Consider the following 115,343-nt stretch of genomic DNA (forward strand, 5'->3'; position numbering starts at 1 on the left):
CTATTTTTGAGGTTACAACTGGCTCTCTCGTCACCTATCCTCACCCTTATCGGATTCTCCACTTCGAGCAGACCTGTCAGGGAAATCGGTTGCAAATAGAGTCTCGGCGAGTTCTGGCGGTACCAGAGCAATCAGACTTGCAGCATTTCTCACGAGAGTGGATGGGCGATCGCTCTACTCCCTTCGTGACTAAGTTACTCACCCAGCCACCCCTTAGCTTGTCTCTACCCCAGATCGAGGCGCTGGTTCCGGCACTCCGCTACTTTTGGGCAGACATTGCCAGTGGAGATAGCAAATTCAACTTTCCGAGCTTTCCTGAAACAGTCAATCAGTATTTCGCCAGATTTGGCGCGATCGATGCTCAGGGCAGGTATAGCCCGATCGATAATACGGTCAGTCTTGAGCTGGAGAATAGGCGCGATCGCACTCGTTCTCTAAGTTTTTGACATAACTCTCTTTACATAACAAACACAAATTGACAGAAACCCAATAAAATCGATATAGTTGAAGACTGTGAAAAGTTAAAATTAACTAATCCATACCACCCGTCAAGACCAGAGGCGAAATTTGCTCTAAGTCATGCCAACGATTCAGCAACTCATCCACAACGAACGTAACAAAGCCAAGAAGAAGACCAAATCTCCTGCTTTGAAGAGCTGTCCGCAGCGTCGCGGTGTCTGCACCCGCGTCTACACAACCACACCTAAGAAACCAAACTCTGCTCTCCGTAAGGTGGCGCGGGTTCGCCTCACCTCAGGATTTGAGGTGACGGCCTATATCCCTGGCATTGGACATAACCTACAAGAGCATTCCGTCGTCATGATTCGTGGGGGTCGGGTTAAAGACTTGCCAGGTGTCAGATACCACATTATTCGCGGAACGCTAGATACAGCCGGAGTTAAGGATCGTAAGCAAGGTCGTTCCAAATATGGTGCGAAGCGCCCCAAAGCTGCAAAGTAATGGACAAACTCTAGAGCAGCTAGGCAGGTGATTGAAACCCGCTAGCTGCTCTAAAAATGCCTTCATCGACTTAGCTAAGGCTTGGGCGCAAGAGCTTCAAGATTCAGATTCTCTGAAATCGAAAGTTCATGGGTTTAAGCCGAGCAGGCAAGATTTAGGTTTGACCATCTAAGAACGCTGGCACAAGAATTTCCGGCATACTTTTGACACACTGTATCCTGCCCACTCATTAGACATTCCTGTAAAGATTTATTTCTCAAGAGCTAGCCTATGTCTCGCCGTACTGTTGTCCAAAAGCGCCCAATTCAACCCGATCCAGTTCATAACAGCCGGGTCGTCACCATGATGGTGTCTCGGCTTATGAAGAGTGGAAAGAAGTCTATTGCCTATGGCATTATCTATGATGCTTTCAAGATGATAGAAGAGCGAACAGGTACAGATCCTCTGGAACTGTTTGAAAGAGCCGTCAAGAATGCGACTCCGCTAGTTGAGGTCAAAGCCAGACGAGTAGGTGGTGCAACTTACCAGGTTCCTATGGAAGTCCGTTCTGAGCGGGGCACAGCTCTGGCTCTCCGTTGGCTTTCTCAGTTTGCCCGTCAGCGTTCTGGCAGAACTATGGCAGGGAAGCTAGCAAATGAGCTGATGGATGCAGCTAATGAAACTGGCAGCGCCATTCGCAAGCGCGAAGAAACTCACCGTATGGCTGAAGCAAATAAAGCATTTGCTCACTACCGTTACTAAGACGCTGTTACCACACTGTGCGAAGTTTTTGGGTTGAGTCGCTCTGCCGTGCCGTTGGTAGGCGACTGCCGATAAGTTTGTGAAAACCACACGTTAGCCATAAATAAAGTATAAAATCTTAACAGACGCAGCCTTTGTCAGGGAGGCGCTGCGGCATAAATCAAGGAGGTAGCTGTGGTACGTACTATTCCCCTCGAACGGGTACGTAATATTGGGATCGCCGCTCACATTGATGCGGGCAAGACAACAACGACTGAGAGAATTCTGTTCTACTCTGGCGTTGTGCATAAAATTGGCGAAGTCCATGAAGGAACAGCAGTTACTGACTGGATGGAGCAGGAGCGAGAGCGAGGAATTACCATCACGGCGGCTGCGATCAGTACCAGCTGGAACGACCATCGCATCAACATTATTGATACCCCTGGTCATGTAGATTTCACCATTGAAGTAGAGCGCTCCATGCGCGTCTTGGATGGCGTAATTGCAGTCTTTTGCTCTGTGGGTGGAGTGCAGCCTCAGTCTGAGACGGTGTGGCGGCAAGCCGATCGCTACAATGTTCCTCGCATTGTTTTCATCAATAAGATGGATCGGACAGGTGCGAACTTCTACAGAGTCTATGAGCAGATTCGCGATCGCCTACGTGCCAACGCAGTCCCTATCCAACTGCCTATTGGCAGCGAGGATGTTTTCAAGGGCATTGTCGATCTGGTCAAGATGAAGGCGTACATCTACGTTGATGAGCTAGGCTCTAAGCCCGAAGAAATCGACATCCCTGAGGACATGAGGGAGCTGGCAAATGAGTATCACGGCAAGCTGGTAGAGTCGGTTGCTGAAACGGATGACGTTCTGATTGAGAAATACTTGGGCGGTGAAGAACTCACAGAAGCTGAGATTCGTAGGGGTCTTCGTATTGGCACCGTTTCAGGAAAGATTGTGCCTTTGATCTGTGGCTCTGCCTTCAAAAACAAAGGCGTTCAGCTCCTGCTAGATGCAGTGGTGGATTACTTGCCTTCTCCGCTAGAAGTGAAGCCTGTTCAAGGAGTTCTTCCTGATGGCAGCACTGCCACCCGACCTGCCAGTGACACTGAGCCAACGGCTGCCTTAGCGTTTAAGATTATGGCTGATCCCTATGGTCGCCTAACTTTTGTTAGGGTTTACTCCGGTGTGCTCGTCAAGGGCAGCTATGTCTACAATGCCTCTAAGGACAAGAAAGAGAGAATCTCCCGCTTAATTATCCTGAAGGCAGACGATCGCCAAGAGGTCGATGAGTTGCGGGCAGGGGATCTAGGCGCTGCCCTAGGCTTGAAAGATACCTTTACAGGTGACACGCTCTGTGACGAGGCTTCTCCCATCATCCTGGAATCCCTATTTGTTCCGGAACCTGTGATCTCGGTTGCAGTTGAGCCGAAAACAAAGCAGGATATGGAAAAGCTCTCTAAGGCATTGCAAGCCCTATCTGAGGAAGACCCAACCTTTCGGGTTAGCGTTGACTCGGAAACTAACCAGACAGTAATTGCCGGGATGGGTGAGCTGCACTTGGATATCTTGGTCGATCGCATGAAGCGAGAATACAAGGTGGAGGCCAATGTAGGTGCGCCTCAGGTCGCCTATCGGGAAACCATTCGTAAACCCGTTCGCGCTGAGGGTAAATTTATCCGGCAGAGTGGCGGCAAAGGTCAGTATGGTCACGTTGTGATTCAGATTGAACCCGGTGAACCGGGCACTGGGTTTGAATTTGTTTCCAAGATTGTCGGCGGTACTGTGCCTAAAGAGTACATTGGTCCTGCCGAACAGGGAATGAAGGAAGCTTGTGAGTCTGGCATCCTGGCAGGTTATCCTGTCATTGATCTGAAGATCACAATGGTGGATGGTTCTTATCATGATGTAGACTCTTCGGAAATGGCGTTCAAAATTGCTGGTTCAATGGCAATTAAGGAAGCCGTGATGAAGGCTTCTCCAGTCTTGTTAGAGCCGACCATGAAAGTTGAAGTTGAAGTTCCTGAGGACTTCATCGGCAACGTTATTGGCGATTTGAACTCTCGTCGAGGGCAAATTGAAGGACAGGACACTGAGCAAGGCACTGCCAAGGTTATTGCTAAAGTACCCTTGGCGGAAATGTTTGGGTATGCTACCGACATTCGGTCAAAAACTCAAGGTCGTGGCATATTCTCAATGGAGTTCAGCGCTTATGACGAGGTACCTCGCAACGTCGCTGAAACCATCATTGCGAAGAGTAAAGGGAACGCATAGTCAGTAAAGAGGAACAAATAGATAAATGGCACGCGCAAAGTTTGAACGGACTAAACCCCACGTTAATATCGGCACCATTGGTCACGTTGACCATGGTAAAACGACCCTAACTGCTGCGATCACAATGACGCTGGCAGCATTGGGACAAGCCCAGGCGAGAAACTATGATCAGATCGATGCTGCGCCTGAAGAAAAAGCGCGGGGTATTACGATCAACACTGCTCACGTGGAATATGAAACCACTGAGCGCCACTACGCCCATGTGGATTGCCCAGGTCACGCTGACTATGTGAAGAACATGATCACGGGTGCAGCTCAGATGGATGGCGCAATCTTAGTGGTTGCGGCAACCGACGGTGCGATGCCTCAGACGAAAGAGCATATTCTGCTGGCGAAGCAGGTGGGTGTACCTAGCGTTGTGGTCTTCCTGAACAAAATTGACCAGGTGGACGACGAAGAACTGCTTGAGCTTGTGGAATTGGAGCTGCGGGAACTTCTGACTGATTACGACTTCCCCGGTGACGATGTGCCGATCGTTCGTGGTTCAGGTCTGATGGCTCTGGAGCAGATGCAAAAGAACCCCAAAACCATCAAGGGCGAGAATGAGTGGACTGATAAAATCTACGAATTGATGGAAGCTGTGGACTCTTTCATCCCGACTCCTGAGCGGGATATCGACAAGCCTTTCTTGATGGCGGTAGAAGATGTCTTCACCATTACAGGTCGGGGAACCGTTGCTACAGGTCGGATTGAGCGCGGCAAGGTCAAAGTGGGTGAAACGGTGGAAATTATCGGCATCCGCGACAGCCGGAGCACAACCGTGACCGGAATCGAGATGTTTAAGAAGAGTCTTGATGAAGGGATGGCGGGTGATAATGCAGGTCTCCTGCTGCGGGGTATTCAGAAGACTGATATTGAACGGGGCATGGTAATTGCTAAGCCGGGTTCAATTAAACCTCATACCCAGTTTGAGGGTGAGGTATATGTGCTTCAGGAAAAAGAAGGCGGACGCAAAACCCCCTTCTTCCCTGGCTACAAGCCTCAGTTTTATGTCCGAACCACCGACGTGACGGGCACGATCGCTTCTTTTACCGCGGATGATGGTAGCGAAGCGGAAATGGTGATGCCGGGTGACCGCATCAAAATGACGGTCGAACTGATCAACCCGATCGCAATTGAGCAAGGGATGCGTTTCGCCATCCGTGAAGGCGGTCGTACCATTGGAGCGGGCGTGGTTTCCAAGATCCTGAAATAGCGGGATTTCAGCTTGCAGTCAGCAGCTAGCATTAGACACTAGCTGCTGATTATTTTGTCTCAGTCGTCTTACTCTGAACCTAGAAAACTTAACCTTGGCACTTAAATGGCAACTATTCAACAGCAGAAAATTCGGATTCGCCTCAAGGCTTTCGATCGCCGCCTCCTAGACACTTCCTGCGAAAAGATTGTAGATACCGCTAACCGCACCAATGCCACAGCTGTAGGACCGATTCCGCTCCCCACAAAGCGTCGGATTTATTGTGTCCTGCGATCGCCTCACGTAGACAAAGACTCACGGGAGCATTTTGAGACTCGTACCCATCGCCGCATCATTGATATCTACCAGCCTTCCTCAAAAACCATTGATGCGCTGATGAAGCTTGACCTACCCGCAGGCGTAGATATTGAAGTAAAGCTGTAGTGAATTTCGGACGTCTTGCCTCGGCTAGACTATGGCAATACGATAGACTATTAAGAGTAGCTTAACCCTTTAGGTCAAGCTACTCTGATGTTTTAAAGACCTGCTGTTTTTAGGCTGGTGTTAATAAGATAATTCTCAGATTAGTCCTTAAGTTCAGCTTCTTCCCACGGAAATTAGAGTTGTAATGACATTTTCTTCATCCGTCGCTGTCCGCGAACTTCCCCTTTTTCCTCTATCTGAAGTTGTTTTGTTTCCAGGTAGCCAATTGCCATTGCAAATTTTTGAGCCTCGCTATCGCATCATGATGAATACCATTCTGCAAAGCGATGGACGCTTTGGAGTGCTAATGGTTGATCCGACACAGGGACGAATTGCTAACGTGGGTTGCTGTGCCGAAGTTGTGCAGCATCAGCGCTTGCCTGACGATCGCTTCAAGGTTTTGACGTTAGGGCAGCAGCGCTTCCGAGTTTTAGAGTACGTGCGTGAAAAGCCTTACTATGTAGGTCTAGTCGAGTGGATTGAAGACCAGCCCACCGACAAAAATCTGAGTGAACTTGCTGATGAGGTTGATCAGCTCCTTCGAGACGTAGTGCACCTCTCGACCAAGCTGACTGGACAGGAGATTGTTTTGCCGGATGACGTGCCTGAGCTACCTGTCGAGCTTTCCTATTGGGTTGCTGGAAATTTGCATGGCGTTGCTCAAGAGCAGCAGCTCTTGCTAGAAATGCAAGACACTGCGGCTCGCCTAGAGCGTGAATCGGAGATCCTCACCTCAACGCGCAACCATCTAGCAGCGCGTACCGCTCTTAAGGGTGTATTCGAGTAGTCTGTTCTACAAACGCTCATTCGATAGATAAGATGTCGTAGCTGCCCAGAATCTTGATAGTTTCTGTGCAGCCTTGGAGTTCCGCTAGAGCTGATTGCACCATAACAGACTCTAGGTTAGCTTCTAAATCGATAAAAAATAGATAGTCTCCAAGCGATCGCTTGGTTGGTCGGGATTCAATTCGACTCATGTTAATTTGGCGCTGAGCGAAGATTTGCAGAGGTTTGAGCAGGGCGCCGGGCGTGTTCGCCGGAAGGCTAAACGCTAGAGAAGTCTGGCTACCGCTCTGGGGCGGTTCTAAGCTCAACACCCAGAAGCGAGTACAGTTGTCAGGGTGATCGTTGATCGGATAAGCGAGGATGGGTAGTTCATAGAGCTGTGCTGCTCTTTGAGAAGAGATCGCCCCGGCCTGAGGATTAGTTTTGAGATACTGTAGGGCTTCTGTGGTCGAATTGGTAGGAACTAGCGGCACGGCTGGGAGATACTGCTCAAGCCATGCTTGACATTGCGCTAGCGCCTGGGGATGAGAGTAAACTACTTCGATCGCGCCAAGGTCTGGAGCGGTAGACAGCAAGGCGTGGGCGATCGGCAAGATTAATGCCTGCTGGATGTGAAGTTTATCTAATTGCCATAGTGTGTCAAGGGTAACTGTGACGCTGCCCTCGATAGAGTTCTCAACGGGAACGACCGCCATCTGAGTTTCACCCTGAGCGGCGGCTCGAATAGCCTGGGCAATGCTGGCGTAGGAATGAAGAATTGAAGAGTTGCCTGTGGTCTTCTCAAGCCATGTACTGTAGGCTAGCGCCGCGCTCTCGGCATAAGTTCCGGCGGGTCCCAAATGAGCGATCGATATGTCCATAGGGCAGGGCTTTGATAAAGCTTTGATAACGAAAAGACTGTATGGCAAGAAAGCTGCTGCAAATCAGTGGATCAAGCCATATGGCATTACTTAATTGAGTTAGGACGAGTTATTTTTGAGAGCCGCGCGGAGCGCAGCTCTCAAAAATAACTCATTGGATCTAAGCGCGTAGCGCCATATATCAAATTACAACATTTCATTACGTAGATTCAGATGTATTGATGCAGGCAAGTATAAATACTGAAAGAATGCCTTGAAAGCTGAATTTTGTATTGTCAAGGTAGATTCCTTGGAAAAAATGTAAAATTTACTTAATCGCTTCTTATTTAATTTCTTCTTAGCTAACTTTTTCAGCTAATTGTTTCAGTTAATTGTTTCAGCTAGCTATTTCAGCACGATCGCTTCAACCTTCAGATCGACGATGGTAAGCCCCGTATGCCCACCTGCTTTTCTGCTTCTCAAGCTGTCGAATTAGCCATTCCAGAACAGCCTATCCCTATTCAACACTACTTGCGACAGCCCCAGCGCTTAATTGCGGCATTGGTCGATCCGAGTCGCATAGAGCCATTGGGAGCTGACGTATTTCGGCTGAAAATGCGCCCCCTCAGCTTCCTGACGCTGAGTATTCAGCCGACCGTAGATGTGAGAGTCACAGAAACAGAGGGGTCGATTTGCATGGAGTCGATTGCCTGTGAAATTCGCGGCATAGAATACATCAATCAACGCTTTGGACTGAAGCTAGTGGGACGACTTACCCCTTCAGTAATAGATGACATTACCTATCTCAAAGGCAAAGCCGATTTGCGGGTTGAGGTTGAGATGCCGCCTCCACTATGGCTCACACCCCGCCCCATTTTAGAAGCAGCCGGAAATGGACTGCTCCACAGCGTGCTGCTTACTATCAAGCAACGGCTGATGCATCAGCTTTTGTCAGACTATCGTCAATGGGCTGCCTCTCAGACACAGGCTAGTGGTGATCCGTCCATGGTTGAACCCACACTCCTCTCGTCCAATAGCCCGATCGCCTAATGAGCGCTGAGCCAGTCAATGGATTGGGCATTGTTTCCTGAATCACCCCCCGAATTATTTCCTGAGAGCCTACAGGGACTAAAGGAGCAGCGGTGCTGGGGAGAAATACCCTGCTGCTGCAATGCCAATCGGTGCTTGGCAGTCCCGTAGCCCTTATTAGCGCTGAGATCATAGCCGGGGTAGCGAGCCGCAAGCCGCATGATCAGGTCATCTCGCCAAACTTTTGCCACGATGCTGGCTGCCGCGATCGCCACAGACTTTTGGTCGCCTTTGACGACGGTCTTTTGAGGAACCAGCAGGCCCGGAATCCGCTGGTTGCCATCCACTAGACATAGCGCTGGCTGCGGCTGCAATTGCCTGATGGCGCGCTTCATGGCTAGAAATGTCGCTTGCAAGATATTAAGGCGATCGATCTCTCGCACAGAAGCCATACCGATATGACAGGCGATCGCCACTGCTCTAATTTCTTCAGCCAACTGCCTGCGCCGCGCCGCCGACAGCAGTTTGCTATCAGTTACTCCAGCACTGATCAAGGGGGCATGAGCCGCGATCGGCAAGACCACAGCAGCGGCAATCACGGGGCCGAATAACGCTCCTCGCCCTACTTCATCGACTCCTGCAATGGGAACCGCCTCATCTGCTTCACTGCCAAGCAGTTCTGATAGGCTCAGAAAATCAGGCGGTTTCATCGCAGCACTTTTTCTTTCCAACATTTACCTGCTGTAGCCTAACCTGCATCCGTATTAGTGTCTGCATCCGATAGGTTAACGGATGAACGACGGCGACGGCGACGGCGAGGAGCATCGGTATCAGAGAGGGTATCCTCAGCCTCAGCCCCTTGATTGCTCACCTCAGGAGCGTTTTTCAGGACAACAGGCTCAGAAATTTGAATCTCTGCAAAGGATTCGGTAAGTGGCTCTCTATCCTCAAATTCTTCTTCTGCGAGTTCTTCAGCATCTAGCTCTAACGCTGGAGTAGAGTCTGAGAAAGATACGTCGGCAGAGCGAATACTTTGCCCCGGTAAAGTCACAGAAATAATGGCAGACTTTGGATCTTTAATAGGCTCTGTCGCCAATACCATTGGAGAGATACCCATCAGAGCATAAATTTCCTGCTCTTCGGGGGTCATTTCCACAGAAATGACTTGAGGCGGTTCAGCTACAGGCTTTTCTCGGCGTGCAGCGGTGCGTCCCCGCTCAGGCTTCTCAGGTCGAGGTTCCCTCACATTGCGAGGGACAGGAGCAGGCTCCTCAATCACAGGCAGCGGCAGCGGCTCATCTTCGGTCTCTATTTCTGACCTCAGCGTAGGTGCAACGCTTCCACGAATTACAGGTTCACCCACCTTGAGGCGAGTCCGACGACGACGACGGCTATCCTTACTACGCTCTTGGTAATTGGGGTGGTTGGTTAAATCTAGCTCCTGCAAGTCGGCAGAGGCGTCTAAATCGAGATTCTCTTGCTCAAATCCCGCTCTTTCGTGGGTTCTTTCGTTAGATCTTTCAGTGACTCTCTCACCCGATCGCTCCCAATTGTCCCGCAGGGCAGGGATGCGAGATTCTGCGGCGGTAGCTGTCCGTGAAGCTTCTATTGGCTCTGCGATCTCATGATCCATCTCGCCAGGGAGATGAATAATCAGACCCGTACTGCTGCAAGTTTGGCAAGGGCGACCAAACAGCTCGTAGATATTTTGTCCTTGGCGCTTGCGGGTCAATTCGACCAGACCTAGCTCAGTCAATTGGGCAATTTGAGGACGGGCTTTATCTGACCTCAATGCCTTATTAAACTGCTCCAAAACCTGAAGCTGATCGCGGCGGGCATCCATGTCGATGAAATCGACGATGATGATGCCTGCAATATTGCGAAGCCGCAACTGTCGAGCAATTTCGGTGGCCGCCTCAGAGTTTGTCCACAGGACGGTTTCACGTGCCGTTGCGGAACGGGTGAATGAGCCTGAGTTGACATCAATTACAGTCAGAGCCTCAGTCCGCTCAATAATGATGTATCCCCCAGAAGCCAGATCAACACGGGGCTTGAGGGCTTCTCGAATGGCGGCGTTGACTCGGAAATACTCCAGGATGGGCTGGCGATCGCGGTGGTGGTCAATCAGCACGCCCTGGGGCGCTTTGCCACCACTCCAGTTGACTAGGTGCTGCTTAACGCGCTTCAGCCCGGTATGGGAATCTACGACAATGCGGTTGACATCGGTGCTGTAGACATCCCGCAAAACCCGCTGAATGAAATCATCATCTCGGTTAAGCAAGCTAGGCGGACGGGTTGTCAGCGCCTCTTGCTGAATGTTTTCCCACTGCTTTTGCAGGGTTTCCAGGTCTTCAATAATCGCTTCTTCAGGCATTCCCTCTGCTTCGGTTCGCACCAGCAGCCCCATGCCAGGAGGCTTAACTAAGATAGCAAGTGCTCGCAGACGGTTGCGCTCGGCTTCGCTGCGGATGCGTCGAGAGAGATTGACGCCGCGACCAAACGGCATCAGCACTAGATAGCGACCGGGCAGACTAATGTTTCCGGTCAGTCGGGGCCCTTTGTTCCCCGTTGGCTCCTTCATAATTTGCACCAGAACCTTCTGCTGAGGAGCCAGCAACTCGGTAATGGAGGCGGCTGACTTTCTCAGCCGCACAGGTCCTAAATCGGTAACGTGAATAAATCCGTTGCGCTCGCTGTCTCCAATGTTGACGAAAGCAGCATCAATTCCAGGGAGAACGTTCTCAACAATTCCGAGGTAAATGTCGCTAACCTGATGGTTTCCCTTTGCAACAATAAGTTCTTGAATCTGATCTTCGGAAAAGACAGCCGCGATCCGGTGCTGTTCGGCGATAATAATTTGCTTTGACATTCAATTTCCTCAAAAACGGTCAGCCCCAGAGGCAATGGCTTCGTCCGTGCCGTCTGTGCTGGGCTTAAGCTTGGGTAGGTGAAAAAACATGATGCGTGGAAGCCACAGATCCGATCTACCTGAAGTGGATGCTTAGATAGATCTAACTCTGGATAAAAACGGTTTCATCGCCACTGCTTTCTGAATATTTCAGTTAGTCTGAACGCCTCAGTTAGCAGGATGCGAGAATGAGCAGTTGAGTGAACGATCATCACTAGCTTTTCGACAGGCCCCTTCCACAAAGACAGGAACCTAACGATCGAAAGTAAGTTAAAAGCTTTGCTGAAGCAGACCCGGATCAGCACATAGTGCCGATTTAACCACTGGCAACCTGAGAGACACCAGTCTGCTACGGCTTCTCTTGATGAGAATTATAGCGTGGACAACTGACTCTGCTCTGTTTATTGGTAAATATTTTGTAAAAATTAGGAAATTTGCAGAATATTTCTTTCCCAGAAAAAAGCGATCGCGCTCAATCCATTCGCTGAAGTAGCGTAATTTTGGGATCGAGGATTTTTTGCCCAATGCCGGGAAACCTGACGGCTAGACAGATTTTGTTGCCTGCCCCGAAAATATGGGTGACTTTGCCCTCGCCAAAGCCCTTGTGGAGAATGCGATCGCCCACGTTCCAATCATCCTCATGCATTCCGGGGGCATCGGCGACCTGCTGCTTGATTTCTCGAATAGGGGTGGTCATGCGCTTGGGGATGGCTCCGCTAGCGCTACCCAGCAACAGCTCTTTCGGCAGTTCTCCCAAAAACAGCGACGGGCTTGCCGACTCGCGAGAGCCATACAGCCGTCGCTCACGGGCATAGGAGAGAAAAAGCTGCTCTCTGGCGCGGGTAATGCCAACATAGCAAAGACGGCGCTCTTCCTCCAGCGATTTGGGGTCTTCCATGGCTCGATGGTTGGGAAACAATCCCTGCTCCATGCCCACCAGAAAGACGACCGGGAACTCTAGCCCCTTGGACGAGTGCAGCGTCATCAGCGACACTTTGGACTGCTGCTCTTCATCGAGGTTGTCCAGATCGGAGGCGAGAGAGGCATTTGCCAAAAATAGCAGCAGGTTTGCCGCCTCGTTTTGCTCCTCAAATTGCAGGACGGCATTGTATAGCTCCTGAACGTTTTGCAGGCGATCGAGGGCTTCATCCGTGCCTTGGGTTTTCAAGTCATCCACATAGCCTGACTCGTCCAGAATGCCCTGGACAATCTGAGAGGCAGGTGCTTCTTCAACTTGAGCTTGCCAGGATTGTATCATCCGCACAAAGCCAAGGACGGGCTTGGACGATCGCCCTGCGAGAGTCTGCACTGAAGTATCGTCGGTCAAGATTTGCCAGAGCGAGACATTTAGCTCACGGGCAGCGGTTTCCAGGCGATCGATTGTGGCTTTGCCGATGCCGCGCCGGGGGGTGTTGAGGATGCGCTTAAGGCTGATGGAGTCTTCTGGGTTGGCGACCAGCCGCAGGTAGCATAGAACATCCTTGATTTCTTTGCGATCGTAGAACCGCAGTCCACCCACTACCGTGTAGGGAATTGCCTGCTGCACCAGCACTTCCTCAAACGATCGCGATTGAGCATTCGTCCGGTAAAGAATGGCAAAGCTGCCCCAATTTAGCTCTGGGTTAGTCAGCTCCATCTGACGCAGCTGATTGATGACAAAATTTGCCTCGGCGGTTTCATCTTCGGCACGATAGCAAAAGACCGTCTCTCCAGAACCGCGCGTCGGGCGCAAAACCTTGTCGATGCGCTCAGTGTTGTTCTCAATCAGCGCATTGGCAATTTGCAGAATGTTCTCGGTAGAGCGATAGTTTTCCTCCAGCTTCACCATGGTACGGGTGTCGTCGTCGGGCAAGCCGTCCCCAAAGTCGTTCTGGAAATCCATGAGGATGGTGAAATCTGCCGCCCGGAAGGAATAAATCGACTGATCGGCATCGCCTACGACGAGAATCGATCGATGCTCCCAGTCAGCAAATTTGCGCGAGTCGGCTCCGTTAGTGACAAGCAAGCGAATCAGGTTGTACTGCGTCCGGTTAGTGTCTTGATATTCATCCACCAAAATATGGCGAAAACGGCGATGCCAGTAGTCTAAGACCTGTTGATTTTGCTGGAAAAGCTGCACAGGAATTAGGATTAGATCATCAAAATCCAGGGCATTGTTGGCAGCTAGCGCCTTCTGATACTCGGAATAGACATTGGCAATCACCCGTCCTTTAAAGGTCGGCTGATCCTTCTCAACATCTGCCGGGGTAAAGCCCTGATTCTTGGCGTTGCTGATGGCGTAGCGCATCGATCGCGGGTCAAACTTTTTGTCATCCAGATTGAGCTGCTGGGTGACGATGTTTTTTACCAAGCTTTGCACATCCGACTCGTCAAAGATCGAGAAGCTCTTTGTCCAACCGCCGTTTGCCCCTTCGTATTTCTCAATGTCGTAGCGCAAAATCCGGGCACAAAGGGCATGGAAGGTGCCGATCCACAGCTCTTTGGTGATGGTTTTGTAGACCTGCGATCGCAGCCGGGTTTGCTCGATCGGCGAGAGGGTTTCCAGCCGCTTGCCGTATTTTGCCTCAGCTTCCTGCTCAGCAAACAGCTTTTCAATCCGCTCTTTCATTTCTCTGGCGGCTTTGTTGGTAAACGTCACCGCTAGAATGTTTCCGGGATCAACGCGATGGGTCAACACCAGATTGGCAATCCGGTAAGTGAGGGCACGAGTCTTGCCAGAGCCAGCCCCTGCTACGACCAGCAAAGGACCGCAGTAATGTTCGACGGCGCTGCGCTGAGAGGGGTTGAGGTGGCTGAGGAAGTCGGCAGGCATGGCGGGGAGTAGGGGAATGAAGGGATGGGGTGAGGGGGCGATCGTAACACCTTCACGCTGCATCTTTATGGTAAAGCGTATCGTATCTGCCGTCTTCCTGGGTTAGATCGCATTACTTTCAAGAGATCTGTCGAAATTCGATAGAATGTTCAAGGCTAACGTTTTTGCTCAACACTACATACCGCCATGGCGATCGCCCCGTTAGCTCTGTCGCCGCCAGCCCAAACCCACTATGCCTAAGACTTCTGACCTGCACGTTGTTGAAACTCGCCCACTCATCACGCCTGCGACGATTCACAACGAGCTTCCCATTACCGACACAGCCGCTTCACTGGTGGCTCAAACTCGCGATCGCATCCGCAACATCATGCAAAACGAAGATCGGCGCTTGCTGGTCATCGTTGGTCCTTGCTCGATCCACGACATCAATGCGGCGCTGGAGTATGGCGAGAAACTGGCGGCGCTGCGAGCTGAGCTAGCGGACGATCTGGAAATCGTTATGCGGGTCTATTTCGAGAAGCCTAGGACGACGATCGGCTGGAAAGGGCTAATTAACGATCCGCATCTAGACGGCAGCTATGACATCAATACCGGGCTGCGTCTAGCTCGTAAGCTGCTGGTGAGCCTATCTGAAATGGGACTCCCAGCGGCTACCGAGCTGCTCGACCCGATTATTCCTCAATATATTGCGGATGTGATTGCCTGGACGGCGATCGGTGCCCGCACGACCGAGAGCCAAACCCACCGCGAAATGGCATCGGGTCTTTCCATGCCCATCGGCTTCAAGAACAATACGGATGGTAGCCTTCATGCTGCTGCTAACGCCATGCTGGCTGCCAGTCAGCCCCACCGTTTCCTGGGCATCAACACGCAGGGTTTGGCAAGTATTGTGACGACAACGGGCAACCCGGATGGGCATCTGGTGCTGCGGGGCGGCAAGCAGGGTATCAACTACGATACCGATAATGTTCAGAAGGCAGCTGGTACCCTAGCGAGTTTGGGCATTAACCCCCGTGTGATGGTGGATTGCAGCCACGATAACTCTAGTAAAGATTACAGTCGTCAGACGATCGTGATTGAGGATGTCGCCGCGCAGTTGGCAGCAGGTTCTAGACACATCATGGGCGTGATGGTGGAAAGCCATCTGGTGGCAGGCAAACAGGCGATTTCTAAAGATCTCTCCCAGCTCACTTACGGTCAGAGCATCACCGACGGTTGTGTAGATTTCGCAACAACGGCAACCATGCTGCGATCGCTTGCCAAAACGGTCACGCAGAGCTGCATTTCCCTCAGCTAGCTAGGGGCTGAAGCTGTTTCTCAATTTCATCACAGGCGACCTGCGCCCCTGCTTCTGTCTGCATAATCTGAGCTACGGCAACTGCTTGAGCAGCGTAGCCCGGATTCTCCAGCAGGGCATGCAGTTCTCTGACGGCTCTTGTCGCCTGGTATTGCTGGCGAGCGATCGTGCGGGACGTGCCCAAACGCTCTAGGCGAGCGGCATTATCGGGTTGGTCATGGCTGTAGGGCATCACCAGCGTCGGGCGACCCGATCGCAGTGCCTGTGCGGTTGTGCCAATGCCGCCCTGATGAACGATCGCGCTGGCATGGGGAAAGATCTTTGAATAGGGAGCATAGTCCCAGGCTATGATGCTCTCTGGCAAATTGTCTGGGGGCAAATTCTGCCCCATGAGCAAGACAGCTCGTCGGTTGAGCTGCTGTGCAGCCTGGATGCTGTAGCGATAAAAATCACCCGGATCAAATACGGCGGCTGAACCTAGCGTAAACACAATGGGCGGTTCACCTGCCGCTAAAAAATCTTGCAGCTTTGGGGCAAGACCCATCCCTTCAAGGGTGCCGTCATAGAAGGTGAATCCTGTCACCACGGTATTGGGCGGCCAGTCAATCTGAGGGGCAGCCAGCACCGATGAAAAAAGCGCAAGCACCAGATGGGGCGAAAACTTATCATCTATGAGGGGGTTGCCAATGGGCGGTAATCCAACTTCTCGCCGCAATTGATGCAGTGGATCAGCCCAAGAGCGCGTTGCCAATCGGGCGAGATTCTTGACCCCACGATTTACAAAGGGGAGCGATCGAAATTTCGTCATTCCCTCCAGCGTTGGCAGCACAGGGGGATCGTAGATAGAGAACATAGAGGAGGGAGAAAGCGCACAAAAAGCCCAAGGCATTCCCAGCTTTTCGGCTACGAGCCTTGTAGCATAGACTACCTCGCCCGTCAGGATAAAATCTGCTCCTTGGGCGATCGCCATGAGGTCAGCATAGGTCTGCCGCAGATTAGCAAAAATGTAGTCCCGCAGCAGTCGCTCCGTCCCTTTTTTCAGATCCATCATCCGTGCGATCGTTTCGGGGTCATCGGGTGAAACTTGGTCGGGACGAATAGGCTGCACCTCAAACCCTAGCGCCTGGATTCTGTCGCTGAACTGCTTGACAACGGCAAACACAACATCATGACCGCGCTCTCGCAAAGCTAGACCGATCGCCAGCATCGGATGCAGATCGCCCAACGACCCGATCGTGGTTATAACAATTCGGCTCACGCTGCCCCCTGTAGTGTTTTATGGCAACCGCCAAGGCGGGTTAGGACGGGGACATTTAGGGTGGGGGCGCTAAGCGCCCCCACCCTAAATGTCCTCAGAAAACTGGCGATATTCATAGATTTTAGATTAGGCAAAATTTTAGGCGATGCTTCCCCGTTTCCGAGCCTCTTTGTAGGAGGTACCTACGTTTCTCAACCCGGCTCGAATCATCTGCTGCTCCAGGAGGGCAAAGAATCGAGCGCGATCGCCTCCCCTTACCACCGCCTGGTTGTGAGCTTCTGCCAGAGCTACCGGGTAGCCGTAGCCCTTTTGTACCTGGGTCATGGTCAGGCTCAGTGCCGTCTCCAAGAGATCTCGATCTTCTGCTACCCATGCTGGAAACTCGACACGGGCAATCTCTGAACCCATGTGAACATAGCAAAAATGAATCGCATGGTCGCCGTAAGATTCCAGAATCTTTGCCGAACTGCGCCAGATTGCTCCGCGCTGTCCGGGTTCTAGAACTAGCCCCCAGAGCGCAGTATCCCGTAGCGGAGCAAATACTTGGCAGGGAGCTTGCTCCGTTTGTCCCTGGCAATGGGTCATGCAGTCTGGAGCCAAAAAAGGGCAGGTGTGCAGCCGCAAAAAGTTCAGCGATTCGCCACTCCTGGCTGCGCTGATGTAGCCCACAAGGGGAATTCGTGCGGCCCGAAGCTGATCCCAAGCCTCTAGGATGGGTGGCAGAATACAGTTGCGGGCATCTGCGGGTAGCGGCTCTAGGAACCAGTGAATGAGTGACCCATCTACCATGGCAAGAGTGTTGGCAGCAGATGAATTTAAGCTGCCCGTCACGGAATCTGTGACGGAATCTGTGACGGAATTTGCTAGAGAATCTGCTACGAAATCTGTCGCCAGTTCTGAAAGGACGATCGCCTCAGATACGGTGCGACGATAGCCCATCCATTCTTCTGTTCGAATGCCCCACTGCCGAGAGACGTAGAGATCTTCAGGACGATAAAAAACTTCGGGCAGGTTGTCCAAGAGCGGATGGCGATTTTGTCCGTAGTGCAACGCAATTCGCCCGACGTTGATCAAATAACAGTAGGCAATTTCGTGATGGCTAGGAGCAATCTGGGAACCGTCTGTAGCGAGGACGGTATGAATCGGCGGAGCAGGCGTAAGATCAATTTTTGTATCTAGCGGTTCTAGAGGTGCGGCGGCGGCAAAGCCTAAGCGATCGCGCCAAATTTGCTGCTGGGTCACGAGGTCATCTTGATGCTGACGAGCTTGCGCCAATAGCTGCTGAGCCAAGCCTAGGCGCTGACGGGTGGCGGCGGCTTCGTGAGTCAGATGTTGACCGATGCCCTGCATCTGACGGGCAAGTTTAATCAGATCAAGCATAGGATAATGACAGACAAATGTACTGGCTGTCATTATCCTATGCGATTTTTACAGACGTCTAGCGATCGCGCTTCAAAGTTGTTTATTTTTTGAAAGGAGCGTGCCCTTTTCAAAAGTAGGCATTAAGCAGCTTTCAGTTTCACCGAATTTATTCATGCCATTAGCTGATCCCGTCCTACCCCTCAGACTCCCTAGCGTGGTGAAGGTATCACCGCGCAACCCAAACAGGGTGCTTGTAGCACGTCCAGAGAATCGCTATGTTGACTACTTCATCATCCACTTCATTATCCCCATCAACGTATCCCTCAATATCTCACCCGTCGTTAATGTCGTGAGCTGTTAGAGGATATTTTAAAGGTCCAACTATGGGTGGCGAAACGTTCCAGATCTCCACTGTCCCCTTTTTAAGGGGACAGTGGAGATCATCCAGGTGCCTAAAATCGCAGCTGACCACTTTTCAAACATCCTCTAATGTCGTTGCCCCCTAGCTCTGCTAGAAGTAGCTTCATGCTATCTTCCCTGCAGATGGACGATTCATGTTCAGAAATTACGCTGTCAATGCTTTGCCTAGGTTGCGTCCAGTGATTTGATCGCGATCGCTGATGTCAAAAAGTAGCTGCCGATATGAATGCGCTGCAAAGACTTCCCACCCCACTCTATTGACTGTCCTTGAACGGGCAGCAGCAAGAAATACAGGTCGGAAGCTTGGGAAGAAATCTTGCTAACAGATCACCAATCTCTATTTACTTGACATCAATTCTCATTTAAACTCAATATTATGGTTCAATTTAAATAAAGGAATATTTCTATCAAGACGCTTCCGTATATGGTCGATCCTTTCATTATCTTGTGCCGCACAGGTATGATGACGGCTCTAGTCTCCTCTGTAGCTGCTCATTGCCTGGTGTCAGAGGCTGGGGCTGAGTTTGCTTACGCCACTACAATTTGTCTGCTAGCTGCCATTACTTTGCAGGCAATGATGGAAAAGTTATTTCAGCAGGAATCATTTGCAAAAATTTTTACCGGATTTTTCTTCTCAAGGACGCTGTTCTGGATGAAGCAGATGGGGCGATCGCCTAAAAACACACCGCAGCTAAAAGCCTCCCGCCAAAAAAGCCCTGAGTCCAGAGTTTTTTCTACAGGAGGCGTTAGGAAGCGAAGCGTTATCGGCTCAGCACAAGCGTATCAGGCGCAAGGAAGTGAGCAATGTGGTAAGCCCGTTCTTCTGTTTTTAGCAAGATCTTCTCGTACAGATAGCGGGTGGCGCGATCGCCCAAACTCTCGGCTTGAGCAGCCTGACGACGCAGCAAACCAATAATGGACTGTTCTGCCACCAAATCGTTCTCTAGCATTTGACGACAGTTGTATGCCCCATCCGGCTCAGGCGCAAAGCAGCACAACTCTGCCAGTTTGGTAAAGCTGGCGGCGGGTACTCCTCCCAATCCATCTAGACGTTCCCCAATCTCATGAGTATGGTCTTGAACCTCTCCGTAGCTGTCCGAAAAGAACTGATGCAGCGAATAAAACTCTGCCCCTTCCACCACAAAGTGATGCTTCTGGTATTGCAAGTAGAGCGCCTGAAAACTCGCCAGGACTCTGTTAAATCCTTCACAAATTGGCTCAGTGGTCGATCGCTCCAGCGCAATTGGATTGTCAACAACCTGACCAAACGATTGAACCAGCGTTTGAACTTCAGACATAGTGTTCTCCTGAAAGCGAGTTAGATGTACCAACAAACCCTAGAACTCAAGATTATCAAATTTCAGAAATATTTTAAGCGTTTTTTATCTGGCTTTTGCTAGATGCTAAATGATAAATGGGAAATTCTATAGACTGTTCTAAATCAAGATTTTCATGAGAAGCGATAGGAATTTATCAGGGTCAGTCAACGCTGCACAACAGAAGTATGAAATGTCCCAAATGTGGATCAGATCAAGTGAATCGAAATGGGCATAATTATGGCAAGCAAAACTATATTTGTAAGCAATGTGGTCGCCAGTTTTTAGAAGTTTATAAATTAAGAGGCTATTCTGAAGATGCTAAAAAAATCTGCTTGAGAATGTATGCAAACGGCATGGGGTTTCGCGCCATTGAACGAGTGACAGGGATTAGCCATAATACGGTAATCAATTGGGTTAAGCAGTCAGATATGGGGTTTCTAGATATCTCTCAACCTCCAGAAAAATCAGATGCTAATTCTGAGGAGTCTGAGCTTGATCAGTCAAAAAAGTATTTGGCTCAGGAAACTTCTCTCAATTGGATGCGACCTGATTTATCTGTTCCTAAAAGTGTTAATTAAAAACAAGTGTTAATTAAAAACTTTAGTCGTTCTTCTTTCTCTTTTACTTAAATCATGAAATGGTTGTGCAGATTTTTTGAGAAAGCTGTTAAAAAATGCGATCGATATCTTGAATGCTGGCAAATAATTTCAATAAGATGCCCTAAATATTTTTACTAACAGGAGTTTTTATGAATCCCAATAAATCTGATCTTCAGACCGAAGAAATGATTGAAATTCAATGCGAAGATCGCTGGCAGGTCTACCAACGATTGCAAGAGTTAGACATTTCTTGTCAATGTAGCTATCATCAGCCTTTGAAAGTTCAAGTGAGTAATGCTGTGACAGCTGTTCAGGTTTGGAGTGTTGCCAAACAAGTCACAATGCCTCGACAAGCGCTAGCAAACTGGCTGGAAAGCTGCTGGAGGGTTCGTAGCTCCTCTAAAAGAAACCGTGAACGAGGAGAGATGACGAACGGGTGAGCCTAAATTTTCCAGAGCGCATATCCTTAATTCTTAGAAAACCAATAAAAACAGCTAACCTTAAATACGCGCTAAAAACTTGGCACCCTATGAAAGAACTAGATACCGCAAAAACGATTCATCTGCTCAATGCGATCATGGAAGCTGAACTCTCTGGTGTGGTTCGCTACACGCACTATTCGCTCATGGTAACGGGGCCTAACCGGATTCCGATCGTGCAGTTTCTCAAAGCTCAAGCCAGTGAATCATTGCTTCACGCTCAGCAGGCAGGAGAAATTCTTACGGGATTAGACGGACATCCCACGTTGAGTATTTTACCGATCGAAGAAACTGACAAACATACGGTTTATGATCTTTTGCTAGAAAGCTTGAATCACGAAAAGGCAGCGCTGAACCTGTACAAAAATCTGCTAGATGTCGTTACAGATGCCAGCGTTTACCTGGAAGAATTTGCTAGAGGAATGATTGGGCAGGAGGAACTACACGGTATGGAGCTGAAAAAGATGCTGCGTGACTTTGACCCCAAAGTATCCAAAGCCATCTCTTAGAGTCATCTCTGGAACTTTTCCCTCCCTTCAATCTGTAGCCGTGGGCAAAGGGACAGGACATTTTTGTGGGGTCAATGCCCTTATCAAATTTAGCCTGCAAAACGGCTGGAGGCTTCGCAGTGCCTTTCACTATGTCCGACAAGACTACGATATTACAGGTGTACCCGAAAGCTATTTTTGATTTCCCATGTGCTGAGCCAACTGCTGCACAAAAGCGTGATGCTCCGGTGAATCCAATCCTTGCTGTAACACCGATAGAACGATCGCCATTTCTGCGGATAGTAATGCCGAAACTGCCAACCACAATCCTGGAAATACGTTACTCCGAATAATGCCCTGCTCATCGGGCAGTTGTGCAACATACTCATCTGCCTGTAGGACAAACCAATCCACCTGATGATCCAACGTCCGCCAGACAATATATTCCCGAACTCCACTACGACGATAGGCACGTTTTTTATCATGCAAATCGATCGCTACACTACTTGCCGCCACCTCTACCACCAGTTCAGGCGCACCTTCGATGTAGTCATCTTCACCCACTCTTGCTTGTCTACCTGGCACCAGCAACACGGCATCCGGCTGAGGTTCATTCTCCAAATCCAGCCTCACCGTTGGTTCAATGCCCAGAATAACGCCTGGAGTTGCAGTTTTATAAGTCCAGAGCCAACCAACGAGATCCCCATGCGGTTCGCCATGACTTTTAATTCTCAGCGGCGATGCCATATAGACTACTCCTTCCACTAATTCAGCCTTCCTCACCTGCGGCATTGCCTGATAGCGGCGCTCAAACTCGAATCGAGAAAGGTGATCACCATTTTCTAAAGGTGGAATTGAAAGCCTGATCTCTGGAGTCGCAACCATGAGTCCTCCTTGAAACACATCCTTATTCTAAGTCCTTCTTATGAATCCCAAATCGTATGAATCCTAAAGGAATCTGAAATTGAACATTCCTCCCGTACCGCTATATTGGTTTAGCTGGTGGCGATCGCCCCTTAACTGAGTTGCGCAGATGAGCTAATCAAAGAGGAATCGCGATCGTGTGTGCTGAGTCTTGCAGCAGAGATTCCTTACATCAGTAAGATAGAGCATTATCTGACCAACAGATTGATACAAAGATTAGTCTAGCGATCGTGCTTCTGGTAAATCCCTTGATTATCCACTACTGCTGACCCTGAAGTTATTATATCTGTCTCCTGAAAGAGGACTTATATATCATCTTCTCCATCCTCTATCCAGGCAAAGCCGCCTAAATGTTCCATCTTCTTTGATCGCGTAAAATCGAGATTTCTTTATCGCTTGCTTTGGTGCCGTTGGCGGTTTACCTATCTATACCCTCTGGGTATCTTTCGGACTTTCTCCACCGATCCTATTTATCATAGGCTTTATCCTGTGGTGTGCCGTCGGCGAGTTCAAGGCGATCGCTTCTAAAAGAATAACTTCACCTACTCAACCGCAAGACTCTGCAAGTGGCATTCACGTCATGATTTTCTGTTGCTGAGGCAAAGTCTTAGCAGCAGAAAATCATTATATTTTGAGCAGTACCAAAACTTTCGCAGTCGGCAATCACTGACCACAGAATTCCTAACGCTGTAAAGATATAGCAACCGCCAAGGCGGTTAGGACGGGGATATTTATGGTGGGGCGCGAAGCGCCCCACCATAAATATCCTAAGCAAACTGGCACCAGCTATATCACTGCTACTCAATCGAATATTTACTGCGCTAGAGCTTTGCATTTACATGAAGAGGCTTGACAAGCTGCGCCAATAAGGCATATTGTTTTTGAGAATCTTTATCAAAAAGGACTCTGTACAGTGCAACAGCACAAGCTGGCATTGGCAACAGCAAGTGAGAGGTCTAAAAGTGAGAGGTCTATATGTTTATTATTGATTTCTTTGCTGCTGGTGAGATTGTCATGTATCCGCTGCTGGCATTTTCAGCTGTGGCGATCGCCCTGATTATTGAGCGCTGCCTATTCTGGTATGGCATTACGTAATTGAGTTAGGACGAGTTATTTTTTGAGAGCCGCGCGGAGCGCGGCTCTCAAAAAATAACTCATTGGATCTAAGCGCGTAGCGCTATACAAAGTCGATAGGCGGCATAAACGAGTTGTGTGAGAAGTGTTGGTAGCTCACCGAAATAGTTCTGATAGGCAACAAGCCAGAAGTATTAGCGGTAAGCAATGCCGATACCAAGGTAGAGCGTGGTCAAGTCGTTGCTGTGATAGATCAGTTACAAATGCTATGGAGTATAAAGTTGAGAATTTCTATGAAGAAAGCAGCCAATTAAAAGCATCTCGCTGAAAATAGTTCTTTAATTAATGCTTGTAGGAAGATGGTTTATTCAGAATTTGTTGCCCAACAGCGAGAACGTGAACGCAAAGGCTTGAAAGCACTTTTGCTTCAAACGCTGGTTGCGTCACTTGCCCTACATTCTGGGCTGATGTTTCTCAACTGGAAGGCGCTTTGGAAACCGCAGCCGCAGTCGGAAGATGAGATCGCGATCGTGGTGACTGAGCCGGAAGTATCAGAAGCGGAAGAAGCAAATCTGTCAGAACCAGAGGCAGAGAACACTGACCTGCTGACGAGTGAAGAGGGCGGCGGCGGCGGCGGTGCGGCAGCAGCGGCTGGCTCAGTTGAGGCAATTCCAGAATCCATTGAACCCACTCTCCAATCTACCGCCCAATCTACCGCCCAATCTACCGCTAAGTTAGATACAGCCCAATCGCGCTTACCTGATTCAGCAACCTTCCCAGATCCAGAGGTTTCTCCGTCCATTACGCCGCAGCCCAGCGCTCCTCCAGTTGCCGCACAGCCTTCTCCAGCCGTAAACTCACCCAGCTTGAGTAATTTGTTTGATCGCCTGCGCCGCGATCGTGAAGCCCGTCAGAACCAGGGTCAAAGAAATCCGACCGCAGCGGTAGGTTCGGGAGGTTCGGGTACAGGCTTAGGCACTGGCTTAGGTACTGGCTCTGGATTAGGATCAGGTTCGGGCACAGGTAGCGGCTCAGGTTCCGGATCGGGTTCGGGTAGCGGCTCAGGATCAGGTTCCGGATCGGGTAGCGGCTCAGGTTTAGGGACTCGCTCAGGCAGTAGACAGGAAAGCGGACGTAGTATTAGCTGTCGCGATTGTCCGGAAGTAAACTATCCGCAGGAAGCGCTGCGAGAGCAGATGGAAGGGACTGTGAAAGTGATGGTGGACTACGATGAGAACGGCAATGTCGTCAGTGCAATATTGGTAGATTCCAGCGGACACACAGTGCTCGATGAAGCCGTGCTAGAAACCGTTCGAGAACGCTATCGTCTGCGTGATACCTCTGGCTCAGGTAGCACTGTTCTTAGCGTTGACATGACGATCGATGGCTCTGAGTTTAACCGTCAGGCACAGGAACGAGGGGATCGCCGAGAGGTCAACGTTCCGCCTCCAGTTGCGGCTGAGGAAGCGCCAACCAATGAAGCCGCCGCCCCGATAGGAACACCCCTTCCAGCGATCGCCCCTGCATCGAACGAGGATATTCTTAGAGATGTGCCGCCGGAATCTCCGTCAGCACTCCCAATTGAGTCACCTAGTGCGCCGGAATCTCCATCAGCACTGCCAATTGAGTCACCCAGTACGCCCATACCTGATGCAATGACTGCACCTAGCCCTGTCGCGCCGCCAGTGCAACCTCCGTTGCCGGATGCGCCTGCTGAACCCGAACCCCCTTTACCTGCCTCTGTGCCGTTCTCCCCATCTGCTGAAGAACCCTTGCTACCGCCCACTCCTGAAGCGCCGCCCGAAGCTGCTCCGAATCTAATAGTGCCTGCTGCACCCATAGAGCCATAGAGCCGATTTTTAGGTCTCTTAATTCCTTCTTAATCTGCTGTCAATGTGGAACTGCTAGAGTTCTGGGCAAGTATCACCGCACTTGGCTTAAACGCAATCTAGATCCTGTGACTAAGAATTCTTTGAATATGGCGATCGCCCACTCTGTCCGACGGCGGCTTCCTGTCTACTTGCTGCCCCTTTGCCTATTGACCTTAGTAGGCTGCAATCCCTTAGATGTGCGAAGTCTAGAAGCCAAACTCAAGACTCAGATTCAAGAGCAGGGTAACCTCAACATCAAGTCTGTTACCTGTCCTGAGAGTGTTTCCAAAGAAGCGGGTACGTCATTTCAGTGTGAAGGAGCCTTGGAACCCGATGGCAAATTCATCATTCAGGTGAAGCAAGAAGACGACAAGGGACAGACTAGCTGGGAGGTGCCTAACTCTAAAGGGATGCTAAATCTGGCGCTGCTGGAGACTGAGCTTGTAAAAGAAATTGCCAAAGATACTAAAGTCGAACCCGCCGTTAGGTGTGGTAGCGATCGCTATCGGGTCAACCGTCCAGGTGATAGTTTTGATTGCCAGGTGAAAAACGCAACATTGGCTAAGGCGAAGGGGCTGATTGAAAAAGTAACGGTGACGATCGACACAGATGGCAACGTCGCATGGCAGCAAATTCGTCGCACCGCCAGCGCAAATGCTACCGCAGCTACGACAGCAGCTGCGACCCCAGCGGCTACGACCCCAGCCACGTCTCCAGATAACGCCTCCAGCTCTGAAGCCTCTCAACCCACTAGCTCCCCTCGACGAGTGCGCCCTCGCGTATCGAATGCGCTGGATTAAAAAAATCGTGACCGATTAAACTGTGACCGATTAAACTGTGACCTATAAAAAGAGGGAGGAGCGATCGCTCCTCCCTCTTTTGTAAAACTAGCCTCATGCCATTAGCTTAATGCAGTTATGGCAACCGTCAAGGCGTTTAGGCTAGGGACATTGGTGGGGCACTTCGCGCCCCACCAATGTCCCTAGCAAACTGGCGACAGCTATAACTCAATGCAATTAGCTCAATAGGGGACTATTTCACAAACAGCATTTCCTGGTAGGTGGGCAGAGGCCAGAAATCATCTGCCACTTCCCCTTCTAGCCCGTCAGCATATTCCCGCACCTTGTCCATCAACGGACGAATCGTTTGCGCCATGTACTGCATGTGGTCTTCTGTCGTCGCGAAGTCATGCTTACCCATAGCAGCACTCAATTTGCTGACCGTATCCATCATGGGCTTCACCAGTGCGGCAACTTTTTCGGCACTTTCTTTCTCTAGCTCAATCCCAATCTCCTTGAGGCTGGCGATCGTGGCAGAAAGCTCAGATAGATATCGAATCGCGGCAGGATAGATGATAGTTTTCGCTATGCTCACCACCAGCTTCGCTTCAACTTCAATGGACTGGATATACTGCTCGGCGTAAACGTCGAAACGGCTTTCGAGTTCCACTGGAGTTAACACGCCAACGCGATCGAACAGCTCCTCAACGTAATCTGCCTTGAGTACAGGCAGCGCATCAGCCGTGGTGCGCAGGTTAGCCAAGCCCCGCTCCGCCGCCATTGTGTGCCACTCTTCCGAATAGCCATTGCCGCCAAACACCACGGCACTGTGCTTGTCCATCACTTCCTTCAGCACTGCATGAGCTGCTGTCTTGAGGTCTGCACCCGCCGCCATTTTGCCTTCCATCTCATCGGCAATCCAGGTGAGAGAATCCGCCAGGATGGTATTCATTGCGACTAGCGGCCCTGAAACCGACTGACCCGATCCGACCGCCCGAAACTCAAAGCGGTTGCCCGTGAAGGCAAAAGGTGAAGTCCGGTTGCGATCGCCCGGATCTTTAGGGAACACAGGCAGGGTATCCACCCCCAGATCCATCACACCAGCGTGATCAGAGCTTTCGGGTTGCCCTTGGCTAATTTGCCCATACACATTCTCCAGCTGCGATCCCAAGTAGACAGAGATGATTGCCGGGGGCGCTTCGTTGGCACCTAAACGATGATCATTACTAGCAGTCGCGACTACCGCCCGCAGCAGCGGCCCATATTTGTGAACGCCGCGAATCACGGCACCGCAGAAGAGCAAAAACTGCATATTTGCGTGGGGTGTATCGCCCGGATCAAGCAAATTCCCCTGAGTCGCATTGCCTACTGACCAGTTGACATGCTTGCCCGAACCATTCACGCCCGCAAAGGGCTTCTCATGCAGCAAACACACAAAGCCATGCTTCTTTGCCGTGTTTCTGAGAATTGTCATCGTCAACTGCTGGTGATCGCTGGCTACGTTTGCTGCCTCAAAGAAAGGCGCTAGCTCAAACTGACCAGGGGCAACCTCGTTGTGTCGGGTTTTTGCCGGAATTCCCAGCCGATACATTTTTTCTTCCACATCCTGCATAAAGACTTGCACTCTCTCTGGAATCGCTCCAAAGTAGTGGTCGTCAAACTGCTGACCTTTTGCCGCAGGTTTGCCGAACAGGGTTCTGCCCGTCAGCAGCAAGTCAGGACGATTGTGGGCAAAGTGCGCGTCAACCAAAAAGTATTCTTGCTCTGCACCGCAGCTAGAGTTTACCGTGGATACTTCGGTATGCCCCAACAGCTTCAACATGCGAGTAGCAGCTTTGTTCATGGCTGCATTAGAGCGCAGTAGCGGCGTTTTCTTGTCGAGGGCTTCCCCTGTCCAGGAGATAAATACTGTGGGAATGCACAGCGTCACGCCGTTGTCGGTTTCCATCACATAGGCGGGACTGGTGACATCCCACGCCGTGTATCCCCGCGCTGCCGGAGTAGAGCGAATGCCGCCATTGGGAAACGACGAGCCATCTGGCTCACCCTGCACCAAAACTTTGCCCGTAAACTCGGTGATCACCGATCCGTCACCCTGCACGGAGACAAAGCCGTCATGCTTTTCGGCAGTGGCGTTGGTGAGCGGATAGAAGACGTGGGCATAGTAGAGTGCGCCCTTAGAAGTCGCCCAGTCTTTCATGGCAGCAGCTACCGCGCCTGCTACGGATACATCTAGCTTGCCACCCGTTTGCAGCGTGTGCTTCACAGATTTGAAGACATCCTTGGGAAGGCTTGCCTGCATTTTGCTCAGCGTAAACACATCGGTTGCCCACAGAGCCTCTAGGCGCTGCGGCACTTTAGAAGGCAGAGGCTTGCGATCGGTGACTTGAGAGATCGCTTGAACGCGCAATTCATGACTCATAAATGATGCTCTTTCTGGTTAGGGGGTACGAACGGATTGACTGTACTTAAGTTCTAGTACAATACCTAAGCCTCAATAGACTTGGGGGACAAAAAACTGCTCATTTTGGGGAGGACGCACGTAGCTATGAGCGATTTTGCGCGGGGGCAATTCTAGGGGTTCAGGAGTCATATCCACGTAGGGAATCTTGCTGAGGAAATGACTGATGCAGTTGAGGCGAGCGCGTTTTTTGTCGTCTGCTTCTACTGTAAACCAGGGCGCTTCAGGGATGTTGGTGTGGGAGAACATGACGTCTTTCGCCTGAGAATACTCTACCCAGCGATCGCGCGACTCCAGATCCATCGGACTCAGCTTCCAGCGCCGAGCCGGATCGGTCGTGCGAGATTGAAAGCGCCGCTCCTGCTCTTCATCGCTGACTGAGAACCAGTATTTCAGCAGAATAATGCCAGACTTAACCAGCATTCGCTCAAATTCTGGACAGGATTGCATGAATTCGTCGTACTGCGCTTCGGTGCAAAATCCCATGACATGCTCGACCCCAGCCCGGTTGTACCAGCTTCGATCGAAGCAAACAATCTCACCTGCTGCTGGAAGGTGGGGCACATACCGCTGAAAGTACCATTCGGTCTTTTCGCGATCGCTAGGGGTGCCCAACGCTACCACGCGACAGCCTCGCGGATTGAGCGGTTCGGTAATTCGCTTAATGGTGCCACCTTTACCTGCTGCATCGCGCCCTTCAAACAGCAAGACTATACGAGTGCCCGTATGTTTTACCCAGTACTGCATCTTCACCAGCTCTACCTGGAGTCGAGCGAGTTCTTTATCGTAGTCTTTGCTAGAGAGGTTAGAACTATGCTCTCCTTCAGACGTGTAGTGCCTAGTCTTTAATTTTGAGGTTTTGAGCTTAGCTTTTTTCTTTGATTTCTTCTTGTCCTTCCTTTTAAGGGTTGATGGCTCTGGGTCAGGGGACTCTGCGATCGCAAAGCCTCCGTTAATGCTTTCAGTTTCCATAGGTGCCTTTGACAGATGCTTTGGAATCGCTCGGACGGGGAGAGCAATAATGACCTGGAGTAAACGGGTGTAGAACTTGCAGAAGTTTGGCGATGCGTCTAGAAAAAGTACACCCTTCGAGTGAACCTACATAAGGTGATGCCATGCGAGATAGGCTCGAAGTCATGCCTACGCCTGAACTCTTGCCTAGACCTGTCACTCTACAAAACCTTGAAGTCGTAGAGATTTACCCGAGGGATGTAACAAGAAGCGCCAGTCAAAACCCTGAGCAACATTTAATCAACGTTGACCAAGGTATTTGCACTGACACGATAGTAGGAACAGATAAGTTGAATATTTGTATCGAAAATCACTAAGCGCAGTAAAAGTGGAGAACTTTGCACAAGTTAACAATTCAATCTTAGAAGTCCAGGATTAGCCGAGAATTCAGAATAATTACGGGCTTCTGAGTATAAGTTATGAGTATAAACTATTGGCGCAATTATGGTTGCTGATGATTTGCAGGAGCGGGAGATTTGGCAACGGCTAGAGCAAGGGCGAAAAGTTAAGGCTGCCCAGGGTGGCTATGTGGGCTACGGTTCGCCAGCGTTTGGACAACACGCGATCGGCGGAGAGTTGGTCGAAAATCCCACTGAACAGCAGATCATTGACATTATTCGCCGCCACCACAAGTCGGGAAAATCTCTTCAACAGGTCGCAGACTGGCTGAATCAAAGGGGCTATAAGACTAAGCGAGGGCAGCAATGGCAGCGCATCTCGGTCAAGCGTGTGCTCGATCGCCTGTACGAACGAACCTCTAGAGTTTCACGGTTAGAACCGCAAATTAGCCCAGAACTGCAACGCGAAAACTCTGAAAATGACTACATTTTTTGATAATTCGCTTGATAACTCACTGGGCGTTTCCTTCATGCCAATGCAATGCGATCGCAGGATGGCGATCGCACTGCAAGCGCTTGTTGAAGGGCGACAACGGCATGGGATGAGATGCGATCGGATTGTTGAGGGTGGCGATCGAATGGGGAACTCTTGAAACCAAGATGCGATTAACTGCCGAAGGATTAAGGGTTTGAAAATTTATTGTGCGAAATTTGGTGAGGCGATCGAGTTTTGAGGACAATAAGCGATCTGCAAAACCTTGCAGTTTCAGCCTCCGATCAGGACTGATATAGGTAAAGTTATTTTTTCTATAAACTATATTTTGGTCATAGGAAAGCTGAAAATATGTGGAATGTTTCTATCTATTCACCCAAATTAGTATTCTTATGTAATGATGCAGAATATCTCAATTTATCTATAAAGTTAAAAGAGATTAGCAATATTTATGACCCCTTAGGTTAGCCGAATTGACTCAGGAGTGAAGTAGTACCAGCGAATCACCTGTTGAGAAGCAACCTGTATGCATTGAGAGAAACTGACTAGCTGATCCTGTGGACACTCTTCTCCAGTAGGCGCATAGTTCGCTTTTGCATGAGCAATCTCATTACGTGTTGAATACAAGCTTTTAGCAAGAGCTTCTAAAGCTTTAGCTTTATCTTGCTGATTACTCTCGCTAGAAATATGCTTAAAGTCTTTAAGAAGAAAAGAAGGTGCAAGTTTAGCTAGTTCGCTTACCTCACAACATATCAAAATCGTTTGTCGAATTGCTTCTCGATCTTTCTTGAAATTTCGCTGAGTTTCAACAAGATTTTCAAGTTCTGAAATGTATTCAGCATCTGGTTGTAGTGCTCTTGGACTAAGAAGCTTTGCTCTGATAGCCTCATGAGATTGGATGCGAACAACTGTTTGAGATACATACTCTACAACTTTAGTAAAGTATAAAATTTGAACATCTGGATCATTAGAAGCAGTGGCTCGGTTATAAAGCTTTAATAACTCAGATAAACCTTTTCCTAGAAGAAGAGGTCGAAAACGAGGATCTGGAATATAGTTATCGCAGCGTTCATCTAGCCAAGATGTTTCAAGATAAGGACGAGGTGAAACCGATACGCTAATGTTAAGAGAGCTATTCAGCTCAAATAAATAAGACTCAAAAATCTCCCAAATCTTTAATTCAGAAACTCTCTGATTGAATCTAATCTCAATGAATAGATCTGCATCGAGAATTGGAGGAAAATATTTATCATATTCTCCAATTGAAGAAATTAAGATGCCAAAAATAGTGAATCCTTTGGTTAAGGAGCAATGAACTTCGGCACCTTCCAGGATAATACTTTGAAGACAGAATCTTTGAGTGCTTTTTTCAAGGCTGTCAAATAGTTCTGCTTCCTTCTCTCTTTCCAAATTCCATTCTTGAATTAATTTTCCTCTTAATGAATCACTAAGCTCTAAATTATCAGTTTTTTGGCTAAGGTGTAAGATTTTCTCTCTCGCCTCTACTATATTTTTTCGTGTTTCTTCTTCTTTTTCATTCTCTGCTGATGGAATTGCATGATGCAAAAATTGTGAGGCAGCTTCGTTAGAAGGTTCCACTCGAACTAATAGGCGTTTGTTTGATAGGCAAGTTTTATTCTCGTTAAGCTTAGCAACCTGTAGCTCTTCCACCAAATTGATGAATTCTTCGCAAGTAATAACAGCTATTTCATCCCATCTAAAAAGTCCTACTTTTAAAGTGGAATTAGGTTCTACAATTTGATCCTCGTATGTAGAAGCATCAAATGCATCTGATTCAGCCATGTCATATAGAAAATTAGGTGTTTCTGGTGGGTCTAACTCGAACTTGGTAGTCCAGCATATAACTGCTTTAATGAGTTGATCTTGCAATTTAGGTGGTTGAAAACTCAGCATACTGTTTTTGCCTAGCTTATGAATTTCATGGTGAGCTTTCTAAGCAAGATGATTAAGCTTTTGCACTGAACTTAGAAAGTTTTTTAGTGAATTTATGAAGTTGTCTGTAGCAGGTGATGCACTTCAGATTTGAATTGGCGAATGCTTTAACCGCTAGGATCGTCCTCTAGGTTATGACGCTCTATCAATTCTCTACTACTATCTGATTCCAAGAATTGATCGATCGCCTCATTCAATACTTTATTCAAGCTGCTCTGTTTTACCCCTGCAAGTGCTTTCAAGAGTCGATAGACCTCTTTGTCTACGATCGCTCTTACCTCTTGCTTGTCTTTTGCTGTGGGGGACATTAATGAAGGTCTAGACAGAACCCCGACATTATGCCGTATAGTAAACGCTATTACCGTCAATACGACATATGACGGTAAAACTAATGTACCAAAAAGGAGATGCCCATGGTTATGCTTTCTGATGACGAGATCGCCCTGCTCAAGGCGATCCTCACGGCTCTGCGGGGAATCAAGGTTCGGGATATCGACAAAGCCCTCGTGATTTTGTCCAAAGCAGAACAGCGGCTCTGAGCGGTTTCGCGGCTGAAGGGGTGCGTCAAGGTGTATGTGCAAACAAATACCCGAACCGCCCCCTACATCCCCCAGTTCTGGGGGACTGTGAACGGAACCGGGTCGAAAGTCCCCCAGAATTGGGGGATTAGGGGGCGAATGCCGCAGATCCGCTACTTCCCAATCAAACCCTGAGACACTTTATGAAACCTCTGCCAAGAGTCAGCCCGAAAGCTTCAACAGGCTTCTGGGATAAGCTAGAGTGATTTCTATATAAGCCGCATTCTGCAAGCCGTTACAGCGCCCTAGCTATGACCCACACCTTCCTCGATCGCCTCCATAGTCCCGATCGCCCTGTGCTTGTCTTTGATGGCGCAATGGGCACCAACCTTCAGGTACAAGACCTGACTGCCGAAGATTTTGGCGGAGCTGAATATGAAGGGTGCAATGAATACTTAGTCGTCACCAAGCCGGAAGCCGTTGAGAAAGTCCACTGCGACTTTTTGGCGGCAGGGGCAGACGTAATTGAAACGGATACCTTTGGCGCAGCGTCGATCGTCCTCGCTGAGTATGATTTGGGCGATCGCGCCTATGAGCTAAACAAGCTGGCGGCTGAGCTGGCAAAGCGCTGTACGGCAAAATTTACTACACCCGAAAAGCCGCGATTCGTAGCGGGTTCCATAGGGCCGACAACCAAGCTGCCGACCTTGGGGCATATCGACTACGACACGATGAAAGCCACTTTTGTGGAGCAGGTTTTGGGGCTGTATGACGGCGGCGTAGACCTTTTATTAGTCGAAACCTGTCAGGATGTCTTACAAATTAAGGCGGCATTAAACGCGATCGAAGAGGTGTTTACCCAACGGGGCGATCGCCTGCCCTTAATGGTTTCCGTGACGATGGAGATTCAGGGCACGATGCTGGTCGGCTCCGATGTCAGCGCCGTGCTTAGCATTTTGGAGCCTTACCCGATCGATATTCTGGGGCTAAATTGCGCCACCGGACCCGATCGCATGGCGGAGCATATTCAATATTTGTCGCAGCACTCGCCCTTCGTGGTTTCCTGCATTCCCAACGCCGGACTGCCTGAGAACGTCGGCGGTCATGCCCACTACAAGCTGACTCCAATGGAGCTACGGATGGCGCTGCTGCGCTTCGTTGAAGATTTGGGCGTGCAGGTAATTGGCGGCTGCTGCGGCACCCGACCCGATCACATTCAGCAGCTTGCCGAACTCGCGCCCACCCTTCAGCCGAAAGAGCGCCCGGTACGGATTCCTCGCTGGGAGCTAAACGGCAGTGCAGACTCCCTCGATCCGCGTCCGGCGCTGCATTACCCCCCGGCGGCTGCCTCCCTCTACTCCGCGCAGCCCTACGATCAGGACAATTCGTTCCTAATTATTGGCGAACGGCTCAACGCCAGCGGCTCGAAGAAATGCCGAGACTTGCTGAATGCCGAAGATTGGGATGGGCTGGTGGCTCTGGCGCGATCGCAAGTTCGGGAAGGGGCGCATATTCTGGATGTCAACGTGGACTACGTAGGACGAGACGGCGTAAAGGATATGCGCGAACTCGTGTCTCGCCTCGTGACCAACGTCACCCTGCCGCTGATGCTGGACTCAACCGAGTGGCAGAAGATGGAAGCAGGGCTGAAGGTTGCCGGGGGCAAGTGCTTACTCAACTCCACCAACTATGAAGATGGGGATGAGCGCTTCTTCAAGATCTTAGAGATTGCCAAGCAGTACGGCGCGGGGATTGTTGTAGGGACGATCGACGAAGACGGCATGGCGCGGACTGCCGAGAAGAAATTCCAAATTGCCCAACGTGCCTATCGGGACGCGCTGGAATATGGCATTCCGGCTCACGAAATCTTCTATGACACGCTGGCGCTGCCGATCTCGACGGGTATTGAGGAAGACCGAGCCAACGGCAAAGCCACGATCGACTCGATTCGGATGATCCGTGAACATTTGCCGGGAGTACATATCGTCCTAGGGGTTTCCAATATCTCCTTCGGGCTGAGTCCGGCAACCCGCATGGCGCTGAACTCGATGTTTTTGCATGAGGCAACTCAGGCGGGCATGGATGCGGCGATCGTCAGTGCGGCAAAAATTCTGCCTTTGGCGAAGATTGACCCGAAACATCAGGAAGTCTGTCGGCAGTTGATCTACGACGAGCGCCAGTTCGACGGCGATATTTGCAGCTACGATCCGCTGATGGAGCTAACCAAGCTGTTTGAAGGCGTTTCGGCAAAAGAGGCGCGATCGAGTGGATCGATTACCGATTTGGCGATCGAGGAGCGGCTAAAGCGCCACATCATCGACGGTGAGCGGATTGGGCTAGAGGATGCCCTGAAGCTGGCGTTAGAACAGTATCCGCCGCTGACCATCATCAACACGTTCTTGCTCGACGGCATGAAGGTGGTGGGCGAACTCTTCGGCTCCGGACAGATGCAGTTGCCCTTCGTCTTGCAGTCTGCCGAAACCATGAAATCGGCGGTCGCCTTCCTGGAGCCGTTCATGGAAAAAGAGGATTCTAACCAATCCAAGGGCGTTTTCCTGATCGCCACGGTCAAGGGCGACGTGCACGACATCGGCAAAAACCTGGTGGATATCATCCTCACCAACAACGGTTACAAAGTGGTGAACCTGGGCATCAAGCAGCCTGTGGATAACATCATCCAAGCCTATGAGCAGCACAAAGTGGACTGCATTGCCATGAGCGGGCTGCTGGTGAAATCAACCGCCTTCATGAAGGAAAACCTGGAGGTGTTTAACCAGCGCGGCATCACCGTACCCGTGATTCTGGGGGGAGCGGCTCTTACGCCCAAATTTGTCTATGAGGACTGCCAGAATACTTACAAGGGTCGAGTGATTTACGGCAAAGATGCCTTCTCAGATCTGCACTTCATGGACAAGCTGATGCCCGCGAAGCAGTCAGAAAACTGGGATGACCAGAAGGGCTTCTTGGATGAACCAGAGGATGCAGCAGCGATCGCCATCGAGGAAACGGTAGAGGCTGCCCCTAAGCCGATCGCGGAGCCATTGCCGGAAGACACGCGGCGATCGGATGCAGTCAGCCTAGATATTGTTCGACCAGTGCCGCCTTTCTGGGGCACACAGGTTTTGCAGCCGCAGGACATCCCGATCGAAGAGCTGTTCTGGCATCTGGATTTGCAGGCGCTGATTGCCGGACAGTGGCAGTTCCGCAAGCCCAAGGAGCAGTCTCGTGAAGACTACGATGCTTTCCTGCAGGCAAAAGTCTATCCGGTGCTGGAAGAGTGGAAGCAGCGCATCATCAGCGAAAATCTGCTCCATCCCCAGGCGGTCTACGGCTATTTCCCCTGCCTCTCGGAAGGAAACTCGCTGCATATCTATGATGCGCCGACTCGCCCGCTCTCAGAACCTGTCGTCACGTTCAACTTTCCTCGGCAGCGATCGCTCCGGCGGCTCTGTATTGCCGATTTCTTCCAGCCAAAAGAGGCTTTCGAGTCGGGAGGGGCGATCGATGTCTTTCCCATGCAGGCAGTAACCATGGGCGAAGTGGCGACCCAGTTTGCCAAGACGCTGTTTGAATCCAACCAGTACACCGACTACCTCTATTTCCACGGCTTGGCGGTGCAAATGGCGGAGGCTCTGGCGGAATGGACGCACGCCCGGATTCGTCGAGAGCTAGGCTTTGGCGACCAGGAACCCAACAACATTCGGGACATGCTGGCACAGCGCTATCAAGGCTCCCGCTACAGCTTCGGCTATCCGGCTTGCCCAAATATGCTAGACCAGTACAAACAGCTCGACCTGCTCAAGGCTCAGCAGATTGGCCTGTTCATGGACGAAAGCGAGCAAATCTACCCGGAGCAGTCTACTACAGCGATCGTTGCCTATCATCCAGCCGCTAAATACTTTAGTGCCTAGAGTTTTGGCACATAGAATCTACTGAAGTCTGGCAAATCAGGAGGGACTCATGGTGTCTAGCCGCAATTTAATTCATTGGATTACGGAAGATCGGGCCAAGCCGATCGCCCAGGAAGATCCACCGCGATCGCCCAGGGAAACTTTGCCGACCATGTATGATTTGCCCAGCGAAGACCCGGAGGAACCTGGTTTGCCTGACGTTGGCGCTAGCCCGTCGAAAGACGTATTTCATGACTTTCAGCCCCAGTTGCTGAGCCGAACTCTAGCGTTGACAGGCTACAGCCGCACGGATTACTTCACGGCATCTGACCTAAATCTCTACTACGATGTCCATCATCCGCTGTGGCATAAGCGTCCAGATTGGTTCCTGGCGGTGGGGGTGCCGCGCCTGTACGATGGTCATGACCTGCGGAACAGCTATGTTCTGTGGCAGGAAGGCAAGCCGCCCTACGTCGTGGTCGAATTTTTGTCACCCGGCACAGAGGCAGAGGATTTAGGGCGTTTTTATAGCAAAGCTTCTTTAGTTCTAGATGCTCAGGCATCAGACCGCGAGGCCACTCCCTCGGCTTCTGAAGCTGCTGTGTCTGAACCTCCTTTGGGGACAGGCGAGAAGAAAGTTAGAGAAAAACCGCCCGGAAAGCTACGGGTCTATGAAGAGTATTTGCGGGTGCCTTACTACCTGGTCTACAGCCGCTACACCCAAAAGCTACGCTGCTTCAAGCTAGATGGCGGACATTATCAGGAGCAATCTCTCAATTCAGAAAATCCGCTGATTTGGCTGACGGAGCTAGAGATTGGTCTGGGCATCTGGCAAGGCGAATTTGAGGGCGTGACGGCAGCATAGCTGCGCTGGTGCGATCGCGCGGGCAACTGGTTCTTCACCGATACAGAACAGGCTCAGCAGGCAGCAGAACAGGCTCAGCAAGCAGCAGAACAGGCTCAGCAAGTAACAGAACAGGCTCAGACCCAACTGTTACAGGCGGCTCAAAACCTTCTGGAATCAGGAATGGCGAGGGAGCAAGTGATCAAAATGCTGGGTTTATCGGCAGAGCAAGCGCGATCGCTGCTGCCGTCAGTCTAGTAGATCTCCTGCAAATTAGAATTTTTAGATTGGGTGTGGTGCGGGCTATGCCCCCACCACACCCAACTTGCAGGAGGTCTAGCTTTTTGAGGGGTAATAGTCTCGATACCAGCGCACAAAGCGATCGATTCCTTCCTCGATCGTCGTACTGGGCTTGAACCCTACGTCTCGCATCAGATCATCTACATCTGCATAGGTTGTTGGCACATCTCCCGGCTGCATGGGTAGAAAGTTCTTTTGGGCTTCTTTGCCGAGCGCCTGTTCCACCACTTCAATAAATCGCTTTAGCGTCACGGGTTGGTTGTTGCCGATGTTGTAGAGTTTGTAGGGAGCCTGAGTCAGGGCATCTTCTCCGGCAACAGGAATCCTATGCATCACGCGCACTACGCCTTCAATCACATCGTCAATGTAGGTAAAATCGCGCTGCATATCGCCATAGTTATAAACATCGATCGCCTGACCTGACTCGATCGCCTTGACAAACTTGAAATAAGCCATGTCAGGTCTACCCCACTCGCCGTACACCGTGAAGAAGCGTAGTCCGGTCGTAGGCAACTGAAACAAATGGCTATAAGTATGCGCCATCAGCTCGTTGGCTTTTTTGGTGGCGGCATAGAGCGAGATCGGGTGGTCAACATTGTCGCTGGTGGAAAAAGGCGTTTTGGGGTTGACTCCATAGACCGAGCTAGAGGAGGCGAACACCAGATGCTTGACGGCGCTGTGGCGGCAGCCCTCCAGCAGATTGACAAATCCTGTGACGTTGCTGTCTGCATAGGCCAGCGGATTTTCTAGCGAGTAGCGTACGCCTGCTTGAGCCGCCAAATTCACCACGCAGTCAAACTGCTGGGTTTCAAAGAGTGTCGTCATGGCTTGGCGATCGCTCAGATCCAAATACTCGAAGGTGAAACCAGTGTGCGGAGTCAATTGTGCCAGCCGAGCTTTCTTGAGATTGACATCGTAATATTCGTTGAGATTATCGATGCCATACACCTGGAATCCTTCTTTCAAAAGGCGCTGCGCCAGATGATAGCCAATGAATCCTGCAACTCCAGTCACCAATACATGCATAATCAATGCTCTCTATCGAGTTAATGCTCTCTACGGCGTTTAGGCGATCGCCTTGGACTAGATAGTTTAGCTGAATCCGCAGCCTAAAGAGATCTAAAATACAGAGTTCCCAAGATGACGCCAAATCATCAGCGTGAAACAGAGTGCGAAAAAAGCCCGCCGCAGACGGGCTTTTTTCGCACTCCCCGATGTGAAATCTACAAATGAGAACGGTTGTCCTGTAGCGTAGCAACTTGCATTTTTGGGATAAGGCTTGACAATTAAAGATATAGGCTGATTCTTAGGTCACAGATATGGTGCATTCTCAATCGGATCGCCCTTCAGAATTGACGGCAGAGCTGGCATCAGCATCGATCGCTGAATTAGTAGCTGAAATAGAGGCTAAGACCCCAACCGAGACAGGTCAAACGATCGAACAGATCGAGAAAGCGCTGAAAGATATCTACTTTGTCAGCGGCTTGGGCGCAGATGAACGAGTCTTCTATCTGCTGAAATTGGAAGGTTACCAGCCAATTCATATTCGCTGGCTCAAACCCGAACCCGATGAATCGATCGCTGACTATGCCAAACGCCTCACTGCTCAAATTAAGTCCGATCGCCCAATTATTATTGGACTGTCGTTTGGTGGCATCATTTCGATTGAGATTGCCAAGCACATTGAAGTTGAGAAAGTAATACTCATCTCCAGCGCCAAAACCGATGCAGAAATTCCGCTTTACTTTAAACTGTTTCGCTGGCTGCCCATTCATCGCGTGTTTCCCTTCAAGACTTTGCTGTGGACAACCTACAGACTTGCTTACTGGATCTTCAGCCTGGAAACGCCAGATGAATGTCAGCTCTTAAGGGCAATTCTGGTCGATACTGACGCGGATTTCCTCAAATGGGCGCTCCACAAAGTCGTGACCTGGAAAAATCAGACCGTTCCTGACTGTCTGCACCATCTACATGGAACGAGCGATCGCATTTTTCCCATTCACTTTGTGACACCCCATGCAAAAGTTGAGCAAGGGGGACATTTTATGGTGATCAATCGCGCGACTCAAATATCGAGCCTCTTGGAAGGGATTTTGAAAGTTATCTAGAAGACAATAAGGAACATTAAGAACATCTAAGTAGTGTTAAGAGAATATACGTCTGAGGGGATAGATTTTCGCCATTATTGTGACCTTGTTTGACAATCCTACGGAAAATATAAAAATGAAGTCGTGTTTTTGGTACATTGATTAATCTCAACACTCAGAATCTATAGCTCAGCGGTTTTCTGTCATGAAATCAATAGAAAGCTTGACAATACTGTCAGTAGAGCTTCTCCAGTAACCTCAGCACGGTATTAAAACAGGATTTGATCAACAGGAGATAACAATGTCATATACTGCAACACCTACTTCCGCAGCAATGGCGAAGACGGGTGCAGATGTTCAATTGATTGCGCCCTTATCGGGTCGTTTGGTGAAAATCGAAAATGTGCCCGATCCGGTCTTTGCAGAAAAGATGGTGGGCGATGGCATATCGATCGATCCCATCAGCCAAACGTTAGTTGCGCCCTGCGACGGGGAGATCATTCAACTTCATCCCTCCCACCACGCGGTCACGATCAAATCCCCTGAAGGGATAGAAGTGCTGATGCACATTGGGTTGGATACGGTAACGCTCCGAGGCGAAGGATTTGTGCCTCACGTAAAAGTGGGCGATCGCGTCCGGTCAGGCGATGCGCTTATTGACTTTAATGCCGACTATGTAGCAACTCACGCCCGGAGCTTGCTCACACAAATTGTGATCACCAATGGCGAAAAAATAGCTCAGTTTTTGCCCCAGTCGGGAGACGTGATTGCCGGACAAGATTTGTCTTTGACGCTGGTGCTGGCAGGAAATACGCAGGCGACGACCGCTCAGAGTGGCAAGCTTGTGACTTCTGAAGCGATCGCCATTTCCAACCCCACAGGACTACATGCCCGACCTGCTGCGGTTTTGGTGAATTTAGCCAAAAAATATAAGTCCGAGATTCGCCTCAACTCTGGCGATAAATCGGTCAACGCCCGCAGCGTCGTGGCGATTATGGGTCTGGAAGTCGGCAATGGCGATCGCGTTCACCTTACCGCCAAAGGGGAAGATGCCGAAGCCGCGATCGCCGAGCTGAGTCAGGCTTTACAGTCGGGTCTGGGAGAAGAAGGTTTGAAGCCAATCGCGGCTTCGGCAAGTGGGGCAATGCTGGATGCCGCACCCCGGATGCGATCGGATAATCCTAATCTAATTTTGGGCGTCTCGGCTTCTCCGGGTGTAGCGGTCGGCAATATTTTCCGGATTACCCACGAAGAAATCGCGGTTGCCGAAACGGCGCAAAGCCCTAACGAAGAGCGCCGCAAGCTAGAAAAAGCGGTAACTCAGGCAAAGCTAGAAGTTGAGGCATTACGCTCTAAGGTTCACGGTCAGGCAGATGCGGGCAAAGCCGCCATTTTTGCCGCCCATCAGGAGCTACTTGAAGACCCTGAGCTGGTTGATGGTGCCACTAGCGCGATCGATCAAGGCAAAAGTGCCGCCTTTGCCTGGAAGCAATCCTACACATCTCAGGCAACGACCCTCTCTCAGCTTAAAAATCAGCTTCTCGCCGCACGGGCTAATGACCTGCGGGATGTAGGCGATCGCGTTTTACGGATACTGACAGGCGCGGCTATTGCCTCAACTGACTATCCAGCCAACTCAATTCTGGTGGCAGAAGACCTCACCCCCTCCGATACTGCCACAATGGATCGCGGCAAGGTCTTGGGTTTCTGCACCGTCGGCGGTGGAGCCACCTCCCATGTGTCAATCTTGGCGCGGGCAATGGATATCCCGGCGATCGCGGGTGCCGAACAGCGCATTCTTGATCTGGCAAACGGTACTCCCGTGATTCTTGACGGCGGCAAGGGCACCCTGCGGCTCAATCCTGACCCTGCCGAAATGGAGCAGGTACGGCAACGACAAGTCCGACTAAAGGCAAGACGGCAGACTGAGCTAGCGGCAGCCGAGCAACCCGCCATCACTACAGACGGGCACCGGATGGAAATTGTTGCCAACATTGGAAACAAAGCCGATGCCGAAAAAGCCATGACCCTCGGCACTGAGGGCGTAGGGCTACTGCGATCGGAATTCATCTTCCTCGATCGGGCAACTGCCCCGACTGAGGACGAGCAAACCGAGATTTACTCTGGCGTGGCGAAAGTGTTAGGCGATCGTCCGTTGATCATCCGCACCCTCGACATTGGCGGCGACAAACCCCTCGCGTACCTGCCTATGCCCCACGAAGAAAATCCTTTCTTGGGCGAACGGGGAATTCGCATTGGTCTCGATCGTCCCGAAATTTTCCGGACTCAGATTCGTGCCATCCTGAAAGCTTCTCAGTTCGGCAACGTCAAAGTCATGTTCCCCATGATTGCCACGCTAGATGAAATCCGGCTGGCAAAATCCATGATGGAGGAAGAACGCCAGAAGCTAGGTGTTTCCCCCATCTCAGTCGGCATCATGGTAGAAATTCCAGCCACAGCTGTCATTGCTGACCAGTTTGCTAAAGAAGTAGATTTCTTCTCAGTCGGCACCAATGATCTGACCCAATACACCCTAGCCATGGATCGCGGACATCCTAAGCTCGCTCCCTTCTGCGATGGCTTAAATCCGGCAGTCTTGAAGCTGATCGGCATGGCGGCAGCGGCATCCAACCAGCAGGGCAAATGGACAGGCGTTTGCGGCGGCATTGCCAGCGATCCACAGGCTATCCCAATTCTGATTGGTTTAGGCGTAAAGGAACTCAGCGTCAGCGTTCCTACAATTCCTAGCGTCAAAGCCCAAGTGCGCCAGCTGAACTTGCAGCAGTGCCAGGAGCTTGCTCAGAAGGCGATCGCCTGTGACACGGCAGCAGAAGTCAGAGCGCTGTATTCGCCTCAAGAAGACTAATTTTAATCCTCCGTCTATTGGCTATTCGTACATTAGGTAAAAGCGATGTGGAAAAAAGCGTTTTCGTTATTGCAGCAGATGGGAAAGTCCCTGATGCTGCCAGTTTCGGTTTTGCCGATCGCTGGGCTTCTCTTAGGTTTAGGCAGCGCCAAGTTTAGTAAGCCCGAAACTTTCTTCTGGATGCCAGAATTTTTGGCGCAGATCATGAAGGTTTCGGGAGATGCCATTTTCGCCAACCTGCCGCTGATTTTTGCGGTATCTGTGGCGATCGGTTTCACGGGTAATGATGGCGTTTCGGCGCTAGCGGCAACTGTAGGCTTTGCGGTGTTCGTGGCGGCTTTGGGTGCAGCTTCGGTGACGCTTTGGGGGGTCGATCCCAAGACTCTCGATACCGTTATGGGCATTCCCTCGCTGAATACGGGCGTGTTTGGCGGTCTGATCATGGGCTGCATTGCGGCGTATTTGTTCAACAGGTATTTTAGGATTCAACTGCCGCAATATCTGGGCTTCTTTGCGGGCAAGCGGTTTGTGCCGATTATTACTTCTTTGGCAGCGATCGCCTTTGCCATTCTCATGAGTGTCATCTGGCCTCCCATCGGAGCCGCCATCAAAACTGCGGCAAATACGGCGGCGGCAGGTGGCAACGTTGCCTTTACTGCTGCGCTTTATGGCGTAGTGGAGCGATCGCTCCTCCCCTTCGGACTGCACCATATCTGGAACGTGCCCTTCTTCTTCGAAATCGGCTCCTTTACGGATGCGGCGGGTAAAGTTGTTCGTGGCGATATTACGCGCTTCTTTGCTGGAGACAAGACTGCCGGAATTTTGGGCGGGGCTTACTGGTTCAAGATGTTTGGGCTGCCTGCGGCGGCGATCGCCATGTGGCACTCGGCATACCCCAAAAACCGTAAAGTGACGGGCGGCTTGATGCTGTCGGCAGCCTTCACCTCGTTTTTGACGGGCATTACCGAGCCAATCGAGTTCTCCTTCATGTTTGTGGCACCGGGTCTGTATGCCGTTCATGCGCTGATGGCGGGTTTCTGCGACTGGCTGTTCCAGATTATGGGCGGCAAGATGGGCTTTACCTTCTCTCACGGCTTCATCGACTTTGCCTTGTTCAACACGCTAGGAACCAAGTCCTGGCTGATCATTGCCTTTGGCCCGCTGTTTGCGGCGCTCTATTATTTCGTCTTCCGATTTGCCATCAAGCACTTCAACCTGAAAACGCCGGGTCGAGACGATGAAATTGAAGATGCGGCGGTCTTTAGCGGCGACAGCGCCGGATCGGACATGGCGAGAGAGCTGGTGAGAGCCTTTGGCGGTCGCAAGAACATCGCAACGCTGGATGCCTGCATTACCCGTCTGCGGATCACCGTCAACGATATGCAAAAGGTTAACAAGCCCAGGCTAAAGGCGCTAGGCGCATCGGGCGTACTTGAAGTAGGCAATAACGCGCAGGCTATCTTTGGCCCACGATCGGAAAACCTGAAAACCGACATGATCGAATACCTGAAAGGGGCAGGAGCAGAGGCCGATGAAGGCTATGTGTCCCCGGCAGTAGCGACGGCAGTGGCTTCGGCAGCTGCTAATGGCGGCAGTCTGGATACCGCTAATCTAGATACTGCTCCGATCGCTTCCCAGCGCGATCCAGATGCAGCCCGACGGATGCAAGACGCGATCGCGGCCTTGGGAGGCTCTGCCAATATTCTGAATGTCCAGCCCGCTGCCCTAACTCGTTTGCGCGTAGAAGTTGCTGATGAGAGTCAGGTGGACGATGCAGCGCTCCGAGCTAGCGGCGTAGAGGGCGTGATGCATCTACCCGACCATTTGCTGCACCTGCTGGTGGGCTTAAATGCCGATCAATATGCAGAGGAAATGAACAGACAACTGGTGAAATAGTCAAAACTACAGCCCTTTGGGCAATGATCCAAGGGGCTGTAGTTTTGGAACTGCTGAGGCTCACGATGCCAATTCCGTCAGGGTACCCTGCTGGTTTCTTGGAATTTCAATCCAAAACTCTGTGCCCAACCCCGGTTCCGATACACACCGAAGAGTTCCCTTATGTTTTTCAGCAATAATTTGATAGCTAATAGACAATCCTAGTCCTGTGCCTTTACCGACTGGCTTGGTTGTGAAGAACGGATCAAATAATTTTGCCCTCACGGTTTCTGTGATTCCAGGTCCATTGTCTGCAATTCGGATGGCGACACTGTTTATTCCTTGAACCTCTGTTGTAATCGTAATTCTGCTGGGATGGCGGCGAGTTTCCATAGCCGATCGCTGGCTGTTGTAGTCATGCAGCGCATCGATCGCATTGCTCAGAAGATTCATAAAGACCTGATTGAGTTGCCCCGCAAAGCACTCTACTAAAGGCAAATCTCCATACTGTTTAATCACCTCAATCGCAGGATGCTCAGCTTTTGCCTTCAGCCGACTCTGCAAAATTAGCAGGGTACTGTCAATCCCCTCGTGAATATTAACTGCTTTCATCTCGGACTCATCCAGACGAGAAAAATTGCGCAGTGAGAGCACAATCTGACGAATCCGATCTGCCCCTAATTTCATTGAAGAAATGATTTTTGGTAGATCTTCAGTTAAAAAAGCTAGATCGATGGTTTCACTATGCTTCTCAATTTCTAGGCATGGATTGGGATAGAACTGGCGGTAGAGATGCAAAAGCTCCAGCAAATCCTGCGTGTACTCGTTGGCGTGCTTTAAATTGCCATGTATAAAGTTCACAGGATTGTTAATCTCGTGAGCAATTCCAGCCACTAACTGCCCAAGACTCGACATCTTCTCAGTCTGGATCAATTGAGTCTGGGTTCGCTGTAGTTCCCCAAGCGCTTGCTTCAGCTTTGTCGCCTGAGCTTCAGCAATTTCAGCTAAATTCTCTTTAATTTGCAAGGCGCTTCGTAATTGTGCCTGCTGCTGAGTTAGCTCTTCTGTTAACTTTTTTGTGTCAGCTAGAGCTACGTTCTTGGCTTGCAGCAAAAAAAGAAAGTCAACAACCGGATCGTGGGTTGCAAAATCCTTTAGCTTAATCCCCAAAGGAGTCAGGCTAGCCGTGTCAGTGACCCAAGGCGATCCCAGGAAGAAAATTATATCCTGGTCTTCTACACACATCATCTGCCCCTTGATTTGCATCCCGTTATGGAGAGACTCCAGGATGAAGAGGGAGCGAGATTGTTTCTTAATGGCATCAAACTCAAATTCAATGGTTGGACGATTGATTTGAAAATGCTCCTCGATCTGGCTGCCCACCAACGCTGTAGGAACAACGCGCCGCAGAACTTCCCCAGCCTGTAGAACTTCGCGATCGCGGTTGAGCACCAAATGAAACGGAAAGGCATTGGAAAATAGCTGCGGCGGCAGACAGAGAGAAGGAGAACCCATGATTATTCAGGTTTGCTTATACTTGATTGAAAATTCATCGTGCTCAGCACCTTCCTCTCGACTTTGAGTTTGAGTCACTTCAACCTCTGTATCAAAGCGAGTGCCCAGCCCTTTAACCAACCCCACCACCATTGGGGCTAGTCCTTCTCGGCTAGAGTGATAGTGAAGGTTTAGAGCCTCTCCAGTTTGCTGCGTACAGTCAAAGGAGGGGGGGTTAAGCTGAGGAAAAATAACCCCAACACGAGCATGGAGATTGTCCAGGTTTTCTAAAAACTCTGGCAGATTATCGCCACTCATTTCCATCATTTCGCCGTAGCCTTCCTGAGCCGTGTACGTCACCCAAAACTCGCCAAAAGCCTGCATGATTTCTGAAGCAGATAAGCCTAAAACTTCGCTGGCAGCTTTGACTAGCTTGTGGGTTACATCATCGGGATACCCTTCCATACTGATAAAGGTATCCATCTCTAAGTTTGCTTTTTGCTTAATTTCCTTCCAGGTATTTGCACCAAAATGACTGCATACCATGTCTTCGATTGCTTTGTTCACAAGTCCGTACATATAATCCTCCGGCTGATCTAACAGTTGGCTTTTATAATTAGTCGCTTTTTTAGCCGCTTTTACAGTTAATCTAAAATTCCCCGTTTTCTCGCCATAGCAACAATTCAAGCTATTAATTCCGCTGTTAGCAGTTTCTCAGTCATCTTGCTATCCAGAGGAACAGAGAAAAAATACCCCTGTCCGCTTTCGCATTGCAGTTCTCTCAGTCGTGCTAGTTGCGGGGCAGTTTCAATTCCTTCAGCAACGGCATCCATCCCTAAACTTTGAGCAAGCAACACAACGGTACGAATGATCTCTAGCTTTTCAGCATCTGTATCCACACTCTGAATAAATGAGCGATCAATCTTCAATGTATTCACAGGAAAGCGGCTGAGATAACTCAAGGATGAGTAGCCAGTACCGAAATCATCCATTGACAACTGAATCCCCAGCGCTTGAAGTTCCAATAAAGTACTTGTTGTAAACTCTACATTTTCCATCAGAATGCTTTCGGTGATTTCCAAGTTCAATCGGTGAGCATCCATTCCAGTTTCTTGCAGAATTTGTTGAATTTGGACAATGAAATTCGTCTGAGAAAATTGCTTACCAGAGATATTCACACTGATGGCTAAATTATGAGCAACCGGAAATTCCTGTTTCCAATGTTGCATTTGGCGACAAGCCTCCTGCAACACCCACCCTCCCAAGGGAATAATCAATCCAGTCTCTTCAGCTACAGAAATAAACTCTCCAGGAAAAATAAGACCTCGTTCTGGGTGAACCCAGCGAATTAGCGCCTCGAAACCGATAATTTTTTGGCTTTCCAACGCCACAATTGGCTGGTAGTGTAATTGAAACTCCTGGCGCTCGATCGCTCGGCGCAGATCGGTTTCTAACTGTAGCAGTGCTACTGCCCGCACATGCATTGCGGTATCAAAGATCTGATACTGGGCTTTACCCATGCTTTTAGCGTGATACATGGCAGTATCCGCATCGCGCAGTAATTCTTGAGGATGTTCATAGCCTGTTGTATTGAGAGCAATGCCAATACTGGTACTGGCGAAGATCTCATTCCTACCTAGGTGAAACGGCAGCATTAGCTCTTCTTGCAATCGCTCAGCTACTTGAATGACGTAGGAACTATCTTGGATATCTTCAAGCAAAATGGCAAACTCGTCACCCCCCAAGCGAGCGATCAGATCGCCACGACGCAGACAGTTCTCTAATCTGCGGGAGATGGCGATCAGGAGTTGGTCACCGATAATATGACCAAGACTATCGTTGATGACTTTGAAGCGATCGAGATCCAGAAAAAGAACGGCGAATAAACAGCCTTCTTGCCGTTTTGTTAGGGCGATCGCCTGCCCCAGTCGCTCCATAAATAAAGCCCGGTTAGCTAAACCCGTTAGCCCGTCATGTAAGGCATCATGAATGAGCTGCTCTTCAACCCGTTTGCGCTCAGAAATATCACGACAAACAATTACGCCTCCTCTGAGCACCTCGTTTTTATCTTTGAGCGGTCTTCCGGTCGCTGTAACCCAAACACCGTCGGGTGTTTGAGCATGGCACACAAACATTTCGACATCATTAACCTTCTCGCCACGAATAGAGCGCTCTAAGGGTAAATCTTCAACGTTAAACGGAGTCTGGCGATCGGGGAGATAGAAATTTAGCGTTTGTGAGCATTTAGTTGCAACTGAGTGATTTTCAACTGAGTGATTTTCAACTAAATGTTTGGCGGTCGAGCCAAACATCCGTTCCGCTGCTGGATTAAAGACCAGGAAATTCCTGTTCTCATCCGCAACGATGACCGCATCACCCATGCTGTCCAAAATTGATTTCAGACTTTCTGAAATTTCTGTTTGCTTCAGCAGTGCTGCTTCGATTTGCTTTCGCTGGTTAAACTGCCCTACCTTGATGCCAATATCAACCATCATTTCCAGCAAGTTATCGTCGGGCTGACAGGACTTATGGCTAAAAAACTCAAGCACCCCGATGACTTCAGTGCCATTTTGGATCGGTAGCCCAAACCCACCCTGGAGCTTTGCCTCGATCGCATGGAGTCTACAGGGCGAATTGGAATCTGTGACGATATTTTCTATCCAAATCGGTTCACGCTCATGCCAAACACAGCCCGCTAGACCTATTCCCATGGGCAGAGTCAGCATCCGAGTCAACAGCTCAAATTCTTTGAAATGTTCCGGAACCGCAGTCCAAACTCCTTGACACTTCAAGACATTGGCTGATGGATCAACTAGCCACAGCACACCCACCTGCCAATCTAATGCAGTACCGATCGCCGCCAAAATTTTGATTGTTGCCTCACCAAAGGTTGCCGATTCCGCCAGGATGTGGGTTACAGCATAGAGGGTAGACAGCCTTTGATTGGTCTGACGGAGTTCTGATCGTTGCCGAGTCAATTCATCCGTCAGTTTCTTAGCGTCAGATAAAGCCGTGTTTTGAGCTTGAAGTAAAAAGAGAAAATCAACAACTGGATCATGAATTGCAAAATCGCTAAGGGTGATTCTGTAGGATTTTAATGAAGCAATGTCCGTTACCCAAGGAGAGCATAAGAAAAAGAGAATATCTGACTGTTCGACATACACCATCTGTCCCTTGAGCTTCATCCCATTTTGCAGCGATTCCAACAGGAACAGCGATCGCGTCCGCTTGCGGATCTGATCAAACTCTATGCCGATATTAGGGCGATCGACACGGAAATGCTGCTCAAGCTGGCTTCCTGTAGATAACTCAGGATAGATTTTCTGTAAAACGTCTCCAACCTGAATAATCTCGCGATTACGATTGAAGACAAGATGAAATGGAAAAACCTCCGTGAATAGATCGGGGATTAACTTAAAGCAGGATAACGATTGAACGCTTTTAGGTTGGGATGAACTAGATGGCGGTATGATTGCACTTAACATTCTTTTTCCTGCAAACCCTTCACAGCGTGATCAGCAATGAGATTTGTCTCTGGTCATACGGAAAGAAGCTGAAGTGATTTTGTTGGATAAATCAGTGTAGATGTTTGGCGTAAAATCCCGTCGAAGAATCGCACTCTTGCATTCATAGCATCTAAAATTGCGCGGTTCACATCCATCGCAACTTCAGTGCTGGTAATACGAGGTTCGATTAAAGCCGCTAACTTGGCGGCGTGACTATCATCTACATCAATATGAACATCAAAAAAGATGAGCGCTTCCTTGGATAAGAATGCTGCCTCAGCAATCCCATTTTGAATCTGAGTGTAAAGTGTGCTGACGATCCCTTCTGAAGCAAAACAGACGGCTCCTAAAGCTGCCAGATAATCGTATTGATGCGGCAGGTTTAGATAGGTGTCGATTAAGTGGCGGGTTTCGGGTTCAGTTGGCAAGGCTGCCAGCGTCTGATCATCAATACCCAGTTCGCGTGTGAAGTGCCGGAACAACTCTGGATGGGCGAGCTTAGGGTCTCCCTGACCCATTTCATCAAATAAGTTTTCCAGAATCACCAGTTGAGCCGATTCATCCGGACAGCAAGACAAAATACCTGCCAAAATGCGGTTAAATTCTTTAGAGAACTTGTACATCTGAACAGCAAGCATCTGCACTTCTGCTAAAGTGAGCTGACTTGTCTGACAACGGATCAAAAACTCATGGCTCCAGAGAGGATGATCGGCGGTCACTTCGTGGAATGTTTGCATGACGGAAGAAGAGAGTGAATTCATCGGGACACCTGCACAGCTAAATGAAGTGGATAGTCAATCAGGGGGGTAAAAAAAGAGGGATCAAGCGCCACATGCTCTTGCAGCACCCGCAGTTCCCGCAAGGTTGGCATGGTATTAAACCCAGCGGCTTTCAGAGCGTCGAAGTAGTCTTCTAGGGTTTTATGGACAAGCTGTACATCTAGCCAAGAGCCATCCCGTTTCCAAATTCGTCCGGGAAACTGGCGATCGCGCTGGCTAAAATAACCTGCTCCATCAACTTGAAAATAGAAGGGATATTCTGGCTGCCGCATATAAGGAAATGCCGGATGCGGCACGCTGAAAATAAATCGTCCACCCGGTCGGAGAATTCGGGAGACCTCCGCCATGCATTGCTGAGTCTGCTCAGTGGTTAAGTAATTGAACAAAAAGACGGCTACTACGAGATCGAGCTGATGATCGCCAAACTGCGACAGGTCAGTGGCACAGCCGACCTCATACTGGATACCCAAGCCCTCTTGAGATTCCTGCGATCGTGCCGCCTCGATCATGCTCTGGGATAAATCAATGCCCATTGCCTCGGCTCCTCTACGGCGCAGCTCTCGGCTGCAATAGCCCTCGCCACAGCCCAAATCAAGGACTTGTAGCCCAGCAACTGGCTCACACAACGCCAAAATTGCCGGACGCGCCGTAAAGTCTGAGAGGGAACTGGGTTCTCCCCGTACCCACTTAGGTGCCGTATCGTTGTACAAATCTCTAGTTGAATGAGTGTGAGTTTGCATGTGTTGCTGAATTCATGAGGAGTAGTGGTCAGGACAAAGCCCTAACCTGAGAGAAAATCTAGCCGGATTGGCTGAGCGTTACACCCTGATGCCTGGAGCGTTAAAACACACCCTGATGCCTGGAGCGTTAAAACATCTGGACGGTACGGTAATCCCTGGTATAGAGGGGAACCGCACCCGAATTGTTTTTCCTGGCTTTAGCGGCTTCGACAGACTCATCGAACACAATCAGTGAGTCTGTGCCCACCTTCAACCAGTCTTCATAGGGCACACTCATATCTGTTTCCACGCCGCCGCCGCTGGGAGGCACCATTGCCCTGTAAGCTTCGTTAAATTTTCGACGGAAGCGAAAATCAACGGAGATTCGTACGCCATCGGAGACTCGTCTCACGGTTTGGTGGAGTCCGCGCGCATCGTTGAAGTACATCGTGCCGTGCTGCAAGCTGGCATTGTCGTAGGAGACTACCATGGGGATGTCTCGCCCTTCGCTAAAGTCGGACATCACTCGCATCGAGGGCAATTCCATTTCGCGGGGCATTTCTCCCGCTTCAATGGTGATGTTTTCGATGTCACCAAAGAGAGGCAGAACGACCACTGTGGCATCTGCCGCCACCCCAGCCCAAACGTCGCTGTGGCGCTTGGTGCTAGTGAACGGCAGCCGCAATTTATCCGCAGCCATCTTGCCATAAACAATACGGAGATTGACAGGCAGATCGACGGCATCGATCAGGTCATTGGCGCCTAGCTGACGGAAGGCGTTAGCCACGCTTTTTTGAAAGGTATTGAATTCTAGAATATGCTCACGCTTAGGCATGAGTAGCCCAGTTCCCATGTAGTTAGGAATTGTGCCTTTAGCTTCTAGAAGCCGTTCCAGCATTTCTGCTTCAGATAAGATAACGGGGCTGTTTAAACAGGCAGAAACATAGCCAGCGGCAGCAATCTGGATTTGCTGAAATAGCTCAGGTTTCAGCGTGTGTTCAAAGAGTAGGCGATAGTCCCGGCGGGTGGCAATTCTGGAGGCTAGCTCATCAAAAAGCCGATCGCCGAGTTGAGAAAAGGCGATCGCCTCCTCCTCTGTGACTTGATGAGCTAGCTTTGTTCGTTCTATCAGTCCCCTAACCATTTTTCTGTTCCTTACTTTCTAGAGGTGGCGATCGTTTTTGCTACTTAAACTCCAATACTTAGAGATCACCATCGAAATGGAAATCATCCTCATCAATCAATTCGTTAAGTGGATTGGTGAAAGTTCAATAAGTTGTTTTAGTCTGGCAATGTGTCCTTAAGACCTATTCTTCTTTAAGTCCTAAAACCATGTTTTGGTTTTAGATAATCTTCGTTGCTAGATGATTTTGTTCTAACAGCTAAGTTTATTCATTGCAATCGTTGAAAATACAGAGATAGGATTCCAATTAATTGAAAATAAAGGCGTTTATTTTTTTCAAATATGCTGCTAGCAATCCTTTTAACTATTCAAAGCCTTATCTAGCCGTTGATTGATGAATAGACTACATTGCTTCTTTATGTAGATAAAAAGCATCTTCATATAGAACTTATTTAGGTTTTTTGTATTCCTGATTCATTAGATTAGAGAGGTATCAGCAATTTTAGTGATGTGAGTTCAGCTATTTGGCTGAGTCCAATATTTTGAGTTGTAAAGAATTCAGTATTGGTGATTTCTATAACCAGGCCTGAGCGGATGACATAACTCAGTTAACAGTCGGGGCGTGCAAGGAGCGATCGTTAACTGAGTTATATCTATTTCCAGTATTTTGAGTTCAATTTAGCCTTTGTAGCAATTCAGCCAACACACGCTTGAAAAGTGTCGTGGGCGGGCGTAACCCGACTGAGCGATAATGCATTAGGTTTTTATGGACAGCCCTGATGCGAGTTCTCTTCTTGCACACCAATTTTCCAGCCCAGTATCGCCATGTTGCCGCCGCTCTCAGCCAAGATCCCAAAAATCAGGTTGTTTTTGGCACCCAAAATCAAGATGTGACGCTTCCGGGCATTCGCAAAGCGATTTTTCAACCTAGCCGTCAGCCCTATCCCCAGACACATCACTACATTCAGCCTTTGGAATCTGCTGTTTTGAAGGGACAGGCAGTCTTTCGGCTAGCGCAGCAGCTAGAGGCGAATGGATTTGTGCCCGATGTAGTTTGTGCCCATTCGGGTTGGGGAATGCCGTTGTTCATTAAAGATGCGTTCCCAGATGTGCCGCTGCTCTGCTACTTCGAGTGGTTTTATCGATCGCGCGGTGCTGATGTGGGCTTCGATCCGGCAGATCCGCCTAGCCCAGACGATGCGCCGCGCTTACGGATCAAGAATGCGCCGATTCTGGTTGACTTATATAGCTGCGATCGCGGTCTTTCTCCCACGGTTTGGCAAAAGTCGCAGTTCCCGCCAGAGTACCAAGATAAGATTTCGGTGCTGCATGATGGTGTAGACACTGACTACTTTTGCCCCAAGCCCGGTGCCAAGCTGGTCTTACCCGATCTGGGTTTAGACCTGTCCCATGTGGATGAAATTGTCACCTACGTCTCGCGGGGAATGGAACCCTATCGCGGCTTTCCCCAGATGATCGAGGCGATCGCCCATCTCCAAGAGCGCCGTCCTCTCTGCCATGTGGTGATTGTCGGTTCTAATCGCGTCTGCTACGGGGCGGCATTGCCAGAGGGGCAAAACTACAAAGATCTGATGCTGCAACAATTTCCCCTCGATCTATCACGGGTTCATTTCACTGGATCTTTGCCCTATGGTCAGTATCGCCAAGTGATTCAAGCCTCATCGGTGCATGTTTACCTGACAGTACCCTTTGTCCTGTCCTGGTCAATGATTGAAGCTCTTGCCACCGGATGCTTGGTTCTGGGATCAGATACGCCTCCGGTCAGAGAGATTATTCAAGATGGAGAAAATGGACTGCTTGTCGATTTTTTCTCGCCCCAGGGTATCGCAGACCGAATTGAGGAGGTGCTAGATCATCCCACGGGCATGGCAGAGATCCGTGCTAACGCCCGAAAAACAGCTCTAGAAAGATATGCCTCAGCCGATCTTTTGCCGCAACATCTGCGGTTAATTGAGGAGATGGCTCAGGGTTCTGCCTAGATTTCTTGTGGAATTTGTGCCTTCGTCTTGTAAGTGGCTAGATATTCTGAGAGCAGCTTCATCGCCTCGGCTTCCGAAGGCAGCCGATAGCGAATCATGTACAAAAAAGGTTTTACTCTAACCTCATTTTTAACAGCTGGCTCCCAGATGCTCAAAATCACTCCCCCTTCAACGGGGGAAATGTTGTATTTAAGCAGATAGGGCATGTAGGTAGAATGCGTCGGCACAGGAAGCACCACTGAGGTCAAAGAAGCCATTGGATGATTAGCCGCCTGCTGCGAATAGTGCCATCACTAACACAGACAGCAGCAGTCCGGGGCTGAGCATCAAAATCAGTGTTCCAAGTTCATGAAGTTCCATGGCTTATTTTCTCTTTAGCTAAGGGGCGATCGCTACAAGATTAACCTAGACAGAACCCTTTCATAGGGAACTATAAGAATAACTCTAGATGGTTCCCTCGTAGAAGGTGTAACGCCCCTCATGGCTGGGTAAAGTGACTGACAAAGTAGCTAGGCAGAGTGCCTGAGCAGAGCGGCCAGACAGAGATTTCTTGGAGACAGGACAAGAAGGTATGGACTGTCTCAAGATTCAGCGTTCTGGCTGAACGGCTAGTTCTAGGTCGCAGCCATAATAATCTACATGCTCTACAAAATTTTTGCTTCAATCTCATCTACAGCAACCGCCAAGGCGGTTAGGACAGGGACATTTTGGGTGGGGTGCTTCGCGCCCCACCCAAAATGTCCTAAGCAAACTGGCGCACAGCCATAACGCAGGTGCAAAATGGGCTTCCGTGAATTTTACTAGGGTCAGTTCAACAACCTGAGCTAATATTGGTTTATGAGGCTTGTTCTGGTCAGTTTAAGGTAGAGTTTCCTCGGCGCTCAACCATCGGTAGCATCATGATACACCACCGTGATACGACAATCTGCAACATAGCTTGTAACACAGCAAGATACTCAATTACTGAATATGCTCTGCATTGTGAAACACCCTGCTAGCTAGGTCTTGACAATTTTTTCTACGCAGACTGGACACATATGTTTAGACGACATTTGTCTGCCCAGTAGAGTAAATTGGTGCAAAATTGGGGGTTCATCCAGTTCTGTCTTGATGCTCAAACTATTTTTAGAGACTGTGTTTACTAGACGGTGACAGCTTTATCAACTCATTGCCTTGAGTCTTTATTAAATAGCCAACCTTAAGTTCTATCTAGATTAACGGCTTTTCCCTTATGAGTTACGACCATCTTTCTGGAAATGCCAAGCTTCCTGCTCCCTGCATTGTTGACAATGGCATTATTGTGAACAAGCAGGATATGCAAAGAGTTTTGGCGGATCTGAATCGGGTTCATTACCGCTATAGCCAGGATGGTCATCTGCTGGCAGAGGACGAGGGCTATGTGATTGAGGTGTTTGCTGATGTCCAACGATCGACCCTAGTTGCTAATCACACGCTTTACATCAACGTTCAAAGCTTCGATTATCTGGAGCTGAAGCGTTCTCCAGAGAAACAGGCCTATTTTGATTTGGTACAAGACCATAGCCAGCTCAGGCTCATTCCAGTATCAAATCCTCTGCAAGAGCAGACGGCTCGTAGCCTCAATGTTGCAGCTCTAGAGGCAGTCGTTGCCGAGGTGCTGTCGGCAGGGTGGGATGTCCGGATGGATGATGAAGAAAACTTTTCGATGTAGTCCAGTTGGAACAAGGCAAGCCCGATCGCGGCATTTTTAAAAGCTCTGCATTTTTAACGCCTTTAGAGAGAGAATAGTTCTTAGAGAATAATTTTAGGGTTCGAGAAGCCATTGACTGTTGGATTTTCCTTTGAGTGTCAGGCGCACTGTAGCCAGACGGCAGCCAGAGCGGGTGTTTTTGTCACTCCCCATGGCGCGATTGCCACCCCACGCTTCATGCCTGTAGGTACCTTGGCAAACGTCAAGACCGTTACGCCAGAGCAGCTTCAGGCAGCAGGGGCGCAAATGGTTTTGGCAAACACTTATCACCTACATCTGCAACCGGGAGAGGACATCGTTGCCAAGGCTGGAGGTCTACATCAGTTCATGGGCTGGAAGCAGCCGATTCTGACGGACTCCGGCGGATTTCAAGTCTTTAGCCTCAGCGAAATCCGATCGATTGCTGAGGAGGGTGTCACCTTTCGATCGCCCAGAGACGGGCAGATGATTCACCTCAGCCCAGAGCGATCGATTCAAATTCAGAATGCGCTAGGTGCGGATGTCATTATGGCATTTGATGAATGTCCGCCCTATCCCGCCACCCGTGAAGCGGTCGTAGAGGCGACAAATCGCACCTTTCGCTGGCTGAAGCGCTGTATGGCAGCCCATGAGCGATCGGATCAAGCGCTGTTTGGCATTGTGCAGGGTGGCGTTTATCCAGAACTCCGTCAAAAAGCGGCTCAAGAGCTAGCGACGCTTGATTTGCCAGGGTATGCGATCGGGGGAGTTAGCGTCGGCGAACCTCCTGAGCTAATTGAGATGATCGTGCGAGCCACTACGCCTCTGCTGCCGACTGACAAACCTCGCTACCTAATGGGAGTCGGCACCTATCGAGAAATGGCGCAGTCGATCGCGGCAGGGATTGACCTCTTTGACTGCGTTATTCCCACTCGTCTTGCACGGCATGGCAGCGCTCTGGTGCAGGGCGATCGCTGGAATCTGAAAAATGCCCGATACCGCGAGGACTTTACGCCGCTGGATAGTGATTGTCCCTGTTATACTTGCCAGACCTTTACACGGGCTTATCTTAGCCACCTATTGCGATCGCAGGAGCTTTTAGCCTACACGCTTCTGTCGATTCACAACATTACGGAGCTGATTCGGTTCACCCAGCGGATTCGGGAGTCTATTTTGAGCGATCGATTTGTTGAGGAGTTTGGAGAGTGGTTGAAGCAATAGAATGGTGAATTTCTATCCCCTTGCGCTAACTGGCTCTAGGCTGCGCCAAATCTCTTCAAACTCTGGCTGATCCAGCACAGAATTGGCAAACCAACTCTTGACCCCAAATCCGATCGCTCGTTCTGAAAGAGGTAGTGAGGGGATCAGTGTGTTGAGAATATATTGCCGCGCGATTGCCGTTTCAAACGCCGAAGACCAGACCACATCTAATTGACACTCCTGACAAATTTGCCGTAGCCGCGTAGGAGAACCCGCGATCGCCGCCTTAATCACAAAAATGCCGCGCCAGCCCTGCTGATGGCAGAATTCTAGCTGATCGAGGGTTGTTACCGACTCATCTAGGGCGATCGGCGTGGTGTAGCGATCGCGCAGTTGCAGCATTTCACTAAGCTGATCGGGGGGCAAGGGCTGCTCTAAAAACTCGACAGGGTAGCGATCGCAAACTTGAAGCCATTCACAGGCTGCCTCCCAACTTAATCCGCCATTGGCATCTAACCGAAGCTGCGCTCCAGCAGGCAGAGCGCCAAACAAATTCTCCAGCAGGTTCAGCTCTTCGTTGAGGGGCGCTACGCCAATTTTCCACTTGAAGGTACGTGCCCCGGCCTGCCAGAGCGGCTGCCAAGTCAGCATAGCATTGGCTCCAGAGGGCAGCAGGTGGCATTGGGTAAAGTCATGGGCGATCGCTCCATTTGTCGTCAGCGTCTCCCAGGCAGATTCTAACCCAAATTGACAGGCAGGGAACTCACCGGGAATCTGCTCAATTAGCTCAGGCGTAATCTGGGGAAGCGATCGACAAAACTGAATCGCCTGCCCCATGCTTTCGGTGCCGAATTCAACAATTGGCGCAATTTCACCCCAGCCGACTCGCCCTTCGTCATCCGTTAGCTTTAGCACAATCCCTTCGCGCAGGCTCCACAGCCCGTGATAGGTCTTGAGAGGTTGGCGGAAAGGACGACGATACGATCGCAGTTCCAGTCGAGCAGAATGCATGAGGTTCTTCCCTTAAAGGGCATCAAAATCAGTAGGCATCTGAATAGGAATCGACAGGTTCACGACCGCCTGTTTTTGCCTTCTCTTTCGCCTTGGCTGCACTCTTCTTTAGGGCATCCAGCCGATCTTCATATTTCTTGCGCTGCTTTTTCTTGGGCGTCTGTTCAATCAGCACCTTCAAGGCGCTACCCAAACTCTTATAAGCGTTGGGTAACGTGTAGCCAAAGCGGGTCGCCAGCGCGATCGCCCGTTCGTCAGCATCGATCGCTTCCTTCAGGGTCTTCATGCCGTTGTTGCGCTGATACAAGCGCCAGCCGGACACGCCGCAAAGCCCCAATGCCAAGAACAAGAGCAAGCCATCCTGCACCCAGAGTTCTCCGACTGCGCCGCCTAGACCGATCGCCAATGCCGCCATTTCCCAACCGTCTTTAGGGATGGTGTCATTTTGAATGCGCGCTACCTCATGCCAGAACAGCAGATTTCGCTGATCGAGCGCCAGCATTTCCCACTTTGCCAGATCCACCTGAACTTCAACTTGATCCTTGCCGATTTCTTCAGAAGTAACGAGCGGCGGATTTACAGCCGTTGCTGCCTCAACTGTGACCCAGCTCTTGAGTTCAGGAGGTAGCAAGGACTTAAGCCGACGCAACTCGCTCAAATCCGATCGCGCAGTAGAAGTGGCATATGAGGTCATGGATATAGCCCTAGTCGCATCAAGTATTAAAACACTTTTGAGGAAAGTATAGCGGGGTTTCACCCTCTCTTCTCTATCTTAGAGGTTTGATTTTAGGACAGGGAAAATTTTGTCCAAAAACAGCCAGATTTTGAAGTTGCATAATCCAAAATCTAAAATCAATATAAGCCTACTCAATGAGTAGTATTGCTTATTAGAACTTTACAAAAGTTAGGTCTACGACCCCATAATGAGAAGTAGAGAAATATCTTAATAAAGCATTTTTAGGAGGGTTAGGTATGGTCGCACTTGCGGAACGCTCTCTCAGCCGATTGACGCTACAGGTTCAGGAGATTGCAGCCGACACCACCACTATTCGATCGCTTGACTGGGATCGCGATCGCTTTGATATTGAATTTGAGCTGGAAAACGGCACGACCTACAATTCTTTTCTGATCCGAGGCGACAAGATTGCTCTTGTAGACACCTCTCACGAGAAATTCCGCCAGCTCTACCTGGAAAAGCTGATGGATCTAATCGACCCTGCCGAAATCGATTACCTGATCGTTAGCCATACTGAACCCGACCACAGCGGCTTAATCAAAGATATTTTGCAGCGCGCCCCTCATATTGTTGTTGTGGGTTCCAAGGTGGCAATGCAGTTTTTGGATGATCAGGTGCATCAGCCGTTTGAGCGAATGCAGATTAAGAATGGCGATCGCCTAGATCTGGGTAAAGGGCATGAGCTGGAATTTGTCTCGGCTCCTAACCTGCATTGGCCGGACACAATTCTGACGTTTGATCACAAAACCAGCGTTCTGTTCACCTGCGATGTGTTTGGGCTGCACTTCTGCGATGACCACACCTACGACGAAGACCTGGAAATTTTGGATGCTGACTACAAGCTTTACTACGACTGCTTGATGGGACCCAACGCGCGATCGGTGCTAGCTGCCCTAAAGCGAATGAAGGAGCTGCCTGAAATTAAGACGATCGCCACTGGACATGGCCCTTTGCTGCACTACAACGTTCCTGAATTGGTGGGACGCTACCGGGATTGGAGTCAGGCACAGGCAAAAGCCGAAACTACCGTTGCTCTGTTCTACGCCAGCGACTATGGCTATGGGGAGGCACTCGCTCAGGCGATCGCCCAAGGCATCACCAAAACGGGCGTGGCGGTGGAACTGCTAGACCTTAAGTATGCAGAGCCACACGAAATCAGCGAAATGGTCAGCCTTGCGTCGGGTGTGGTGATAGGAATGCCGCCCCAGACGGGCGAGTTTGCCAACGCTACAAGAGCGGCGATCGGCACAATTTTGGCGGCAACCAATGCCAAGCAAACGATAGGTTTGTTTGAAGTGGGCGGCGGTGATGATGAATCTGTCTACCCCCTCCGCAATCAGTTTCAAGAAATTGGTGTCAGGGAAGGCTTCGCGCCCATCTTGATCAAAGAAACCCCCAATAAATCGACCTTCCAACTCTGTGAAGAAGCCGGAACCGATCTAGGACAGTGGCTAACCCGCGATCGCGCCGTCAAGCAAATGAAGTCGCTAGACAATGAGCTGGATAAAGCCCTGGGTCGGCTGAGCGGCGGATTGTATATTATTACAGCGATGAAAGAAGGCGTGTCTAGCGCCATGCTGGCATCCTGGGTGTCTCAAGCCAGCCTCAAGCCCATTGGCTTTACGATCGCCGTGGCAAAAGATCGGGCGATCGAGTCCTTTATGCATGTGGGCGATCGCTTTGTGCTTAACGTGCTGGAAGAAGGCAACTATCAGCCACTGATGAAGCACTTCCTGAAGCGATTTGCACCGGGAGCCGATCGCTTTGCGGGCATTAAAACCTACGCGGCGGGCAATGGCTCTCCCATTTTGGCGGATGCGTTGGCATACCTGGAGTGCGAGGTAGTGAGCCGCATGGAATGCAGCGATCACTGGCTCGTCTACAGCACGGTTGATCTGGGTCGCGTTTCTAAGATCGACGGGCTGACCGCCGTTCATCATCGCAAGGTAGGCAATCACTACTAGGTCTTAAAGCAGTTAGACCTTAAAGCAATAAACTTAGGCAGTGTTGAATCTGGGTATGATTTTTTTGAAAGGGTCACGGAGTGACCCTTTCAAAAAAATCATACATAAAACCAGCAACGCCTAAATTTAGAGCGTTAGCCCGATCGCGTCTCTGGGCATCCTAGCGGGTGAAGGCTTGCCACTCGGTGAGTCACCCGCGAGGTCTAGTCATGCTCAATCCACAGATTTCCGCGATCGTCTGTACCCACAACCGAGAGCAGTATTTAGGAGCCGCAATCGATAGCCTTTTGGCTCAGGAATTTGCTGGCGACTTTGAGGTAATCGTGGTGGATAATGCCTCCCGCGATCGCACTAGAGAAGTAGTCGGCGAACGCCTGTCTGAAAGTACGCCGGACGATCGCTTACGCTACGTTTATGAAGCCACTACCGGACTCTCGATCGCCCGCAACACAGGCGCAAGATCAGCGCGAAGCCCCATCCTGGCATACCTGGATGACGATGCGGTTGCTAGCCCCCAATGGCTACAGGTTTTGTACGAAGCCTACCAGCAAGACGAAAAATTGGCGATCGCTGGGGGCAAAGTTACCCTACTGTGGGCAGACGGTACTCATCCGCCCCTCTGGCTTTCGCCCGGTTTAGCCAGCAACTTGGGTGCGTATGATTTAGGCAATCAAAAAATTTTCATTACCCAACCTGGACTCACGCCTCGCGGATTAAATTATTCCATCCGCCGCAGTTTTTTAGAAAAGGTGGGTGGCTTCGATTGCCAACTCGGTCGGGTGGGTAAAAATCTGCTCTCCAACGAAGAGCTGCATATGACCGAACTAGCGCTGGCACAGGGCTGGCAAGTTGCCTATCTGCCAGACGCTCACGTTGCCCACAACGTTGCCCCAGAGCGGCTGTATCCCCAATGGTTTCTCGATCGCGGCTGGTGGCAGGGCATCAGCGAAAGCTACCGCGAACAGTTGGCTCGCCCTGTCGGAGTCCGGCAGCTTTTCCATGGCGGTGAAAAGCTGTTGCGCGGAGTATGGCGATCGCTAAAACACTGGCATGATCCCGCTCAACGTTTCGACAACTTTGCCTATGCCTACGGACAAGTCGGCTATCTCAAAGCCACAGTTCAAGGAATGCTGAAGCACAGCCTCAAGTCTATAGCTCCCACTCCCTACTCCCGTTCGGCTGAATACTCACGTCGAAACCCACTTTCCACCCCCCCTCTCCCTATGTCCAAACTTCCCATCTCCGTTCTCATCCCTGCTAAAAACGAAGAATCCAACTTGCCAGCCTGTCTTGCCAGCCTCATCCCTGCCGATGAAGTTTTTGTGGTTGATTCTCAAAGCAGCGATCGCTCCATTGAAATTGCCGAATCTTACGGCGCGAAGGTGGTGCAGTTTTGCTTTAACGGACGCTGGCCCAAAAAGAAAAATTGGTCGCTAGAAAATCTGCCGTTTCAGAACGAGTGGGTGCTGATTGTGGACTGTGATGAGCGGATCACGCCGGAGCTTTGGGAAGAAATTGCGATCGCCATTCAAAACCCAGATCACGCAGGCTATTACCTGAATCGTCGTGTCTTTTTCCTGGGACAGTGGATTCGCTTTGGCGGCAAATATCCTGACTGGAATCTGCGCCTGTTTCGTCATGCCCAAGGACGATATGAGAACCTTCACACCGAAGAGATTCGCAATACGGGTGATAATGAAGTGCATGAGCATGTGATGATTTCAGGGAAAATTGGATACCTGAAAAATGATATGCTGCATATCGATTTTCGCAATCTATATCACTGGATAGAGAGACATAATCGTTACTCAAATTGGGAGGCGCAGGTTTACTATAATCTGCTGACAGGTATGGGAGAAAGTGAAACGATCGGGGCAAACTTCTTTGGAGACTCCGTGCAGCGCAAGCGGTTTCTTAAAAAAGTCTGGGTGCGGCTACCGTTCAAGCCCTTCCTCCGCTTCTTCATCACCTACATCCTGCGCCTAGGGTTCTTGGACGGCAAAGCAGGCTATATCTATGCGCGTCTGCTCAGCCAATATGAATATCAGATTGGCGTAAAGCTGCATGAACTCCGGTTTGGCGGCAGCCTCAACAAGCCGCAGCCCGATGCGCCTGAAATCACGATTGATGGAGCGATCGCCCCTTAAACACAGATAGAAATGTCAGTTTCAACTAACGATACTCTTCCTAATGTTCTAGCCAATGCTCCAGCCCTGGTTGATCTGAGTCGTTACGACCAATCAAGCTTCGATCGCGGTCGTCCGGGCTGGACAATTTTGCTGTGGTGGCTGGTGCAGGGCATCGCCTTTCCACTCACGCCCCACTTCGCAAATTCTACGCGCGTCTGGTTGCTACGCAGATTTGGCGCTCAGGTGGGTAAAGGCGTAATCCTTCGCCCGACGGCTCGAATCACCTATCCCTGGAAAGTTAGCATTGGTGACTTTAGCTGGATTGGCGATGATGTAGTGCTATACAGCCTCGATCGTATTGACATTGGGCAGCACTGCGTTATTTCGCAAAAGAGCTACCTCTGTACTGGCAGTCACGACATTCATGACTCGGCTTTTGGGCTAAAGACGGCAGCGATCGTCATTGGCAATGGAGTCTGGGTCGCAAGTGACTGTTTTATTGCCCCTGGAGTGGCGATCGGGGCAAATGCGGTGGTTGGCGTTCGTAGCCTAGTGACGAAAAATTTGCCAGATCAACAAGTATGCTGGGGCAATCCCTGTCGTCCGCAGTATTTCAGAGAGTTATAGCAATCGCCAAGGCGGTTAGTACGGGGACATTTTGGGTGGGGCGCTTAGCGCCCCACCCAAAATGTCCTAAGGAACATGGATTTAACAAGATGTAATTCTTGGGGTAGGGGCTTAGCATTGCTAAGCCTTTACGGCAGATCGGTTGTACAGGTTATTTAATCCACGATCCTGAGCAAACTGGCGACAGCCATAAGACAGAAACAGCCATAAGACAGAAACAGCCATAAGACAGAGAGTGACAAGATAATGAGCGTCAGAAACAGTCCTGATTATTAATGGTTTCGTCGGGCAGGGTGGTTTTGCAAAACCGACTCGTTTTCAGATCGACTCCTGTGACATCTGCATCGGTGAGGTTGGCGCGTTTTAGGTTAGCACCTGTCAAGTTAGCGCCCCGCAGATTGGCACCCGTCAAGTTAGCCTTAGAAAAATTTGCGCCGCTCAAGTTTGCCCCTCGCAGGTCGGCGTTGCTCAGGTCTGCTTCGCCCAGATAGGTGTTTGTCAAATCAGCCCCCCGCAGATCTGCTCTCGTGAGGTTGGAGTTGCCTAGATTGGCATCCCGCAGCTGCGATCGCGACAAATTGGCGCGCGTCAGATCGACTCTAGATAGGTTGGCTCGCGTTAAGTTTGCGCTATTTAGCCTTGCTTTTTGCAGCATAGCCCCCCCCAGATCTGCCCTAGGCAAATCTGCGATCCTTAAGTCGGCTCGGCTCAAGTCAGCATTGCTCAGATCAGTATCCCGCAGATTGGCGTTGCTCAAGTCTGCCCGTGCCAGATTAGTATTGCTCAAATCTGCATTGCTCAGATTGGCATTTTGCAGCGTGCTGTCTCCCAGGTAAGCTCCGTTAAGGTCTACCTCACTCAAATTGGCATTTTTCAAGATGCTGCCGTTGAGGATTGCTTCCTCCAGCGTTGCGTTACTCAAGTTGGCTCCAGTCAGGTCAGCTTCGCTAAGAATTGCTGCCGTCAAGTTTGCCGTTCGCAAATTGACTTGCGAGAGATGGGCGCGTCGAAGGGTGGTGTCCTTCAGAACTGCTCCTTCTAAATTGGCGTTTTCTAGATGAGCATCATCCAAATCGCACTTCGAGCAAGATTTGCTGTCGAGCAAGCTATTCAGGCGATCGGTTTTTGCCGCATGGCTAAAAATTCTGGAACCTGCTAACGCAATCAATACCCCAAAAAACACTGCCAGAATTGAGAACGCCCGCAGATCGCGTCGATCGATTCCCAGTGCCGTCATTTGCTTGAGAATCGTCATTTTGCTTGAGATTCGCCATTCTAGCGATCCGGTAGGGGACAGCACCAGTCTACTGAATTTAGATGCACCATTAAAGCCTGAAGATGCATCATCAAGGCAGGTTAGAGCGATTCATCGGTTTCCATTCGCTTGAGCATTTGATGGCACAAATCAAGCAGTTGCATGGCTTCTGATTGCTGGAAGCCAGTCTGCCTAAACGCTTCCTTTGTGACCGCCTCCCCTTGAACAGCTAGAGCTTTGCCCTCGGTCGTCAGCACAATCAGCTTTTGGCGATCGTCTGCGGGTGAGGCTTCGCGCTTCAACAGCTTTTTATCTTCAAGTCGTTTAAGTAAGGGAGTCATTGTAGGTAGCCCCAGCTTTGTGCAGGTTGCTAGATGCGTAATGCACACGCTGTCTTGCTCCCACAGCGCCATCATCACCACAAACTGTGGATAGGTGAGATCTAGAGGCTCCAGTAGCGATCGGTAGGTACGAGTAAGAGTATTGGAAGCAGCATACAGAGCAAAGCACAATTGCTCGCCTAATCTAGGGACATTTGACAAAATTACGGGTCGCAAATAGACAAAAGTGTCCCTATTATATTTCGTTCACGAACCAGTTGACAGGGATCATGAAAACAACCTATATTGACTTCGTTGACGAATAGTTCGTTCACAAAGTTAATGTAGGCCGTCTCATTTTTGCAGGATTTACAAGATATGGCGCAACTTACGGTTTACGGTACTCCTGTGAGTGTCTATGTCCGCATCGTTCGGCTACTGCTGGAGGAAGCAGGTGCAGCCTATGAACTCAAAGAGGTTGATATCTTTAATGGTGAAAACCAGTCGGCGGAGTATCTCGCCAAAAATCCGTTTGGTAAGGTGCCGACCTTGGAAGTAGACGGGGCGTTTATCTACGAAACGACTGCCATTATGGGCTACCTAGATACGATTTTAGCTAGCCATAGGTTTAGCTTCTCTGAGCCATTGCAGCAGGCTCGGATGCATCAGATCATGGGAATTGTGGACAGCCATCTCTACGCACCCGCGATCGGGTTAATTGCTATTCAGCGGTTGATTGTGCCCAGCCAGGGAGGTGAAACTGATGAGGACAAGGTGAAAGCTGCCATTGCTCCAGTCAAAACAGCGCTAGAGGCGATCGAGTCTCTGACGGTAGGCAGTCCATATTTGCTGGGTTCCGAAGTTAGCATCGCCGATTTCTACCTGATTCCAGTCTTCACCTACCTGTCACAGACTCCGGAGTATGAAGCGACGATCGCTCAGACTCCGAAACTGCGGGCTTGGTGGCATCAGGTCAGTCAGCTTCCCAATGTGAAAAAAGTGTGTGCATAGCGCTTATGCCTGATCTTTGGGTAGCGCACTAAGCGCCCCACACCGTTGACAAGACCTGATCGGGCGAAATGTCTGCAACTCTGCCTGTCTCAGAAGCAATAACCGCCAGTTTGTCGCTTTGAGGCAGCGGAGTTGCGTTTGCAGAATTGCGCAAGACGACAGTATAAACCTGAAGCGCAACGGCAAGGTTCATGGGCGCACTTTCGGTACATAGCATCAAATTTGCTCCGGCAATCATGGCGGCAAGCTTGCCTAGATCGCCTGGATCTGTCACCTTGAGTTCAGGATAGTCTGAAGTTAGCGCCGTCGTTAATTCTAAATATTCGCTGGATTGAGCAATCACGATTGGCAGATTAGGCTGCTGTTGTCGGAAGCTCTGGACAATGCTTTTCCAGCGATCGATCGGATACGCTTCGCCAGATCCATCGTGAATCAACACATAGCCACTGCCCTTGATGCCTAGCCGCTTTTGCTCACCCTCTGCCCAATCCAGATCTTTTTTGGGAATGGCGATCGCTAAATCAGGAGTTACCGTCGAGATATTCACCCCTTGCAGCAGGTCATGATAACGATGAGCCGAATATTGATTAGATTTATCAGGCACAACATCGGTTAAGAATCCCTTGCCCGCGCTGCTGTCATAGCCTACCCGTGTCGGAATCCCGGTCATCCACATCAGTAGCTCTACGCCCCAGCCTTGCCCAGCGTAAAGTGCAACCGTGTAGTAACGATCGCGCATCACCCCCAGAAGGTTAGCCCAATCTGCCGGACTGTTGCGATCGCCATAGTCAAACAGCAGCACGTCATCTACCGACTTACAGAGCCGATAGGCAGCTTTTGCCTTCGGCTCTACCACCACATCAATTTCGGCATCTGGGTAGTTCTTTCTCAAATCATCTAGGGTTGGGAAGAACAGAACCTGGTCGCCAATCCCGCCGGGAACAAGAGCTACTATGCGCATATATATTCCGTTACGAATACGGCTACTAAATCTAATGGGCTTTTTAAGACTCTACTAGGCTTCACTAAGAATCTACTAGGTTTTTCAGAAGAGGAAGTGTATTCCCTCATGCAACCCTGATTAACTTATCAGTTTGCAGGGCAAATTCTCAATATTTTGGCAAAATCTTGGTTGAAGCAGTAGGTATACTAAACCTTCCTGGATTAAAACTGCGTCAGCAACCAGGCAGTCCCCATGAGGTAATGATTTTTTGGGGTGTGGGCAAAGTCTACACCCCAAAAAATCATTGCATGAATACTACCCCAGGCTCTATTGAGTAGGAGTAGAACAGTTAAAATCTTCTATGCCGCTAGCCGAGCTGGTTCAGCATAACAGGTTGAAAATTGTTTGGAGCACAATACAATCTTGGCTGCGGAACGGTTGAAATTACTGCTTGGGACGATCGCACAACCCTTCCCATCGATTGTCCCTTAACTCCCTACTTGCCGCTGCTTTGCAGCAACGCAATCACCCAGGCAATGATCCCAGCATAGGAGAGTTGCACAACGCCCTGATAAAGCCATGCACTATTATCGGCATCTGTAGAAATTTGCGTTGTCTCGACGGTAGAGTACAGCCTAGCCGTTAACGAGGAATTGACTGAGGAATTGACTAACGGGGTCTGACTCCTCTGGGAGGGAAGCGCTGCCACCCGATCGCCGCTAATCAGCACTGCCGAGCAAGTTGCTGCAATACCCAAAGCTAGACCTGCTCCAATCGATCGCCGCTTTTGTCTGGGCTTGAGCGACTTTTGAGCGAATTGAAAGGAAATTGATTGCGACTCCTCCTGGATGACCATTGCCTACTCCTTAATGAAAATGAACGCCGGACTGAACGCTGCCGAGGGTGGGTCCATTCAATTATCCGAGAAAAGTATCTGGTTTCCGTATAAAAACATCGGCATGGCTCAATCAGGGGATGTTTTTTGCGATCGACTACATCTGCTATGGCTCCTAGGATAAACCGCCCCAGAAGCGATCGCTTCTAGGGCGGTTGTGGGGACTATGAAGAACCTATGGCAGGACTATGAGGAAATATGTGGCCTATGTTGTTTAGCCTATGTTGCTCAGGATTAGACTATGGTTATCTAACCCGCAACTACTGAGATATCGCTGTAGCTCATTGCAGCTCTGTTAGATAGTGTTGCAACTTGAACCTGAGCTGAGCTGCCCGATCCATCGCGATCGAAGAACAGCGCTCCAGTCGATCGGTTGTAAACGAAATAGTCGTTAGAATCTAGGGCTTTAGCACCTAAGCGGAACTGCGTAGAACTAATCGTTCCCACTGACAGGCTAACGTCGCCAAATAGGAATCCCTTGACCTTAAATCCAGACTGCACGACGCTGATGTCATCGCTGTAGGAGCTAAAGTCAGTAATGGTGTCAACGCCTTCGTACTTGTTAACGAACTGAAACTTGTTGAAGCCACTGCCGCTTGTCAGCGTATCGTAGCCATAGCCACCGATGAGGGTGTCATTACCTGCGTCGCCCGTCAGCGTATCGTTGCTATCTCCACCCCAAAGGTAGTCATCGCCCTCTCCACCTGAGAGGTAGTCATTGCCTGCACCGCCATACAGGTAGTCATTGCCTGCTTCGCCATACAGACGGTCATTGCCTGCTTCACCATACAGCGTGTCATTGCCCGCACCGCCATACAGCCAGTCATTACCATTGCCAGCCACCAAGTAGTCGTTTCCGGATTGGTTGACGTTCAATCCGCCGTATAGGGTGTCATTGCCTTCGCCGCCATAGAGAGAGTCGTCTTGGTTGCCGCCGTACATGAGATCATTGCCGCCAAAACCATAAAGGCGATCGTAGCCATCGTAGTCGTTGAAGCCAGAGCCAGCTCCAGAGGAAGGATAGCCATAGATAGTGTCGTTGCTGATGGTGCCGTACAGTTCGCTATTGCCGTATAAAACGTTGTCGCTAAATTGAGTTCCGCGAATAATTGCCATTTGAATTGCTCCTGAAGTATATGCGTGTCTTACAGATGCGTTGGGTTAGCTAGCGTTTTGCTTGGCTTTCCGGCTGCATGTAGAGATATCGGCAGCACTGCAAAATGTTATGCAACGGTTTTCAGAAATTTTGTTGATTTCAATGGCTGTTGATTTCAATGGCTGTTGATTTCAATTGCTACAGCCTTTCGATTGCTACAGTCAAAGAGAACAGAATGCAGGAAGAAGCAATGAAGAGTCAGCCCAATTGGCAGACGACAGTATTTTTGGGGTTGCTGGGTGTCCTGGCGATCGTCGGGCTAAATTCTTTCGTGATCATAAATCCTGGCGAGGCGGGCGTGCTGAGCATCTTGGGGAAAGCCACCGATGGAGCGCTGCTAGAAGGCGTTCACTTTAAGCCGCCTCTGGTTTCAGTCGTAGATATCTATGACGTAACGGTGCAAAAGTTTGAAGTGCCAGCCCAGAGTTCTACTAAAGATTTACAGCAGCTGACAGCCAGCTTTGCCATTAACTTCAGCCTCGACCCGCTTCAGGTCGTGACCATTCGCCGAACTCAAGGTACTTTGCAAAACATCGTCTCCAAAATCATCGCGCCCCAGACTCAGGAATCTTTCAAAGTTGCTGCTGCACGGCGCACGGTCGAAGAAGCCATTACCAAGCGGGAGGAGCTAAAGCAAGACTTTGACGTGGCATTGGGCGATCGCCTCAACAAGTACGGCATCATCGTCTTAGATACCAGCGTTGTCGATCTAACCTTTTCTACCGAGTTCTCAAAGGCAGTCGAAGAAAAACAGATTGCTGAGCAGCGGGCACAGCGTGCCGTTTACATTGCCCGTGAAGCGGAGCAAGAGGCAGAAGCCACCATTAATCGCGCTAAAGGACAGGCAGAAGCTCAGCGGCTGCTGCGGGAAACCCTGACCGCAGAGCTATTGCAGAAACAGGCGATCGAGAAATGGGACGGCAAATTCCCACAGGTGTTGGGCGGCAATGGAGCCGTGCCGTTTATCAACATTGATCCGGGTGAGCTACAGTCGGCTCACTGATAACCCAGCTCGTTTCAAGCATTGAGATGGAGCAACCGCCAAGGCGGTTAAAACGGGGACATTTAGGGTGGGGCACTTCGCGCCCCACCCTAAATGTTTTAAGCAAACTAGCTACAGCTACAGCTACAAAACATTAAGAGGGTCGCGCCGCGACCCTCTTAATCAGCGGAAACGATTCGCTCTAGCGTCGGCGACGATCGCCTGAAGAGGTTGAAGGAGCAGGGGGCGCAACCCGAAGGCGGGGCTTGCTGCCCTCAGCAGGCTTATCTCGATTGTGAGATGACTGGCTGTGAGACGGCTGGCTGTGAGATGACTGGCTGTGAGAAGACGATTGGCGCGGAGACGACTGACCTCGCCCCATCTGCTTCCGTTGATTGCCGCCATTGGGGATCGGCTCAGGTCTGATGCTGGGATCAGGCTCAAAGCCAGCAACTACTTCTTGGGGGATCGATCGCTTAATCACTTTTTCGATGTCTGCCAGCAGCTTATTTTCATCAACGCAGACCAGCGATAAAGCCTCGCCTTCTGAACCTGCTCGACCCGTGCGCCCAATCCGATGCACATAGTCTTCGGGCACAAAGGGCAAGTCAAAGTTGACCACATGGGGCAATTCCACAATGTCAATACCTCTGGCGGCGATGTCAGTAGCCACCAAGACCTGAAGGCTACCATCCTTGAATTTTGCCAGAGTGCGAGTGCGCACCATCTGACTCTTGTTGCCATGGATCGCCATCGCCGGGATACCATCATTGGAAAGCTGCTTCGAGAGTCGATCGGCTCCATGCTTTGTGCGGGTAAACACCAACACCTGATACCAGTTCTTTTGCCTAATCAGGTGTGAGAGCAAATTGTGCTTCTTTTCGCGATCGACCCGGTAAACCTTCTGTGCCACCAGTTCGGCAGTGGCATTGCGCCGTGCCACCTCGATCAGCACAGGCTGATTCAGCATTCCTTCGGCAAGCGCCTTAATCTCGTTGGAGAAAGTTGCCGAAAACAGCAGACTTTGCCTTTGCTTGGGTAGCAATGTCAGGATGCGACGAATATCTCGAATAAAGCCCATATCCAACATGCGATCGGCTTCATCTAGCACCAGGATCTCAATACGCGACAGATCCACTGTCCGCTGCTGCACGTGATCCAGCAGTCGTCCGGGAGTCGCCACTAAGATATCCACGCGACCCTTGAGCTTCTGAATCTGCGGGTTGATATTAACGCCGCCAAAAATCGTCATGGAATTGAGGTTGAGGTACTTGCCGTACTCGCGCACGCTTTCCTCAACTTGCGCCGCCAACTCGCGGGTGGGAGTCAAGATCAGCGCCCGTACAGGCGATCGCCGAATCGGTTCGTTCCGGGCAAAGGGTTTCGAGAGCAGTTGCAGAATAGGCAGGGTAAAACCAGCTGTTTTCCCCGTTCCGGTTTGGGCGCCCGCCAAGAGATCTTGACCGGACAGAACAGCTGGAATGGCTTGGAGCTGGATGGGGGTAGGTTCGGTGTATCCGCGTGCAGTAACAGCACGAACAATTTCATCGGACAGACCGAGGGCAGAAAAAGACATAGGACTCCAAAAATAGCATCGGTCTGTCGCCGTCAACGGCACCAGTCTGGGGCAGACGGATGAGAACTGTAAAGATTCAGCGGCGCGCAGACTGGAGCGAATGCCACAATTTCGTATTTTAGCAGCAGGATCTATCGATTTTGTGGACTCTTAAGGGTGTTTTCAGGACACGCACTAATTCACAAGACCATTTGCGGCATATCTAAACAAAAGTCTAAACCTTACGAGCATGGAGGGACTCGAACCCCCGACCCTCAGGACCGGAACCTGATGCTCTATCCACTGAGCTACATACCCTTATTTATTTCAACACTATAGCAGACATCAACTGAAACCAGCCGGATTTTATCTGTGCTGTCGCATCTCCAGGTCAGGTAATCTTAATCCTGAAAAGGCTCAAATTGAGTTCTATGCTCATTTCTAAGGCTCTTCTTGCTCTTCTCCATTGATCTCGTCCAGGCTGTGTTTCTCAATCAAAGACTGGATTTTGTCTTGCTGCAAATAAATTTCGATCGCCTCATTAATCAGCTGAGAGAGAGATATATCTTGCTGCGAGGCGATCGTGCTTAGCAATTTAGCTAGCTCAATATCCGCATAGGCTCTAATTTCCCTTTTGTCACGTTTTTTTTGCATGACCCTTCTGTACTCTGAAAGTATGCCCCTTCTCTAGTCTGCCTCTAGTTCCTATGGCTCATCCTTATAAGTTGCTGTTCGTTTGCTTAGGCAACATCTGTCGATCGCCCTCTGCCGAAAACATCATGAATCACCTGATTCAGCAAAGAGGGCTACAGGATCAGATTGTCTGCGACTCTGCCGGAACTTCCAGCTATCACATTGGCAGTCCGCCCGATCGCCGCATGGCTGCTGCTGCCGCTCAGCAAGGCATTGTGCTGAAGGGAGCCGCGCGGCAGTTTACCCATGGTGGTGTTGAAGCCAGCGATTTCGAGGCATTTGACCTGATTTTGGCAATGGATGAAGACAATCGCGCCAATATGCTGCGGCTCGATCGCGAACAGCTTTACGCCGACAAGGTAAAGCTGATGTGTGAGTTTTGCCGTACCCACAGCGATCGCGAGGTGCCCGACCCCTATTACGGGGGTGAAGCAGGATTTCGCTATGTGATTGATTTGCTGATTGACGCTTGCGGAGGTTTGCTAGACTCTATTGAGAAAGAACTGAAAGAGCTGAAAGCCAATTAGCGGTTACCGTTGCTCAGAAGATCGCCCCTTGCGTTTGCGGAACACCCAAACTCCAAAGGCGATCAGGAGCGCCAGTAAGACTAGCTTGGAAACCGGGGCAAGATACTCATCAACGCGATCGTAATTGTCTCCCAGCAAATATCCGGCAAAGGTGAGGAGACTCACCCAGGCGATCGTGCCCAGCGTTGAGTAAATCAAAAACTTCGACATCGGCATATCGCTGAACCCGGCAGGTAGAGAAATCAGCGTTCGGATACCGGGAACCAGCCGTCCAAAAAAGACTGCCTTGCTGCCGTGCCTGTAAAACCAGCGCTTGGATTTATCAATCTCATTGGCAGAGATGCCTAGCCAGCCGCCATAGCGATCGATCCATTGCTTGATCCGGTCTTCACCCAAGATTTTGCCAAGATAATACCAGGGAAACGCCCCTAGCATGGTGCCAATCACTCCGGCAGCGATCGCAGGAGCCAAATCCATTTCACCTTTTGCAGCTGTGAATCCCGCCAGAGGCATGATTAGTTCAGAGGGAATGGGGGGAAATAGGTTTTCCAAAAACATCAGCAGGGCAATTCCCACATAGCCCAAAGACTGCATCAAATTCGTAATCCATTCAACCATGAGCAGATTTCCTTAAGGGATGTTACAAGGGGGGCTACGAAAAGGTTCTATCGCTGTCACCAGTTTGCTTACGTCCTAACCGCCTTGGCAGTTGCTATACAAAAGCTTCGCGGATTAGAACGCAAAACAGAGTAATTTTCTGCTTAGTAGAGCTTAACTTAATCGATCGATGAAGCCCTGAAAAAGCAGGGAAGAAATCTTCCCTGCCAATGATTACCTAAACCCTACGGCATGACCTAGGAATTTAGATTTTGGATTGAACCTAAAATTACAGCAATTTTCAATGGCGTAACCCACAGTTGGCATAACCCATAGTTAACCAAGCGCAAGGCTCTGTATCAGGTTCCTGATGTCCAAGAGTTCATGTAGTCAATCTGTGAAGAAGTGAGGGTATCGATCGTAATTCCCATCGCCTGCAGCTTGAGACGAGCAATTTCTTGATCGACTTCAACCGGAATAGAGTAAAGACCTGGCTCCAGCTTGCCTTTGTTCTTCACCAGATATTCACAAGCCATGGCTTGGTTTGCAAAGCTCATGTCCATCACGGCGCTGGGGTGCCCTTCGGCAGCAGCTAGGTTGACTAGGCGACCTTCGCCAATCACGATGATCGACTTACCGCTCTGGAGGCGATATTCTTCGGTGAAGTTGCGGACAATTTTGACTTCAGAAGACAGCTCTTTCAGGGCTTTCAGGTCGATTTCAATATCGAAGTGACCTGAATTACAGACGATCGCCCCATCCTTCATGCTCTCGAAATGCTCTTGGCGAATGATGTGCTTGTTGCCCGTAACGGTAATGAACACATCGCCTACAGCCGCAGCTTCAGCCATTGGCAAGACGCGATAGCCATCCATGGCTGCCTCGATCGCCTTAACGGGATCAATTTCGGTGACGACCACATTGGCACCCATACCGCGTGCCCGCATAGCCGTGCCCTTGCCGCACCAGCCGTAGCCTGCAACGACGATGGTTTTGCCAGCCAGCAAAATATTGGTGGCGCGGATGATGCCGTCTAGAGTCGATTGACCCGTGCCGTAGCGGTTGTCGAAGAAGTGCTTGGTATCCGCATCGTTGACGTTGACTGCCGGGAAGGTCAGCACGCCGTCCTTCAGCATGGCTCTGAGTCGAACGATGCCTGTCGTGGTTTCTTCGGTGGTGCCAATCAGATCAGCCAAAAGCTCTTGGCGCTCTTGAATCATGGTGGCAACCACATCACTCCCGTCATCAATGATGATGTTGGGCTTATGGTCTAGGGCAATCCGGACGTGGCGCTGATAGGTGTCGTTGTCTTCACCCCGGAAAGCGTAGACTGCAATGCCGTGATCTGCAACCAGGCTGGCTGCTACGTCATCCTGAGTAGACAGCGGATTGCTGGCAATCAGGATAGCATCTGCACCGCCGCTCTTTAGCGCGATCGCCAAGTGAGCGGTTTCTGTAGTGATATGGCAACATGCAACTAGCCGAACACCTGCAAACGGCTTTTCTTGGGCAAATCTTTCTTGAATTTGTTTCAATACGGGCATTTCTCGTCCTGCCCATTCAATCCGCTGCTTCCCTAAAACTGCAAGGGAAAGATCTTTGACATCGTGTTTTGCTTGAGTCGCTACCATTTATTTTTTAGATCCGTTATGTCTGGATAGGCATTCACTAGCTTAACCAGAGGTTACGTAAAAGTCGATTTTTATTTTCTGGGTATGAAGGAATTACAAAGCGGCTCTGGCAGCTCAAAGCAGCTCAGCGATACATTTTGCCGCGTCGCCATTGGGCATCTGCCTTGCGATCGGTACGAATTTCTAGCACTCGAACGCCTTGAGCAGGAAGTGGGTTAAGCCGTTGCACAAACTGTTGCCAGGATTGCATCACTTCATGCTCCACGTTGTAGGTAGCGCAAAGCTTGGCAAAATCGATCGCCTGGGGAGTAGCGAAAAACTCTTCAAATTCTTCTAAGGGCGGGTCAAATTGGGCGATCGGCAGAGATTCAAAAATACCGCCACCGTTGTTATTAATCAGAACGATCGTCAGATGTCCGACAAACTTGTGGCGGATCAAAAATCCGTTGGTGTCGTGCAGCAGCGCCAAATCTCCGGTCAGTAAAACGCTGCTGTTCTGCTGCCGATGCGCCACGCCCAGTGCCGTAGATAGCGTACCATCAATGCCATTGGCTCCCCGATTGAAAAAAGGCTGGATTTGAAGATTGCTTGGCTTCCAAAAGCACTCCATATCTCGTATGGGCATACTGTTGGCAATAAATAGCGGCGTTGCGGGCGGCAGATGCTGAGACATCAACCAGGCTGCTTTGCCCTCAAACCAGTCTGTTGTCTCACTGAGGGTACGATCGATCGCCTCTCTTAACTGCTGCTCGGCTTCACACCACAGCGATCGGTAGGCATTAGATCGGTAGGCATTAGGCTGATGCGCCAGGGGGATCATCATCGCCAATTGTTCCACCGACAGTCGCAAATGTGTGGTTTTGCCATGTAGAGGGTCAAGATTGCGATCGCCTCCATCTACTACCCACTGCCGAGGCTGAGTTTTGGCGAGCCATTGCCGCAGCTCTTTACTTGTCGGCATTTCGCCTACACGGATCACCCAGCCAGAGGCAAGCTTGTCTGCAAGCTCTGTATCTCGTAGCAACAGGGGATAAGTTGAGATCAGGTAGGGATTGAGGTCTGCAAAATTGCGCAAGGGCGAAAGAGCTTCTGCCAGGACGGGTAGCCCCAACGTTTTACAGAGATGAGCGATCGCGGCACAGTAGTTTTGGGAAGAGTGGGGCTGGGCGACCCCAGCGATCAGAATACCGCGATCGGACTGGAGCCATTCAGGGGGAATAGAAAAGGAGTGGGGAGTGGGGAAGGAGGGGGTGATTTCGATCGCTTCAAAAAAGTCTGTTGGAAAGTGATCTGAGAAAGCTTGAGTCTGGGCTTGAGGTTTTGGGGCTAAGGGATCGCGGAAAGGGAGATTGAGATGTACAGCTCCAGCAACCGGATAGAGGGCGCGTTCCCAGGACTGTAGGAGGACTTGTCGTAGATAGGGAAGTAGATCTAGCGAGGGCACTGCCAACTCGCTATACCAGTTGGGATAGGAGCCGAATAGCTTTTGCTGATCGATTGTTTGTCCGGCGTTGCAGTCTCGCATTTCGGGGGGGCGATCGCCCGTTAGCACCAGCAGCGGCACCCGTGATTCTCTGGCTTCAATCACTGCCGGATAGAAGTTTGCGCCTGCTGTACCAGAGGTGCAGACCAAAACCACAGGTAAATGCGTCTGTCTTGCCCTGCCCAGAGCAAAAAAAGCTGCCGATCGCTCATCTAAGATCGGGATTGCCTCAATCTGCGGATGCTGGGCAAAAGCGATCGCTAGCGGCGTTGAGCGTGACCCAGGGCAAATAATTGCGGTGGTCAAACCCAGGCGATACAAAGTTTCTGCCAGCACTGAAGCCCAGATTGCGTTGGTGTTGCTGAAATTAAGGGTCATTCGAGATTGGGGTCGATGCCCTGCGATCGCAATAACCCCATGAGCCGCTCCGTTGGAAGTTTTGGCTGCTCCCGGCACGCTCCTCGAACACAAGCGTGCCATCCAACTTCGGCAGTTGCGTATGGTCGGGAAGGGGTTTCAGATCGTCAACATCAGCAACTAGATTAATTGAAGTCATAGCGGTGATTTGAAACAGCGCATCTAGAGAGGCGATCTCCAGTCTAAATGAACGGGTTAAATTAACGCCTGCAATAGCGCCTGAAGCTTTAGCCTCACTTCCGCAAACTCCCGTTCTGGCTCGGAGCCAGCAACAATTCCCGCCCCGGCATAGAGACGGGCACGGTTGCCTTGCAGCAGCGCAGAACGAATACCGACGATAAATTCAGCGTTGCCCTGGGCATCAACCCAGCCCAAAGGAGCGGCATAGAGCGATCGCTCAAACTGTTCATATCTCTGAATTTGTTGACAGGCAGCGATGCGAGGCATTCCGGCAACGGCCGGAGTCGGGTGCAACGCCGCCAAAATTTCCAGCGGATGCCGATCGGTAGGAAAAGCCGCCTGAATAGGCGTGTGCAAATGCTGAATGTTAGACAACGGCAGCAGCACAGGGGCGATCGCCCGTTGAGGAACCAGCCCCAGAGCCGCTAGCCGTTCCGTGATAAAGTCTACAACGACCCGGTGCTCTCGCTGCTCCTTGTCGCTACTCATCAACTGCCGTGCAAACTGCCGATCTTCGTGAGTTGTTTTACCCCGCGGAGCCGAACCTGCCAGCGCATCTGTGGTCAGCAGCTGGTTTTGAATGCTGAGCAGTCGTTCTGGACTGGCTCCAATAAAACTTTGCCCTCTACCGTTTCCGGTGGAAAACACATGACAATCAGGGTAGCGCTGCCGCAGGTTGTGCAGCGATCGCCCAATTTGAAAGGGCAATCCCGAAACGACATCGATCGCATGGGCGAGTACCAACTTATGAAAGTGCTGCTGCTGAATGTCAAGTAGCGCCGAGGCAACAGCCGTTGAGAAAGGAAACGTATCAATGATTTGCCAGCGCTTTAAGGCTTCAGACCTATTGAGTAGGTCAAGCATAGGATGGGAAAAATTGAACGGATGCGAGGGCGTAGCGCTTATAGCCTGAGCTTGATGCCAAATAGCTTGGGTGACATCCTCTAAATTCGACTGAGGATGAATCAAAAAATTTGCCAAAATTGCGCTGCGATCGCGCCAACGCATCACCTGCCACTGAGGCAAGAAAGCGGTTGCTGGAGCAAAAGCTGGGGTAATTTCAGTATGCTCTGCATCCTGCGCAGCTTGATCGAAGAAAGCAAAGCTACAAAAAAATCGCGGGACGGCTCCAGGAAAATTGCTGGTGCTGCTAGCAATGAGCTGATTGAAACAGGTTTGAACAAACTGCTGAACGGCTAAAAACCGATGGGAACCAGAAACCTCAAAGGACATTGCCGCATCGATCGCCGCGATCGCCCACTCCTGTTCTCGATTCTCAAAGTAGAAGTGGAGCTGATGAGGTTTGCTCCATTGATCTAAAACAGCCAGGGGATCGATCGCATCAATTTCTAGAAAAACGCTAGCAATCTTTGACTGCTCGTCTTCAATCGATTTACGCTGGCAAAAGTCAAGGAACTGATATAACTGTTGACAATCTTGAAAGAGGCTGAGTCCAGTGAAGGCAGATTGACATTGCATCGAGCGCAAAAAGATCCTGACGTACAGCTAGCTTCTGAAAGCTTAGCTACTATCATCTCCTAATTTGTAATTTGAAATCAGAGCAGCGTAGAAGGGTTTAATACTTGTACAAATTTTCTGGCAGCCAAAAATTAATACTCTTGTACCATGTCGCGGATCAGCGGCAGTCTAGAGTCAATATAATCACTCAGAATTGCCGCTTCACGGGTATCAAACGTGCCCTGAACGGTAACTTGGCGAATTAACCATTGCCCTAAGCTTTGATCATCTAACGATAGCGGCATATTTACTCGGACTGCCTCAATCAGCGCCCAAAACCGCTGCATCATCGTGGGATTCATAGTGACCTCGCTTTTTAAGGTTTTCTTCATATTTACACCATACCCTGATTTCTCTTGATGGCAACCCCCCCTAAACATAAGACGAAACAACAGTTACATCGGCTCAATCTAGAGACAAAGATCTCAATAAAACGACTTATTCCTTCACACTCGCTACTTTCCAAATTCAGAATGGTAGCTAGAGCGCAGCGTAATCTCATGAAAATTTTGGTATGGCTGCCTCCAGTCTGCTTAGGACATTTAGGGTGGGACGCTTCGCGCCCCACCCTAAATGTCCCCGTCCTAACCGCCTTGGCGGTTGCTACAAATTCAGATTCGCAGAGCAATGAATCTCACTCTATAGCCATATTTTTTTGAGTCCTTCCGAGTCAAGTCCCGATTAAAGTAAAAAGGTAGAGAATTTGAATGAACTGTGACAGGCTGCCGCCATGCCGCTGATCACAATTCTGACAAAATTCTGACAAAATCAAGACTCTGGATTGTGGAACGAGGGCTGAGAGATATGGAGATTAAGCAAAGTTTTGTAGATGCGATCGGCAATACGCCCCTAATCCGGCTGAACAGCTTCAGTGAAGAAACCGGGTGCAACATCCTAGGCAAGGCAGAATTTTTGAATCCGGGCGGCTCCGTCAAAGATCGAGCCGCGCTCTACATGATTAAAGACGCTGAAGAACGTGGCTTGCTAAAACCAGGCGGCACGGTAGTAGAAGGCACGGCTGGCAATACAGGCATCGGGCTGGCTCACATCTGCAATGCCAAAGGCTACAAATGCCTCATCATCATTCCCAACACCCAGTCTCAAGAAAAGATTGATCTCTTGCGCACTTTAGGGGCAGAAGTGCGTACAGTTCCGGCAGTCCCCTATAGAGATCCCGATAATTACGTCAGGCTATCTGGGCAAGTGGCGGCAGAAATGGAAAACGCCATCTGGGCAAACCAGTTCGATAATTTGGCAAACCGCCGCGCCCACTATGAAACCACAGGAGCCGAAATCTGGCAGCAGACGGATGGCACGATCGACGCCTGGGTTTCCTCTACGGGCACGGGCGGCACCTATGCCGGGGTGGCAATGCTGCTCAAAGAGAAAAATCCTGACATCCGGTGCGTATTGGCAGATCCGATGGGTAGCGCTCTCTATAGCTACGCCAAAACGGGAGAAATTTCTATGACGGGCAGCTCCATTACAGAAGGCATTGGCAATAGCCGCGTCACGGCAAACATGGAAGGCGCGCCGATCGACGACGCCTTACAAATAGAAGATCCCGAAGCGCTGCGGGTGGTCTACCAGCTCTTGCGCAAAGACGGTTTGTTTATGGGCGGCTCGGTAGGCATTAACGTAGCGGCAGCCGTTGCCCTGGCTAAGCAAATGGGGGCAGGACACACGATCGTCACGATTTTGTGTGACGGCGGTGCTCGCTATCAATCGCGGCTGTTTAACCCAGAATGGCTGGCTACCAAAGGGCTGATGATTCCCTAAACGCCCTAAAAGCATCTTTGAGTAAATCAAGATTCCTTTGGCGTATGGCGATCGAGCTTTATTTCCATACTCTTTCCATACTCTTTTAGTATGAAAATTCCGTTGAGCCACTGCCGATCGCGACCTGTGCGGGTTAACATAAGTGTTAGCGATATCTGGCAACGCTCAGGTGTCGATGTTGAATTGATATTTCTCATGGACCATAGTCCATTACCCCACAGTCCGCTAATCCATCATTATATTCACTCTCTAGCCTGACGAGTTTTGTTTCAGTGAGCTTTGCGCCTCGTTGAACCCTGTCTCTCAGCGCGAGAGAGACAAGAGGAGGTCGTCATGCTTACTCAGGAAAAACAGTTTTACCTGACAGAATTGGCTGGTCTAAATCAAATGAAGTGGGAGCTAACCAAGCTTCCAGCCATTGATTTGGGCGATTACATCGTGGAACTGCCACCCGAACAAAGAGCGATCGCCTTTCGTCTGCTGCAAAAAGACAAGGCTACGGATGTTTTTGAGTATCTGCCACCCGATATTCAGGAAGAGCTGATTAGTTCGCTTCATGCTGCGGATGTGCGGCAGTTGATCGACTCCATGCGCCCAGACGATCGGGCAGAGCTATTTGACGAGCTGCCCGCTCGGATTGTTCGGCGCTTGCTGCAACAGATTAGCCCCACAGAGCGCGAGGCAACGGCAATTATCTTGGGTTATCCCGAAGGCACTGCCGGACGGGTAATGACAACCGAATATGTGCAGCTACGCCAAGGGCTAACGGTAGGGGAAGCGTTAGAAAAAATTCGGCAGACCGGACAGGATAAGGAAACAATTTACTATGCCTATGTGACGGACGACCAGCGGAAACTCGTGCGAGTAGTTTCTCTGAGGCAGCTTTTGTTCTCCATTCCATCTGCGCTGATTCGAGACATTGCCAGCGAACGAGTGCTGAAAACCTACACCGAAACACCCCAGGAAGAAGTGGCGCAGTTGATGAAGCGCTATGACTTGATCGCTTTACCTGTAGTCGATCGCGAGGATCGGCTGGTGGGCATTGTCACCATTGATGACATCGTAGACATTCTTGAAGAAGAAGCCACTGAGGATATTCAAAAATTGGCGGGGGTCAGCGGCGGAGACGAAGCTGCATTATCTGCTCCAGGAGTCACTCTCCGCAAGCGGTTACCCTGGCTTGTGGCAAACATGGCGCTGTATATTGGAGCCGCCAGCGCGATCGCCCCTTTTCAGCAGGTGATTTCCTTAGTTCCGGTTTTGGCGGTCATCATGCCAATTTTGTCGAACGCCAGCGGCACTGTCGGCATCCAGGCGCTCTCTGTCACCGTGCGGGGCTTGGGCATCGGCGAAGTGACAGTAGCCGATACATTCAAGATTCTCCGCAAAGAGCTGCTGGCAGGTATGGGAACTGCGATCGCTTTGGGCTTGGCGCTGGGGCTGCTCTCTCTCATTTGGGCAACCCCATCGGAGCGTTGGGTAGCCCTAATTGCGGGTGGCGTTATGATGATCAACGTCGTAGTCGCTGCAAGCCTAGGAACATTGCTCCCTATGGGCTTGAAACGGCTTAGCCTCGATCCAGCGCTAATTAGTGGTCCCTTACTGACGACAGCGCTAGACTCAGTGGGGTTTCTAACCTTTCTGAGCCTAATTTCGCTGGCGCTTAAGCTCTTAGGCTAGTCTCATAGGCTAACCCAAAGCCGCATTATTTCTCGCTGGGCTTAAGCGTCACGACACTGTAGGCATCTGGCGAGAGATACTGCTGGGCGGCAGCTTGTAGATCAGCCGTGCTGAGGGACTGAATATGCAAGGGATAGTCGATCGCCGGGGCTAAATCGCCAATTACAGCCTGGTAATAGCCGTAGAGTCCAGCCCGATCGCTAGGCGTTTCGTTCCCAAAAACATAGCGGTTTGCCACCAGAGTCCGAACACGCTCAAGCTCATCTTCAGAAACTAGCTCGGTTTGAAGACTGCCAACATGCTGAGCGATCGCCGCTTCCACAATCGCCAGATTTTCGCTAGGCAACTGAGCTGAGATATAAAACACGCCCTGCTGGGTGTAAGTCATGTTGCTCACTGAAATTGAAGACACGAGACCCCGATCTTCCCGCAGATCGCGCACCATCCGAGCCGTGCGTCCTCGCCCCAAAACAGAGGACAGGACATCCAGCGCGTAGGTCTGCTGAAGTTCTGCCATGCCTGGAACTCGCCACATCATAACTAACCGAGCCTGCTGAAGGCTATCGTCAATGTACTCATAGCGAGTGATTTGGGTGAAAGGCGCTTCTGGAGAAGCGTCCGGCAGTTTTGCAGGTGCCACAGCGCGAGAGCCACAGGATTGAGCTGCCTCAAATCCTTCCGCAACAATTGCAATTAGGCGCTCAACGGGTAGATTACCCACAACCGCAGCCGTCACAGACTGTGGACGATACCAGGTGCTATGAAAATCCCGCATTTGCTGAGGTTGCAGATTTTCAATCACCGCAGCAGGTCCCAAAACAGGACGACGATAGGCAAGGCGATCGAAAGCGGCTTCCATAGAGCGATAGAACGTGCGTCGGCGAGGATTATCCTCCGATCGCCGAATCTCCTCTAGCACCACAGACCGCTCTCGCTCAAAGGCTACATCTGGAATAGCGGCATTCAGCACCACTTCAATTTGGTGGGGGGCAAGCGCCGCAAAATCTTGAGGAGCTGTCGTGATGTAGTAATGGGTATAGTCCTGGCTAGTAGCGGCATTAGTAACAGCGCCGCGCTGCTCAATTTTCTGCTCAAACTCACCACTTTGCAGCCGTGCCGTGCCCTTAAAAATCATATGCTCTAAGAAGTGAGCCATGCCGTTGATCTCGTCGGTTTCAACGGCTGAACCTACGCCAAGCCAAAGGCTGAGATTGACGGCTTCGACGGGCATTTGTTCGGCAACAATGGTCAGTCCGTTGGGCAAGCGATGCAGCGTTGGCGCATTGAGGCGAGAAGGAGACTCGATTAAGGTAAAGGTCATGAAGTTATAAGTTGACCGAAACTTTCTTCACCTATCTTAATCGTTCTGCTCCAGGTTTTGCTCAATGCTCATAGGGGACTAGGCATTTCGGCTGTCATGCGTGAAGGCTTCTAGCTAGAAGTTTCTGGAGCCTGCGCTAAGGCTGAGCCATACTGCTCAAGAATTTCCTTCGCTTTAGTCAAATCTTCTGGCTGCGAAGCCGTGATAGAAACCAAAAATATCGGAGCGAGTGCTGAGGTTTCGGCTCCTGCCTGATTCTTCACAACATTTACGCCACTCATGGCTGCAATGAGACTCATGCCGATCGCCCCCACTAGGCTTCCAGCTAAGACGATGCCGATCGTGTCGTTTACGGGGTTCGTGCTCCCTGCAACCAAAAAGACTTTTGCATAGCTAAAGATTAAGCCTACAAGTCCTCCAGCGATCGTTCCAACGATCGCACCTTTGCCGCCGCTTTCCTGAGCTTCCGTTTCAGACACAGGTGGCGTTTGAGAGGTAAGCGTCATATTTTCCTGTGGAAACCCAGCCTCTTGTAGAGCGCCAAGGGCACCTTCTGCTGTTTGCTGCTCCGAAAAAGTAGCCACAAGACTCTGATGGGGTTCTAGGGAATTAGGTTCTAGGGCGTAGGTCATGATTTGGCACTCAAAGCTTCTATTTTCACAAACTAGCTCCGATCGCTTGACTTAGCTTCCCTCTCTAGGAATACCGAGCGAACTATGGCGATCGCTGCTTTGCCCAAGAGATTTGCTCAGGAGATTTGCTCAGGACAAGAAAGGTCGGGTAGAGCGATCGCCCCCTCCATAAATTTTCTGTAAATTTCCGAAAACTCACTCAAATTTTCGTCGGATATGTTGTTCTGACGACTGGAAGACTTGGAGATATAGCTGTTTGCTTAGGACATTTTGGGTGGGACGCTTCGCGCCCCACCCAAAATCTTCCCATTCTAACCGCCTTGGCGGTTGCCATAGTCAGCGTGTCTGCCTCATCCCTAAGTTGCTCGACGGAGATTATACTTTTGCCCATGCCACGCATCGCAGATTGGTTTATTCCCCCGGCTTCCTTGGTTGGGCTAACGCTTCTTGCTTCCGTAGCAGCGTCCCCTGTTTCAGGTCAGACTTTGCCTAGTCAGACTTTGCTTAGTCAGTCGCCGAGCCAACCGCTTCCCAACCCGCCGCGCTCAGCAGCTTATGTGCAGCCAGAAACGCCTTACACCCTGGGAGCAGGCGATCAGATTAGCGTCACGATCTTTCAGGTTGAGCAGTACAGTCTTGCATCCACTGACGTGTTGATTGATGGGACGCTCAATCTCCCGTTAGTTGGCAAGATTCCGGTTGCTGGCTTGACGCTTGATCAGGCAACTGCGGCACTTTCCGCAGCCTACGCCCAATTTCTGCGCCGACCGATCGTCACCCTAAGCCTCTTGACCCGTCGCCCCATACAAATTGGCATTGCTGGAGAAGTGGGCAATCCCGGCTCGTACACCATCAAGCAAGAAGCAACAGAATTTCCCACATTGACAGGACTGTTGAAAACCGCAGGAGGACCTACCGGAATTGCTGACGTGCGTCGTATTCAGGTGCGTCGCCCTCAGCAGTCGGGTCTTGAGCAGGTGATTAATGTGGATCTTTGGGAGTTTATCCAGACAGGCGATCTGCGCTATGACATGACCCTGCGAGATGGAGATAGGGTCTATATTCCAGCCACTAACGTTAATCTGGCAGAAGCCCCGATCGTCGCAGCCTCTAGTTTTGCAGGTCAATCTGACAAGCCTATTAATATTGCGATCGTGGGCGAAGTTTTTCGACCGGGCACCTATGCAGTAGATGGGCAAACGGCTCGAACAGCGCAAGCTGGAACAACGGGAGAAACCAACGATACAGGCAGTAGTTTACCCACCGTCACCAGAGCGCTGCAAGTAGCGGGTGGCATCAAGCCCTTAGCAGATATCCGCCGGGTGCAGGTGCGGCGACTCACCCGTGCTGGAACTGAGCAAACCTTTGAGGTCAATCTCTGGAACCTTTTGCAGAATGGCGATTTGCGGCAAGATGCCATTTTGCAAGAGGGCGATACGATCATGATTCCCACGGCAGCGCAGCCCTCAGCAGCGGAAGCTAATGCCATTGCCAGCGCTAGCTTCTCTCCCGATCAAATTCGGGTGAAGGTCGTTGGCGAAGTGAATGCGCCTGGGGAAGTGCAAATACCGCCCAATACGCCCCTCAATCAGGCAATTTTGGCGGCAGGCGGCTTTAATAGACGGGCGCGTTCAGGTTCAGTAGAGCTGTTGCGTCTGAATCCGGATGGAACCGTGTCTCAGCAGAGAATTGATATTGATTTTTCTCAGGGTATTAACGATGCAGCTAATCCGGCTTTGCGAAACAACGACGTAGTGGTTGTGCGTCGCAATGGGTTGGCGACTGTCACCGATGCGGTAGGAGATGTCTTGAGTCCGTTCAATGGCGTACTCTCAATCTTTAATATCTTCAGGCAATTTTAAAGAGATTTTGTTGTAGCCATATTCAATTTCTTTAGCAGGACTTACGCAGATTGAAGCGAAATCCGCCCCCCAACCCCCAATTCTGGGGGAGCCGGAGTTCAAAGTCCCCTAGAATTGCGAGATTTGGGGAGCAGATGCGTAAGTCCTATTTAGAACATCTTGGGTGGCGCGCTCCGCGCGCCACCCAAGATGTTCCCGTCCTAACCTAGGTGAATACAGCTATATATGGGGACTGCTAAGACTGGATGTACTCCTGAGAATAGCAGCGCTGTTTCTCTGTAAGTAGGGCACTCTGCACCAGTTGATACTCTGTTTCTATTTGAATCACTTGCTCGGTTTTATTGGTAAGAACTTTATCGGTCAGAACTTTATCGGTGAGAGTTGCCTCATGCAGTTCTTCGTCCAACCGCTTGCAGAGATCAGCCAGTCGGGGGGCACCCAGCGTCGCGCTGCTTGCCTTGAGCGAGTGAGCCACACGACGCAACAGCTTGGCATTGGCTTGGGCGATCGCCTCGTGCATGGTAGAGAGCAGTTTGGGCGTTTCTTCCAGATAACAGTCAATAATGTCGATCCAATCTTCTGGGCGATCGGCTCCTGCCATTTCACGGATTTCTCGTAGCGCTTCTGAGGAGAGGAGTGCAGGAGATGGCGGGGAACTCAGCATAGGAACGGATACAACCACAGATTTTTTAATTCCAGTAGAGAGATTCATGTTTCTTGAGTGACCGTTCAACCTTTGACTCAATCCTTGGCTCAGAGGGTGGCATTTCTCTAGAGCTTGGGCTAGCTCATTAAATCGAATGGGTTTGGCAATGTAGTCATCCATGCCTGCCTCCAGGCAGAGCTGGCGATCGCCCACCATAGCATTTGCCGTCATGGCAATGATTCGCGGACGAATTTGTCGCTCTCGACAAATCTGGCGCGTAGCGGTGAGTCCATCCATTTCAGGCATTTGTACATCCATCAGCACTACGTCATAAGACTGGCGTTGCAGAGCTGCCAAAACTTCCAGTCCATTCCCCACAATGTCGGCACGGTAGCCCAAGCGCTGCAAAATCAGCATCGCCATTTTTTGATTCACCGGATGATCCTCTGCCAGCAAGATCCGCAGCGGATGCCGCGAACCGAGGGGAATCAATCGAACGGCGGCATCTATGCGTTGCGTTAAGGAAATCTGACCCTTCAAAGCCTGAACCAGCACTTGAGGAATCTGGGTATGTTTCAGGGGCTTACTCAGATAGGCGGAGATTGGAATGTCTTGGATACCAATGCTAGATTCGGATTTGCCGATCGAGGTAAGCAGAACGATCGGGATCTCCTGGCAATGGAGCGTCTGACGGATCTGCGTTGCTAGGGTTAGACCATTGTTATTGAGCATCTGCACATCCAGAAGCATCAGATCAAACGATTCTTTTCGAAGCAGTTCTAGCGCCTTTGTTCCAGATGCGACTTGGGGCAGCATTCCCCAAAATTGGGCTTGCAGCATCAGCACCTTGCGATGAGTCGGGTTGTCTTCTACGATTAGCAATCGCTTGTTTTGCAGTAGCTCTTTCCAGGCAGGCAAGACCGGATCGGCGATCGGCGAAGCAGCAGAAACCACGATCGAAAAATAGAAAGTCGACCCTTTGTTGATCTCGCTGTCTACCCAGATGCGTCCGCCCATCAACTCCGTCAGGCGCTGGCTAATGACCAGACCCAAACCCGTACCGCCGTAGTTGCGGGTGATGGAGGAATCGACTTGGGTAAAGGGACGAAAGAGGCGATCGAGCCGTGCGGGTGAAATGCCAATGCCCGTATCTTTAACAGCAAAGCGGAGCGCATAGGTTGGCAGTTTGGGTAGATTAGGCGACTCTTCGTCTGGTTGACTGCTCCCTTCCTCTAATGCCCGGACGGTCACAAAAATAGTCACCTCGCCTCTAGGCGTAAATTTAACGGCGTTGCTTAGCAGGTTAACCAGAATTTGTCTAAGGCGAGTAATATCGCCAACGTAGAGGTCAGGAATTTTGGGATCAACCAGATAAGCCAGGTCTAGCCCTTTTTCTGTGGCTTTAGAGACAACCAAGTCGAGGGATTCTTCAATGCAGGTGCGGAGACTGAAGGGATGCCGTTCTAGCTCTAGCTTGCCCGACTCAATTTTGGAGAAGTCTAGAATGTCGTTGATGATGGTGAGTAAGGCATCGCCGCTGGTGCGGATGGTTTCAACAAAGCTGGTTTGCTCTGGATCAAGCGGGGTATCTAGCAGCAATCCCGTCATGCCGATCACGGCATTCATGGGGGTGCGAATTTCATGACTCATCATCGCCAGAAATTCGCTCTTGGCGCGATTGGCTTCTTCGGCAGTGCGCCGCTCTTTTTCTAAAATAAAGTTCTGCGTGGTCAGCTGTTCTCGCTGCTGAATTTCTTGATCGAGCAAGCGAGCCTGAGCTAAGGCAATGCCCACCTGGTCAGCAACGGCTTCTAGCAGCTCAATTTCATCTTCTGTCCACTGCCGAAAGCGATCGCACTGGTGCAACCCCAAAACGCCGTTGGGCTGATGCTGGTAGGAGGTGCGAATTGCGAGCATCGACTTTAGCCCCAGCTGATGACAGATAGACTTAATGGGTACTAACAGCGGCTCAGCGTAGACGTTTGCTGAGGCAATGGCTCGGTCTTGCGCCAGAACGGCAGTGACATGGGGATTGTTGGCGATTGGCAATTCCCAATCCAGCAAAGAACAATAGCCCGGTTGCAGGTACTCGGCAACGCAAGGAATCTGAGGGAAAGCGGCATCCGGCTTGACATACCCCAGACTAGAAGCAAACACCTCTGTTTCACCGACGATATAGGTGTGCAGCAGGCAGCGATCGACCCCAAAGGCTCGACCCAACTGCGTCACGGTTGTCTGAAAAACCTTTTGAGAGTCGAGGCTTTGCCGAATCTCTTGGGTAATTTGCTTCAGCAGCAAGCCACGCTGCACCTGCTGCTGCAAGATTGCTTGAGAATGCTCTAGCTCTGAGGTTTGCTGAATGAGAGCGGCTTCTGCTTGCTGCCGTTTGATGAATTGCCCAATTTGGCTACCGATCGCCTGCATCATCTCAATCAGCGCTGCATCAGTCGGCTGCTGCTGACCCCAAAAAGTCATTACGCCTAACGCTTCAGTGGTCGAGAGGGGAAAGGCGATCGAGGCTTGAGGTTCCGGAAGGTCAAAGCCTGGAGCCGGAGATGCTAAATGGGGCGCTTTGTACCAAGCCTGGACGCAGTGAGAGGGTTCTAGCAGCCATTCGCCCCGGTAGCAGTTCAACGACTCACACAGGAGGGGCAAGATCTGCTGCATTGCCGTCTCTGTGTTCACGGCCTCTGAGAGGATTTGGGCGATCGCATGTTCGACCCGCATCCGCTCCTCTACAGAACTGCAACAAGTCTGTGGAGAAGCGATCTCTCTGAGGGAAACTTGTGTCACATCCTCTAGCAAAATCAAGATTGCAGCATCGGCATCTGTTTGATTTAGGTCTGCCTCATCTGGGTCTGCCAGGACAGAGAGATTTAAGTGAAGCACCTCCCCATTGCTCAGAGTGCGAACTGCCTTTCTCTCTACACTGCTCTGACCGTGAAGATATTGCGATACGCCCAACAATTCTGGAAACGCTAGGCGACAATCTGTATCCCGAATCAAGGGAGCGATCGCCAAACGCGCAGCATTCTCAGAAAAGTCCATTACTGTCCAATCCTGCTTCACAATCAGGTACTCCGTTTGACGCAGGGTAAGGAAAGTTTTTAGCAGCGAGTTCATGGAGGTTGATGAGCCTAGAGAGGTACGCAGATCATCTTAGAAACAGGCATTGCTTAATCTAGGCATAAATTTTTTTGAAAAGGCGCTCCCTTTCAAAAAAATTTATGCCTGAAATCAGCGGCGCCAAAAAGCAGACCAGCACGAGAATAGAATTAGCAAACGTCTTTTCAATAATTACCGTTTTGACAGTTGCGTCTCCAGCTATAGCGCTACGCGCTTGGATTCAACGAGTTATTTTTTGAGAGCCGCGCTCCGCGCGGCTCTCAAAAAATAACTCGTCCTAACTCTATTGCGTAGGGCTATAACAATTACGTCTCTAGCTAACAATTACATCTCTAGCGTTCCCCAGTAAAAGAATTTGGCTTCAGGACGCTCAATATTTTTGGGCTGGTTTTTCGGTAAGAGGATTTTGTGTGCTTCAGCCGGATCATGCCTGAGCAGAGGTGTATTGATGTTAAAGGGATCAGACTCTGCTCAGATTCAAAGCTTGAACGGGTTGTCATGCGAAAGCGCGATGGTCACCCCTACTATCTAGCATTAGGTAGTCCTCAAAAGGTAATAATTTTTTGTTGTGGGGACGAAGCCTCACAACAAAAAATTATTACCTGGACACCACTACTCAGGCGTTATTCTACCGCAAACAAAATTTATCCTTGCAGCAGCGAGTTGGGAGCGGCGAGACATGAGTCGATTTCGGATGAGAAATGTGATACTTCCTGCCGTCCTTGTGTCGAGCGGTGTTTTTTCAGTTCTTACATTTCCCTTTGTTCTTAACAACACTGAGGTGGTTGAGTTCGTGCCGCCTCAGTTTTTAGAAGACTCCTCTCAGCCTTTTTTCAATCGTGAAAATAAAAGTGCTGCCATTCGCTATGTGGGTGGAGCGATCGTGGTGAGCGTCGGGGCAGGTGTGGCAACCATCGAAATCCTCAGACGGATGCATCCGGCAAATCAGCTTTCTAAGTTTCAGAAAGATGCCCTCAATTCCCAAATTCGTCAGCTAGAGGCAGAGGGGCAGTCTGATCCACTATTGCTCACAGAAAACGTAGAAACCGCCATCGCGGATTTTTTGAATTCGCAGGAAAGCGTTGGGTCATCAGAACAAAAGATATCTTTTACCAGTTCTGGTCTACCGAACTTTGAGCCAGAAAGCTCAATCGATCAGTTTTCTTGGGAAGAATCCGCCCCAACTCAGCAAGCCTTGAGTTCAATTCTAGAGTCGGGCTGGATCAGCTCAGAGTCACTCCAGGTAGATTCTGAAAATATCACCTCTCAAAACTTGATCCCGATCGCGGTATCCACCTCACATCAATCTTTTGAGTTAATCGGCTCTGCAAACGCTGTGCCAGGGCAAATGAGCTTGCCTTATGAAACCTATCGAATTCGGGTGCCTCACCGTCAAGATACGCTGTTCGCCATTCTTCTAGAAGGCGAGTATTACAGCCTAGTGCGCACCCACAAGAGTCAGGAGAAAGTCTTAGAACTTGCGACTCGTCTCTATCAACTTGGCGATCGCGTCGTGATCACCTCTGTGGGTGAAAGATATGCCGTGTGGGCGTTGCAGCCCGAAGCCTACTTAGAGTGGGTGTCTTAGAGCGGGCGGCTGAGAGCGGGCGGCTGAGAGCGGGTAGCTCAGAGCTGGCGGCTCAGAACAGGTAGCTTAAATTGTGGCGATCGACCTAGAGAAGGCAACTGGCATGGACGCAAATGAACTGGTGCAGAGCTATGGAGTCGGCGAAAAAGACTTTAGCGGGGCAATTCTGACTCGTGCCGATCTTCATCGAACCGATCTCCAGCAGATTGATTTGTGGGGAGCCGACCTGTCCGAAGCAAATCTAAGCAGCGCCGATCTGCGCAGTGCAGACTTGCGTGGTGCCACTTTAGAATCGGCAAATCTCTCCCATGCCAACTTGAGAGGAGCCGATCTGCGAGGCGCAAACCTGTTGCAAGCTATCCTTGAAAGCGCCAATTTGGAAGGCGCAATCATTGACGAAACCACGCAATTCCCAATCGGCTTTGAGCCATCTCAGCTACATCGCATTGCACCCGGTGCAATATTGGAGGGTATCGATCTGAGGGGCAAAGATTTGAGCGGCGTAGATCTGAGTCGGGCTGATTTGAGTGCCGCTAACTTGACAGGGACTAATTTATTTGGTGCCGACTTGAGTCAGGCGAACCTTAGCCAAGCCGATTTAAGCCACGCGGATTTGTTAGATGCTAACCTCGATCGCGCCAATCTCAATGGAGCCAAGTTACATCAGACTAACTTATGCCGCGCTAACCTCCAGGCGGCAAACCTATTTGATACGGACTTACGCCTTGCCAACTTGCAGGCAACAGACATTCAGGGTGCGCTTTGCAATGCCAAAACTCAGTTTCCAAAAGATTTGAATCCCTCACAGCTTCAGGTTTACTGGATTGTGCCCGGAGCCTCTCTACAAAATGCCAACCTCAGCCAAATGAGTCTAATCGGTGCCGATCTGCGCAAAGCCAATTTGACAGGGGCTAACCTGACAGGAACCGATCTCTGGGGCGCTGACTTGAGCGAAGCCAATTTAACAGATGCCGATCTCACGAATGCTAACCTCTGGGGTGCCAGCCTGTCTGGGGCTATCCTCGATGCGGCGATTTTGGTGGGCACTAATCTAGACGAGTCTGATTTGAGCAACACGATTTTGAGCGATGCAGTGAGGAGTCAGGAGCCAGAAGAGCAGGAGCCAGAAGAGCAGGAGCCAGAAGAGCAGGAGTTAGAGAGTTTAGAACAAATCGATCGCAACAAAGCTGATTACCTAATCTAATGTTGATACAGCCTGAAAATGTATGACTGTCGCCAGGTTGCTTAGGAACATGGATTTAACAAGATGTAATTCTTGGGGTAGGGGCTTAGCATTGCTAAGCCCCTACAGCAGATCGGTTGTACAGGTTATTTAATCCACAATCCTTAGGACATTTAGGGTGGGGCGCAAAGCCCCACCCTAAATGTCCCCGTCCTGACCGCCTTGGCGGTTGCCATAACTTATCCCTACTGCAAGAACTCGTCTGGCATCGGCGGCGCATTGGTTTGTCGATCGCCTGGAAACTGCAAGTCGTAGGGATTTTGAGGCTCTTGAGGGATTAAATAGCGATCGCCCCAGCCAAAGTTGGCTTCATCCGCAGAGGTGGGCGGTGCCGTCTCGCCAGTGGGCAGGGCGATCGCCAAAGATTGATTGACCTGCGCATAGCGCTGCCCTTCAGATGTGCTACGCACTGTTCCAATGGCTAATCGCATTCCCTGCCTTGCTAGCCGCTGCTCTAACGCAGACAGATCATCTGCGGGGGGCAAGGTTGCCAAAAACATCACTTTTTCAGAAGGCTTGAAAGAAACCCCCAGGCGAGACTGCTCTAGCTGCCAGCTTTCTTGATATTTTCCGTCTTTAGCGACCTGCCAAAGATCAAGCTGTGTCTGCCATTTGCCCTTTGTCACCTTGGCAGGTTGATACGCCAAGATGGAATAGGTGGGTGTTGGGTTAAATTGGGTAGCATTTACCAATAGACTATTTGCTGGCAAACTATCCGTTGGCAACTCATCTACCGCCAAATACCGGACGGCTGCCACGGTGATCTGCGTATTTTCGGGAAGGCGGGTTTCTCCAGCGATCGCATAAACGCCTGCATCCACAGGGGTAACGCGCATTGTTAAGGGCAGCTCGGATAGCTGAGACATCCATAACCCGTTGCAGCCAGCGCTGATCAGGAGCAGCGGCAGTGCTAGGCAGGAGATCAAAATCCGGCGGAGGGGGAGCAGGAAGGGAGAGCAATTCATCGAGCAAGTTACCTGGCAGTCGTAAAACTCTACTACCGCTTTCAGGCATTCCCGACCCGTATCAGGACACAGCAGCCAACGATCCCAGCGTATCGCCCAACTTGTCGGCAATGCCAGCCACCCAGTTTTCGTCTTGCTGAGTATAGCTGCGAGGAGCATTTGCCCCCAGAATGAGCACCCCCCGATCGCCGATCGGCTGGCAGATCACGCCCTGAGTGTTTTCGGGCAGGTAATCAAACTCGACGCGACCCGGATACAAATCGAGCTTGACCAGATAAACGGGCTTCTGGGTAGACAAAACCCTCTGGACGATCGCCCCTGGCTTGATCACAAGATCCACGCCTTCTGGTTTAGCCCTCAAGATACCGCGCCGCAGCAACACCCGACCGTCGTACCAAACGATCAGCGATCGCGTCACGGTGTTGGTTAGCAGCAAGTGTGATGCCCAAGCCAGCTCAGTTTTAAGGGCATCCGGCAAGGCGGGCGCAAGTTCAAAGCCTTCTTCACCCACTAGATCCACGGCATCAGGAAGCTGCGGCTGGATGCGTTGCCATAACAACCCTGTCAAAATCAGCAGTGCGCTGAGAATGATGCCCAGAGCATCCGATCGCGCCTGAGATGCAGTCAGATCGGGAGTAAGCAGACGATTCAGCATCAGCAGCGAACCCGCGATTATTCCCACAGCGATCGGCAATTGTCGAAGAACTTGATTTTGATCGGGCTTAGCCATTTTTGAGCGAGGTATGTACTATATCTACTGAGGGCATGTTCTGACTAGAATTTATGTCCTGACTGAAATTATGCGCTGAGCGAGATTATTTGCTGACTGAGATTATTTGCTGACTGAGATTCAGTCTAAAGGCGGTACTTGTGCAAGATTTATTGGGCGGACTGCTCTCTCTACTTTTTAATGGTACACCTGAGACAGAAGCTCTGCGGACTATGAACTGGTCAGGCTGGCTCGATTCCAGCCTAGTGCAAACCTTGACCACGCCCATTCCCGATCCGGCGGCTGAGGCGGCAATTCAGCAGCATCTAGATGCCCTCAAAGCCATGGGTTTTCCACCAGAGAATCAGGCGGTTTTGATTCAGATGGGCAATCAGACTTTGGCAGAGCATCAGAGCAGCACTCCGCTTTCAGCCGCCTCTCTGACCAAAATTGCCACGACCCTTGCCGCCCTGACCACTTGGGGCCCTGACTACCAGTTTGAGACTCTGGTTAGCACAAACGGCACGCTGAAAAATGGCGTACTCAACGGTGATTTGATCGTATTAGGCACGGGCGACCCGTTTTTTGTTTGGGAGGAGGCGATCGCCCTTGGCAATGCCCTCAACCAGGCTGGCGTTCGACAAGTCACGGGCGACTTGGTGATCACGGGCAACTTCTCCATGAACTTTGAACCCATGGCAGCGTCTGGCGATCTGCTGAAGCAAGGACTAGATGCTGATCTATGGTCTGGAGAAGCAGCCGCGCAGTACGAAAAGCTGCCTGTGGGCACTCCTCGCCCGCAGGTAAAGATCATGGGCGCTGTCCGGGTGGGAGCGATGCCAGGAGCGACAAGCCAGCCGTTGATTCGTCACCAGTCGATGCCGTTGGCGACCATTCTCAAGTCCATGAACATCTACAGCAACAACCCCATGTCTGAGATGCTGGCGAACTCACTGGGTGGGGCGCAGGTCGTTGCGCAGAAGGCTGCTGAGGCTGCAAACGTGCCGATCGCCGAAATTCAGATCGCTCGCGGTTCGGGACTAGGAGTAGAAAACCGCATTTCCTCTAGGGCGGTCGTCGCTATGTTGATCAGCATCCAGGACTATTTACAAAAGCACCAGATGGATGTTTCCGACCTGTTTCCGATCGCCGGACGAGACGGCGGCACCTTGGAGGGTCGCCTCACGCCAGAATCTGCCGTCGTCAAAACCGGAACGCTGAACGAAGTGAGCGCCTTTGCCGGAGTTTTGCCCACCCGTGATCGCGGTCTGATCTGGTTTGCCATCATCAATTTGGGCGCAGGAGACATAGGCGACTTTCACGATCAGCAGGATCGCTTGCTAGAAAACTTGCAGGCTTCTTGGGGAAAGCCCGTGCGGCTACCCGCAGAAGTGATACCGGGCGATCGCAGCCGCAATCCAATTAACTGGCTGGGCAATGCTAGCCGCAATCAAGTGCTTTAACCGAATTTAGTTTAAGGCTTCAGTTGAAGTCTTCGGGCACGATCTCGGTTACGACTCTGCCATCACCGCCCTCTGTGCCGCCGCTGACAACCATCGTATTGTTATCTAGTCTGCCTAAAGCTCTAGCGCCTCGCAAGGTGGCGGGTGGATCATTCTGATTGTAGGTAATGTTGCCATCCGCATTCATTCGCTGAGTCGGCATATCCCAGACTAAGCGATCGGTAAATAGCTCCGATTGGTTTTGGGGATTAACGGCGTGAACATTGCCGTTGAGGCGACCGATCTTGGGTGTTAAATCCATTTGCCCAGCGTTTGCGGTGACGGTGATTTGCTTCTGGCGATGCAGAATGGTTACAGGCTGATCGGCAACTAGGGTTTGCTTACTCAAATCCCAAATCAGAGAATTTCCGGCAATTTGCAGAGGTGGATCGAACAAGACTAAGTTCGCATTTTGCTTTAGCTTGATAATCTTTGTGGTGAGGTTGGCTTCGGCTTGCTGACCTTCAGCTTGGTCGATCGCCCGATCGCCCTGAATACGCTGCACCTGAACAGGGCGATCGCTCGTCACCAGATCTTTATCCATCTCCCAGATCAAGCGTTCGGACTGCATTCGCGCCTTTGGCTCCTGCTGCGTCAGGGCAATCACCTGACCCGATAGCTCCATGCGGCGCTGCCTATTCATCAGCTTCGCCTGATTAGAGGACATTTTTAGCTTGGTGTGCGTGCCGCGCAAATTGCCTCTAATGGTCATGACATCAGGCTTGGGTCGCCACTCTAGCTCGTCTCCGCGCAAGACCGCGCCACTCTTGAGATCGGTCGCGACCACCTGACCCCGCAGAAAAATGCGATCGCCATCCTTCAACACTTCGCCCCTTTGAGCTTGCACATGATAGATAGCTTTACCGTTTTGGTAAATATCGCCATCTGGACTGATCACATTCGCAATCTTCTGGTCAGGGCTATAAATTGCCTGTTTGGCCTTAACCTTCCAGAGTATCTGCCCTCCGTCGTCCGCTTGTTCAAGGGTAATATTGTCGAACGTCAAATTCGAGCTGGCTTGCTGTGCCGCAGAGCTATCTTCAGCGAGTTTCTTAGTAGCTTGGCTGCCCTGCCGACAGCTTGTGTTCAGCGTTAAAGCCAGCACTAGCAGCAAGAGAGCAGTTTTTCTTTCAGCCATTTTTCCTCAATCCAGATAAATAGGACTGTCGCCAGTTTGCCTAGGACACTTATGGTGAGGCGCAAAGCCCCACCATAAGTGTCCCCGTCCTAACCGCTTGGGCGGTTGCTATGCTGCCGATGTTTCAACAAATCGGCTGCCAAAATCTCGCCGGATTTAGACCGAATATTAGACGCAGAAATAGAGTAAATCCTTCCCTGATTTTATTCTCGGCATCTCGAAGTGGAGTTTTAGGCAGAGCGATCGCTTCACCCAAAACTTCATTTCTATAAGAGCCTACTCGTCGCCCACCTCATCCACCAAACCAATGCCTGACAGCGGTCGATAGGTGTAGCTCTGACGCGGCGTTTTCTGGATATCTTCTTTGATGTAATCCAAATCAATGTAGCGATCGGCAACATTAATCAAGCTGTCGCTGGTCATCGATCGCAGACTCACGACCTCTACCCGTACCCCCCGGTAGCTGACGGCATCCACTGCATAAGCCAAATCGCCATCGCCGCTGACCAAAACCGCCGTGTCATAGGCACCCACCAGCGCCATCATGTCTACTGCAATCTCTACATCCAGGTTGGCTTTCTTAGAGCCGTCTGGGAGCTGCACCAGATCCTTGGAAATGACTCTGTAGCCGTTCCGCCGCATCCAGAGCAGAAAGCCCTGCTGCTTCTCATTGGTGCGATCGACTCCTGTATAAAAGAACGACCGCAGCAGTCGAGATCCGGCAGTCAGGCGGCAGAGTAATTTCGTGTAGTCAATTTCAATCCCAAGCTGAAGCGCCGCATAAAACAGATTAGAGCCGTCGATGAAAATCGCAACACGACCTCGATTTTCTAATACCTGTTCTGGCGTGAACAGAGAATCGCCTTCTATGGGATGACTGCTGAACATGATTTCTCAAACCTCGTTTTTATTATGAAAAAATTAAACAAAAAAATCAAAATACTTAGGCTATCCTAACTAAACTGAGCGAGGCTGAACAAAACTGACGGCATCAGAGTCATCCTTGAAATCATTTTTGACTCCAAACCGCGATCGCCTATGTGGGCGGAGCGGGCAGCTCAAGTCTTTGAAACACAGGCATTGCCTCCCCTAAAGTTTGTCCTGTCGGCAGCGCTCCCCACAGAGAATGGGTCTCAAATGGAGCAGCCGCATCCTGCTGATTGAAATCAACGCTATATCCCAACTGCTGATAGATGGAAGTGCTGACATTAGGGATAAGCGGCGAGAGGAGATAGGCTGCCAGACGAGCGGATTCCAAAACGCCATATAGCACACGCTCTAGCTCCACCTGCTTGCCCTGCTTGTAAAGCGTCCAGGGAGCTTGTTCATCCACATATTTGTTGCTGGCTCTCACTAAAGAGAGAATGGCTTCACAAGCTTGGCTAAAGGCAAGCGCCTGATAGGCTTGAGTTACTTGCTCACCCAGCATTTCGCCCTTAGAGCGCAAAATATCTTCAGCGGGGATTTCTGAAATGGCCACGGTGGGCACCTGGCGATCGCAGTATTTGTACACCATCTTCAACGTACGATTGAGCAAATTCCCCAAATCGTTCGCCAAGTCAGCATTAAGGATGTTGATAAAACGCGCCTCATTAAAGTCGCCATCTCGCCCAAACTCAATCTCCTTCAGAAAGTAGTAGCGAATGGCATCTGATCCATAGCGCGCCACTAGATCTACGGGATCGATGACGTTGCCAAGGCTCTTGCCCATTTTCTGCCCATCCTTCGTCAAGAATCCGTGCCCAAACACCTGACCGGGAAGGGGTAGATTTGCCGACATCAGCATTGCTGGCCAGTAAACCGCGTGAAACCGCAGGATATCCTTGCCAATGAGATGGATGTCCACGGGCCAGCCACCGCTAAGGGCGTTTTCCAAAGTTGGCTCTGCCTCCAGATCTACACAGGCAGTCACGTAGCTAAGCAGCGCATCAAACCAGACATAGATTGTGTGGTCAGGATTCACGGGCAGCGGAAAGCCCCACTCGACATTTACCCTAGAAATCGAAAAGTCTTGCAGTCCTTGACTGACAAAGCTAAGAACCTCATTCCGACGGCTTTCAGGCTGGATAAAATCTGGACGATCGCTATAAAGCTGCTCTAGCGCCGACTGATACTTGGAGAGCCGGAAAAAATAGTTCTGCTCATCTCGCCACTCAGCAGCTTTGTTAGGGTGCAAAGGGCAGTGGTGGTCGTCTAGCAGCTCACGCTCTTCTTTGAATTCTTCACAGGAGACACAGTACCAGCCCTGCTGCTGCCCCATGTAAATATCGCCACTCTCCCAAACGCGCTGAAAAAACTCGTAGACAATTGCCTCATGTCGCGCTGATGTGGTGCGAATAAAGCGATCGGTCTGGATATTCATTTTTTCCCAAAGGGAAACGAAGGCAGCAGCATACTGGTCGCAGTGAGCTTGGGGCGATCGTCCTGCGGCTTCTGCCGTTCTTTGGATCTTTTGCCCATGCTCATCGGTGCCCGTAATCATCAAGACAGACTTGCCCTTTAACCTGTTGAATCGAGCAATGGCGTCGGCGGCGATCGTCGTATAAGCACTGCCCATATGCGGCAGATCATTGACGTAATAAATAGGGGTAGAAATTGAAAATCGGCTTTGTATGGCTTTAGAACTCATGAATCATTAAAATTTTTGAACCTCATCCTTGCCTAAGCGGGAGAGCCTAGCTGGAGTACTCTAATTTTTTTAGAGCTGTTTAAAGTGTTGATGACTTAAATGGATTTGGCTTGATTCACCATCACCTTATGAACAGCTTCTTAGAACAATTTGTGTAAATATTTTAAACCTTATGTTAGATAGACTCAGTATAAATAAACTCAGCGACCTTTGACCAGACAAATTCTGCCTCCCAGCTAACTTACCTCTCTAACTGACTGATTGAACATTCATAAGGAGCAGCGTTTACCTCAGTAGGTATAAACCTTAGTTTGCTCAGGATACTCACAGGAGAAAAGTTTCAGTCTTTGTTAACCTTCATCTAACTGATTAATTTTAGTTATTAAATCAATCCTTTATGTGTATGTTACGTTGCATTTCGCCATGAATTTGCTAACTTTAACTTCAGCGTTCCGAGCCTAGCATTCAGCTATCCCTAATCCCTTTTTAGCCTGAGATATCTTAAGATTCTCCTAATATAGAATTACCTACCCAAAATAAGCCTGACTCAAAATGACTGCCTAGAGTGGCTGCAGATCTTTTGTCCTTTCAGTCCTCGCTCCTTGCTTGTCGTATAGAAAAAGAGGCAAGTTATTCTAGGGCAGCGATCGCACCCCAGCGGATTCCTTCATCATTTCTTCCCTATGAGGTGGAGAATGCTATCTAATAAGGTTGATTCTGAGAACGATCGCTCAAAAAGCGAACTAAGATTAAGAAAGGTTACAACTTAAGGTACGCAAGAGAAAAGGGTTGATGCAGAGTCCGCTGTTCATTTCCCAGCAGTTGCTTCGGCTGCTAGGTACTCGTATGTTTTGTCATCATCAGGATCGTATCCCCCAGGATGGCGCAGTGTTGGTAGTGAGCAATCATCGTAGCTTCATGGATGCTCCTCTGCTGATGGCAGCAGTCGAACGTCCGATTCGGTTTGCTTGCCACCATTACATGGGGCAGGTGCCTCTTATGCGAGAATTTGTCATGCGCTTGGGATGCTTTCCGCTGGATACACCCGATCAGCGTCAGCAAAGTTTCTTTCACCAGGCAATCGACTTGCTCCAAACTCGCCAAATTGTGGGGCTGTTCCCAGAAGGAGCAGAGCCTATGATTAAGCCAACTCACCCTAGCGAAATGGGTGATTTTCAGCGTGGTTTTGCCCATCTGGCGCTCCGTGCCCCGGTGAAGGATCTGGCGATCTTACCTGTGGCGATCGCTTCCCACACCGAAACGACAAACTCTGCGGTGCCCTTACAGCTTTTGAGCTTTTTTGATCCCTCAGAGCCACTGTTTCAACAGTCGGGATGGCATCCTATGGTGGTTTACCAGCGGGTTGATGTGCTGATCGGTCGCCCTATGTGGATTACGTCTGCCCAGCGCGATGGTTATAAGGGTAAACAGGCGAAGTCAGTAGTATCGGATTTGAAGGCTGAATGTCAGTCTGAAATTGCGGATTTGCTTCGCTATGGGCAATAGCTGAGCCACAGGAAATAACTGTTACGGGCAAATAACTCGAATGCGTGATGCTTACTCTCCTCCTTATTTTCGTGTTCCTCGTCCACTTAATCCCCAAGCGCCTTTATTTATTTATTTGCCAGGAATGGATGGCACAGGGCAGCTTTTAAGTCGCCAGCTTGCAGGTTTAGAGCAAGCTTTTGATATTCGTTGTTTGACTCTACCACCCAGCGATCTAACGCCTTGGGATCAGCTAACGTCGCAGGTGGTTCGTTTAATCGAAGCTGAGTTAGAGCATGGTGCCCAGCAGCCCGTTTATCTCTGTGCTGAATCTTTCGGCGGCTGTCTGGCACTAAAAGTTATGGAACGATCGCCCCACTTGTTCGATCGGCTCATCTTGCTAAATCCGGCCACCTCTTTCAAGCAGTCCTTTTGGATCTACTGGGGATCGCATCTGATACAGCCTGTGCCCGATCTGGTTTATCAAGCTTCCTGCGTTGGATTTTTACCTTTTCTTGCTGCCTTAGAACGTATCGAAGCCAGCGATCGCCGTGCCCTGCTGGATGCCATGCAGTCTGTCACTCAAAAAGCGTCAATCTGGCGGATGTCGCTACTCCGAGAATTTGAGTTAAGCGACACAGTTCTTCGCAACATTCACCAACCTACATTAGTGGTAGGCAGTCAACGCGATCGCCTCTTGCCCTCTATGGATGAAGCGCAGCGATTGGTGGGCCTCATGCCCAATGCACAGATGCATCTTTTGCCAGATAGTGGTCATGCCTGTTTGCTGGAGTCTGCTGTGGATCTTTACGACATCTTAAAAGTTAATCAGTTTCTTCAGCCGTCTCGTAACGCCAATGGAAACGCCAACGAAAACGCCGATGAGAGGGTGAACAACGGAGCAGTTCTAGGCAAAACTCTCTCGTAGCCTTGCGGATTAAAGCGTTTACGGACTAAAGCGCTGTGAATCGATCGGTTGCCTGAATTAAAGCGCTGCGAATTCCAGGTTCGGTCATGGAATGTCCGGCATCGGGCACAATTACAAATTCTGCTTCGGGCAAAGCTTGATGAAGTTCCCAGGCAGAAGCCATTGGGCAAACCACGTCATATCGACCTTGAACAATCACTGTTGGCAGGTGACGAATGCGATCGCAGTTTCGCAAAAGCTGATCTTCCGTCTCTAGAAATCCTCGATTCACAAAGTAGTGACACTCAATTCGCGCAAAGGCATCGGCGAACTGATCCTCACCAAAGCGTTGCTGCAAGTCCGGATCTGGCAATAGCTTACTGGTGCTGCCCTCCCAAATCGACCAAGCACGAGCCGCCTCAGCCCGAACGGTGCGATCGTCGCTAGTCAAGCGTTTATGGTAAGCCGCAATCAAATCATGCCGCTCGGCAACAGGAATGGGCTGCAAATAGGCTTCCCATGCGTCTGGAAAGATATAGCTGGCACCTTCCTGATAAAACCATCGCAATTCCTGCTGACGCAGCAAAAAAATTCCTCGCAGAATCAGTCCTTTACAGGCTTTGGGGTGAGTTTGGCTATAGGCTAGCGATAGCGTACTGCCCCAACTCCCCCCAAATACAACCCACTGGTCAATGCCCAGATGGGTACGTAGCTTTTCAATATCGCTAACTAACTCCCAGGTTGTGTTCTCCCGCAACTCGGCATGAGGGGTGCTAAGTCCACAGCCCCGCTGGTCAAATAAGATAATCCGCCATTGGTGAGGATCAAAATATTGACGATAAATTGAATTGATACCGCCCCCCGGCCCACCATGCAGAAAGACAACGGGCTGACCTTGGGGGTTGCCTGCTTGCTCAAAGTAGATCTGATGCAGGTTAGAAACCTGAAGAGTATCTGCGTGGTAAGGGGCGAGCGCCGGATAAAGCTCTCTCAAAGACATACTTGTTAGGCTCAAAAGCTAGGCTCAAATGATAGTTCAGACATCAAGATTAACGCAGACTACAATTGAGGAAGTTCGCACCTATGCAAGCTCACCTCCATTTGAGCCTGTATCTACCTGAGCAGATACCTATTCGAGAATGAGCTTTAAGGCAAAATTTCAATCCTCACAGATCGTTTACTTAGAGTGTCAGAAGACCCGTTTGTATGCGGAGGTCATCCAAATTGTTGAGGATAGACAGCTGGCGTGGGTGCGCCCCATAGCATTGGTAGACGCATCAGGTCTGGTGGATGATTTGAGCAAGAGCGACGATCGCCACTTGGACAACCAGCCCCTCCTCTACGACTTGCGAGAAGGCGCCGACCTACTTTGTCCCACATCGCTCTTTCAAGCTGCTCTGGATACACAGGTTATTCCCATTTTGACAGAGCTTGAAATCTCTAAAGCGGAAATGACGAGGCATCAAGCTGCCTTTTCACAGACGGTTCCACAACCATCCGCATTGCATCATCTACTTCGGGCATTTATTCAGAATGTCTGGCAAACCCATCCTGAAGCCTTTCAGCCCTAAGAATACATTTCAGACATGAACCTGCCCAAAGCCAAGAAATTTTAAGGACTGGGAACCAGGTGAATGCGACCTGCATCCATCTCAGACATTAGCAGTTCCAGCGCTTCATAGTCTGTATCTGAGATATGACCTAAGCGGGTCAACTCATAATTGATCTCATTTTCAATATCGGGGGTGAGTTGCTTAATGTGCAAGGCCTTAGCAACAAGCTGCCGAATTATATGGGAGGGTTTCATAGTAAATCGGGTCGCGACAAATCGAGAGGGCATTCCATAGCCCCAATCTTCTTGTAGTTATTCCCATATGCACATGATCCAGACCGCTGATTAAGAGTGATCTTAATCACAAATTTCTATGTCTTTAAAGCAGCAGGTGATGCCTCATCAGAGGAATTATGACATCGCCAAGATGTTACTAATCGAACTTGTCAAAATGTAGCGTTGTGATACTATTCGGCAATAGAGTTCTTTGAGCTTCGTGTCTCCTGAACTTTATTTCCTAAACTTCATCATGGGAAAACCGCTCGACATCCTTCCTTGAAACTGAATCTGCTTGAAATTCAATATGCCTGGAAGCTCTAGAGATCAAGTGTGAAGAAACATCTGTCTTAAATAGTGACCCTGACGAGTTCTACTTACGTAAATCTACTGATACTTGAGTCTATATTTGAGCGATCGTTGCAATATCCGATTCATAGAATTTAATGCTATCGTCCCTCAAAGGTTGCGAATAGCACTATTCTGTTACACAAGATACATCCTTGAGATGCTTGACAGTTCAGGAATACGAACTAATCTTGTAAAGTCAAAGGGAGCTGATTAATGCCCATATTTTAAGTAGGGTTAAGATAGTGTAAACTTATGTGTAAGGTGAGTGATAAAGCACATCCAACCTCTGCAAAGTTAAAAATTTGTATTCATGGACACTCTCTCGTGAAATCACTTACTTAAAACTTTAACTGTAACGCTAGGTTGATAAAGATTTCGCGAAACTGTCCGGACTAACTGGTCGGCAAGAGAAATTCAAAGCTATTGTCGGTTACATCCCAGGAGCGTTTGTTCAAATACTTGCAGGCTATTCAACCTCAGCTATTAAGCGCAGTCCTCAACGCACTCGTTCACTGATAATCAATCGTTCGCTGACATACACAAGGATTCGGACAATGCAAAGCACTTTCGTTCACACCGCTACAGTTGTTCAGCCTTCTGGTCACATCAATTTAGATAATGCAGAAATCCTGAAACAGCAACTGACAGAGACAGTTTCGTCCAAAGAATACTCTTCTCTGTGGGTAGATATGAGTCGTGTGGAATCTCTAGATAGTCACGGTTTGATGGCTCTGGTGTCCACTCTGACCCTGGCACAGCGGATGAATAAGCAGTTTGGGTTATTCGGTATTTCTCCTTCTGTCCGAATTGTGTTTGAACTAACTCAGCTCGATCGCGTGTTTAATATCTTCGATCGCCATCCCGCTGAGCTAGACGTAGCTGCCGCCTAAAAGCCGGGTTGAAGCTTTTGGGGTTGTTTCGATTGTTGCTCTGAGACCTCTATCAACTGCAACTTTGTCGTGCTGCCATCCTCGTCATAGCTTGATTGGGTTGGGTCGCAAGGCTATAGCGATACTGTCGCCTCAGGTTTGGGAGCTAAGTTTGAGGCGGGGTCTGCACGCTTTGCTAAGTTATCCAGTTTGAGCTATCCGGTATAGTGGACTATGAGTAAAGCGGATTGTGAAATCCCTCTAGCCACTGGAAAAATTGCCGTGACCGTCTCCCCCTCTACAAGCCTGGTTGATCAGCTGCTGATCCCAGACATTTCTCGTCCAGCGCGATATTTAGGTAATGAGCTGGGAGCCGTCCACAAGCCTTGGGATGCGGCAACCGTTCGGTGGGTGCTGACTTACCCAGAACTCTACGAAGTTGGGGCATCTAATTTAGGGCACATCATCCTCTATAGCATTCTCAACGCTCAGCCTCAACAGCTTTGCGATCGCGCCTACCTTCCTGCTGCTGACTTGGCGGCAAAACTGCGATCGACCCAAACACCGCTGTTTGCCGTAGAGTCACGTCGTTCACTGACTGATTTTGAGATTTTGGGTTTTAGCCTCAGCTATGAGCTAGGAGCCACCAACATTCTGGAAATGCTGTCGCTTGCAGGGATTCCCCTCACCTGGCAAGAGCGGCAGGCTTCAGGTCGCTGGGACGTTGAGCAGGGCAGCTATCCCTTAATCTTCGCAGGGGGACAAACTGCAACTTCTAATCCCGAACCCTACGCCGATTTCCTGGATTTTGTGGCGATGGGTGACGGGGAAGAGCTTCTGCCCGAAATTGGGCTGATTATTCAAGAAGGCAAGCTGGCAGGCTTGAGCCGAGAGGAACTTCTGCTGGATCTGGCGCAGGTTCCGGGCGTGTATGTGCCTCAATTTTATGAGATGACGGCAGAGGGAAACGTGCGCCCCATTCGCCCTGACGTGCCAGAACGAATTTTGCGGCGGGTGGCGACGCCGATTCCGGCTTACTCTATTGGGCTAGTCCCGTATGTAGAAACCGTACATGATCGCCTGGTGATCGAAATCCGGCGGGGCTGTACAAGGGGCTGTCGCTTTTGCCAACCCGGAATGCTGACCCGTCCGGCGCGAGATGTGGCACCAGAGCATGTGGTAGAGGCGATCGAGCAGGGAATGCGCGCCACGGGCTATAACGAATTTTCGCTCCTATCCTTGAGCTGCTCGGACTATTTGGCGCTGCCTGCGGTCGGCATGGAGATCAAAAATCGGCTGAAGGATGAGAACATCACGCTGACTTTGCCGAGCCAACGGGTCGATCGCTTCGATGAAAATATCTCCCATATCCTGGGCGGAACGCGGCAATCAGGGCTGACTTTCGCGCCAGAGGCAGGCACACAGCGACTGCGAGACATCATTAACAAAGGCTTGACCAACGAAGAGCTGCTTCGGGGCGTGAAAACGGCTTTTGAGCAGGGCTGGGACAAGATTAAGCTCTATTTTATGATTGGGCTACCGGGTGAAACTGATGCAGATGTGCTGGGCATCGCGGAGACGATGCGATGGCTGCAACGAGAATGTAGCGGCAGGGGCAGAAAAAGACTCAGCTTCAATGTGACCATTTCCAACTTTACGCCCAAGCCCCATACTCCCTTTCAGTGGCATTCTGTTTCGACGACAGAATTTAAGCGCAAGCAGTCGCTGCTGCGGCAGGAGTTCCGAACCATGCGTGGGCTAAAGGTCAACTTTACGGATGTGCGCATTTCGGCAATGGAGGATTTTGTGGGACGGGGCGATCGCCGTCTTGCCCCTGTGGTGCGCCGCGCCTGGGAGCTAGGTGCCGGAATGGATGCCTGGTGGGAAAGTCTCGATCGCGCTTTTGCCGCCTGGACTCAGGCAATCGAGGAGTCTGCCCTTACCTGGAAGTATCGCCAGGTTGAAAATGGCGAGTGGAATGTAATGGCTGGGCTAGAAGCACAGGATCACCTGCTGCCCAATTTGGATGCGCCGTTGCCGTGGGATCACCTGGATACAGGCATTGACAAGTCTTGGCTTAAAGATGACTTACAGCGTGCTTTGGAGGCGGCGATCGTCCCAGATTGCTCTTTTGACGGCTGTTCGCACTGCGGCGTGTGCGGCACTGATTTTGGTCATAACGTGGTGGTGCCGCCCCTGCCGATTCCCAAATTTGACGGGGAGTTTGTGCCCAACCAAAACCGAGTTCAGCGTCTGCGGGTCTGGTTTGGCAAGCTGGATAATATGGCGCTCATTAGCCATCTGGACTTAATTCGACTGTTCGATCGCGCTATCCGCCGTGCCTCAATTCCGATCGCTTTCACAGGCGGCTTTCATCCCACTCCTCGGATTGCGCCCGCCAGCGCCCTGCCCTTGGGCGTGACTAGCTCTGGCGAAATTGTTGATTTTGACCTGACGCAGACGGTGGCGATCGAGGAATTTCGCCAAAAGCTTGCGGCTCAGCTGCCCGCAGAAATGCCGATTTATCAGGTGGAGGCGATCGACCCCAATGCGCCCTCAGCAACGCAACGACTCGATCGAGCTGAATATTTGATTAGAGTTAACGCGGTCGATCCCTCAGAAGAATCTGTCTGGGAAGCCTCGGTTGACGACTGGCAGACCTGGATAGCCCAAATTAAGAACAGCTCCGAGATTTGGATGCAGCAAACTACGAAATCTGGACAGATTCGTCAGGTCAATTTACGCGATCGTCTGTTTGAATTGGCAATCGCAGAAGCTGCGCTAAAAACGCCTCATCCTAGCGCTGAAGGAGTCACCTTACGCTTTGTAGGTACCTGTCATAATGATGGCAACCTGCTACGCCCAGAGCATTTGGTTTATATGCTGCAACAGGTGAGCGATCGCGAATTTCAGCTTCTGCACATCCATCGTCATCAACTCCATTTGCTCTGAAGGCTTGATCTATCTATAGGTTGATGTTCTTAGCAACTGAATTTGGTCAACTTATAGCAGAAGCTACTCCAGAGGCAAAGCGATGCGTAAACTTAATATTGGTTTGAGTGAAGAACAGCGGCAGGGCGTCATTGAACTCCTCAACAGAGATTTGTCAGATGCATATCTACTGCTGATCAAAACCAAAAAATATCATTGGGATGTGACTGGACCTCAGTTCCGTACCCTGCACCAGCTATGGGAAGAGCAGTATCTGGCTTTGACCGAAAGTGTTGATAGCATTGCGGAGAGAGTTCGTACCCTTGGTGGATATCCTGTAGGCACAGCCGAAGGATTTTTGAAGATGGCATCCATTAAAGAACATGCAGGCGATGTGCCGACTGCAACTGAAATGGTGGCAAATCTTGTAGAAGATCATGAGCAAATTATTCGTAATTTGCGCGGTCACGTTGGTCAAAGCAGCGAAGACTTCGGCGATGAGGGCACCGCAGATTTCTTGACGGCTTTAATGGAAGCGCATGAGGAAATGGCATGGATGCTGCGATCGTTTATTGAAGGCGAATCGCTTGTATCTGATGGCAGCAAAACCAATGCCAAAATCAAGTCACCTGTAGGTGTGTAGAGCGAATCGCGTCTGAGATTCGTTTAGTAGAAGATTCCATAAATTAGGTTGAAGAGGCGAACTAATTTAAAGAGGCAGAAACCTAGGTTTCTGCCTCTTTGCTTGTCAAGCATAATGGTCGCCAGTTTGCTTAGGACATTTTGTTATGATACCGATTTAAGCGAATTTGTGGGTACATCGAACCTCAGAAGGGGCTTGGCATTGCCAAGCCTGTACCGGGATCTGTCGCGGTTCCAATTTAAATTAGTATGACATTTCGGGTGGGGCGCGAAGTGCCCCACCCGAAATGTCCTTATCCTAACCGCCTTGACGGTTGCTAAATTAGATAAGTTTTTTTGAGAGGGGCATAGAGCGCTCCTTTCAAAAAAATTCGGTTCCAGCAGCAACACTTTCTATACGTTACCGATCCTATACATTACTGATCTGATGACCTGCCGCAGTAACCAGTTGCTTAAACGTGGTTTCAGAAGCTTGCGATTCAACCGTTACTGTATGTGCCTCTATATCTATGTCTACCTTTGCTTCAGGCTCAGAGGTCAGAATGGTTTCTCTCAAAGATTTTGCAGCTTCAGGAGTGCTCAGAGTTGGAACATGTAGTTTAAGTGCCATATTTTTCTCAATGTGTGAATTCAAGCTTATTGTCTACTTTTGCTTGAATTCACGCATTGAGCCATGGGCGGAGCTTATGCATCCTCAAGACAGAGGGCAATAGGTTTCAATCTTCGATCGCTTCTGTCTCTGAAGACGGTGAGTAATAACTAGCCACCACAGCAAGCATTAGCCACCACAGCGTATTCACCTGTGGGCGATACCAGACAGTATCTACCAAACCATGAGATAGCATTCCCATCATGGATGCAACGGCAGCTATTAACCAAAAAGCTTCTCGGTTAGCAACCTGTCGCAGTTTCCGAATTTGCACCCAGCCCTGATTAAAAGTAACCAACAAAATCCATAGGAAGCAGGTTAAACCCACCAAACCTGTCTCAACCGAGATTTCTAGCGGAATCGAATAAGCGCTAAGCGCCGTATATCCTGCCTGTTGGTAGCGCGGATAGACTTTGTTAAAGGCATCATTCCCTGGACCAATCCCTAAAATTGGGCGATCGCGGATCATCTCAATCACTGCCATCCAGACATTGAGGCGAAAGTTATTGCTGCTGTCGTCCCGCCCTGCAAATATGCTCATGACGCGATCGCGCAGGGGATCAACAGCTCCAACTGCGAAAATGACCACTGCCGCAGAAACTCCCAGGGCGATCGGCAGTGACCACAGTCGCCAGAATCGAGGCAGATAGCGGCTAAACCAGTAAATTAGCAGCATCAGCAGGACAAAGCTAGACACCACAAGACCAATCCATCCACCTCGGCTGTAGGTCAGAATCAGGCAGGAGGCGTTGATCATCCACATGCTGAGCGCTAAAGCTTTGGGCAACCAGCGTTTCCAGGCAAAGAAAGCTGCCGCGCTAAACACGACTGCGGGTAAGAGGTAGCCCGCTAGCAGGTTAGGATTGCCCAGAAAACTGTAGACCCTGGTAGTTCCCACCATCGTTGACCCTTGATCAACCCAGGTAGCTAGCGCCGTTGCGCCAAAAAACCACTGCCGTAGCCCTACCACGCTGACCAACAGCGCCACCAGTAAATAAACCAAAATCACGACAGAACGAATGCGGGGCGATCGCAGCACCCGCGCCATCAGAGCAAACAGCATCATGTACAGCGTTAGCTTCGTCCATCCCTCAAACGCAGCTGCTCGGACAGGCGACAGGGCTGTTGACACCGTCGCAATTCCCCAGTAGAGCAATACCAGCAGATGAATCGGAGTAGTATAACCCGCGATCGAGTTGCGAACCCCTGTACTCGTTGCATCATCCGCTCCTGCATCACCTATATCACCCATATCATCAGAGAGCGTTAGCAGTAGCCAAAATCCAGCGCAAGCAATCAGCACAACTCCGGTCAGTCCATTAGAGACAAACGGAGACAACCCAAAAACGAGTGCCACCAGCAGTGCCCCCCACTCGTCTGCCCACTGCATAAACCAACTGTCCTTGCGCCAATCTTTGAGCAAGCCCACCCAACGATGAAGGTAGCTCGATTGATTCCACTGCGGGAGAGGAAGATTTATCAAGGTCAAGTGCTGCCAAACTGAACTCATAGGGCTTCAATCAGAGATTAAGTGGTTTTACTGTTGTGGGTGTTTGAAAATGAATCAAGCAGCAAGGCTCTGCGAAATTATACTCAAAAATGATGAAGTTGACCTTGGCGATCGCCACTCTTCTGACTCATTAGAATCACTGAAACATTACTCAATCTTTGGGAAAGTTAGCTATTTTTAGCTCGAAAGCGCCAATTTATTCCTGATCAATTTCATCAATCAATGTATCTGGGAATATAACCGCTGATCTGGAAATTTCCCATGGCTTTCAACATCGTCATTATTTCACAAAGGCTGCTTTCTATTCTCGAATATTCCTACATTCAAACAACAAATCTTACGGATGGCTTCATCAACTCATTCCAACATCGCGGGAGCGGACGACGTGTGAGCAATAGTCTAGTATTGGGCTGTTAGCTTTTAGCTAAGCTGCTTCTAGACTATATTGCATTAATGATTTTTCAAAAGACTAGCGAAGATAAATCGTATAATCTAGAGAATATGCTATTCAAAACTTGATTATGGTTGCAAGTTTTAGTAGCAAAAAACCGAGCTTAAAAACAGCATCAATCCTGTATTTTTATCAGCCTTGCTGAGTTTAAATAGATGCTATCTATATTATTTTGGGCGAGAGAAGTATGCTGATAATTTGAAGCCACAAGAACGAAAGACTAAAACTACAAGCCGTCTGAAATCCTGGTTTGTAGTTGTTCTATAGTCGTATTAATCCTATTAAGAGCTAGGTATGAAATTATTACTATTAATGCTCTACCTCAGTTTTCAGATACCCAGAACTTGATTTTCAAGACTTATTAGGTTAGAAAAGGTAAGAATTCATTGCTTAACTATGTCAATATAGCTAAGAATAATCTATGCTACGAGATCTTTCCTTACCAAGACTTGCTGCACCAAGACTTGCTGCTCAAGTAGAGGAGAGCTAAAACATCGCCAAGGGATATTAGCCTTGTCGCAGCTTGCCAAAAGTAGAGCTATAGTAACAGAGTTTTTTGTCGTTTTAAGCCACCTGACTGCCTAATAAGAATGACTACCGACAGCGATCTGATCAAACAGTTAAGTCCCAGCGCCATGGATCAGATCATGCTATACCTGGCTTTTAGCGCCATGAGAACGGGTGGACATCGGCATGGTGCATTTCTAGATGCTGCTGCTACAGCAGCAAAATGCGCCATCTACATGACCTATCTGGAGCAGGATCAAAATCTGCGGATGACGGGGCATCTGCATCACATTGAGCCAAAGCGGGTCAAGGTCATTGTTGAGGAAGTTCGGCAGGCAATTACTGAAGGCAAGTTGATGAAGATGCTGGGCGCTCAGGAGCCGCGCTATCTGATTCAGTTTCCCTATGTCTGGCTAGAGCAGTATCCCTGGCAGCCTGGGAGATCACGTATCCAAAGCACGAGCTTAACCCTAGAAGAAAAGCGGCAAATTGAGGAAAAGCTGCCGCCCAACCTGCCTGACGCGCAGCTGATCAACTCTTTCCAATTTGTAGACATTATTGAGTTTTTACACAGCCGATCGCAGGAAGATCTGCCTTCCGATCGACAAATGGCGCTCAGCGAGGCTTTAGCAGAGCACATTAAGCGGCGGCTGACCTACTCTGGCACGGTCACCCGGATTGATTCCCCTTGGGGAATGCCCTTCTATGCTCTGACCCGTGCCTCCTATGCTCCGGCTGACGAAGAAGAGCGAACCTACACCATGGTTGAAGATACAGCTCGCTTCTTCCGCATGATGAAGGACTGGGCAGAGCGCAAGCCCAAGGCAGTACGAGTGCTTGAGGAGCTGGATATCTCACCCGATCGCATAGACACAGCCCTCTCTGAGCTAGATGAACTGCTCAGAGCTTGGGCCGATCGGCATCATCAGGCAGGCGGTAAGCCTTTTGTGCTGCAAATGGTGGCAGGGCTGAGTGAAGAGTAAGTAGCCCATCTTTACACAAAACGCATCAGTCTCAAGACAGGTCATTTATCATTTGTGAAGATAGTTAGTAATCTTGAGCAATTCACCGACTTGCTCTTGCTAAACTTGTCGAAACAATATTCTGTAGCTTTGGCTCTGTAGGCTCTGGCTTATGAATTTCAGATCATGGATTTTAGCTCTATGGCTCCTGCCTTGAAACAGCGGTGGCTTTGGCGTTGCTAAAATTACCGTCTCTGGGTGCGCTACAACTTGCTGACTTGCTTACCCCCAACTGCCTAAGTTCAACCGATATGACTCAACCCCCTTCTCTGGTTCGGTTTCTACAAGCCGCTTTCTTCAGTGGAGCCATTACCACAACGGCAGCTTTGATGAGTTCACCCTTCATTCCGGTGGCTCAAGCCGCTTTTCAAGATAGCCCCAAGGCTGTCTTAGACGAAGCGTGGCAAATTGTCAATCGAGATTACGTGGATGGGTCATTTAATCAAGTGGACTGGCAATCAGCTCGGCAAGAGCTTTTGAAGGGAAGCTATACCTCTACTCAGTCAGCCTACACTGCCCTACGTCAGCAGTTGGAGCGTTTGGGAGATCCCTACACGCGATTTATGGATCCTCGACAGTATCAGTCTTTGACCAATCAAACTTCAGGGGAGCTGTCAGGAGTAGGCATTCGGTTACAGGTTGACCCGGCCACCCAGATCTTGACCGTTGTTTCGCCCTTAGAAAACTCGCCCGCCAGCACTGCTGGAATTAAGACCGGGGATCAAATTGTGGCGATCGACGGTAAGACTACAGCAGGAATGACCGTTGAAGATGCCTCTAAGCTTATTCAGGGTGAAGCCGGAACGCCCATTACGCTTAAGATTGGTCGTGAGGGTAAGACACCCTTTGATTTGCCGCTAGTACGGGCGCGAATTGAGGTTCCCAACGTTCATTCGTCAGTGCGGCAAGAGGGCAACGCCAAAGTCGGCTACATTCGCCTGACAGAGTTCAGCAGTCACGCACCTGACCAGATGCGCCGCGCGATTCAGGGTTTACTAGATCAGAACGTGAATGCCTTTGTTTTAGATTTGCGGGGAAATCCAGGTGGGCTACTATCCGCAAGCGTCGAGATTTCGCGTATGTGGATTGACAATGGCAAAATTGTTCAGACCATTGACCGCGAGGGCGACAGTCAAGACATTGCAGCCAACCATACTGCCCTCACGCCGCTACCTCTAGCAGTGCTTGTAGATGGCAACTCTGCCAGCTCTAGTGAAATTTTGACGGGAGCACTCCTCGACAACCGCAGAGCTGTAGTGGTGGGCACACAAACCTTTGGTAAAGCTTTGGTGCAGTCGGTGCATCCGCTCTCAGATGGATCAGGTTTGGCAGTAACGATCGCCCATTACTACACCCCCAACGGCACTGACATTAGCCATCGCGGCATCACGCCCACGATCGAAGTGGGATTAACGGAGCAACAGCAGCAAACGCTATCAGGCAACCAAACCCTGATTGGTACTAATGCTGATCCGCAGTATGCCAAAGCCGTTAATGCGCTGCGATCGACCGTTGCGATCAACCAAACGCCTTCAGGTACAGTCCGTCAGTAGCTAGAAGGGGTTTTATGCTACTGATTCCAGGCATGAAATTTTTTGGAAGGAGCGCGGAGCTCCTTCCAAAAAATTTATCCCCAGATTAATCAATACCGAGCTTTCTTAAACTTCAAAGGCATCGGATGCAAAAGTTTTGCATCCGATGCCTTTACAGCATTACGTAATTGAGTGAGGATGAGTTATTTTTTGAGAGCCGCGCGGAGCGTAGCTCTCAAAAATAACTCATTGGATCTAAGCGCGTAGCGCCATACCGGATGTCTTCACCGAAATCCTAGCGATTTGCTGAGGGTAAGGCTCTTTGTCCGGGGATTCTATTTGACTCTGGCGATCGCATCTCCCCGCCCTGATCCTGCAACAGAACCTCGCGAATCAGACGTGCTGCCGCTCTTTGCGCCAATCCACCCACAATTTGCTGCCCCATCTGCTGCACCTTAGAGTTGACTAACAGCTTGGGAATCACAGGCAGCAACTGCGAGGGATCAAACCCTGGAGTTTCACGCAACAAATTCAAAATTCGCACAATGTGATCGAGATTGCTGGGCTGAGGCGGGGCTTGAACGAGGGAGCGATCGCCGTTCATCCCGAACCAGCTCCAGAAGTTTTGCGTCAGCTGATCGACAGCGTTGCGGGCAGAAGCATCGATGCCCTGCACTACACCTTCAACCAAATACTCTCGGATGAATGCGCCTCTCTCTGATAGAAGAAAATCTGTCGTTTGCTCAACCACCTGGTTAATATCGTAATCCTGATTATCACGGGCGTTGCGCAGCAGGTTCTCCAGACGATTCCACCGGAAGCTGCCGTCCTTGAACAATAGCTCTTGCAAGGAAGTTCGCAACTGATCGGACTGGTCGGTTAGCAGTCGCTTCGCTACGTAAGGATAAGCTTTGCTCAGCACCTTAAAGGTCGGATCGACGTTGATGGCAATACCTTCCAGAGTGACGAGCGATCGAATAATCAGCGCATAGTATGCCGGAACCCGGAAGGGAAAGTCGTACATGAGCTGAGAGAGTTGATCAGTCATGCTCTTGAAGTTCAGCTCTGCCACCGTTGCGCCTAACGCCTGATTAAACACGTTTGCTAGAGCCGGAACGATCGGTCGCAGATCGGTATCAGGGGTCAAAAATTC

Annotated in this window: 93 protein-coding genes, 1 tRNA gene and 2 pseudogenes (2 of these 96 running past the window's edge); 47 read left to right on the plus strand and 49 right to left on the minus strand. The window is 50.2% G+C overall.

Features of this window, described 5'->3' with window-relative positions:
- The 7 genes from AC5JMP_RS06630 to AC5JMP_RS06660 form a co-directional block, all read left to right on the plus strand.
- Window positions 1-446, plus strand: partial view of a metallophosphoesterase family protein gene (locus tag AC5JMP_RS06630; protein WP_495850644.1) — the end only. 706 nt of this gene lie to the left of the window's left edge; only the last 446 of its 1,152 coding nucleotides appear in the window; the start codon falls outside the window, past its left edge; its stop codon occupies window positions 444-446.
- 133 nt (window positions 447-579) lie between these two features.
- Entirely contained in the window at window positions 580-960 is a 381-nt protein-coding gene (rpsL, locus tag AC5JMP_RS06635) for a 30S ribosomal protein S12 (protein ID WP_495850645.1), read from the plus strand.
- A gap of 270 nt (window positions 961-1,230) precedes the next feature.
- A complete protein-coding gene (gene rpsG / locus AC5JMP_RS06640; protein WP_495850646.1) occupies window positions 1,231-1,701 on the plus strand; it encodes a 30S ribosomal protein S7 in 471 nt (156 codons plus the stop codon).
- Between the two features lie 174 nt (window positions 1,702-1,875).
- Window positions 1,876-3,951 (plus strand): elongation factor G, encoded by a 2,076-nt coding sequence (gene fusA, locus AC5JMP_RS06645; protein ID WP_495850647.1) that lies wholly within the window; start codon window positions 1,876-1,878, stop codon window positions 3,949-3,951.
- 25 nt (window positions 3,952-3,976) lie between these two features.
- Complete coding sequence (gene tuf, locus AC5JMP_RS06650) at window positions 3,977-5,206, plus strand: elongation factor Tu (protein WP_495850648.1); 1,230 nt, start codon at window positions 3,977-3,979, stop codon at window positions 5,204-5,206.
- A gap of 105 nt (window positions 5,207-5,311) precedes the next feature.
- Window positions 5,312-5,629: a 30S ribosomal protein S10 gene (rpsJ, locus tag AC5JMP_RS06655; RefSeq protein WP_191128566.1), complete on the plus strand. Its 318-nt coding sequence runs from the start codon at window positions 5,312-5,314 to the stop codon at window positions 5,627-5,629.
- A 184-nt stretch (window positions 5,630-5,813) separates the two neighbouring features.
- The gene (locus tag AC5JMP_RS06660; protein ID WP_495850649.1) at window positions 5,814-6,455 is read left to right on the plus strand and encodes an LON peptidase substrate-binding domain-containing protein; all 642 of its coding nucleotides are present in this window, start codon (window positions 5,814-5,816) and stop codon (window positions 6,453-6,455) included.
- A 16-nt stretch (window positions 6,456-6,471) separates the two neighbouring features.
- Here AC5JMP_RS06660 and pheA read toward each other — a convergent pair whose 3' ends face one another.
- Entirely contained in the window at window positions 6,472-7,314 is an 843-nt protein-coding gene (gene pheA / locus AC5JMP_RS06665) for a prephenate dehydratase (protein WP_495850650.1), read from the minus strand.
- Between the two features lie 435 nt (window positions 7,315-7,749).
- Between pheA and AC5JMP_RS06670 the strand changes: the two genes are divergently transcribed.
- The gene (locus AC5JMP_RS06670; protein WP_495850651.1) at window positions 7,750-8,343 is read left to right on the plus strand and encodes a DUF1997 domain-containing protein; all 594 of its coding nucleotides are present in this window, start codon (window positions 7,750-7,752) and stop codon (window positions 8,341-8,343) included.
- On the opposite strand, the gene AC5JMP_RS06675 is transcribed toward AC5JMP_RS06670, so the two are convergent.
- The 3 genes from AC5JMP_RS06675 to pcrA all read right to left on the minus strand — a co-directional run bounded on the left by AC5JMP_RS06675 (window position 8,340) and on the right by pcrA (window position 14,042).
- The gene (locus AC5JMP_RS06675) at window positions 8,340-9,032 is read right to left on the minus strand and encodes a ribonuclease HII (RefSeq protein ID WP_495850652.1); all 693 of its coding nucleotides are present in this window, start codon (window positions 9,030-9,032) and stop codon (window positions 8,340-8,342) included. The genes AC5JMP_RS06670 and AC5JMP_RS06675 overlap by 4 nt on opposite strands.
- Before the next feature lie 38 nt (window positions 9,033-9,070).
- Entirely contained in the window at window positions 9,071-11,191 is a 2,121-nt protein-coding gene (gene rne, locus AC5JMP_RS06680) for a ribonuclease E (protein WP_495850653.1), read from the minus strand.
- Between the two features lie 511 nt (window positions 11,192-11,702).
- Window positions 11,703-14,042 (minus strand): DNA helicase PcrA, encoded by a 2,340-nt coding sequence (pcrA, locus tag AC5JMP_RS06685; protein WP_495850765.1) that lies wholly within the window; start codon window positions 14,040-14,042, stop codon window positions 11,703-11,705.
- A gap of 232 nt (window positions 14,043-14,274) precedes the next feature.
- On the opposite strand from pcrA, the gene AC5JMP_RS06690 reads away from it, so the two are divergent.
- The gene (locus AC5JMP_RS06690; protein WP_495850654.1) at window positions 14,275-15,339 is read left to right on the plus strand and encodes a 3-deoxy-7-phosphoheptulonate synthase; all 1,065 of its coding nucleotides are present in this window, start codon (window positions 14,275-14,277) and stop codon (window positions 15,337-15,339) included.
- Here the strand turns inward: AC5JMP_RS06690 and AC5JMP_RS06695 are convergent.
- Complete coding sequence (locus AC5JMP_RS06695; protein WP_495850655.1) at window positions 15,332-16,597, minus strand: glycosyltransferase; 1,266 nt, start codon at window positions 16,595-16,597, stop codon at window positions 15,332-15,334. The genes AC5JMP_RS06690 and AC5JMP_RS06695 overlap by 8 nt on opposite strands.
- 138 nt (window positions 16,598-16,735) lie before the next feature.
- Window positions 16,736-17,977: a DNA double-strand break repair nuclease NurA gene (locus AC5JMP_RS06700; protein ID WP_495850656.1), complete on the minus strand. Its 1,242-nt coding sequence runs from the start codon at window positions 17,975-17,977 to the stop codon at window positions 16,736-16,738.
- Between the two features lie 154 nt (window positions 17,978-18,131).
- Here AC5JMP_RS06700 and AC5JMP_RS06705 point away from each other — a divergent pair, with 154 nt between their 5' ends.
- Window positions 18,132-18,320 carry a hypothetical protein gene (locus AC5JMP_RS06705; protein ID WP_495850657.1) on the plus strand — a complete coding sequence of 63 codons (189 nt, stop codon included), beginning with the start codon at window positions 18,132-18,134 and terminating at the stop codon, window positions 18,318-18,320.
- 820 nt (window positions 18,321-19,140) lie between these two features.
- Here the strand turns inward: AC5JMP_RS06705 and dpsA are convergent.
- Window positions 19,141-19,677 (minus strand): DNA starvation/stress protection protein DpsA, encoded by a 537-nt coding sequence (gene dpsA, locus AC5JMP_RS06710; protein ID WP_495850658.1) that lies wholly within the window; start codon window positions 19,675-19,677, stop codon window positions 19,141-19,143.
- Window positions 19,678-19,883: 206 nt separating this feature from the next.
- Between dpsA and AC5JMP_RS06715 the strand changes: the two genes are divergently transcribed.
- From AC5JMP_RS06715 to AC5JMP_RS06725, 3 genes are all read left to right on the plus strand, one after another.
- The gene (locus AC5JMP_RS06715) at window positions 19,884-20,276 is read left to right on the plus strand and encodes an IS1 family transposase (RefSeq protein ID WP_495850659.1); all 393 of its coding nucleotides are present in this window, start codon (window positions 19,884-19,886) and stop codon (window positions 20,274-20,276) included.
- Window positions 20,277-20,446: 170 nt separating this feature from the next.
- Window positions 20,447-20,737, plus strand: coding sequence for an Asr1405/Asl0597 family protein (locus AC5JMP_RS06720; protein WP_495850660.1), 291 nt, complete (start codon window positions 20,447-20,449; stop codon window positions 20,735-20,737).
- Window positions 20,738-20,826: 89 nt separating this feature from the next.
- Window positions 20,827-21,285, plus strand: coding sequence for a ferritin-like domain-containing protein (locus tag AC5JMP_RS06725; RefSeq protein ID WP_495850661.1), 459 nt, complete (start codon window positions 20,827-20,829; stop codon window positions 21,283-21,285).
- A gap of 171 nt (window positions 21,286-21,456) precedes the next feature.
- Here AC5JMP_RS06725 and AC5JMP_RS06730 read toward each other — a convergent pair whose 3' ends face one another.
- Entirely contained in the window at window positions 21,457-22,149 is a 693-nt protein-coding gene (locus AC5JMP_RS06730; RefSeq protein WP_495850662.1) for a Uma2 family endonuclease, read from the minus strand.
- A 1,014-nt stretch (window positions 22,150-23,163) separates the two neighbouring features.
- On the opposite strand from AC5JMP_RS06730, the pseudogene AC5JMP_RS06735 reads away from it, so the two are divergent.
- The 3 genes and pseudogenes from AC5JMP_RS06735 to AC5JMP_RS06745 form a co-directional block, all read left to right on the plus strand.
- A pseudogene (locus AC5JMP_RS06735) lies at window positions 23,164-23,277 on the plus strand (MotA/TolQ/ExbB proton channel family protein); the annotation flags it as partial.
- A 344-nt stretch (window positions 23,278-23,621) separates the two neighbouring features.
- Complete coding sequence (locus AC5JMP_RS06740; protein ID WP_495850663.1) at window positions 23,622-25,112, plus strand: energy transducer TonB; 1,491 nt, start codon at window positions 23,622-23,624, stop codon at window positions 25,110-25,112.
- A gap of 107 nt (window positions 25,113-25,219) precedes the next feature.
- Window positions 25,220-25,933 carry a DUF4333 domain-containing protein gene (locus tag AC5JMP_RS06745; RefSeq protein WP_495850664.1) on the plus strand — a complete coding sequence of 238 codons (714 nt, stop codon included), beginning with the start codon at window positions 25,220-25,222 and terminating at the stop codon, window positions 25,931-25,933.
- A gap of 232 nt (window positions 25,934-26,165) precedes the next feature.
- Here AC5JMP_RS06745 and AC5JMP_RS06750 read toward each other — a convergent pair whose 3' ends face one another.
- Complete coding sequence (locus tag AC5JMP_RS06750; protein ID WP_495850665.1) at window positions 26,166-28,334, minus strand: glutamine synthetase III family protein; 2,169 nt, start codon at window positions 28,332-28,334, stop codon at window positions 26,166-26,168.
- A 72-nt stretch (window positions 28,335-28,406) separates the two neighbouring features.
- The gene (ppk2, locus tag AC5JMP_RS06755) at window positions 28,407-29,345 is read right to left on the minus strand and encodes a polyphosphate kinase 2 (protein ID WP_495850666.1); all 939 of its coding nucleotides are present in this window, start codon (window positions 29,343-29,345) and stop codon (window positions 28,407-28,409) included.
- A gap of 483 nt (window positions 29,346-29,828) precedes the next feature.
- Between ppk2 and AC5JMP_RS06760 the strand changes: the two genes are divergently transcribed.
- Window positions 29,829-30,218, plus strand: a complete 390-nt coding sequence (locus AC5JMP_RS06760; protein ID WP_495850667.1) for a recombinase family protein — start codon at window positions 29,829-29,831, stop codon at window positions 30,216-30,218.
- Window positions 30,219-30,234: 16 nt separating this feature from the next.
- On the opposite strand, the gene AC5JMP_RS06765 is transcribed toward AC5JMP_RS06760, so the two are convergent.
- From AC5JMP_RS06765 to AC5JMP_RS06775, 3 genes are all read right to left on the minus strand, one after another.
- Window positions 30,235-30,462, minus strand: a complete 228-nt coding sequence (locus AC5JMP_RS06765) for a hypothetical protein (RefSeq protein WP_495850668.1) — start codon at window positions 30,460-30,462, stop codon at window positions 30,235-30,237.
- Between the two features lie 212 nt (window positions 30,463-30,674).
- Entirely contained in the window at window positions 30,675-32,129 is a 1,455-nt protein-coding gene (locus tag AC5JMP_RS06770; protein WP_495850669.1) for a hypothetical protein, read from the minus strand.
- Window positions 32,130-32,275: 146 nt separating this feature from the next.
- On the minus strand, window positions 32,276-32,476 hold the full coding sequence (locus tag AC5JMP_RS06775; RefSeq protein WP_495850670.1) for a hypothetical protein: 201 nt from the start codon (window positions 32,474-32,476) through the stop codon (window positions 32,276-32,278).
- Between the two features lie 105 nt (window positions 32,477-32,581).
- Between AC5JMP_RS06775 and AC5JMP_RS06780 the strand changes: the two genes are divergently transcribed.
- From AC5JMP_RS06780 to AC5JMP_RS06790, 3 genes are all read left to right on the plus strand, one after another.
- A complete protein-coding gene (locus AC5JMP_RS06780) occupies window positions 32,582-32,707 on the plus strand; it encodes a hypothetical protein (RefSeq protein WP_495850671.1) in 126 nt (41 codons plus the stop codon).
- Window positions 32,708-32,997: 290 nt separating this feature from the next.
- Window positions 32,998-36,597: a methionine synthase gene (metH, locus tag AC5JMP_RS06785; protein WP_495850672.1), complete on the plus strand. Its 3,600-nt coding sequence runs from the start codon at window positions 32,998-33,000 to the stop codon at window positions 36,595-36,597.
- 49 nt (window positions 36,598-36,646) lie between these two features.
- Window positions 36,647-37,441 (plus strand): PDDEXK family nuclease, encoded by a 795-nt coding sequence (locus tag AC5JMP_RS06790; protein ID WP_495850673.1) that lies wholly within the window; start codon window positions 36,647-36,649, stop codon window positions 37,439-37,441.
- 315 nt (window positions 37,442-37,756) lie between these two features.
- On the opposite strand, the gene AC5JMP_RS06795 is transcribed toward AC5JMP_RS06790, so the two are convergent.
- Entirely contained in the window at window positions 37,757-38,746 is a 990-nt protein-coding gene (locus AC5JMP_RS06795) for an NAD-dependent epimerase (protein ID WP_495850674.1), read from the minus strand.
- Window positions 38,747-39,039: 293 nt separating this feature from the next.
- Between AC5JMP_RS06795 and AC5JMP_RS06800 the strand changes: the two genes are divergently transcribed.
- The 3 genes from AC5JMP_RS06800 to ptsG all read left to right on the plus strand — a co-directional run bounded on the left by AC5JMP_RS06800 (window position 39,040) and on the right by ptsG (window position 44,569).
- The gene (locus AC5JMP_RS06800) at window positions 39,040-39,828 is read left to right on the plus strand and encodes an alpha/beta hydrolase (protein WP_495850675.1); all 789 of its coding nucleotides are present in this window, start codon (window positions 39,040-39,042) and stop codon (window positions 39,826-39,828) included.
- 280 nt (window positions 39,829-40,108) lie between these two features.
- Entirely contained in the window at window positions 40,109-42,673 is a 2,565-nt protein-coding gene (gene ptsP, locus AC5JMP_RS06805) for a phosphoenolpyruvate--protein phosphotransferase (protein WP_495850676.1), read from the plus strand.
- 45 nt (window positions 42,674-42,718) lie between these two features.
- A complete protein-coding gene (gene ptsG, locus AC5JMP_RS06810; RefSeq protein WP_495850677.1) occupies window positions 42,719-44,569 on the plus strand; it encodes a glucose-specific PTS transporter subunit IIBC in 1,851 nt (616 codons plus the stop codon).
- Between the two features lie 60 nt (window positions 44,570-44,629).
- Here the strand turns inward: ptsG and AC5JMP_RS06815 are convergent, their stop codons facing one another.
- From AC5JMP_RS06815 to AC5JMP_RS06840, 6 genes are all read right to left on the minus strand, one after another.
- Window positions 44,630-46,063, minus strand: a complete 1,434-nt coding sequence (locus tag AC5JMP_RS06815) for an ATP-binding protein (RefSeq protein WP_495850678.1) — start codon at window positions 46,061-46,063, stop codon at window positions 44,630-44,632.
- Between the two features lie 6 nt (window positions 46,064-46,069).
- On the minus strand, window positions 46,070-46,621 hold the full coding sequence (locus AC5JMP_RS06820) for a heme NO-binding domain-containing protein (protein ID WP_495850679.1): 552 nt from the start codon (window positions 46,619-46,621) through the stop codon (window positions 46,070-46,072).
- A 104-nt stretch (window positions 46,622-46,725) separates the two neighbouring features.
- Window positions 46,726-49,527, minus strand: a complete 2,802-nt coding sequence (locus tag AC5JMP_RS06825) for an EAL domain-containing protein (protein ID WP_495850680.1) — start codon at window positions 49,525-49,527, stop codon at window positions 46,726-46,728.
- Between the two features lie 53 nt (window positions 49,528-49,580).
- Window positions 49,581-50,309 (minus strand): iron-containing redox enzyme family protein, encoded by a 729-nt coding sequence (locus tag AC5JMP_RS06830; RefSeq protein WP_495850681.1) that lies wholly within the window; start codon window positions 50,307-50,309, stop codon window positions 49,581-49,583.
- Window positions 50,306-51,067: a class I SAM-dependent methyltransferase gene (locus tag AC5JMP_RS06835; protein WP_495850682.1), complete on the minus strand. Its 762-nt coding sequence runs from the start codon at window positions 51,065-51,067 to the stop codon at window positions 50,306-50,308. The genes AC5JMP_RS06830 and AC5JMP_RS06835 overlap by 4 nt, the downstream gene beginning before the upstream one ends.
- A gap of 127 nt (window positions 51,068-51,194) precedes the next feature.
- Window positions 51,195-52,190 (minus strand): hypothetical protein, encoded by a 996-nt coding sequence (locus AC5JMP_RS06840; RefSeq protein ID WP_495850683.1) that lies wholly within the window; start codon window positions 52,188-52,190, stop codon window positions 51,195-51,197.
- 758 nt (window positions 52,191-52,948) lie between these two features.
- Here AC5JMP_RS06840 and AC5JMP_RS06845 point away from each other — a divergent pair.
- Window positions 52,949-54,169 (plus strand): glycosyltransferase family 4 protein, encoded by a 1,221-nt coding sequence (locus tag AC5JMP_RS06845; protein ID WP_495850684.1) that lies wholly within the window; start codon window positions 52,949-52,951, stop codon window positions 54,167-54,169.
- Here the strand turns inward: AC5JMP_RS06845 and AC5JMP_RS06850 are convergent.
- A complete protein-coding gene (locus AC5JMP_RS06850; RefSeq protein WP_495850685.1) occupies window positions 54,166-54,426 on the minus strand; it encodes a hypothetical protein in 261 nt (86 codons plus the stop codon). The genes AC5JMP_RS06845 and AC5JMP_RS06850 overlap by 4 nt on opposite strands.
- A 974-nt stretch (window positions 54,427-55,400) precedes the next feature.
- Between AC5JMP_RS06850 and AC5JMP_RS06855 the strand changes: the two genes are divergently transcribed.
- The gene (locus AC5JMP_RS06855; protein ID WP_495850686.1) at window positions 55,401-55,859 is read left to right on the plus strand and encodes a hypothetical protein; all 459 of its coding nucleotides are present in this window, start codon (window positions 55,401-55,403) and stop codon (window positions 55,857-55,859) included.
- Window positions 55,860-55,970: 111 nt separating this feature from the next.
- Window positions 55,971-57,077: a tRNA guanosine(34) transglycosylase Tgt gene (gene tgt / locus AC5JMP_RS06860; RefSeq protein ID WP_495850687.1), complete on the plus strand. Its 1,107-nt coding sequence runs from the start codon at window positions 55,971-55,973 to the stop codon at window positions 57,075-57,077.
- Window positions 57,078-57,089: 12 nt separating this feature from the next.
- Here the strand turns inward: tgt and AC5JMP_RS06865 are convergent, their stop codons facing one another.
- Window positions 57,090-58,067: an o-succinylbenzoate synthase gene (locus tag AC5JMP_RS06865; protein ID WP_495850688.1), complete on the minus strand. Its 978-nt coding sequence runs from the start codon at window positions 58,065-58,067 to the stop codon at window positions 57,090-57,092.
- 28 nt (window positions 58,068-58,095) lie between these two features.
- Window positions 58,096-58,761 carry a DUF3318 domain-containing protein gene (locus tag AC5JMP_RS06870; RefSeq protein WP_495850689.1) on the minus strand — a complete coding sequence of 222 codons (666 nt, stop codon included), beginning with the start codon at window positions 58,759-58,761 and terminating at the stop codon, window positions 58,096-58,098.
- Between the two features lie 278 nt (window positions 58,762-59,039).
- On the opposite strand from AC5JMP_RS06870, the gene AC5JMP_RS06875 reads away from it, so the two are divergent.
- The 4 genes and pseudogenes from AC5JMP_RS06875 to hpsU all read left to right on the plus strand — a co-directional run bounded on the left by AC5JMP_RS06875 (window position 59,040) and on the right by hpsU (window position 63,523).
- Window positions 59,040-60,767 (plus strand): diflavin flavoprotein, encoded by a 1,728-nt coding sequence (locus AC5JMP_RS06875; protein ID WP_495850690.1) that lies wholly within the window; start codon window positions 59,040-59,042, stop codon window positions 60,765-60,767.
- Between the two features lie 209 nt (window positions 60,768-60,976).
- A pseudogene (locus AC5JMP_RS06880) lies at window positions 60,977-61,639 on the plus strand (glycosyltransferase family 2 protein); the annotation flags it as partial.
- Window positions 61,640-61,990: 351 nt separating this feature from the next.
- Entirely contained in the window at window positions 61,991-62,914 is a 924-nt protein-coding gene (locus AC5JMP_RS06885; RefSeq protein WP_495850766.1) for a glycosyltransferase family 2 protein, read from the plus strand.
- A gap of 12 nt (window positions 62,915-62,926) precedes the next feature.
- Window positions 62,927-63,523 (plus strand): hormogonium polysaccharide biosynthesis acetyltransferase HpsU, encoded by a 597-nt coding sequence (gene hpsU / locus AC5JMP_RS06890; protein ID WP_495850691.1) that lies wholly within the window; start codon window positions 62,927-62,929, stop codon window positions 63,521-63,523.
- Window positions 63,524-63,776: 253 nt separating this feature from the next.
- Here hpsU and AC5JMP_RS06895 read toward each other — a convergent pair whose 3' ends face one another.
- Both AC5JMP_RS06895 and AC5JMP_RS06900 read right to left on the minus strand, forming a co-directional pair.
- Window positions 63,777-64,778 (minus strand): pentapeptide repeat-containing protein, encoded by a 1,002-nt coding sequence (locus AC5JMP_RS06895; RefSeq protein ID WP_495850692.1) that lies wholly within the window; start codon window positions 64,776-64,778, stop codon window positions 63,777-63,779.
- Window positions 64,779-64,879: 101 nt separating this feature from the next.
- Window positions 64,880-65,290: a MarR family winged helix-turn-helix transcriptional regulator gene (locus AC5JMP_RS06900; protein ID WP_495850693.1), complete on the minus strand. Its 411-nt coding sequence runs from the start codon at window positions 65,288-65,290 to the stop codon at window positions 64,880-64,882.
- A gap of 186 nt (window positions 65,291-65,476) precedes the next feature.
- On the opposite strand from AC5JMP_RS06900, the gene AC5JMP_RS06905 reads away from it, so the two are divergent.
- Entirely contained in the window at window positions 65,477-66,109 is a 633-nt protein-coding gene (locus AC5JMP_RS06905) for a glutathione S-transferase family protein (protein ID WP_495850694.1), read from the plus strand.
- Between the two features lie 28 nt (window positions 66,110-66,137).
- Here AC5JMP_RS06905 and AC5JMP_RS06910 read toward each other — a convergent pair whose 3' ends face one another.
- The 3 genes from AC5JMP_RS06910 to AC5JMP_RS06920 all read right to left on the minus strand — a co-directional run bounded on the left by AC5JMP_RS06910 (window position 66,138) and on the right by AC5JMP_RS06920 (window position 69,063).
- Window positions 66,138-67,070, minus strand: coding sequence for a glycosyltransferase family 9 protein (locus AC5JMP_RS06910; RefSeq protein ID WP_495850695.1), 933 nt, complete (start codon window positions 67,068-67,070; stop codon window positions 66,138-66,140).
- A gap of 478 nt (window positions 67,071-67,548) precedes the next feature.
- Window positions 67,549-67,908, minus strand: a complete 360-nt coding sequence (locus tag AC5JMP_RS06915) for a hypothetical protein (protein WP_495850696.1) — start codon at window positions 67,906-67,908, stop codon at window positions 67,549-67,551.
- Between the two features lie 288 nt (window positions 67,909-68,196).
- Complete coding sequence (locus tag AC5JMP_RS06920) at window positions 68,197-69,063, minus strand: calcium-binding protein (RefSeq protein ID WP_495850697.1); 867 nt, start codon at window positions 69,061-69,063, stop codon at window positions 68,197-68,199.
- Between the two features lie 230 nt (window positions 69,064-69,293).
- Between AC5JMP_RS06920 and AC5JMP_RS06925 the strand changes: the two genes are divergently transcribed.
- Window positions 69,294-70,106, plus strand: a complete 813-nt coding sequence (locus AC5JMP_RS06925; RefSeq protein ID WP_495850767.1) for a prohibitin family protein — start codon at window positions 69,294-69,296, stop codon at window positions 70,104-70,106.
- Window positions 70,107-70,287: 181 nt separating this feature from the next.
- On the opposite strand, the gene AC5JMP_RS06930 is transcribed toward AC5JMP_RS06925, so the two are convergent.
- The 3 genes from AC5JMP_RS06930 to AC5JMP_RS06940 form a co-directional block, all read right to left on the minus strand.
- Window positions 70,288-71,661 carry a DEAD/DEAH box helicase gene (locus tag AC5JMP_RS06930; protein WP_495850698.1) on the minus strand — a complete coding sequence of 458 codons (1,374 nt, stop codon included), beginning with the start codon at window positions 71,659-71,661 and terminating at the stop codon, window positions 70,288-70,290.
- Between the two features lie 224 nt (window positions 71,662-71,885).
- A tRNA-Arg gene (locus tag AC5JMP_RS06935) sits at window positions 71,886-71,958 on the minus strand.
- Window positions 71,959-72,081: 123 nt separating this feature from the next.
- Window positions 72,082-72,294 carry a hypothetical protein gene (locus AC5JMP_RS06940; RefSeq protein WP_495850699.1) on the minus strand — a complete coding sequence of 71 codons (213 nt, stop codon included), beginning with the start codon at window positions 72,292-72,294 and terminating at the stop codon, window positions 72,082-72,084.
- Window positions 72,295-72,347: 53 nt separating this feature from the next.
- Between AC5JMP_RS06940 and AC5JMP_RS06945 the strand changes: the two genes are divergently transcribed.
- Window positions 72,348-72,860 carry a low molecular weight protein-tyrosine-phosphatase gene (locus tag AC5JMP_RS06945; protein ID WP_495850700.1) on the plus strand — a complete coding sequence of 171 codons (513 nt, stop codon included), beginning with the start codon at window positions 72,348-72,350 and terminating at the stop codon, window positions 72,858-72,860.
- Between the two features lie 3 nt (window positions 72,861-72,863).
- Here the strand turns inward: AC5JMP_RS06945 and AC5JMP_RS06950 are convergent, their stop codons facing one another.
- The 5 genes from AC5JMP_RS06950 to AC5JMP_RS06970 form a co-directional block, all read right to left on the minus strand.
- On the minus strand, window positions 72,864-73,478 hold the full coding sequence (locus AC5JMP_RS06950) for a DedA family protein (protein WP_495850701.1): 615 nt from the start codon (window positions 73,476-73,478) through the stop codon (window positions 72,864-72,866).
- A 338-nt stretch (window positions 73,479-73,816) separates the two neighbouring features.
- Complete coding sequence (gene ahcY / locus AC5JMP_RS06955) at window positions 73,817-75,088, minus strand: adenosylhomocysteinase (protein ID WP_495850702.1); 1,272 nt, start codon at window positions 75,086-75,088, stop codon at window positions 73,817-73,819.
- A gap of 124 nt (window positions 75,089-75,212) precedes the next feature.
- The gene (menD, locus tag AC5JMP_RS06960; RefSeq protein WP_495850768.1) at window positions 75,213-76,949 is read right to left on the minus strand and encodes a 2-succinyl-5-enolpyruvyl-6-hydroxy-3-cyclohexene-1-carboxylic-acid synthase; all 1,737 of its coding nucleotides are present in this window, start codon (window positions 76,947-76,949) and stop codon (window positions 75,213-75,215) included.
- 234 nt (window positions 76,950-77,183) lie between these two features.
- Window positions 77,184-78,647, minus strand: coding sequence for an isochorismate synthase (locus AC5JMP_RS06965; RefSeq protein ID WP_495850703.1), 1,464 nt, complete (start codon window positions 78,645-78,647; stop codon window positions 77,184-77,186).
- A gap of 131 nt (window positions 78,648-78,778) precedes the next feature.
- Window positions 78,779-78,988, minus strand: a complete 210-nt coding sequence (locus tag AC5JMP_RS06970; protein WP_495850704.1) for a hypothetical protein — start codon at window positions 78,986-78,988, stop codon at window positions 78,779-78,781.
- A 502-nt stretch (window positions 78,989-79,490) separates the two neighbouring features.
- Here AC5JMP_RS06970 and AC5JMP_RS06975 point away from each other — a divergent pair.
- Entirely contained in the window at window positions 79,491-80,465 is a 975-nt protein-coding gene (locus AC5JMP_RS06975; RefSeq protein WP_495850705.1) for a cysteine synthase A, read from the plus strand.
- A 333-nt stretch (window positions 80,466-80,798) separates the two neighbouring features.
- A complete protein-coding gene (gene mgtE, locus AC5JMP_RS06980; protein WP_495850706.1) occupies window positions 80,799-82,145 on the plus strand; it encodes a magnesium transporter in 1,347 nt (448 codons plus the stop codon).
- Between the two features lie 25 nt (window positions 82,146-82,170).
- Here mgtE and AC5JMP_RS06985 read toward each other — a convergent pair whose 3' ends face one another.
- On the minus strand, window positions 82,171-83,466 hold the full coding sequence (locus AC5JMP_RS06985) for a M16 family metallopeptidase (RefSeq protein ID WP_495850707.1): 1,296 nt from the start codon (window positions 83,464-83,466) through the stop codon (window positions 82,171-82,173).
- 110 nt (window positions 83,467-83,576) lie between these two features.
- Window positions 83,577-84,098, minus strand: a complete 522-nt coding sequence (locus AC5JMP_RS06990) for a hypothetical protein (RefSeq protein WP_495850708.1) — start codon at window positions 84,096-84,098, stop codon at window positions 83,577-83,579.
- 389 nt (window positions 84,099-84,487) lie between these two features.
- On the opposite strand from AC5JMP_RS06990, the gene AC5JMP_RS06995 reads away from it, so the two are divergent.
- Entirely contained in the window at window positions 84,488-85,960 is a 1,473-nt protein-coding gene (locus AC5JMP_RS06995; RefSeq protein WP_495850709.1) for a polysaccharide biosynthesis/export family protein, read from the plus strand.
- Window positions 85,961-86,195: 235 nt separating this feature from the next.
- Here AC5JMP_RS06995 and AC5JMP_RS07000 read toward each other — a convergent pair whose 3' ends face one another.
- On the minus strand, window positions 86,196-89,729 hold the full coding sequence (locus AC5JMP_RS07000; RefSeq protein WP_495850710.1) for a response regulator: 3,534 nt from the start codon (window positions 89,727-89,729) through the stop codon (window positions 86,196-86,198).
- Window positions 89,730-90,411: 682 nt separating this feature from the next.
- Between AC5JMP_RS07000 and AC5JMP_RS07005 the strand changes: the two genes are divergently transcribed.
- Complete coding sequence (locus AC5JMP_RS07005; RefSeq protein WP_495850711.1) at window positions 90,412-91,320, plus strand: hypothetical protein; 909 nt, start codon at window positions 90,412-90,414, stop codon at window positions 91,318-91,320.
- 73 nt (window positions 91,321-91,393) lie between these two features.
- Entirely contained in the window at window positions 91,394-92,524 is a 1,131-nt protein-coding gene (locus AC5JMP_RS07010) for a pentapeptide repeat-containing protein (RefSeq protein WP_495850712.1), read from the plus strand.
- 224 nt (window positions 92,525-92,748) lie between these two features.
- Here AC5JMP_RS07010 and AC5JMP_RS07015 read toward each other — a convergent pair whose 3' ends face one another.
- A complete protein-coding gene (locus AC5JMP_RS07015; RefSeq protein ID WP_495850713.1) occupies window positions 92,749-93,528 on the minus strand; it encodes a hypothetical protein in 780 nt (259 codons plus the stop codon).
- Between the two features lie 61 nt (window positions 93,529-93,589).
- Window positions 93,590-94,258 (minus strand): cofactor assembly of complex C subunit B, encoded by a 669-nt coding sequence (locus AC5JMP_RS07020; RefSeq protein ID WP_495850714.1) that lies wholly within the window; start codon window positions 94,256-94,258, stop codon window positions 93,590-93,592.
- 140 nt (window positions 94,259-94,398) lie between these two features.
- Between AC5JMP_RS07020 and AC5JMP_RS07025 the strand changes: the two genes are divergently transcribed.
- A complete protein-coding gene (locus tag AC5JMP_RS07025) occupies window positions 94,399-95,700 on the plus strand; it encodes a D-alanyl-D-alanine carboxypeptidase (protein ID WP_495850715.1) in 1,302 nt (433 codons plus the stop codon).
- Between the two features lie 19 nt (window positions 95,701-95,719).
- Here AC5JMP_RS07025 and lptC read toward each other — a convergent pair whose 3' ends face one another.
- The 3 genes from lptC to metG form a co-directional block, all read right to left on the minus strand.
- The gene (lptC, locus tag AC5JMP_RS07030) at window positions 95,720-96,877 is read right to left on the minus strand and encodes an LPS export ABC transporter periplasmic protein LptC (RefSeq protein WP_495850716.1); all 1,158 of its coding nucleotides are present in this window, start codon (window positions 96,875-96,877) and stop codon (window positions 95,720-95,722) included.
- Window positions 96,878-97,153: 276 nt separating this feature from the next.
- Complete coding sequence (locus tag AC5JMP_RS07035; RefSeq protein ID WP_495850717.1) at window positions 97,154-97,765, minus strand: LabA-like NYN domain-containing protein; 612 nt, start codon at window positions 97,763-97,765, stop codon at window positions 97,154-97,156.
- 148 nt (window positions 97,766-97,913) lie between these two features.
- Window positions 97,914-99,506 (minus strand): methionine--tRNA ligase, encoded by a 1,593-nt coding sequence (metG, locus tag AC5JMP_RS07040; RefSeq protein WP_495850718.1) that lies wholly within the window; start codon window positions 99,504-99,506, stop codon window positions 97,914-97,916.
- 792 nt (window positions 99,507-100,298) lie between these two features.
- Between metG and AC5JMP_RS07045 the strand changes: the two genes are divergently transcribed.
- Complete coding sequence (locus AC5JMP_RS07045; protein ID WP_495850719.1) at window positions 100,299-101,012, plus strand: lysophospholipid acyltransferase family protein; 714 nt, start codon at window positions 100,299-100,301, stop codon at window positions 101,010-101,012.
- A gap of 40 nt (window positions 101,013-101,052) precedes the next feature.
- The gene (locus AC5JMP_RS07050; protein WP_495850720.1) at window positions 101,053-101,919 is read left to right on the plus strand and encodes an alpha/beta fold hydrolase; all 867 of its coding nucleotides are present in this window, start codon (window positions 101,053-101,055) and stop codon (window positions 101,917-101,919) included.
- A 25-nt stretch (window positions 101,920-101,944) separates the two neighbouring features.
- Here AC5JMP_RS07050 and pip read toward each other — a convergent pair whose 3' ends face one another.
- Window positions 101,945-102,892, minus strand: coding sequence for a prolyl aminopeptidase (gene pip / locus AC5JMP_RS07055; RefSeq protein ID WP_495850769.1), 948 nt, complete (start codon window positions 102,890-102,892; stop codon window positions 101,945-101,947).
- Window positions 102,893-103,037: 145 nt separating this feature from the next.
- On the opposite strand from pip, the gene AC5JMP_RS07060 reads away from it, so the two are divergent.
- Window positions 103,038-103,469, plus strand: a complete 432-nt coding sequence (locus AC5JMP_RS07060; RefSeq protein WP_495850721.1) for a hypothetical protein — start codon at window positions 103,038-103,040, stop codon at window positions 103,467-103,469.
- A gap of 41 nt (window positions 103,470-103,510) precedes the next feature.
- Here AC5JMP_RS07060 and AC5JMP_RS07065 read toward each other — a convergent pair whose 3' ends face one another.
- A complete protein-coding gene (locus AC5JMP_RS07065; RefSeq protein ID WP_495850722.1) occupies window positions 103,511-103,705 on the minus strand; it encodes a hypothetical protein in 195 nt (64 codons plus the stop codon).
- A gap of 926 nt (window positions 103,706-104,631) precedes the next feature.
- On the opposite strand from AC5JMP_RS07065, the gene AC5JMP_RS07070 reads away from it, so the two are divergent.
- The 3 genes from AC5JMP_RS07070 (at window position 104,632) to AC5JMP_RS07080 (ending at window position 108,520) form a co-directional block, all read left to right on the plus strand.
- Window positions 104,632-104,967 carry an STAS domain-containing protein gene (locus tag AC5JMP_RS07070; RefSeq protein WP_495850723.1) on the plus strand — a complete coding sequence of 112 codons (336 nt, stop codon included), beginning with the start codon at window positions 104,632-104,634 and terminating at the stop codon, window positions 104,965-104,967.
- A 213-nt stretch (window positions 104,968-105,180) separates the two neighbouring features.
- On the plus strand, window positions 105,181-107,898 hold the full coding sequence (locus AC5JMP_RS07075) for a TIGR03960 family B12-binding radical SAM protein (RefSeq protein WP_495850724.1): 2,718 nt from the start codon (window positions 105,181-105,183) through the stop codon (window positions 107,896-107,898).
- 82 nt (window positions 107,899-107,980) lie between these two features.
- Window positions 107,981-108,520, plus strand: coding sequence for a Dps family protein (locus tag AC5JMP_RS07080; protein WP_495850725.1), 540 nt, complete (start codon window positions 107,981-107,983; stop codon window positions 108,518-108,520).
- A gap of 408 nt (window positions 108,521-108,928) precedes the next feature.
- Here AC5JMP_RS07080 and AC5JMP_RS07085 read toward each other — a convergent pair whose 3' ends face one another.
- Together AC5JMP_RS07085 and AC5JMP_RS07090 are read right to left on the minus strand one after the other, a co-directional pair.
- Complete coding sequence (locus tag AC5JMP_RS07085) at window positions 108,929-109,129, minus strand: heavy metal transport/detoxification protein (protein ID WP_495850726.1); 201 nt, start codon at window positions 109,127-109,129, stop codon at window positions 108,929-108,931.
- A 106-nt stretch (window positions 109,130-109,235) separates the two neighbouring features.
- A complete protein-coding gene (locus AC5JMP_RS07090) occupies window positions 109,236-110,678 on the minus strand; it encodes an IctB family putative bicarbonate transporter (RefSeq protein ID WP_495850727.1) in 1,443 nt (480 codons plus the stop codon).
- A 1,041-nt stretch (window positions 110,679-111,719) separates the two neighbouring features.
- On the opposite strand from AC5JMP_RS07090, the gene hetR reads away from it, so the two are divergent.
- Window positions 111,720-112,619, plus strand: a complete 900-nt coding sequence (gene hetR, locus AC5JMP_RS07095; protein ID WP_495850728.1) for a heterocyst differentiation master regulator HetR — start codon at window positions 111,720-111,722, stop codon at window positions 112,617-112,619.
- A gap of 290 nt (window positions 112,620-112,909) precedes the next feature.
- A complete protein-coding gene (ctpB, locus tag AC5JMP_RS07100) occupies window positions 112,910-114,211 on the plus strand; it encodes a carboxyl-terminal processing protease CtpB (protein WP_495850729.1) in 1,302 nt (433 codons plus the stop codon).
- Between the two features lie 274 nt (window positions 114,212-114,485).
- Here the strand turns inward: ctpB and AC5JMP_RS07105 are convergent, their stop codons facing one another.
- On the minus strand, window positions 114,486-115,343 hold the 3' portion of the coding sequence (locus AC5JMP_RS07105; protein WP_495850730.1) for an ABC1 kinase family protein. 1,143 nt of this gene lie beyond the right edge of the window; 858 of the gene's 2,001 nt are visible here — the last part of the coding sequence; the start codon falls outside the window, past its right edge; it ends in the stop codon at window positions 114,486-114,488.

It is taken from the genome of Drouetiella sp., assembly GCF_059504425.1.

Excerpts from the sequence above, each read along its gene's own strand:
- rpsL (WP_495850645.1), top strand. The coding sequence starts at position 580 with ATGCCAACGATTCAGCAACTCATCCACAACGAACGTAACAAAGCCAAG.
- rpsG (WP_495850646.1), top strand. The coding sequence starts at position 1,231 with ATGTCTCGCCGTACTGTTGTCCAAAAGCGCCCAATTCAACCCGATCCA.
- tuf (WP_495850648.1), top strand. The coding sequence starts at position 3,977 with ATGGCACGCGCAAAGTTTGAACGGACTAAACCCCACGTTAATATCGGC.
- rpsJ (WP_191128566.1), top strand. The coding sequence starts at position 5,312 with ATGGCAACTATTCAACAGCAGAAAATTCGGATTCGCCTCAAGGCTTTC.
- AC5JMP_RS06660 (WP_495850649.1), top strand. The coding sequence starts at position 5,814 with ATGACATTTTCTTCATCCGTCGCTGTCCGCGAACTTCCCCTTTTTCCT.
- pheA (WP_495850650.1), bottom strand. The coding sequence starts at position 7,314 with ATGGACATATCGATCGCTCATTTGGGACCCGCCGGAACTTATGCCGAG.
- AC5JMP_RS06670 (WP_495850651.1), top strand. The coding sequence starts at position 7,750 with ATGCCCACCTGCTTTTCTGCTTCTCAAGCTGTCGAATTAGCCATTCCA.
- AC5JMP_RS06675 (WP_495850652.1), bottom strand. The coding sequence starts at position 9,032 with ATGAAACCGCCTGATTTTCTGAGCCTATCAGAACTGCTTGGCAGTGAA.
- rne (WP_495850653.1), bottom strand. The coding sequence starts at position 11,191 with ATGTCAAAGCAAATTATTATCGCCGAACAGCACCGGATCGCGGCTGTC.
- pcrA (WP_495850765.1), bottom strand. The coding sequence starts at position 14,042 with ATGCCTGCCGACTTCCTCAGCCACCTCAACCCCTCTCAGCGCAGCGCC.
- AC5JMP_RS06690 (WP_495850654.1), top strand. The coding sequence starts at position 14,275 with ATGCCTAAGACTTCTGACCTGCACGTTGTTGAAACTCGCCCACTCATC.
- AC5JMP_RS06700 (WP_495850656.1), bottom strand. The coding sequence starts at position 17,977 with ATGCTTGATCTGATTAAACTTGCCCGTCAGATGCAGGGCATCGGTCAA.
- AC5JMP_RS06705 (WP_495850657.1), top strand. The coding sequence starts at position 18,132 with ATGCCATTAGCTGATCCCGTCCTACCCCTCAGACTCCCTAGCGTGGTG.
- dpsA (WP_495850658.1), bottom strand. The coding sequence starts at position 19,677 with ATGTCTGAAGTTCAAACGCTGGTTCAATCGTTTGGTCAGGTTGTTGAC.
- AC5JMP_RS06715 (WP_495850659.1), top strand. The coding sequence starts at position 19,884 with ATGAAATGTCCCAAATGTGGATCAGATCAAGTGAATCGAAATGGGCAT.
- AC5JMP_RS06720 (WP_495850660.1), top strand. The coding sequence starts at position 20,447 with ATGAATCCCAATAAATCTGATCTTCAGACCGAAGAAATGATTGAAATT.
- AC5JMP_RS06725 (WP_495850661.1), top strand. The coding sequence starts at position 20,827 with ATGAAAGAACTAGATACCGCAAAAACGATTCATCTGCTCAATGCGATC.
- AC5JMP_RS06730 (WP_495850662.1), bottom strand. The coding sequence starts at position 22,149 with ATGGTTGCGACTCCAGAGATCAGGCTTTCAATTCCACCTTTAGAAAAT.
- AC5JMP_RS06740 (WP_495850663.1), top strand. The coding sequence starts at position 23,622 with ATGGTTTATTCAGAATTTGTTGCCCAACAGCGAGAACGTGAACGCAAA.
- AC5JMP_RS06750 (WP_495850665.1), bottom strand. The coding sequence starts at position 28,334 with ATGAGTCATGAATTGCGCGTTCAAGCGATCTCTCAAGTCACCGATCGC.
- ppk2 (WP_495850666.1), bottom strand. The coding sequence starts at position 29,345 with ATGGAAACTGAAAGCATTAACGGAGGCTTTGCGATCGCAGAGTCCCCT.
- AC5JMP_RS06760 (WP_495850667.1), top strand. The coding sequence starts at position 29,829 with ATGGTTGCTGATGATTTGCAGGAGCGGGAGATTTGGCAACGGCTAGAG.
- AC5JMP_RS06770 (WP_495850669.1), bottom strand. The coding sequence starts at position 32,129 with ATGCTGAGTTTTCAACCACCTAAATTGCAAGATCAACTCATTAAAGCA.
- AC5JMP_RS06775 (WP_495850670.1), bottom strand. The coding sequence starts at position 32,476 with ATGTCCCCCACAGCAAAAGACAAGCAAGAGGTAAGAGCGATCGTAGAC.
- AC5JMP_RS06780 (WP_495850671.1), top strand. The coding sequence starts at position 32,582 with ATGGTTATGCTTTCTGATGACGAGATCGCCCTGCTCAAGGCGATCCTC.
- metH (WP_495850672.1), top strand. The coding sequence starts at position 32,998 with ATGACCCACACCTTCCTCGATCGCCTCCATAGTCCCGATCGCCCTGTG.
- AC5JMP_RS06790 (WP_495850673.1), top strand. The coding sequence starts at position 36,647 with ATGGTGTCTAGCCGCAATTTAATTCATTGGATTACGGAAGATCGGGCC.
- AC5JMP_RS06795 (WP_495850674.1), bottom strand. The coding sequence starts at position 38,746 with ATGCATGTATTGGTGACTGGAGTTGCAGGATTCATTGGCTATCATCTG.
- AC5JMP_RS06800 (WP_495850675.1), top strand. The coding sequence starts at position 39,040 with ATGGTGCATTCTCAATCGGATCGCCCTTCAGAATTGACGGCAGAGCTG.
- ptsP (WP_495850676.1), top strand. The coding sequence starts at position 40,109 with ATGTCATATACTGCAACACCTACTTCCGCAGCAATGGCGAAGACGGGT.
- ptsG (WP_495850677.1), top strand. The coding sequence starts at position 42,719 with ATGTGGAAAAAAGCGTTTTCGTTATTGCAGCAGATGGGAAAGTCCCTG.
- AC5JMP_RS06815 (WP_495850678.1), bottom strand. The coding sequence starts at position 46,063 with ATGGGTTCTCCTTCTCTCTGTCTGCCGCCGCAGCTATTTTCCAATGCC.
- AC5JMP_RS06820 (WP_495850679.1), bottom strand. The coding sequence starts at position 46,621 with ATGTACGGACTTGTGAACAAAGCAATCGAAGACATGGTATGCAGTCAT.
- AC5JMP_RS06825 (WP_495850680.1), bottom strand. The coding sequence starts at position 49,527 with ATGTTAAGTGCAATCATACCGCCATCTAGTTCATCCCAACCTAAAAGC.
- AC5JMP_RS06830 (WP_495850681.1), bottom strand. The coding sequence starts at position 50,309 with ATGAATTCACTCTCTTCTTCCGTCATGCAAACATTCCACGAAGTGACC.
- AC5JMP_RS06835 (WP_495850682.1), bottom strand. The coding sequence starts at position 51,067 with ATGCAAACTCACACTCATTCAACTAGAGATTTGTACAACGATACGGCA.
- AC5JMP_RS06840 (WP_495850683.1), bottom strand. The coding sequence starts at position 52,190 with ATGGTTAGGGGACTGATAGAACGAACAAAGCTAGCTCATCAAGTCACA.
- AC5JMP_RS06845 (WP_495850684.1), top strand. The coding sequence starts at position 52,949 with ATGCGAGTTCTCTTCTTGCACACCAATTTTCCAGCCCAGTATCGCCAT.
- AC5JMP_RS06850 (WP_495850685.1), bottom strand. The coding sequence starts at position 54,426 with ATGGCTTCTTTGACCTCAGTGGTGCTTCCTGTGCCGACGCATTCTACC.
- AC5JMP_RS06855 (WP_495850686.1), top strand. The coding sequence starts at position 55,401 with ATGAGTTACGACCATCTTTCTGGAAATGCCAAGCTTCCTGCTCCCTGC.
- AC5JMP_RS06865 (WP_495850688.1), bottom strand. The coding sequence starts at position 58,067 with ATGCATTCTGCTCGACTGGAACTGCGATCGTATCGTCGTCCTTTCCGC.
- AC5JMP_RS06870 (WP_495850689.1), bottom strand. The coding sequence starts at position 58,761 with ATGACCTCATATGCCACTTCTACTGCGCGATCGGATTTGAGCGAGTTG.
- AC5JMP_RS06875 (WP_495850690.1), top strand. The coding sequence starts at position 59,040 with ATGGTCGCACTTGCGGAACGCTCTCTCAGCCGATTGACGCTACAGGTT.
- AC5JMP_RS06885 (WP_495850766.1), top strand. The coding sequence starts at position 61,991 with ATGTCCAAACTTCCCATCTCCGTTCTCATCCCTGCTAAAAACGAAGAA.
- hpsU (WP_495850691.1), top strand. The coding sequence starts at position 62,927 with ATGTCAGTTTCAACTAACGATACTCTTCCTAATGTTCTAGCCAATGCT.
- AC5JMP_RS06895 (WP_495850692.1), bottom strand. The coding sequence starts at position 64,778 with ATGACGATTCTCAAGCAAATGACGGCACTGGGAATCGATCGACGCGAT.
- AC5JMP_RS06905 (WP_495850694.1), top strand. The coding sequence starts at position 65,477 with ATGGCGCAACTTACGGTTTACGGTACTCCTGTGAGTGTCTATGTCCGC.
- AC5JMP_RS06910 (WP_495850695.1), bottom strand. The coding sequence starts at position 67,070 with ATGCGCATAGTAGCTCTTGTTCCCGGCGGGATTGGCGACCAGGTTCTG.
- AC5JMP_RS06915 (WP_495850696.1), bottom strand. The coding sequence starts at position 67,908 with ATGGTCATCCAGGAGGAGTCGCAATCAATTTCCTTTCAATTCGCTCAA.
- AC5JMP_RS06920 (WP_495850697.1), bottom strand. The coding sequence starts at position 69,063 with ATGGCAATTATTCGCGGAACTCAATTTAGCGACAACGTTTTATACGGC.
- AC5JMP_RS06925 (WP_495850767.1), top strand. The coding sequence starts at position 69,294 with ATGAAGAGTCAGCCCAATTGGCAGACGACAGTATTTTTGGGGTTGCTG.
- AC5JMP_RS06930 (WP_495850698.1), bottom strand. The coding sequence starts at position 71,661 with ATGTCTTTTTCTGCCCTCGGTCTGTCCGATGAAATTGTTCGTGCTGTT.
- AC5JMP_RS06940 (WP_495850699.1), bottom strand. The coding sequence starts at position 72,294 with ATGCAAAAAAAACGTGACAAAAGGGAAATTAGAGCCTATGCGGATATT.
- AC5JMP_RS06945 (WP_495850700.1), top strand. The coding sequence starts at position 72,348 with ATGGCTCATCCTTATAAGTTGCTGTTCGTTTGCTTAGGCAACATCTGT.
- AC5JMP_RS06950 (WP_495850701.1), bottom strand. The coding sequence starts at position 73,478 with ATGGTTGAATGGATTACGAATTTGATGCAGTCTTTGGGCTATGTGGGA.
- ahcY (WP_495850702.1), bottom strand. The coding sequence starts at position 75,088 with ATGGTAGCGACTCAAGCAAAACACGATGTCAAAGATCTTTCCCTTGCA.
- menD (WP_495850768.1), bottom strand. The coding sequence starts at position 76,949 with ATGACCCTTAATTTCAGCAACACCAACGCAATCTGGGCTTCAGTGCTG.
- AC5JMP_RS06965 (WP_495850703.1), bottom strand. The coding sequence starts at position 78,647 with ATGCAATGTCAATCTGCCTTCACTGGACTCAGCCTCTTTCAAGATTGT.
- AC5JMP_RS06970 (WP_495850704.1), bottom strand. The coding sequence starts at position 78,988 with ATGAATCCCACGATGATGCAGCGGTTTTGGGCGCTGATTGAGGCAGTC.
- AC5JMP_RS06975 (WP_495850705.1), top strand. The coding sequence starts at position 79,491 with ATGGAGATTAAGCAAAGTTTTGTAGATGCGATCGGCAATACGCCCCTA.
- mgtE (WP_495850706.1), top strand. The coding sequence starts at position 80,799 with ATGCTTACTCAGGAAAAACAGTTTTACCTGACAGAATTGGCTGGTCTA.
- AC5JMP_RS06985 (WP_495850707.1), bottom strand. The coding sequence starts at position 83,466 with ATGACCTTTACCTTAATCGAGTCTCCTTCTCGCCTCAATGCGCCAACG.
- AC5JMP_RS06990 (WP_495850708.1), bottom strand. The coding sequence starts at position 84,098 with ATGACCTACGCCCTAGAACCTAATTCCCTAGAACCCCATCAGAGTCTT.
- AC5JMP_RS06995 (WP_495850709.1), top strand. The coding sequence starts at position 84,488 with ATGCCACGCATCGCAGATTGGTTTATTCCCCCGGCTTCCTTGGTTGGG.
- AC5JMP_RS07000 (WP_495850710.1), bottom strand. The coding sequence starts at position 89,729 with ATGAACTCGCTGCTAAAAACTTTCCTTACCCTGCGTCAAACGGAGTAC.
- AC5JMP_RS07005 (WP_495850711.1), top strand. The coding sequence starts at position 90,412 with ATGAGTCGATTTCGGATGAGAAATGTGATACTTCCTGCCGTCCTTGTG.
- AC5JMP_RS07015 (WP_495850713.1), bottom strand. The coding sequence starts at position 93,528 with ATGAATTGCTCTCCCTTCCTGCTCCCCCTCCGCCGGATTTTGATCTCC.
- AC5JMP_RS07020 (WP_495850714.1), bottom strand. The coding sequence starts at position 94,258 with ATGGCTAAGCCCGATCAAAATCAAGTTCTTCGACAATTGCCGATCGCT.
- lptC (WP_495850716.1), bottom strand. The coding sequence starts at position 96,877 with ATGGCTGAAAGAAAAACTGCTCTCTTGCTGCTAGTGCTGGCTTTAACG.
- AC5JMP_RS07035 (WP_495850717.1), bottom strand. The coding sequence starts at position 97,765 with ATGTTCAGCAGTCATCCCATAGAAGGCGATTCTCTGTTCACGCCAGAA.
- metG (WP_495850718.1), bottom strand. The coding sequence starts at position 99,506 with ATGAGTTCTAAAGCCATACAAAGCCGATTTTCAATTTCTACCCCTATT.
- AC5JMP_RS07045 (WP_495850719.1), top strand. The coding sequence starts at position 100,299 with ATGCAGAGTCCGCTGTTCATTTCCCAGCAGTTGCTTCGGCTGCTAGGT.
- AC5JMP_RS07050 (WP_495850720.1), top strand. The coding sequence starts at position 101,053 with ATGCGTGATGCTTACTCTCCTCCTTATTTTCGTGTTCCTCGTCCACTT.
- AC5JMP_RS07060 (WP_495850721.1), top strand. The coding sequence starts at position 103,038 with ATGAGCTTTAAGGCAAAATTTCAATCCTCACAGATCGTTTACTTAGAG.
- AC5JMP_RS07065 (WP_495850722.1), bottom strand. The coding sequence starts at position 103,705 with ATGAAACCCTCCCATATAATTCGGCAGCTTGTTGCTAAGGCCTTGCAC.
- AC5JMP_RS07070 (WP_495850723.1), top strand. The coding sequence starts at position 104,632 with ATGCAAAGCACTTTCGTTCACACCGCTACAGTTGTTCAGCCTTCTGGT.
- AC5JMP_RS07075 (WP_495850724.1), top strand. The coding sequence starts at position 105,181 with ATGAGTAAAGCGGATTGTGAAATCCCTCTAGCCACTGGAAAAATTGCC.
- AC5JMP_RS07080 (WP_495850725.1), top strand. The coding sequence starts at position 107,981 with ATGCGTAAACTTAATATTGGTTTGAGTGAAGAACAGCGGCAGGGCGTC.
- AC5JMP_RS07085 (WP_495850726.1), bottom strand. The coding sequence starts at position 109,129 with ATGGCACTTAAACTACATGTTCCAACTCTGAGCACTCCTGAAGCTGCA.
- AC5JMP_RS07090 (WP_495850727.1), bottom strand. The coding sequence starts at position 110,678 with ATGAGTTCAGTTTGGCAGCACTTGACCTTGATAAATCTTCCTCTCCCG.
- hetR (WP_495850728.1), top strand. The coding sequence starts at position 111,720 with ATGACTACCGACAGCGATCTGATCAAACAGTTAAGTCCCAGCGCCATG.
- ctpB (WP_495850729.1), top strand. The coding sequence starts at position 112,910 with ATGACTCAACCCCCTTCTCTGGTTCGGTTTCTACAAGCCGCTTTCTTC.